This is a genomic window from Rhizobium sp. TH135 (assembly GCF_002855515.1).
GTDB lineage: Bacteria > Pseudomonadota > Alphaproteobacteria > Rhizobiales > Rhizobiaceae > Allorhizobium.
On sequence record NZ_PKRP01000005.1, the window covers coordinates 397,625 to 485,862 of the forward strand.

The 88,238-nt window shown below is 60.4% G+C and carries 77 protein-coding genes (1 of these 77 cut by a window edge); 36 read left to right on the forward strand and 41 right to left on the reverse strand.

Going from position 1 to position 88,238, the window contains the following annotated elements; translation table 11 throughout:
* A protein-coding gene (locus C0V73_RS17080; protein WP_102021180.1) for an NAD-glutamate dehydrogenase crosses the window boundary here: on the forward strand, window positions 1–593 show its end. 4,192 nt of this gene lie to the left of the window's left edge; only the last 593 of its 4,785 coding nucleotides appear in the window; its start codon lies beyond the left edge, outside the window; it ends in the stop codon at window positions 591–593.
* A gap of 98 nt (window positions 594–691) precedes the next feature.
* A complete protein-coding gene (locus C0V73_RS17085) occupies window positions 692–2,011 on the forward strand; it encodes an MFS transporter (protein WP_245408015.1) in 1,320 nt (439 codons plus the stop codon).
* A 60-nt stretch (window positions 2,012–2,071) separates the two neighbouring features.
* Here C0V73_RS17085 and purH read toward each other — a convergent pair whose 3' ends face one another.
* From purH to htpX, 4 genes are all read right to left on the reverse strand, one after another.
* Entirely contained in the window at window positions 2,072–3,688 is a 1,617-nt protein-coding gene (gene purH / locus C0V73_RS17090; RefSeq protein ID WP_102021181.1) for a bifunctional phosphoribosylaminoimidazolecarboxamide formyltransferase/IMP cyclohydrolase, read from the reverse strand.
* 101 nt (window positions 3,689–3,789) lie between these two features.
* On the reverse strand, window positions 3,790–5,466 hold the full coding sequence (locus C0V73_RS17095) for a heparinase II/III family protein (protein WP_102021182.1): 1,677 nt from the start codon (window positions 5,464–5,466) through the stop codon (window positions 3,790–3,792).
* 192 nt (window positions 5,467–5,658) lie between these two features.
* The gene (locus tag C0V73_RS17100; RefSeq protein ID WP_102021183.1) at window positions 5,659–7,047 is read right to left on the reverse strand and encodes a transcription antitermination factor NusB; all 1,389 of its coding nucleotides are present in this window, start codon (window positions 7,045–7,047) and stop codon (window positions 5,659–5,661) included.
* Window positions 7,038–8,000 (reverse strand): zinc metalloprotease HtpX, encoded by a 963-nt coding sequence (gene htpX / locus C0V73_RS17105; protein ID WP_102021184.1) that lies wholly within the window; start codon window positions 7,998–8,000, stop codon window positions 7,038–7,040. Before htpX ends, C0V73_RS17100 begins: the two co-directional genes overlap by 10 nt.
* Window positions 8,001–8,125: 125 nt before the next feature.
* Here htpX and C0V73_RS17110 point away from each other — a divergent pair, with 125 nt between their 5' ends.
* Both C0V73_RS17110 and C0V73_RS17115 read left to right on the forward strand, forming a co-directional pair.
* Window positions 8,126–8,332, forward strand: coding sequence for a DUF1674 domain-containing protein (locus C0V73_RS17110; protein WP_102021185.1), 207 nt, complete (start codon window positions 8,126–8,128; stop codon window positions 8,330–8,332).
* A 49-nt stretch (window positions 8,333–8,381) separates the two neighbouring features.
* Window positions 8,382–8,837, forward strand: coding sequence for a thermonuclease family protein (locus tag C0V73_RS17115; RefSeq protein WP_143708351.1), 456 nt, complete (start codon window positions 8,382–8,384; stop codon window positions 8,835–8,837).
* Window positions 8,838–8,892: 55 nt separating this feature from the next.
* On the opposite strand, the gene acs is transcribed toward C0V73_RS17115, so the two are convergent.
* Complete coding sequence (acs, locus tag C0V73_RS17120) at window positions 8,893–10,845, reverse strand: acetate--CoA ligase (protein ID WP_102021186.1); 1,953 nt, start codon at window positions 10,843–10,845, stop codon at window positions 8,893–8,895.
* A 233-nt stretch (window positions 10,846–11,078) separates the two neighbouring features.
* On the opposite strand from acs, the gene C0V73_RS17125 reads away from it, so the two are divergent.
* Entirely contained in the window at window positions 11,079–11,780 is a 702-nt protein-coding gene (locus tag C0V73_RS17125; protein WP_102021187.1) for a DUF1013 domain-containing protein, read from the forward strand.
* Window positions 11,781–11,850: 70 nt separating this feature from the next.
* Here C0V73_RS17125 and C0V73_RS17130 read toward each other — a convergent pair whose 3' ends face one another.
* Together C0V73_RS17130 and C0V73_RS17135 are read right to left on the reverse strand one after the other, a co-directional pair.
* Complete coding sequence (locus tag C0V73_RS17130) at window positions 11,851–13,788, reverse strand: propionyl-CoA synthetase (protein WP_102021188.1); 1,938 nt, start codon at window positions 13,786–13,788, stop codon at window positions 11,851–11,853.
* A 110-nt stretch (window positions 13,789–13,898) separates the two neighbouring features.
* Window positions 13,899–14,558, reverse strand: coding sequence for a YggS family pyridoxal phosphate-dependent enzyme (locus C0V73_RS17135; protein WP_102021189.1), 660 nt, complete (start codon window positions 14,556–14,558; stop codon window positions 13,899–13,901).
* 193 nt (window positions 14,559–14,751) lie between these two features.
* Between C0V73_RS17135 and leuS the strand changes: the two genes are divergently transcribed.
* From leuS to holA, 3 genes are read left to right on the forward strand one after another with little or no spacing between them, the layout of a single operon-like run.
* A complete protein-coding gene (leuS, locus tag C0V73_RS17140) occupies window positions 14,752–17,373 on the forward strand; it encodes a leucine--tRNA ligase (protein ID WP_102021288.1) in 2,622 nt (873 codons plus the stop codon).
* Window positions 17,363–17,878 (forward strand): hypothetical protein, encoded by a 516-nt coding sequence (locus C0V73_RS17145; protein ID WP_102021190.1) that lies wholly within the window; start codon window positions 17,363–17,365, stop codon window positions 17,876–17,878. The genes leuS and C0V73_RS17145 overlap by 11 nt, the downstream gene beginning before the upstream one ends.
* 9 nt (window positions 17,879–17,887) lie before the next feature.
* On the forward strand, window positions 17,888–18,934 hold the full coding sequence (gene holA / locus C0V73_RS17150; RefSeq protein ID WP_102021191.1) for a DNA polymerase III subunit delta: 1,047 nt from the start codon (window positions 17,888–17,890) through the stop codon (window positions 18,932–18,934).
* Here the strand turns inward: holA and C0V73_RS17155 are convergent, their stop codons facing one another.
* The 8 genes from C0V73_RS17155 to hemE all read right to left on the reverse strand — a co-directional run bounded on the left by C0V73_RS17155 (window position 18,935) and on the right by hemE (window position 27,580).
* On the reverse strand, window positions 18,935–19,816 hold the full coding sequence (locus C0V73_RS17155) for a ParB/RepB/Spo0J family partition protein (RefSeq protein ID WP_102021192.1): 882 nt from the start codon (window positions 19,814–19,816) through the stop codon (window positions 18,935–18,937).
* Window positions 19,817–19,837: 21 nt separating this feature from the next.
* A complete protein-coding gene (locus tag C0V73_RS17160) occupies window positions 19,838–20,632 on the reverse strand; it encodes a ParA family protein (RefSeq protein ID WP_102021193.1) in 795 nt (264 codons plus the stop codon).
* A 15-nt stretch (window positions 20,633–20,647) separates the two neighbouring features.
* Entirely contained in the window at window positions 20,648–21,277 is a 630-nt protein-coding gene (gene rsmG, locus C0V73_RS17165; protein WP_102021194.1) for a 16S rRNA (guanine(527)-N(7))-methyltransferase RsmG, read from the reverse strand.
* A gap of 1 nt (window position 21,278) precedes the next feature.
* Complete coding sequence (mnmG, locus tag C0V73_RS17170; protein ID WP_102021195.1) at window positions 21,279–23,150, reverse strand: tRNA uridine-5-carboxymethylaminomethyl(34) synthesis enzyme MnmG; 1,872 nt, start codon at window positions 23,148–23,150, stop codon at window positions 21,279–21,281.
* A gap of 25 nt (window positions 23,151–23,175) precedes the next feature.
* Window positions 23,176–24,498: a tRNA uridine-5-carboxymethylaminomethyl(34) synthesis GTPase MnmE gene (mnmE, locus tag C0V73_RS17175; RefSeq protein ID WP_102021289.1), complete on the reverse strand. Its 1,323-nt coding sequence runs from the start codon at window positions 24,496–24,498 to the stop codon at window positions 23,176–23,178.
* Window positions 24,499–24,549: 51 nt separating this feature from the next.
* Window positions 24,550–25,815, reverse strand: a complete 1,266-nt coding sequence (gene rho, locus C0V73_RS17180; protein ID WP_102021196.1) for a transcription termination factor Rho — start codon at window positions 25,813–25,815, stop codon at window positions 24,550–24,552.
* Window positions 25,816–26,009: 194 nt separating this feature from the next.
* Complete coding sequence (gene hemJ, locus C0V73_RS17185) at window positions 26,010–26,546, reverse strand: protoporphyrinogen oxidase HemJ (protein WP_102021197.1); 537 nt, start codon at window positions 26,544–26,546, stop codon at window positions 26,010–26,012.
* A gap of 2 nt (window positions 26,547–26,548) precedes the next feature.
* A complete protein-coding gene (gene hemE / locus C0V73_RS17190; RefSeq protein ID WP_102021198.1) occupies window positions 26,549–27,580 on the reverse strand; it encodes a uroporphyrinogen decarboxylase in 1,032 nt (343 codons plus the stop codon).
* A 405-nt stretch (window positions 27,581–27,985) separates the two neighbouring features.
* Here hemE and C0V73_RS17195 point away from each other — a divergent pair, with 405 nt between their 5' ends.
* Genes C0V73_RS17195 through dnaQ form a run of 5 tightly spaced genes read left to right on the forward strand, consistent with a single transcriptional unit; the run spans window position 27,986 to window position 31,589 of the window.
* A complete protein-coding gene (locus C0V73_RS17195; RefSeq protein ID WP_102021290.1) occupies window positions 27,986–28,807 on the forward strand; it encodes a pyruvate, water dikinase regulatory protein in 822 nt (273 codons plus the stop codon).
* Between the two features lie 33 nt (window positions 28,808–28,840).
* A complete protein-coding gene (locus tag C0V73_RS17200; RefSeq protein WP_102021199.1) occupies window positions 28,841–29,440 on the forward strand; it encodes a Maf family protein in 600 nt (199 codons plus the stop codon).
* A complete protein-coding gene (locus tag C0V73_RS17205) occupies window positions 29,433–30,293 on the forward strand; it encodes a shikimate dehydrogenase (protein ID WP_102021200.1) in 861 nt (286 codons plus the stop codon). Before C0V73_RS17200 ends, C0V73_RS17205 begins: the two co-directional genes overlap by 8 nt.
* The gene (gene coaE / locus C0V73_RS17210) at window positions 30,290–30,895 is read left to right on the forward strand and encodes a dephospho-CoA kinase (protein ID WP_102021201.1); all 606 of its coding nucleotides are present in this window, start codon (window positions 30,290–30,292) and stop codon (window positions 30,893–30,895) included. Before C0V73_RS17205 ends, coaE begins: the two co-directional genes overlap by 4 nt.
* Window positions 30,888–31,589, forward strand: a complete 702-nt coding sequence (dnaQ, locus tag C0V73_RS17215) for a DNA polymerase III subunit epsilon (protein ID WP_102021202.1) — start codon at window positions 30,888–30,890, stop codon at window positions 31,587–31,589. Before coaE ends, dnaQ begins: the two co-directional genes overlap by 8 nt.
* Before the next feature lie 51 nt (window positions 31,590–31,640).
* Here dnaQ and secB read toward each other — a convergent pair whose 3' ends face one another.
* Both secB and C0V73_RS17225 read right to left on the reverse strand, forming a co-directional pair.
* Entirely contained in the window at window positions 31,641–32,117 is a 477-nt protein-coding gene (gene secB / locus C0V73_RS17220) for a protein-export chaperone SecB (RefSeq protein ID WP_102021203.1), read from the reverse strand.
* Window positions 32,118–32,206: 89 nt separating this feature from the next.
* Window positions 32,207–32,710 (reverse strand): FxsA family protein, encoded by a 504-nt coding sequence (locus tag C0V73_RS17225; RefSeq protein WP_102021204.1) that lies wholly within the window; start codon window positions 32,708–32,710, stop codon window positions 32,207–32,209.
* 148 nt (window positions 32,711–32,858) lie between these two features.
* Between C0V73_RS17225 and C0V73_RS17230 the strand changes: the two genes are divergently transcribed.
* The 5 genes from C0V73_RS17230 (at window position 32,859) to gyrB (ending at window position 38,172) form a co-directional block, all read left to right on the forward strand.
* On the forward strand, window positions 32,859–33,557 hold the full coding sequence (locus tag C0V73_RS17230; RefSeq protein ID WP_102021205.1) for a Tim44/TimA family putative adaptor protein: 699 nt from the start codon (window positions 32,859–32,861) through the stop codon (window positions 33,555–33,557).
* Window positions 33,554–34,672 carry a murein transglycosylase A gene (locus tag C0V73_RS17235; protein WP_102021206.1) on the forward strand — a complete coding sequence of 373 codons (1,119 nt, stop codon included), beginning with the start codon at window positions 33,554–33,556 and terminating at the stop codon, window positions 34,670–34,672. The genes C0V73_RS17230 and C0V73_RS17235 overlap by 4 nt, the downstream gene beginning before the upstream one ends.
* A complete protein-coding gene (locus tag C0V73_RS17240; RefSeq protein ID WP_102021207.1) occupies window positions 34,673–35,233 on the forward strand; it encodes a Smr/MutS family protein in 561 nt (186 codons plus the stop codon).
* On the forward strand, window positions 35,230–35,595 hold the full coding sequence (locus C0V73_RS17245) for a helix-turn-helix domain-containing protein (protein WP_102021208.1): 366 nt from the start codon (window positions 35,230–35,232) through the stop codon (window positions 35,593–35,595). Before C0V73_RS17240 ends, C0V73_RS17245 begins: the two co-directional genes overlap by 4 nt.
* Before the next feature lie 141 nt (window positions 35,596–35,736).
* Window positions 35,737–38,172, forward strand: coding sequence for a DNA topoisomerase (ATP-hydrolyzing) subunit B (gene gyrB / locus C0V73_RS17250; protein WP_102021209.1), 2,436 nt, complete (start codon window positions 35,737–35,739; stop codon window positions 38,170–38,172).
* A gap of 115 nt (window positions 38,173–38,287) precedes the next feature.
* Here gyrB and C0V73_RS17255 read toward each other — a convergent pair whose 3' ends face one another.
* Entirely contained in the window at window positions 38,288–38,878 is a 591-nt protein-coding gene (locus tag C0V73_RS17255; protein ID WP_102021210.1) for a nitroreductase family protein, read from the reverse strand.
* 275 nt (window positions 38,879–39,153) lie between these two features.
* Between C0V73_RS17255 and C0V73_RS17260 the strand changes: the two genes are divergently transcribed.
* The 8 genes from C0V73_RS17260 to C0V73_RS17295 all read left to right on the forward strand — a co-directional run bounded on the left by C0V73_RS17260 (window position 39,154) and on the right by C0V73_RS17295 (window position 47,001).
* Complete coding sequence (locus tag C0V73_RS17260; RefSeq protein ID WP_102021211.1) at window positions 39,154–40,434, forward strand: polyhydroxyalkanoate depolymerase; 1,281 nt, start codon at window positions 39,154–39,156, stop codon at window positions 40,432–40,434.
* A gap of 144 nt (window positions 40,435–40,578) precedes the next feature.
* A complete protein-coding gene (locus tag C0V73_RS17265; protein WP_102021291.1) occupies window positions 40,579–41,010 on the forward strand; it encodes a DUF2852 domain-containing protein in 432 nt (143 codons plus the stop codon).
* Between the two features lie 97 nt (window positions 41,011–41,107).
* Entirely contained in the window at window positions 41,108–41,866 is a 759-nt protein-coding gene (locus tag C0V73_RS17270) for a SprT family zinc-dependent metalloprotease (RefSeq protein WP_102021212.1), read from the forward strand.
* Between the two features lie 72 nt (window positions 41,867–41,938).
* The gene (locus C0V73_RS17275; protein WP_102021292.1) at window positions 41,939–42,613 is read left to right on the forward strand and encodes a phosphoribosylanthranilate isomerase; all 675 of its coding nucleotides are present in this window, start codon (window positions 41,939–41,941) and stop codon (window positions 42,611–42,613) included.
* Window positions 42,610–43,830, forward strand: coding sequence for a tryptophan synthase subunit beta (gene trpB / locus C0V73_RS17280; protein WP_102021213.1), 1,221 nt, complete (start codon window positions 42,610–42,612; stop codon window positions 43,828–43,830). The genes C0V73_RS17275 and trpB overlap by 4 nt, the downstream gene beginning before the upstream one ends.
* Before the next feature lie 2 nt (window positions 43,831–43,832).
* A complete protein-coding gene (gene trpA / locus C0V73_RS17285) occupies window positions 43,833–44,672 on the forward strand; it encodes a tryptophan synthase subunit alpha (RefSeq protein ID WP_102021214.1) in 840 nt (279 codons plus the stop codon).
* A 38-nt stretch (window positions 44,673–44,710) separates the two neighbouring features.
* Complete coding sequence (gene accD / locus C0V73_RS17290) at window positions 44,711–45,619, forward strand: acetyl-CoA carboxylase, carboxyltransferase subunit beta (RefSeq protein WP_102021215.1); 909 nt, start codon at window positions 44,711–44,713, stop codon at window positions 45,617–45,619.
* Between the two features lie 41 nt (window positions 45,620–45,660).
* Entirely contained in the window at window positions 45,661–47,001 is a 1,341-nt protein-coding gene (locus C0V73_RS17295) for a folylpolyglutamate synthase/dihydrofolate synthase family protein (RefSeq protein ID WP_172450212.1), read from the forward strand.
* A gap of 52 nt (window positions 47,002–47,053) precedes the next feature.
* Here the strand turns inward: C0V73_RS17295 and trxA are convergent, their stop codons facing one another.
* From trxA to C0V73_RS17360, 12 genes are all read right to left on the reverse strand, one after another.
* Complete coding sequence (gene trxA / locus C0V73_RS17300) at window positions 47,054–47,374, reverse strand: thioredoxin (RefSeq protein WP_006724193.1); 321 nt, start codon at window positions 47,372–47,374, stop codon at window positions 47,054–47,056.
* Window positions 47,375–47,449: 75 nt separating this feature from the next.
* Complete coding sequence (addA, locus tag C0V73_RS17305) at window positions 47,450–51,007, reverse strand: double-strand break repair helicase AddA (protein WP_102021216.1); 3,558 nt, start codon at window positions 51,005–51,007, stop codon at window positions 47,450–47,452.
* Window positions 51,000–54,188 (reverse strand): double-strand break repair protein AddB, encoded by a 3,189-nt coding sequence (gene addB, locus C0V73_RS17310; protein WP_102021217.1) that lies wholly within the window; start codon window positions 54,186–54,188, stop codon window positions 51,000–51,002. Before addB ends, addA begins: the two co-directional genes overlap by 8 nt.
* Window position 54,189: 1 nt before the next feature.
* Window positions 54,190–54,924 (reverse strand): nucleotidyltransferase family protein, encoded by a 735-nt coding sequence (locus tag C0V73_RS17315; RefSeq protein ID WP_102021218.1) that lies wholly within the window; start codon window positions 54,922–54,924, stop codon window positions 54,190–54,192.
* Window positions 54,925–54,929: 5 nt separating this feature from the next.
* Window positions 54,930–56,459, reverse strand: coding sequence for a tRNA (adenosine(37)-N6)-threonylcarbamoyltransferase complex ATPase subunit type 1 TsaE (gene tsaE, locus C0V73_RS17320; protein WP_102021219.1), 1,530 nt, complete (start codon window positions 56,457–56,459; stop codon window positions 54,930–54,932).
* Entirely contained in the window at window positions 56,456–58,999 is a 2,544-nt protein-coding gene (locus C0V73_RS17325) for a PAS domain-containing sensor histidine kinase (protein ID WP_102021220.1), read from the reverse strand. Before C0V73_RS17325 ends, tsaE begins: the two co-directional genes overlap by 4 nt.
* Before the next feature lie 240 nt (window positions 59,000–59,239).
* Complete coding sequence (gene ahcY, locus C0V73_RS17335; protein WP_102021221.1) at window positions 59,240–60,637, reverse strand: adenosylhomocysteinase; 1,398 nt, start codon at window positions 60,635–60,637, stop codon at window positions 59,240–59,242.
* A gap of 161 nt (window positions 60,638–60,798) precedes the next feature.
* The gene (locus C0V73_RS17340; protein WP_172450213.1) at window positions 60,799–61,077 is read right to left on the reverse strand and encodes an HPr family phosphocarrier protein; all 279 of its coding nucleotides are present in this window, start codon (window positions 61,075–61,077) and stop codon (window positions 60,799–60,801) included.
* 4 nt (window positions 61,078–61,081) lie between these two features.
* The gene (locus C0V73_RS17345) at window positions 61,082–61,483 is read right to left on the reverse strand and encodes a PTS sugar transporter subunit IIA (RefSeq protein ID WP_102021222.1); all 402 of its coding nucleotides are present in this window, start codon (window positions 61,481–61,483) and stop codon (window positions 61,082–61,084) included.
* A gap of 117 nt (window positions 61,484–61,600) precedes the next feature.
* On the reverse strand, window positions 61,601–62,059 hold the full coding sequence (locus C0V73_RS17350) for a serine kinase (RefSeq protein ID WP_102021223.1): 459 nt from the start codon (window positions 62,057–62,059) through the stop codon (window positions 61,601–61,603).
* The gene (locus tag C0V73_RS17355) at window positions 62,056–63,837 is read right to left on the reverse strand and encodes a sensor histidine kinase (RefSeq protein WP_102021224.1); all 1,782 of its coding nucleotides are present in this window, start codon (window positions 63,835–63,837) and stop codon (window positions 62,056–62,058) included. Before C0V73_RS17355 ends, C0V73_RS17350 begins: the two co-directional genes overlap by 4 nt.
* A 53-nt stretch (window positions 63,838–63,890) precedes the next feature.
* The gene (locus C0V73_RS17360; RefSeq protein WP_210200169.1) at window positions 63,891–64,616 is read right to left on the reverse strand and encodes a response regulator transcription factor; all 726 of its coding nucleotides are present in this window, start codon (window positions 64,614–64,616) and stop codon (window positions 63,891–63,893) included.
* A 339-nt stretch (window positions 64,617–64,955) separates the two neighbouring features.
* Here C0V73_RS17360 and C0V73_RS17365 point away from each other — a divergent pair, with 339 nt between their 5' ends.
* The 3 genes from C0V73_RS17365 to C0V73_RS17375 all read left to right on the forward strand — a co-directional run bounded on the left by C0V73_RS17365 (window position 64,956) and on the right by C0V73_RS17375 (window position 67,748).
* On the forward strand, window positions 64,956–66,566 hold the full coding sequence (locus tag C0V73_RS17365) for a phosphoenolpyruvate carboxykinase (protein WP_102021226.1): 1,611 nt from the start codon (window positions 64,956–64,958) through the stop codon (window positions 66,564–66,566).
* Window positions 66,567–66,681: 115 nt separating this feature from the next.
* On the forward strand, window positions 66,682–67,116 hold the full coding sequence (gene arfB, locus C0V73_RS17370; RefSeq protein ID WP_102021295.1) for an alternative ribosome rescue aminoacyl-tRNA hydrolase ArfB: 435 nt from the start codon (window positions 66,682–66,684) through the stop codon (window positions 67,114–67,116).
* A 2-nt stretch (window positions 67,117–67,118) separates the two neighbouring features.
* Window positions 67,119–67,748 (forward strand): alpha-ketoglutarate-dependent dioxygenase AlkB, encoded by a 630-nt coding sequence (locus C0V73_RS17375; protein ID WP_102021227.1) that lies wholly within the window; start codon window positions 67,119–67,121, stop codon window positions 67,746–67,748.
* 15 nt (window positions 67,749–67,763) lie between these two features.
* Here the strand turns inward: C0V73_RS17375 and coaA are convergent, their stop codons facing one another.
* From coaA to hisB, 6 genes are all read right to left on the reverse strand, one after another.
* Window positions 67,764–68,759 (reverse strand): type I pantothenate kinase, encoded by a 996-nt coding sequence (gene coaA, locus C0V73_RS17380; RefSeq protein WP_102021228.1) that lies wholly within the window; start codon window positions 68,757–68,759, stop codon window positions 67,764–67,766.
* Window positions 68,756–69,079 (reverse strand): phosphoribosyl-ATP diphosphatase, encoded by a 324-nt coding sequence (locus C0V73_RS17385; protein ID WP_102021229.1) that lies wholly within the window; start codon window positions 69,077–69,079, stop codon window positions 68,756–68,758. The genes coaA and C0V73_RS17385 overlap by 4 nt, the downstream gene beginning before the upstream one ends.
* Window positions 69,080–69,095: 16 nt before the next feature.
* Complete coding sequence (hisF, locus tag C0V73_RS17390) at window positions 69,096–69,872, reverse strand: imidazole glycerol phosphate synthase subunit HisF (RefSeq protein ID WP_102021230.1); 777 nt, start codon at window positions 69,870–69,872, stop codon at window positions 69,096–69,098.
* Between the two features lie 10 nt (window positions 69,873–69,882).
* Window positions 69,883–70,617, reverse strand: a complete 735-nt coding sequence (gene hisA, locus C0V73_RS17395; RefSeq protein WP_102021231.1) for a 1-(5-phosphoribosyl)-5-[(5-phosphoribosylamino)methylideneamino]imidazole-4-carboxamide isomerase — start codon at window positions 70,615–70,617, stop codon at window positions 69,883–69,885.
* Between the two features lie 17 nt (window positions 70,618–70,634).
* On the reverse strand, window positions 70,635–71,285 hold the full coding sequence (gene hisH, locus C0V73_RS17400) for an imidazole glycerol phosphate synthase subunit HisH (RefSeq protein ID WP_102021232.1): 651 nt from the start codon (window positions 71,283–71,285) through the stop codon (window positions 70,635–70,637).
* An 86-nt stretch (window positions 71,286–71,371) separates the two neighbouring features.
* Window positions 71,372–71,968: an imidazoleglycerol-phosphate dehydratase HisB gene (gene hisB / locus C0V73_RS17405; RefSeq protein WP_076397083.1), complete on the reverse strand. Its 597-nt coding sequence runs from the start codon at window positions 71,966–71,968 to the stop codon at window positions 71,372–71,374.
* 199 nt (window positions 71,969–72,167) lie between these two features.
* On the opposite strand from hisB, the gene hslV reads away from it, so the two are divergent.
* The 6 genes from hslV to C0V73_RS17435 all read left to right on the forward strand — a co-directional run bounded on the left by hslV (window position 72,168) and on the right by C0V73_RS17435 (window position 81,009).
* A complete protein-coding gene (gene hslV, locus C0V73_RS17410; RefSeq protein WP_102021233.1) occupies window positions 72,168–72,695 on the forward strand; it encodes an ATP-dependent protease subunit HslV in 528 nt (175 codons plus the stop codon).
* 69 nt (window positions 72,696–72,764) lie between these two features.
* Window positions 72,765–74,072, forward strand: a complete 1,308-nt coding sequence (hslU, locus tag C0V73_RS17415; protein WP_102021234.1) for an ATP-dependent protease ATPase subunit HslU — start codon at window positions 72,765–72,767, stop codon at window positions 74,070–74,072.
* Window positions 74,073–74,214: 142 nt separating this feature from the next.
* A complete protein-coding gene (locus tag C0V73_RS17420; RefSeq protein ID WP_102021235.1) occupies window positions 74,215–75,186 on the forward strand; it encodes a DUF1402 family protein in 972 nt (323 codons plus the stop codon).
* A gap of 39 nt (window positions 75,187–75,225) precedes the next feature.
* On the forward strand, window positions 75,226–76,629 hold the full coding sequence (locus tag C0V73_RS17425; RefSeq protein ID WP_102021236.1) for a cytochrome P450: 1,404 nt from the start codon (window positions 75,226–75,228) through the stop codon (window positions 76,627–76,629).
* 98 nt (window positions 76,630–76,727) lie between these two features.
* Window positions 76,728–78,731 (forward strand): hydantoinase/oxoprolinase family protein, encoded by a 2,004-nt coding sequence (locus C0V73_RS17430; RefSeq protein ID WP_102021296.1) that lies wholly within the window; start codon window positions 76,728–76,730, stop codon window positions 78,729–78,731.
* A 106-nt stretch (window positions 78,732–78,837) separates the two neighbouring features.
* Window positions 78,838–81,009 carry a malate synthase G gene (locus tag C0V73_RS17435; RefSeq protein WP_172450214.1) on the forward strand — a complete coding sequence of 724 codons (2,172 nt, stop codon included), beginning with the start codon at window positions 78,838–78,840 and terminating at the stop codon, window positions 81,007–81,009.
* An 82-nt stretch (window positions 81,010–81,091) separates the two neighbouring features.
* On the opposite strand, the gene C0V73_RS17440 is transcribed toward C0V73_RS17435, so the two are convergent.
* Window positions 81,092–81,757, reverse strand: coding sequence for a L,D-transpeptidase (locus tag C0V73_RS17440; RefSeq protein ID WP_102021237.1), 666 nt, complete (start codon window positions 81,755–81,757; stop codon window positions 81,092–81,094).
* A 177-nt stretch (window positions 81,758–81,934) separates the two neighbouring features.
* Here C0V73_RS17440 and C0V73_RS17445 point away from each other — a divergent pair, with 177 nt between their 5' ends.
* Complete coding sequence (locus tag C0V73_RS17445; RefSeq protein WP_102021238.1) at window positions 81,935–82,417, forward strand: MmcB family DNA repair protein; 483 nt, start codon at window positions 81,935–81,937, stop codon at window positions 82,415–82,417.
* On the opposite strand, the gene C0V73_RS17450 is transcribed toward C0V73_RS17445, so the two are convergent.
* The 4 genes from C0V73_RS17450 to C0V73_RS17465 all read right to left on the reverse strand — a co-directional run bounded on the left by C0V73_RS17450 (window position 82,418) and on the right by C0V73_RS17465 (window position 87,835).
* Window positions 82,418–83,014, reverse strand: a complete 597-nt coding sequence (locus C0V73_RS17450) for an ActR/PrrA/RegA family redox response regulator transcription factor (protein ID WP_102021239.1) — start codon at window positions 83,012–83,014, stop codon at window positions 82,418–82,420.
* A 72-nt stretch (window positions 83,015–83,086) separates the two neighbouring features.
* A complete protein-coding gene (locus C0V73_RS17455; RefSeq protein ID WP_102021240.1) occupies window positions 83,087–84,388 on the reverse strand; it encodes an ActS/PrrB/RegB family redox-sensitive histidine kinase in 1,302 nt (433 codons plus the stop codon).
* Between the two features lie 25 nt (window positions 84,389–84,413).
* Window positions 84,414–86,885, reverse strand: coding sequence for an ATP-dependent helicase HrpB (hrpB, locus tag C0V73_RS17460; protein WP_102021241.1), 2,472 nt, complete (start codon window positions 86,883–86,885; stop codon window positions 84,414–84,416).
* Window positions 86,882–87,835, reverse strand: a complete 954-nt coding sequence (locus C0V73_RS17465; RefSeq protein WP_102021242.1) for an ornithine cyclodeaminase family protein — start codon at window positions 87,833–87,835, stop codon at window positions 86,882–86,884. Before C0V73_RS17465 ends, hrpB begins: the two co-directional genes overlap by 4 nt.
* Window positions 87,836–88,238: the final 403 nt, after the last annotated feature.

The window sequence follows — 88,238 nt, forward strand, 5'->3', positions numbered from 1 at the left end:
TCGACACAGGTCTGGTCAAGGGATCGGTCGGCGATGCCGTGTCCCAACTGACGGCCGCTGTTTCGGCAGCGTCCCCAGTGTTCAAGAAAGCCTTGCCAGCCGCGCTCCGGCAGCATTTCGACGACCAGATCACGGAATTGACCGAAGCTGGCGCACCGGCAGCACTGGCGGCAGACGTCGTCAACCTGCAGACCATGCAGCTTCTGCCGGAGATCCTGCAGATCGCGGAAAGAACAGGAGCAGACTTCGACTCGGCGATGCGTGGCTTCTTCGCGGTCTCCGAAGCGTTCCGGATCGGACGTATCATCGAAAATGCAGGCCGCATCCAGACGACCGACCACTACGACAGCCTGGCTCTGACACGCAGCCTGGACCGGATCGGCCAGGCACGCCGGCAGATCGTTTGCGCGGCTCTGACCAGCCACGGCAAGGACGCCCAGCCGGTTCAGGCCTGGATTGCGACGGACAAGACCCGTGTGGAGCGCATCGGCAAGGAACTGGCCTCGATCGTCGACAGCGGCGAGCCGAGCATTTCCAAACTGGCGGTCGCTGCCGGCCTTTTGGGTGATCTTGCACAAGAGCATGTGAGGTGACACTGTCGCGGGCCTGATAGCCTGTGGGGGTGTGCGTGACGACAAGTGCAGTGACAAAGACCAGCCACGGCCCCATCAACAGGGGGGTCCGTGGCTGGATGTTCTTTGACTGGGCGGCGCAACCCTTCTTCACGGTCGTGACCACCTTCATCTTCGGTCCCTACTTCGTGTCGCGCATGACGGATGATCCGGTCAGCGCGCAGACAGACTGGAGCAATGCGGCAACGATTTCCGGCGTCATCATCGCCGTGCTCGCTCCAATCCTGGGCTCTATCGCCGACGAGTCGGGCGCGCGAAAGCCCTGGATTGCCTTCTTCGCGCTCATCAAGATCCTGTGCCTCGCGCTCTTGTGGACTGCAGCGCCTGGATCATCCGTTGCCCTGGTGATGCTCCTGATCATCCTGGCGAGCGTGGCCGCCGAGTTTTCCATCGTCTTCAACGATTCCATGATGCCGCGGCTGGTCAGTCAGCAGGATGTCGGTCGCGTCTCCAACATCGCCTGGGGCATGGGATATATGGGCGGCATGATCGTTCTGATCTTTGTCGTTCTCTTCCTGGCTGGCAGCCCGACCACGGGTAAAACGCTGATCGGGCTCGATCCTCTCTTCGGGCTGGATCCAGCAGCCGGCGAAGATGCCCGCATCACAGGCCCGATCTCAGCGGTCTGGTATTTCCTGTTCATCCTGCCGATGTTCTTCTTCACGCCGGATGCGGCCAAGGGAAAGCCGCTGGGGGCTGCCGTTCGCTCGGGGCTCCGGGAAATCCGCTCGACGCTTGCGGAATTACGCCACCGCACCAATATCCTGCGCTTCCTGATCGCTCGCATGATCTATCAGGATGGTGTCAACGGCCTGCTGGTCCTGGGCGGGGTTTTCGCCGCCGCCATGTTCGGCTGGTCGACCATGGAGATCGGGATTTACGGCATCATCCTCAACATCGTCGCCATCTTCGGTTGCCTCGTCGCCGGCCGCGTGGACCGGGCACTTGGCTCGAAGGTGGTCGTTCTCGTAAGCCTTGTGATGCTCATTCTCGCGACCTTCGGTATCATCTCGACAGGCGTCGATTTCACCCTCTTCGGCCTCGTGAGCTTGCCGATCACTGGAACGGAAGGTCTCTTCGCCACGCCGGCAGAGAAGGCTTATATCCTCTATGGCCTGCTGATCGGGATGTCCTTCGGCCCCGTCCAGGCCTCCTCGCGCTCCTACCTAGCGCGCAGCGTGGAGCTCCATGAGGCGGGCCGCTATTTCGGCATCTATTCCCTGTCGGGACGCGCAACCAGCTTTCTCGCAACGCTCAGCTTCTCTGTCGTCACCGCATGGTCCGGTTCGGCGCGTGCCGGCATGGCCACCTTGCTGATCTTCCTGATAGGCGGGTTGCTGATGCTCTGGAGGACCAGATATCCGGCTACAGACCGATGATTACAAAAACGGCCGGCGAATCGCTCCACCGGCCGTTGCTCTGTCTAGACTCTATAATCTTCAGTGGCGAAAGTGGCGAACGCCCGTAAAGACCATGGCAACGCCGTGTTCGTCGGCAGCGGCGATGACTTCTTCATCCCGCATCGAGCCACCCGGCTGAATGACGGCCGTAGCACCCGCGGCAATCGCGGCCAACAGACCGTCTGCGAAGGGATAGAAGGCCTCCGAAGCGACCGCCGAACCCTTGGTGAGAGCCTCGGAAAGTCCCAACGCCTTGGCGGCATCCTCGGCCTTCAGAGCGGCAATACGGGCTGAATCCACGCGGCTCATCTGGCCGGCACCGATACCCGCCGTCTGGCCATTCTTCGCATAGATCACCGCGTTGGATTTCACATGCTTGGCGATCTTGAAGGCGAACTTCATGTCTTCGAGCTCGGTCGCCGTCGGCGCGCGCTTGGTGACGACCTTCAGGTCGAGATCTTCCACCATCACATTGTCACGGCTCTGGACGAGCAAACCACCGGAGACGGTCTTCGCCATGATGCCATGCGAACGCGGATCGGGCAGGGCGCCAGTCGTCAGCAAGCGCAGGTTCGGCTTGGTCGCGATGATGGCCTTGGCTTCATCGGTTACCTCCGGCGCAATGATGACTTCGGTAAAGAGCTTGACGATTTCCTGCGCCGTCTCAGCATCAAGGAGCTGGTTCAGCGCGATGATGCCGCCGAAGGCCGAGGTGCTGTCGCAAGCGAGTGCCCGCTTGTAAGCCTCGACAAGGCTCGAGCCGGTGGCAACGCCGCAGGGGTTTGCGTGCTTGATGATCGCGCAGGCCGGCCCATTCTCCGGCGGGAATTCGGCGACCAGTTCGAAGGCAGCGTCCGTGTCGTTGATATTGTTGTAGGAGAGCTGCTTGCCCTGGAGCAGGGTGGCGGTGGCGACACCGGGCCGGTTATCGCCGGTCACGTAGAAGCCAGCGCTCTGGTGCGGGTTCTCGCCGTAGCGCATCTTCTCCTTCAGGACGCCGCCAACCACCCGGTAGGCAGGCATATCGATCTCGAGCGCTTCGGCAAACCAGTTCGAAATCGCAGCATCGTAGGCAGCCGTACGGGCATAGGCCTTGGCAGCCAGCCGCTGACGGAGCGCGTAGGTCGTCTGACCATCGTTTTCGCCGAGAGCCGCAATGACCTCGGCATAATCGGCAGCGTCGGTGACGACGGTGACATAAGCATGGTTCTTTGCAGAAGCGCGGATCATCGCGGGGCCACCGATATCGATGTTCTCCACGGTGGTCGGATAATCGCCACCCGCCGCACGGACCTGCTCGAACGGATAGAGATTGATGACCGAGAGATCGATGGCTTCAATGCCATGCGCCTTCATGGCCTCGACGTGCTCCGCGTCGTCGCGGATCGAGAGAAGGCCACCGTGAACGAGCGGATGAAGTGTCTTCACGCGCCCATCCATGATCTCCGGGAAACCCGTGATCTCGGAAACGTCGATCACCGGCAGACCGGCAGCCGCCAAAGTCTTGTGGGTGCCGCCCGTCGACAGCAGGCGAACACCGCGCTGGTGCAGTGCCTGCGCAAATTCCACGATGCCGGTCTTGTCGGACACCGAAAGAAGCGCGGTACGCACGCGCACGAGGTCAGGGGCGGGGATCTTCTTGGATACGACGGCCATGGGTTCACTCCGAGCTGGCGGGCGCCCGGACAATCGGCAGCGGGCGCGATGCCGCCGCCTAGCACAGCTTCATGTGTGATGAAACTGCAAGATGACTGCCATCAGGCGTGATGCGCCAGAAACCAGCGAATTTCCGGCCCTTGGAACACGATCTCCAACTGTTGCGAGGGTCGGATGCCGGAGACATCGGCAAAGAATACGTCCTCTCCGACGGAGATCTCACCGACAGGAATGGAGAAGGACCAGCTTTCCCCATCGGGTGCGACGAGACGCACTTTACGATCATCGGAACGCTCGACGGTGATCGACGGATGGATGTGAAAGCGCGCGACGACTTCGGCACCGGGCAGGTTCGGTGTCGGCAGCCCATCAGGCAGGAGAAGACGATCGCGACCGGCAATCTTGGTGCCCTGCTCGTTGATGCGGATTTCCCGCTCATGCAAGACGCCGAAACGTTCGACATAGCCGTCGTGACGAGCGGAGAGGCGATCGCTGGCATCGGGGCCCGTCTGGCGATCGACCTCGATCCGCGATGGACCCGCGACGATGATGGGGCCGAGATGGGAGGAATGCGCGATGCGTGCAGACGACACATCGCCGATGCAGACGGCGCTGTGTGCTGCAGTGGTGCGGGCAAGCTGCCGCAGCCGCTCTCCGGCAAACCTGGGCGATCCACTGTTGATCATGAAACGGTTGCGCCCGGAAGACAGCTCAAACGAAAGGCAGCCGGCATGAGCCGTTGTCGACAGCCGGGCCGAAATCGGCTTTCCCGTATCCACGAGGATCACCGTGTCCCCGGCCGACAATCGATGAAAGCCGCCATGTGGCAAGGCCTTGAACGGTTGGCCGGATGTCTCGTCGTAGCGCAAGACACTCATGAGATCCGTTGCAAGCGAGGAACTGGCCCCATTGAACAAGGCAAGATCACCACTGCTGTGCCGGAAGAAGCGGACCGCCGGGAATATCCGGTCGATCACGGGGATCAGCTTGGACGGCACGTCGTGGCCGAGGTTGATGTAGCTCTGGCGCAACGGCAGGAGGTCGAAGAGCAAATCGACCGAAGCTTGCGGGTTGCGAGAAATGTGGCTCCCATCCGGCAAGACTTGCCGCTCCAGCTCCCGGTCGAGCAATCGGCCTGCACGGCGCACGGCGGCTGGACGAGCTTCCGCTGCTATGGATGCCATAGCAATTGCGATGCGCGCCTTCAGGCGTGGCAATCCTTCGGGGAGTGAATCGACGCGGCGCTGGAGGAAACGCACCTGCTGACCGAGGGAAGCTGTAAACCGACGATAAAACCCGGCATCGGCATCCTGAAGCACGACCGGCGAATGGGATAGCCAGCTGATGATACGCCGCGAGACGACCTCGCTATCCCAGGCCAGACCGCGGGTGCGGTTGCCATGAAGGCCAATCCACTGATCCGTAATCCAGCGGGCATTGTTGCAGGCAACACTGCTCTTGTCGGCACGAACATGGCGCAGCCACCCGAAACCGTGGAGACGCCGCGCAAACTGCACAGACGGCAGCTCCAGTTCAAACGGGGATTGCTGCCCGGCATCGAGAACCCGACCGGCAAGCGGATAGCGACCGTTGAGAATTTCTTCGGCAACGAAGGAATCAACCGCCCTCAAATCGGTTGGTGCGACAACCACACGATTGATCCGGAAACGACCCAGGAGAACGAATGGCGGGGTCAAGACGGCAGCCGTCTGCCGCATCTGCCGCCAGGCTTCGGCAATGTGAAGCGAAATCAGTCGAGCGCGATCATTGATTCGCATACTGGTTCCTGTAACCGGATCCTGATGATCCAGCCATTTCCTGTTGTCCGACAATCGTGGGCGGGAAGGACAAGGGTCCTCCGAACCCGATTTCTGGGGCACGAAATTTCTTGTCATACCGCCATGTCGCGGACATGCGGAGCGACCGGCGATGTCCACGCAGACTTGCCAACAGGTTTATTGAGATATTAGTTAAATTTTAGCAACGATCGCCGCGTAGAAACCGTCAAGGCCACCTTGCTCGGCAAGCATCGCGGGCGTGGTCCGGAACTCGCCCTTCGGCGTGATCGCCGCTTCGAGCCCTGGCCAGTCCTCCGGAACGATCGGGAGCAGGCGCAAATCGGGAAAATCGACCAGCAGACGATCGATGATCTCCTCGCCCTCTGAGGGATCGATCGAGCAGTTGGAAAACACAAGGCGGCCACCCGGCTTCAGGAGTGTGACCGCGTGGCGAAGCAGCTTCTCCTGAAGGGCAGCCAGCTTCGCGATATCGGCTGCATCCTTGGTCCACAGGACATCGGGATGGCGGCGCGTGGTGCCCGTTGAGGAGCAGGGAGCATCGAGCAGAATTGCATCGAAGCTGTCGTCGGCACCGATGGTCAGAAGATCGACGCATCGGGTCTCGGCCGGCAGATCGAGCCGAGCCAGATTGCTTTCGAGCCGCTTGACCCGCGACTTGGACTGTTCAACGGCGACAACATCGCCACCAGCCAGCACAAGCTGGGCAGTCTTGCCGCCAGGGGCTGCACAGAGATCGGCAACGCGCTTTCCGTGAAGATCACCGAACAGTTTTGCCGGAATGGCAGCAGCAGCATCTTGAACCCACCACACACCGTCCTCGAACCCTTCGAGCGTGGTGATCGCCCCCCGAAAACGATCAAGTCGCACAGTGCCGGTCGGCAGAACCTGACCACCCAGCCGTTCGGCCCAGCCGGCAGCATCGGATTTCACAGTAAGGTCGATCGTCGGCGGTTGGAGCTGCGAGGCAGCGATCGCGAGCGCATGCTCCTGACCATAGACCGCTTCGAGCCGCTGCATGAACCAGTCGGGCATGCAGGGAAGATCGTCGACAGCCGCGAGCAAATCCTCTTTTTCCCGTCCGATGCGCCGCAGGATGGCATTCACCAGCTTTGCGAAACGACGACTGCGGGGATCACCATTGGCCTGCTCCACCGCCAGATCGACGGCTGAGTGATCCGGGACATCGAGATAAAGCATCTGCGCGGCCGCAACGACCAGCAGATGGTGAAGGGAGCGCGCGCCTTCCGGAAGCGGGTTGTCGAGCATCCCTGCGATAATGGCGTCGATCCGCGGCAGGTGACGCAAGGCGCTCTGGAGAATGGCCTTCACGAGACCGCGATCAGCCTCATTCAGCGGCAGATAGGCAGGATTTCCATGCTCGGAATCGAGCATTCCGTCGAGCGATGTCTTTCGATCGACAACCGCCGACAGAATGCGTGTGGCGGCGATGCGCGCCTCAAGGCCAGGCTTCAAAGGTTGCCGAGGCCGGCGCTCGCCATGGCTCTTGCGTCCGGCCTGATTGTTTTTCGGTTTGCCCGTCGATCGATCGCTCAAGACCATGGTCCTTTGGGTGGTTCGCCTTTGCCGCGCCCCCAACCGGTGGTCGGAACGGAACGCGCCGTGCGCGTTGCCTTAACAGGGGCCTCCGGCGGCGTCGATCCCCCAGAGCGGATATCCGTCATCGCCAGAAGCGCCTCGATGCGGTTTCGCGTGTTCGGGTGCGTCGAGAAGAGATTGTCCATCCGCTGGCCGTTCAAGGGATTGATGATGAACATGTGCGCTGTCGCGGGATTGCGCTCGGCATCCATGTTCTCGATTTGCGAGGCATCACCTGCGATCTTCTGCAGGGCGGAGGCGAGCCAGCGGGGCTGACCGCAGATCTCGGCCCCACGTCGATCGGCCGCATATTCGCGCGTTCGGCTGATCGCCATCTGGACCAGCATGGCCGCAAGCGGTGCAACGATCATGGCGACGATGACGCCAATGAAACCGAAGGGATTGTTGCGATCATCGCGACCGCTGGAAAACAGGAAGGCGAAATTCGAAAGCATCGAGATGGCACCGGCGAGTGTCGCGGTGATCGTCATGGTCAGCGTATCGCGATTCTCGATATGGGCGAGTTCATGTGCCATGACGCCAGCCACCTCTTCCGGTGTGAGGCGCTGGAGAAGACCCGTTGAAGCGGCAACCGCGGCATTCTGCGGATTGCGACCCGTTGCAAAGGCGTTCGGCTGGGGATTGTCGAAGACATAGACCTTCGGCATCGGCAGGCCCGCATTGCGGGCCAGATCCCGAACCATGATGTAGAATTCCGGTGCCGTGCGCTCATCGACCTCCTGCGCCCGGTAGGCACGGAGCACCATCTTGTCGGAATTCCAGTAGGAGAAGAAGTTCATGCCGGCTGCGACGACAAAGGCGATCATCATGCCGCCCCTGCCACCGATCAGGAAGCCGACGCCCATGAAGAGGGCGGTCATGAAGGCAAGCAGCATGGCAGTCCGCATGGTATTCATGGCGTGGTCCTCTCAAAGCAGCACTCACGGCAATTCTATTGCCGTTTTCGCCTGTTGATTTAAAAAGCGGCGACCCCAATTTCAATGTTTGCGCATGAAATGCCGTCTCAGCAAAGGACGATGTGATGTCAGAAGATCGTGAAGCCGATGTCAGCGTGGAAGAACAGCCGCGTGAGTTGAGTCCGGCTGCGAAGCGGGCACTCGCCGAAGCGGAGGAGCGACGCCTCAAGGAAGCCGCAACCGAAATGCCGCCGGAGATCGGCGGACGAGGCGGTGCTGATCCGGCCCGGTTCGGCGATTGGGAGATCAAGGGGCGCGCCATCGACTTCTAAGGAATAGTTGCCTATTGATCTGCGAGAGTTATCGGAATATGTTCCTATTATGTTCCGGTCAGCGCTCACTCATGTGATGATTTTCCTTGCCTCGACGGTTGCGGCGCCGGGACAGGCAGCCAGCCGGCAGATCGACGGGCCGGTTCTGGCGCATCTCGTCAAGGTCGTGGACGGCGATACGGTGCTGGTTGAGGCCATGCCATGGCCGGATCACAAGGTGAGTACCTATGTTAGGCTCCGCGGCATCGATGCACCCGAACTGAAATCGAAATGCCCGACATTCCGAAAAGCGGCCCTGCGCGCCAAAGAAGAACTGACTGACCTTATGGACGGCCAGGACATTGTGTCGCTCACCGCCATCTCGGGCGACAAATATTTCGGCCGCGTGGTCGCTGATCTCGCGCTTCAGGATGGAATGCGCCCGGCACAGCACCTCCTCGATGAAGGTCTTGTCGAACCCTACCAGGGACGATCGAAAAGCAAACGTCCCTGCCCGAATGACTGAACAGAAAAGGGGCTCCCTTGCGGAAGCCCCTTTCTTCATTTTCTCCGAAGATTGATCAGCCGATCTTGTTCTGCCGGTTGGCGATGAGATCGTCGACCACAGCCGGATCGGCCAGGGTCGAGGTATCACCAAGTGCGCCGAAATCGTCTTCGGCGATCTTGCGCAGGATGCGGCGCATGATCTTGCCCGAACGGGTCTTCGGCAGGCCAGGCGAAAACTGGATCTTGTCCGGTGTTGCGATCGGGCCGATTTCGGTACGGACGTGTTTCACGAGGTCCGCGCGCAGCGCATCAGTGCCTTCATGACCCGACATCAGGGTGACGTAGCAGTAAATGCCCTGACCCTTGATATTGTGCGGATAGCCAACGACGGCCGCCTCGGACACGAGATGGTGCGACACCAGTGCCGATTCAACTTCTGCGGTGCCAAGCCGGTGACCCGAGACGTTGAGGACGTCATCAACGCGACCGGTGATCCAATAGTATCCATCCTCGTCGCGGCGGCAGCCGTCTCCGGTGAAATACTTGCCCTTGTAGGTCGAGAAGTAGGTCTGGATGTAGCGATCATGATCGCCGTAGACGGATCGCGCCTGGCCCGGCCAGCTTTCGGTAATGCAGAGGTTGCCGTCGGTGGCACCCTCCAGAACATTGCCTTCGATATCGACCAGCTCCGGCTTAACGCCGAAGAATGGACGCGTGGCAGAACCCGGCTTGAGTGGCGTTGCCCCCGGCAGCGGCGTGATCATGATGCCACCAGTTTCCGTCTGCCACCAGGTATCAACGACAGGCGACTTCTGCTCGCCAACGACGTTGTAGTACCATTCCCACGCTTCCGGATTGATCGGCTCACCGACCGAACCGAGAAGGCGCAGCGACGAGCGGTCCGAACGCTTCACGAAATCGTCGCCGGCGCCCATCAGCGAGCGGATGGCCGTCGGTGCGGTGTAGAAGATGTTGACCTTGTGCTTCTCGATCACTTCCCAGAACCGTCCCTGGTCAGGGAAGTTGGGAACACCTTCGAACATCAGCGTCGTGGCGCAGTTCGAAAGCGGACCATAGACGATGTAGGAATGGCCGGTGACCCAGCCGACATCGGCCGTGCACCAGTAGATGTCCCCATCGTGATAGTCGAAGATATATTCATGCGTCATCGAGGCATAGACGAGGTAACCGCCTGTCGTGTGCATGACGCCCTTCGGCTTGCCGGTCGAACCCGAGGTATAGAGGATGAACAGCGGATCTTCTGCCTTCATCTTCACCGGCGGGCATTCTGCCTTGACGGTATGCACTTCCTGGTGATGCCAGATATCGCGGCCTGGCGCCCAGCCGATCTTGCCGCCGGTGCGGCGTACGACGAGGACCTTGTTGACGATGACATACTGCTTGGCAGCAATGTCGATCGCGATATCGGTGTTTTCCTTAAGCGGCACCGGTTTGCCACCGCGCACGCCTTCGTCGCAGGTGATGACAAAGGTCGATTCACAGTCGACGATGCGTCCGGCCAGTGCTTCCGGCGAGAAGCCACCAAACACGACCGAGTGGATGGCGCCGATGCGCGCGCAAGCCAGCATGGCATAGGCGGCTTCCGGGATCATCGGCATGTAAATGGTGACGCGATCGCCCTTCTTCACGCCGTGCTTCTTCAAGACGTTCGCCATCCGGCAAACATGCTCATAGAGCTCGTTATAGGTGATCTTCTTGTCGATGTAAGGGTTGTCACCTTCCCAGATGATGGCGGTGCGTTCCCCATGTGTCTTCAGGTGGCGGTCGATGCAATTATAGGAGACGTTTGTCAGCCCATCCTCGAACCACTTGATCGGGACTTTGCCCTTGAAAGACGTGTTCTTGACCTTCGTATAAGGCTTGAACCAGTCGATGCGCTTGCCGTGTTTACCCCAGAATCTCTCGGGGTCTTCGATGCTTTCCTGGTACCATTTCTGGTACTTGTCATCATCGATCAGAGCGCGGACTTTTGCCGATTTCAGCACCGGATAGGTTTTGGCTGACATGAATTCCTCCTCATGTTGACGGGCCACAACTGGCGACCAGGACCGTCCTCCCCGGCCTATCGCCGACATACATAGCAGGTGCAACATGGCCAGCAATTAGACAAAGGTCATTCGCGACTTCGCGAATTGCAATTTCGTTACATAATCGCTATAAGGACGCCGAATTCCCGGAAATAGTGGTTTAAACCCACGGCCCGCGACAACCGGCGCGGACCCTCAGAAGGATTGTATCCATGGCCCAGACACTGCTCATGCCGAAGGCGACCGCCGTATGGCTCGTCGACAATACCGCGCTGTCATTCGACCAGATCGCGCAGTTCTGCAAGCTGCACCCGCTCGAGGTGAAGGCTATTGCGGACGGCGAAGCAGCCCAAGGCATCAAGGGTCTGGACCCGATCGCAACCGGCCAGCTTTCGCGCGACGAGATCGCCCGCGCTGAAAAGGATGTGAACTACAAGCTCAAGATTTCGGAGCCGAAGGTTCGCGTGCCGGACTCGAAGCGTCGTGGCCCGCGTTACACGCCGGTCTCGAAGCGCCAGGATCGCCCGAACGCCATTCTCTGGCTGGTTCGCAACCATGCTGAACTGAAGGACGCCCAGATTTCCCGTCTCGTCGGCACCACCAAGTCGACGATCGAGCAGATCCGTGACCGCACCCACTGGAACTCTGCCAACCTGACGCCAATGGATCCCGTGACGCTCGGCCTCTGCAGCCAGATCGATCTGGACCTGGAGGTCGAAAAGGCCTCCAAGGGCCGTCCGCTGCCGACCGCTGCCGAACTCGGCGCGACCTTGCAGTCTGCTAGCGAAACCGAGAATGTCGGTTTCAGCTATGAGCGCGAGGAAGAAAAGGAAATTGACGCAAACGCCGTCTTCGCCAAACTCCAGTCGCTGAAGTCCGACCGTCGCAACGACGACGAAGACGATCAGTACTGAGCTGCCTGATCTACGAATTCAGCCCCGGCCGCCCATGGCAGCCGGGGTTTTTTACTGCCTTGAATTCAGGTCATACGATCGCAGCTGTCTTCGCGACGGCAGGAACCTGACCATGCGCTTGAAGGACGGCCGTAATCTCGTCGAGGATCGCGGGATCGTCGATGGTCGCCGGCATCTTCCAGGGCAGCCCATCGGCGATCTTCTGCATGGTGCCACGTAGGATCTTGCCTGAACGCGTTTTCGGCAGACGATCCACCATCAACACCATCTTGAAGGCGGCCACCGGGCCGATTTCGTCCCGCACCAGCTGAACGACTTCCTTGGAGATCAGGGCATGGTCGCGGTGGACGTTCTTCTTCAACACGAGGAAGCCGCAGGGGATCTGGCCCTTGAGCTCGTCGGCAATACCGATGACAGCGCATTCGGCCACATCGGGATGCATCGCGCATACCTCTTCCATGCCACCCGTAGACAGCCGGTGGCCGGCGCAATTGATGATGTCGTCGGTGCGGGCCATGACAAAGACATAACCGTCCTCGTCGATCACACCGGCATCGGCCGTCTTGTAGTAGCCCGGGAATTCTTCGAGGCACGAGGTCCGGAAACGTTCGTCGGCATTCCAGAAGGTTACAAGGCACCCCGGGGGCAGGGGCAGCTTTGCAACGATATTGCCGAGCGTGCCAGGGGCCACCGGATGGCCGGCATCATCGAGAACATCAAGCGCGTAACCCGGCATCGCCTTGGTCGGTGATCCGTGTTTCACGGGAAGCAATCCAAGACCCGCCGGATTGGCGGCGATGGCCCAGCCCGTCTCCGTCTGCCACCAGTGATCGATTACGGGGATTTTGAGGATCCGCTCCGCCCATTTCAAGGTTTCCGGGTCCGCCCGCTCGCCTGCGAGAAACAGCGCGCGCAGCCCTGAGAGGTCATAGCGGGCGACATGGTCACCTTCAGGATCGTCGCGACGGATCGCACGGAATGCCGTCGGCGCGGTGAACAGGACTTTGACGTCATGATCACTCACCACGCGCCAGAAGGTGCCAGCGTCCGGCGTGCCTACGGGCTTGCCCTCGAAGATCACTGTCGCGTTGCCGGCCAGCAGCGGGCCATAGACGATATAGGAATGCCCGACGACCCAACCGATATCCGATGCCGCCCAGAAGACCTCCCCTGGCTTGACGCCATAGACATTCTTCATGGTCCAGTTGAGCGCGACCATGTGCCCGCCATTGTCGCGCACGACGCCCTTGGGTTGGCCCGTCGTCCCGGATGTGTAGAGGATATAGAGCGGATCGGTTGCCGCCACCGGCACGCAATCGACTTTGGTCCCGTTGACTTTCTCCTGCTCGATCGCCTGGGCCAGATCCACGTCACCGTGCTCGTAGCGCAACGGCGCATGATATTGGTCACGCTGCAGGATCAGGCAGAAATCAGGTTTGACCTTGGCCATGTCGATCGCCTGATCGAGCAGTGGCTTGTAGGGAACGATACGCCCCGGCTCCAGACCGCAGCTCGCGCCGATCACCACCTTGGCCCCGGAATCATCGATACGCGTGGCTAGCTCGTGCGCCGCAAATCCTCCAAAGACCACGGAATGCACGGCACCGATGCGCGCGCAGGCGAGCATGGAGAAGACGGCTTCCGGGATCATCGGCATGTAGATGATGACGCGATCCCCCTTGCCGACGCCATGATTGCGCAGCACGGCGGCGATAGCCGAGACCTCGGTCAACACGTCATCATAGCTATAGCGGGCAGTCTGCCCGGTCATCGGACTATCATAGATGACGGCGGTCTCCGCCCCGCGTCCTGTCTCAATGTGGCGGTCGACGCAGTTGAAGCAGGTGTTTGTCTCACCACCGGAAAACCAGCGGCCATAGCTACCTTGTGCAGGATCGAAGAGAACATCGGGGGCTTTGTACCAGTGGATCTCCTCCGCCACGCCACCCCAAAAACCCTCGGGGTTCGCCTTCCAGGAATCATAGATGTCCTGATAACTGTCGCGCATGTCGATCCTCCCATGACAACGCTTTGGCTTTCGCCTTTACCGTCATTTTAGGATCGACGAAGAGAGGAGGGAAGAGAGACCAAAGCGCTATGCCGAAGGTCTAAGGCAACTTAACGTGTGCCAAAAATCGCCGAACCGACACGTACACTGGTCGCGCCGAAGCCTATGGCCGTCTCGAAATCACCCGACATGCCGATCGACAACTTCTCAAGACCGTTTTCGTCGGCAAGCTTTGCCAGCAGTGCGAAATGCGGGCCTGGGTTTTCATCGACTGGCGGGATGCACATCAGCCCCTCGATCTGCATGCCCAGTTCATCCCGGCAGAGCGCGACGAACGCTGCCACATCGTCGGGCGCAATCCCAGCCTTCTGCGGCTCGAGACCCGTGTTGACCTGAATGTAGAAGCGAATGCTGCGCGCCTGGCGTTTCACTTCCTCTGCAAGTGCACGCGCGATCTTCTCGCGGTCGACAGTTTCGACGACATCAAAAAGCGCCACGGCATCGGCAGACTTGTTCGACTGAAGGGGGCCGATGAGATGCAGTTCGATGGCAGGTGTTTCAGCCTTCAAGGCTGGCCATTTGCCCTGCGCTTCCTGCACCCGGTTTTCACCGAAAACGCGCTGCCCCGCTTCGATCGTCGGAATGATATGCTCGGCATCGAAGGTTTTCGACACAGCAACAAGCGAAACCGAATCCGGCTCACGACCTGCTTCTTCCGCTGCCTTCGCGATTTTGTCCCGAACGTCCTGAAGCCGCTCTTCAACTGACATGCCAAACCCTCGTTTTGATCTGCTCGATATCTGGCGTCACCAGAACTTTCTGCAAGGGGTTAATCGCAGCCTTGGACGATGGCAAGCGCAGGCGCGGAAAGGCCGCGCGAATGCCTCAAAAACTTGACGCTTGGCCGGTTTCATGATGAAGGTCGGCCCTCTCTTTTTGATGCTATTCCCGGAAATGCAATCCATGGCTACCGAACGTTACAATCCGCGCGACGCCGAGCCCCGTTGGCAGGTGAAATGGTCCGAAGACAAGGTCTTCGAGACGGACAATGCTGATCCGCGCGAGAAATACTACGTCCTCGAGATGTTCCCCTATCCTTCGGGACGCATCCATATGGGCCATGTCCGCAACTACGCGATGGGCGACGTTGTGGCTCGCTACAAGCGTGCCCGCGGCTACAACGTTCTGCATCCGATGGGCTGGGACGCCTTCGGCATGCCTGCCGAAAATGCGGCGATGAAGAACAAGGTTCATCCCAAGGCCTGGACCTATGAGAACATTGCCACCATGCGTGGTCAGCTTAAGTCCATGGGCCTGTCGCTCGACTGGTCGCGTGAATTCGCGACCTGCGACGTCGACTACTACCATCGCCAGCAGCACCTCTTCCTGGATTTCCTGGAAAAGGGCCTCGTCTATCGCAAGAATTCTAAGGTCAACTGGGACCCCGAGGACATGACCGTGCTCGCCAACGAGCAGGTCATCGACGGTCGCGGCTGGCGCTCGGGTGCGCTGGTCGAACAGCGCGAACTGACGCAGTGGTTCTTCAAGATCACCGATTTCAGCCAGGACCTGCTCGACGCGCTTGATGAGCTCGACCAGTGGCCTGAAAAGGTTCGGCTGATGCAGAAGAACTGGATCGGGCGCTCTGAAGGCATGGCTGTGCGTTGGGAAGTGGCGTCCGGCAGCCAGGCGGGTGAAGTCACTGTTTATACGACCCGTCCTGATACCCTGTTCGGTGCGTCGTTCCTGGCGATCGCCGCCGATCATCCGATGGCGAAGGAAGCTGCAGCGCGTGACGAAGCCGTTGACGCGTTCTGCCAGGAATGCCGTCATGCCGGCACCTCGCTTGCGGCTCTGGAAACAGCCGAGAAGAAGGGCATCGATACCGGTATCCGGGTGAAGCACCCGCTCGATCCGAGCTGGGAACTGCCGGTCTACGTCGCCAATTTCGTCCTCATGGAATACGGGACGGGCGCGATCTTTGGCTGCCCCTCCGGCGACCAGCGCGACCTCGACTTCGCCCGCAAGTATGACTTGCCGGTGGTCCCAGTCGTCATGCCGAAGGATAGCGGCGCGGCGACCTTTGAGATCGGCGACACCGCATTTACCGATGACGGCGTGATGATCAACTCGCGCTTCCTGGATGGCTTGTCCACGACGGAAGCCTTTGAGGAAGTGGCCAAGCGCCTGTCCTCGCAGCAGCTGAACGGCGCGCCGCAGGGCGAGCGCAAGGTCAACTTCCGGCTACGCGACTGGGGCATCTCCCGTCAGCGGTACTGGGGTTGCCCTATCCCGGTCATTCACTGCGATGATTGCGGCGTCGTGCCGGTCCCGAAGAAGGATCTTCCGGTCCGTCTGCCCGATGACGTCAGCTTCGACAAGCCTGGCAACCCGCTCGACCGTCATGCCACCTGGCGGCATGTAGCCTGCCCCTGCTGCGGCAAGGATGCCCGTCGCGAGACGGACACCATGGACACCTTCGTCGATTCCAGCTGGTACTTCGCCCGTTTCACCGCCCCGTGGGAAGACAATCCGACTGATCCGGCGGTCGCCAGTCATTGGCTGCCGGTCGACCAGTATATCGGCGGCATCGAACACGCGATCCTGCATCTGCTCTATTCGCGCTTCTTTACCCGCGCGATGCGCGAGACAGGTCATGTAGGGCTCAAGGAGCCTTTCAAGGGTCTCTTCACCCAGGGCATGGTCGTGCATGAGACCTATAGCATCGGCGAAGGCCTCGAGCGCGAATGGGTGGCTCCGGTTGATCTGCGGATCGAAGAAACCGACGGCGCACGTCGGGCATATCTCCTGACCAATGGTCAGGAAGCCAAGATCGGCTCGATTGAGAAGATGTCGAAGTCGAAGAAAAATGTCGTCGACCCCGATGACATCATCGGCTCCTACGGCGCAGATACGGCTCGCTTCTTCGTACTCTCCGACTCGCCGCCGGACCGTGACGTAATCTGGTCCGAAGCCGGCGTCGAGGGCGCGCACCGCTTCGTACAACGCGTCTGGCGTCTGGTCTCGGAAGCGGCAGACAGACTGAAGTCCGTCTCGCCGAATCCGGCTAAGGAAGGCGAAGCGCTCGCCGTCTCGCAGATCGCGCACAAGACGCTGAAGGCTGTCCAGGGCGACTTGGACAAGCTCGCCTTCAATAAGGCGATCGCGCGCATCTACGAACTGGTCAACGCACTTGCCGCGCCGCTGACCAATGTCGCAGCGGGGCAGGGCGATGCCGCCTATGTCGCAGCTGTGCGCAACGCAGCCGAGATTCTCGTCCAGTTGATTGCGCCGATGACGCCGCATCTGGCCGAAGAGTGCTGGTCCATCCTCGGCAACGAGGGCCTGATTGCCAAGGCAGCCTGGCCGCAATTCGATGAAGGTCTGGTCGCCGAAAACGAGATTGTTCTGCCTGTGCAGATCAATGGCAAGAAGCGCGCCGAATTGACAATCGCGCGCGACGCAGACCAGAATGCAGTTCAGGCAGCCGTACTCGCGCTCGATGCCGTTAAGACCGCGCTCAACGGTCAGGCTCCGAAGAAGATCATCGTCGTCCCGCTAAGGATCGTGAATATTGTCCTCTGAACTCAAGCCATCCACGGTGCTTCGGCGCTCGCTTCTGATCGGTGCGGCCCTGCTTCTGGCGGGATGCCAGGCACGTCCCTTGTACCAGGACGCCAATGGGGAAACCCGTGGCGCTCTGGCCGCAATCTCCTATTCGGAAGCGACCAGCCGCGTCGGGTTGGAGACGCGTAACCGTTTGCTCTTCCTAACCAGCGGCGGCAAGGAATCGCAGACCCCGGAATACCGCGTCGAGCTGGTCGTCAGCGGCGGTGTTGAAGGTATTCTGCTCGACGAGGCTGCGGACACGCCAAACGCGGGTCGGGCAGCGGTCGTCGGCACCTATACCTTGAAGCGCATTTCTGACGATACCGTCGTCAAGACGGGCCGCAGAACCGGTGTGGCGCTCTTCGACTATCCGCGTCAGGAATTCGCCAAGCTCCGTGCTGCGCGAGACGCAGAGACACGGGCCGCCCGTGAACTGGCCGAGTTCATTTACGCCGATCTCGCAATGGCACTTGGTCGCTGATCGGCGACCATGGTGGAAGTTAAATCCCACGAGTTTGATGGATTCCTGGCCAAGTCGGCCAGGCACTACAGGTTGGTTGTTGTCTATGGCCCCGACCGTGGGCTTGTGGCGGAGCGCGCAGCACAGGTGGCTGCAACAACGGGCGTCGATCTAAGCGATGGCTTCGCTTTGATCCGGCTGGACGCATCTGATGTTCAATCGGATCCCGGTCGGCTGATCGACGAGGTGAACGCGTTTGGGCTCTTCGGCGGCGAGAAGCTGATATGGGTGCGTGGTGCTGCCAATGAAAAACAGCTGGTCGATGGGTTGGCGCATCTCGCCGCACATCCGCCGGAAGGAAGTTACCTGCTGATCGAAGCAGGCGACCTCAAGAAGGGCTCGGCCTTGCGCAAAGTTGCGGAAGGGGAGCGTAGTGTCGCTTGTATCGCCTGTTACCAGGACGATGCGAGAGCCTTGAATGCCTTGATAGACACGGAGCTTGCTGCGGCGAACTTGCGGATCACGCCGGCTGCACGCGAACTCTTGCTCGATTCGATCGGCGGCGATCGAATTGCGTCCCGCAACGAGATCCAGAAGCTCCTTCTCTATTGTATGAATGACGATCTGATCGACGAAAAGCATGTCTTCGAGATCGTTGGCGACGCCAGCGCCGTCTCGACGGATGAGGTCGTCGATGCCGTGCTATCCGGCGACCCCGATGGCTTCCTGCATGCGATTCAAAAGGTCATAGCCTCCAAAACGGCCGTCTTCCTTGTGCTGCAAGGCACGATGAAGCAGGTCCAGTTGCTGGAGACGATGCGGATCGAGATGGAAGAGCGCCAGCAGCAGCCGGCGCAGGTTCTTCAAACCCTCGGGCGCGGCATCCACTTTAAGCGGAAGCCCATTATCGAGAAAGCGTTACGGAACTGGAACAGTTCTGATCTGGCCCGTGAAGGGGCACGCCTCAATGCTGCCATTCTGCAGAGCCGGCAGAACGCGGCACTCGAAGACAATCTTGCCATCCAGACGCTGCTGGCAACGACGTTGCAATCCGCGCGCCGCAATCGCCGCAGCTGATTATCGGGCTTCCAGGAGCCTGCAGATCTCTTCGAGTTGGTCCAGCGTCTTGTAATTGATCTTGAGCTGCCCGCCGCCGCCCTTGTGGTTGATAGAGACAGACAGACCGAGGCAATCCGAAAGGCTACGCTCCAGGGCGATTGTGTCCGAATCCTTGGATTCACGAACCTCGGCCGGGGCTGGCGCCTGCTGTGCCTTGATATGGTTCTGAGCCAGCTTCTCCGCATCCCGGACGGACATGCCCTTCTGCGCGATTGTTTTCGCCAGAACGAGCGGATCAGGGGTGGAGACGAGAGCACGTGCGTGTCCTGCAGACAGGCTTCCATCTGCCAACATGTCCCGGACCGGATCTGGAAGCTTCAGGAGCCGAAGGCTGTTCGCAACGTGACTACGGCTCTTGCCGATGATCTCACCCAGATCATTCTGAGTGTAGCCATGCTCGGCAATCAGCTGCTCATAGCCGAGCGCTTCTTCGAGAGGATTGAGGTCGGCGCGCTGGACGTTTTCGACAATGGCAAGTTCGAGAGCAGTCCTGTCATCGACATCACGCACGATGACGGGGATCTGGACGAGCCCGGCCAGCTGGGCCGCACGCCAACGGCGTTCGCCGGCAATAATCTCGAAGCGGTCAGTTCCGACAGTGCGAACAACGACAGGCTGCACGATCCCATGCTGGCGAATGGAACCGGCGAGATCCTGCAGCTCGGATTCATCGAAATAACGGCGGGGGTTTCTGGGACTGCGAGCGACGAACTCGATTGGAACGGTACGATCCGGATTGACGGTCGGCCGCGCTTCGCCGGCGGGAACCGGCTGATCCATTTCACCGATCAACGCTGCCAGGCCGCGCCCGAGGCGGCGTTTCGATACGTCTTCGCTCATACTCACACCCTTGTACGAAGATTACGCGGCTTTTCGCTGCCGCTCGCGCTGGATGACCTCGGAAGCCAACTGCAGGTATGCCTGGCTGCCGGCGCATTTCAGATCATAAAGGATAGCCGGCTTACCATAAGACGGAGCTTCGGATACCCGAACATTGCGGGGGATCAAGGTCGTGTAGACCTTCTCACCGAGATGCTCGCGGACGTCGCTTACCACCTGCTGAGCTAGGTTGTTGCGGGAATCGAACATCGTCAGCACGATACCCTGGATATCCAGGGTAGGATTGACCGTCTGCCGGACCTGATTGATCGTATCGAGCAGCTGGCTCAGACCTTCCAGCGCGAAGAACTCACACTGTAAAGGCACCAGCACGGAATGGGCTGCAGCCATGGCATTCATCGTCAACAGATTGAACGACGGCGGGCAATCGAGAAGAACGTAGCTGTAGGCACGCGCATCATCGAGATTGAGCGACTTGCGGAGGCGAAACACGCGATCGGACTGCTGTGAAATTTCCATCTCGAAGCCGAGAAGATCCATCGTAGAAGGCACGATCGACAGGTTGGGCACAGCCGTATCCAAGACTGCGTCTGAAATCGAATGCGTGCCGATCAGCACATCATAGGAGGACAAATGGCGATCACGGCGGTCGATTCCGAGACCAGTACTCGCATTACCCTGGGGGTCGAGATCAACTATGAGCACGCGCTCGCCGATGGCGGCCAGCGCGGTTGCCAGATTAATGGCCGTCGTGGTCTTCCCCACGCCGCCCTTTTGATTGGCAATGGTAATGATACGGTTTTTCTCGAGATTCATTTGGCACCCGAAGCGTTAAACCCTGCGCGTCAGGGAGGCGATCTCTAGGATAACGGAATCTGCCTCGACCACGCTTTGATGTTTTATCAGATCAAAGTCCCAGCGACCACGCGCTTTATCGATTTCAGCCTGATAATCCCTGCCTTTATGAAAAACCAGGCGAAGATCGGGATTGGTTTCAGCCCAGGGCATGACATAACCGAACAAGGCATCCAAATCGGCAAGTGCTCTGGCGGAAATGTAATCCGGGGCAGTGAGCAACTTGACCGCTTCTTCGATCCTCACAGGATGGACTTTGCCACGACCGCCCGTCTCGGTGAGGGCCATGCGCAGGAAGCTGCACTTCTTGTTGTTGCTCTCAACGAGATCAATCCAGGCGTCCTGGCTTTCTGCAAGAGTGATGGCTGTAATGATGCCAGGGAAGCCGCCACCGCTACCAATATCGATCCAGCGGCCGGGTTGGGGCACAATGTTTCGAATCTGCAACGAGTCGACGATATGGCGCGCCCAAACCTGTTCAATTGTCGACGGGGCGATTAGATTTATGCGTGCAGCCCATTTCAGGAACAGGTCTGCAAATCGCTCGAGGCGTGCCTGCGTTTCACGTGAAACATCGATTCCATAATCTCGAACTAAAGATTTCATTTTACGAAGCCATTCGACCAATCGAGTTTTTGCGCAGGTGAGCAACCAACAGAGCTACCGCGGCGGGAGTCATGCCTTCGATACGACTAGCCTGCGCCACATTCGCTGGACGAAGCGCTGATAGCTTTGCCTTCAACTCGTTCGACAGGCCAGGCAACGCTTCGTAGCTGAACTCATCCGGAATCTGGCGCTCCTCTTCAGCACGCAATCCAGCAACGTCCGCAGACTGCCGTTCCAGATATACATGGTAGAGACAATCAATCTCTACTGCGGTCGCGATATAAGCATCCTCGCTGGAGAGCTCTGGCCAGACACGGACGACGTCCGCCCAAGTGATATCCGGATAGGAGAGGATCTCTCGCGCTGAACGACGGCGCCCGTCTTGATTGACACTCACGCCGACGGCAGACATATCATTTGGCGAAGCTGTGAGTGAGCCCAATCTGTCATAGAGACCAATACGTTGCTCTTGATAACGAGCGAACTTGGTCGCCCTATCGGAGCCAACACAGCCGACAGCAAGGCCCAACGGGGTCAGGCGCATGTCAGCATTGTCGGCGCGAAGCGAGAGCCGATATTCCGCCCGGGAGGTGAACATGCGGTAGGGCTCAGCGACCCCCCGCGATGTCAGGTCGTCAATCATCACACCGATGTAGGAATCCGTGCGGCTGAACTTGACCCCTGGTTCGTTGGCAGCAAACCGTGCCGCATTGATGCCGGCGACCAGGCCCTGTGCACCGGCCTCTTCATAACCAGTCGTGCCGTTGATCTGCCCGGCAAGGAACAGACCGCTCGCACCCTTTACAGCAAGGCTGAGGTCAAGCTGCTGCGGATCTACATAGTCATATTCAATTGCGTAGCCAGGCTGCAAAATCCGCACGTTCTCCAGACCGGGAATAGACCGGATGAAAAGCTCCTGGACATCCTCGGGTAACGACGTGGATATCCCATTGGGATAGATCGTATCGTCGTCGAGGCCTTCCGGCTCGAGGAAGATCTGATGACCGTCCCGATCGCCGAAACGGTTGATCTTGTCTTCGATCGACGGGCAATAGCGCGGCCCCACACCCTCGATCTGACCAGAATACATGGCAGACCGGTGGATATTCTGCCGAATGATTTCATGGGTTTCGGCAGTCGTACGCGTGATACCGCACGCGATCTGAGGCGTGGTGATGGACGCCGTCATGAACGAGAACGGCACGGGATCAGGATCAGCCTCCTGAAGCTCCAGTCCTTCCCAGCGGATCGTAGTTCGATCGAGACGTGCTGGCGTACCCGTCTTCAGACGACCCAGTTTCAGGCCCAGGTCGGCTAGATCATGGCTCAAACCCAGGGCAGGTGCCTCACCAACCCGTCCAGCGGGAATTTTCCGATCACCAATATGAATGAGCCCGTTCAAGAAGGTACCCGTGGTCAAGACCACTGCCGAAGCTCGCAGGTGCCGTCCGTCATGGAGCACAACGCCATTTATTTCGGATGAGTCACGAATGAGGGCGGTCACACCCCCTTCGAGAACTTCAAGATTTTCGGTTTCCTGGATCAAACGCTGAACCGCAAGTCGATAAAGCTTACGATCTGCCTGTGTGCGAGGTCCCCAAACGGCAGGGCCTTTTTTCTTGTTCAACATGCGGAACTGAATTCCGCCCTCATCGGCTGCGCGACCCATAAGACCGTCGAGTGCGTCGATCTCGCGAACAAGATGGCCTTTGCCGAGGCCGCCGATTGCCGGATTGCAGGACATTACGCCAATTGTATCGGAGCGGTGGGTAACCAGAGCGGTTTTTGCTCCCATACGAGCAGCTGCCGCCGCAGCTTCCGTACCGGCATGGCCTCCACCGACAACGATTACATCGAAATCTCTCTGAGACATGTGCAGTAAGCCTGTTTCACGTGAATCACTTCCCGACACAGAATTCGGAGAAGATTTTGCCCAAAAGCGTTTCGGTATCGATTCGACCAGTCACACGCGCCAGCTCCACTGAAGCTAGCCGTAGATCCTCAGCTCGCAGCTCGAGGGGATTTGACACCCCGTCCAGAGCCGACTGCAAATGTTGAGATGCAGAGCGAAGGCGCTCTGCATGCCTCATACGGCTCGGAATTGCAAGGCTGCCGACATTGGTACTGCTTCGCACTGCCTGCAGGAGAAGCGCTCTCAACTCATTGAGACCCGCCCCAGTGGACGAGGAAACCAAGATGTCGATACGGAGTGAAGGATCGACATCCGCTTCGACGAGATCAAGTTTCGAGCCCACCCGCAGCCCGGCGTACTCACTAGGGCCGATGTCGCCAAGCGCGCTGAGATCTATAACGTTGAGGACAAGATCGGCATCGTTGATCGTCTTGACTGCGCGACGTATGCCTTCCCGCTCGATAACATCATCGGTATCTCTCAAGCCGGCGGTATCGAACAGCTCGAATTTGTAGCCGTCAATGTCTAGCTCGCATCGGACAACGTCTCTTGTCGTCCCGGCGATGGGGGTCACAATCGCGACATCCCTTTGCGCCAACGCGTTCATCAGGCTCGACTTGCCCGCATTGGGTTTGCCGGCGAGCGCCACCCTGAAGCCATCACGCAGGATCTCACCGGCGCGCAGATTGGAGAGAGCGCCGTCTACCTCGCCCTTGAGCCTGGCAATTTCACCCCAGATGCGGTCCGACACGGAGCCGGGAATATCGCCTTCATCGCTGAAATCCAGCTCTGCCTCGAGCATGGAGCGGGCAAATACGAGCTTTTCACGCCAGCCTTCGTAAACGCTGGACAATTGACCGCTCGCCTGTTCGGCTGCCAGACGCCGTTGCATCTCGGTATCTGCTGCCAGTAGGTCCGCCAGACCCTCGACTTCCACGAGATCCATCTTGCCATTCTCGAAGGCTCGCCGCGAGAACTCGCCTGCTTCAGCCAACCTGGCACCGTTGAATCCGGCTAAGGAAGTCAGAACAGCGGTCACGACTGCCCGCCCTCCATGGAGATGTAGTTCTGCGCAATCCTCCCCGGTGAACGAGTTGGGCCCATGGAAGACAAGTACCAGCCCACGATCGAGAAACATGCCATCGGGCATGCGGATCGTGCGGAGGGCAGCTACACGCGGGGCAGGGAGATCGCCAGCGAGGCTTTGTACCATCGTGAAAGCGGCCGGTCCGCTGATCCTCAGAACAGCAACACCGGCCGGCAAAGCACCAGAAGCCAAAGCAAAAATCGTGTCAGAGTGCGTGGTCACGGAACAACCTAATCCGCTGAACGAAACCGACCGACTATTGCCGGTCGACAATCACGTGTTCATGGAGTCGAAGAAATCGCCGTTGTTCTTCGTCTGCTTGAGCTTGTCGATAAGGAACTCGATAGCGTCCGTCGTTCCCATCGGGGCAAGGATGCGCCGCAGAACGAAGATCTTCTGCAGATCCTGGCGCGGCACGAGCAAGTCTTCCTTACGCGTGCCGGACTTGAGGATGTCCATGGACGGGAAGATGCGCTTGTCGGCGACCTTGCGGTCGAGCACGATTTCAGAGTTACCCGTACCCTTGAATTCTTCGAAGATGACTTCGTCCATACGGCTGCCGGTATCGATCAGAGCCGTAGCAATGATGGTCAGCGAGCCGCCTTCTTCAATGTTACGCGCAGCACCGAAGAAGCGCTTCGGGCGCTGCAGAGCGTTGGCATCCACACCACCGGTCAGAACCTTGCCGGAAGACGGTACAACGGTGTTGTAAGCGCGGCCGAGGCGGGTGATGGAATCCAGCAGGATCACTACATCGCGGCCATGTTCGACCAGGCGCTTGGCCTTCTCGATAACCATCTCCGCGACTTGGACGTGCCGCACGGCGGGTTCGTCGAAGGTGGAGGAGACGACCTCACCCTTCACAGATCGCTGCATATCCGTGACTTCTTCCGGCCGCTCGTCGATCAGGAGAACGATCAGGTAGCATTCCGGATGATTGGCCGTAATGGAATGGGCGATGTTCTGGAGAAGAACCGTCTTACCCGTACGTGGCGGTGCCACGATCAGACCGCGCTGGCCCTTGCCGAGCGGCGCCACGAGATCGATGACGCGAGACGAAAGATCCTTCGATGTCGGAACATCGAGTTCCATCTTGAAGCGCTCGTTCGGATAGAGCGGCGTCAGGTTGTCGAAGTGAACCTTATGACGGATCTTTTCGGGATCCTCGAAATTGATCGTGTTGACCTTCAGAAGCGCGAAATAGCGTTCGCCTTCCTTGGGTCCACGGATCGGGCCTTCGACCGTGTCACCGGTCTTCAGCGAGAAGCGGCGGATCTGCGAGGGCGAGATGTAGATGTCGTCAGGACCGGGCAGATAGTTTGCGTTTGCGGAGCGCAAGAAGCCGAAACCATCCTGCAGAACTTCCACCACGCCTTCGCCGATGATCTCCACATCCTGGCTCGCCAGCATCTTCAGGATCGCAAACATGAGCTCCTGCTTGCGCATCGTGCTCGCGTTTTCAACTTCGAGCGATTCGGCAAACGTCAGGAGATCGGTCGGCGATTTGCTTTTGAGTTCTTGTAGCTTCATTTCAGCCATGAAGAGGGACCACGTCAGATAGAATTTTCAAGGGGAACGGCGAGCTGGTGGAATTCGGTACGATCGCGAAGGCCGCAAATGACTGAATAATACGCAAGCCAAAAGAGGGAGTGGCGCGAAAATAGCGACTCGCGGATTCGACCGCAAGCGAAAAGCCCGGGATCACGAAAATAATACGACCGCGCTGAAGATGCTCAGAAAGGTTTGACGACGGCAAGCACGACGATGAGGATCATCAGAAGGGTAGGGGCCTCGTTCATCATCCGCCAATAGCGGGGCGAGCCAACATATTTGCCCCGGCCGAAAGACTTTACCGACTTGGCGAAATAGCCATGCACGCCGGAAAGCGCAAAGACTGCCGCAATCTTCGCATGCAGCCAGCCACCCTGAAACGCGAAGACCTGCCAGGCCAGATAGAGACCCAACACCCATGACACGACCATGGCAGGGTTCATGATCACGTTCATCAAACGGCTTTCCATCACGGAAAATGTCCGGGCCTGATCGGAAGCCGGATCGCAATCCGAATGATAGATGAACAGCCGCGGCAGATAGAGCATGCCGGCCATCCAGGAGATGATGGCAATCACGTGGAGCGCCTTGATCCAGGGATAAGCCTGGTCCGGTCCCGCCAGCATGATGCCACCACCCACGAGACCGAAGAACAGCAAAGCCGTAGCTGCCTTCCGCGCGGCGCGAGCTCCCGGCTTGGCATCGATCTGCTTTTCCATCGTCAGCCGAAACTCCGGACCTGCGCGACCAGCTCGGTCACATGTGCAGGGTCTGCCTGCGGGGTAATCCCGTGGCCGAGATTGAAGATCAGAGGTCCATGTCCAAGAGACTGGAGGATGGCATCGATGCCGTCCCTCAGGGCCACACCACCTGCCACGACGCGCATCGGATCAAGATTTCCCTGCACTGGGCCATCCTTCTGCAGTTCCACTGCAAAGCTCAACGGCACCGACCAGTCGAGACCGATTGCGTCGGCATTGGTATCCTGGCGGTAGCGCTTCAGCAGGATCCCGGCCCCCTTGGCAAAGGCGATGACCTTGGCCTGCGGCCGACGGGATTTGACAAGTTCGATGATGCGACGAACGGGTCGAACTGCAAAGGCTTCGAACTCCGCCTCCCCGAGCACACCGGCCCAGGAATCGAAGATCTGAACCGCGTCCGCTCCAGCATCGATCTGCGCGACCAGGTAATCCGCCGAAACTTCCGCCAGAAAATCCAGCAGGCGTCGGAATGCCTCGGGATGACGATAGGCGAACAATCTCGCAGGCGCCTGGTCCGGTGTGCCGTGGCCAGCGATCATATAGGTCGCCACTGTCCAGGGTGCACCACAGAAGCCAAGCAAGGTGGTCTCAGCGGGAAGCTCTGCACGAAGACGCGCAACGGTCTTGATGACTGGCTTCAGGTGATCCATGACGCCGTCCGGTGAAAGCTTGGCGATGCCATCGGCATCGATCGGATCCATCTGTGGCCCATGTCCCTCCGTGAAGGTGACATTCCGATGCAGTGCATCCGGGATGACCAGGATATCCGAGAAAAGAATGGCCGCATCGAAGCCATAGCGACGGATTGGCTGAAGCGTCACTTCGGTGGCGAACTCAGGCGAATAACAGAGATCGAGAAAGCTACCCGCTTTCTGTCGCGTTTCCCGATATTCCGGTAGATATCGGCCTGCCTGCCTCATGAGCCAGATTGGGGGCGGCGTCACCGTCTTCCCATTCAGAACGTCGAGGACTTTACGGTTCGGCGTGCTCAAGGCTCAGGCCCTTTCAATAAAGAAAAGATATATAGACTCTTCTTCTATTTCTAAGAGTCTCTGACTATCAAGGATTAATCCGGGATCACACCTTGTTCCTTATGCAGCGTGATCCGTCACGGCTCCCATCATCGCTCAGACGGCAATTTGGGGATAGTGGGGATAAGTCCAAATTAACCCGTGATTCCAGCGACTTCAGTTTCATCCCAACGCGTTCTTAACCGGGGATCAGGAGTCGATGACCAAAGGATGACATCGTTTGATCACCGTTATTCACATCCCCCGTCAAACACATCCATCGTGGTGCGGGATTGTGGATAAATCGGCACTTTTCCCCTTGCCCCCCGGCCCTCGTCGCCGCTACCTCTGTTTATCCCAAACTATCAACAGGGCACGGTGAACAACGTGGAGAACCGGAAAAACTTCTTCCATCTCCACCTGATTTCTGACTCAACAGGTGAGACTCTCATCTCTGCAGGGCGCGCCGCAGCCGCGCAGTTTCGTGGATCCAATGCCATTGAGCATGTCTATCCGCTGATCCGCAGCAAAAAGCAGATCAAGGCCCTGATCGACGCACTCGACCGAGAACCAGGCATCGTCCTCTACACCATCGTCGATCAGGACTTGGCAGCGCTGATCGAGACAGGGTGTCACGAGCTCGGTCTGCCCTGTGTCAACGTGCTCGCGCCGATCATCGAAAAGTTTCAGACCTATCTCGGAGCACCGTCGCGGGGGCGGGTGGGTGCCCAGCACGTGCTGAACGCCGACTATTTCGCACGCATCGAAGCGTTGAATTTCACGATGGACCATGACGATGGCCAGGCGCCGGAAGACTATAATCAAGCCGACGTCGTCATCATCGGGATCAGCAGGACGTCAAAGACGCCGACCAGCATCTATCTCGCCAACAGGGGTATCAAGACGGCAAACCTGCCGATCGTTCCTGGCGTGCCATTGCCCGACGGTCTTTTGAAGGCGACCCGGCCGCTCGTCGTCGGATTGATTGCAACATCGGACCGGATCTCTCAGGTGCGCGAGAACCGCATTTTGGGAACAACGCCGGGCTATGATCGAAGCGAATATGTCGATCGCGCATCCATCACCGAAGAGCTGAAATATGCCCGCGCACTGTGCGCCCGCAATAACTGGCCGCTGATCGATGTCACCCGCCGATCGATCGAAGAGACGGCGGCGGCCATTGTTGCTCTCCGTCCGAAGCCACGCTAATCCACGTCAATTGCTATCATTAAGGTATCTATCATGGGTTCACCTTTGATCCTGGCGTCCGGCAGCAAGACCCGCCAGGCGCTTCTGAAGAATGCGGGGCTGCAGTTTCTGGCTGTCCCGGCTGCGGTGGACGAACGCGCCATTGAAGAGAACCTGCCGCTAGCAGGGAGGGATCCCGTCTCCGTCGCGCGCCATCTTGCACTCGCCAAGGCCATCGAAGTATCTCAGCGTCATCTAGGCGCCTACGTTATCGGCTGTGATCAGACGATGTCGCTTGGCGATCGGATCTTCCACAAGGCGGCGTCTGTCGGTGAGGCACGCGAGACCCTCACGCAGTTGAGAGGAAAGGCGCATTTTCTCAATAGCGCCGTATGCCTCGTGCGAGACGGCGAGTTGTTGTGGAGCGAGGTGGTTCGCGCCTGCATGCAGGTTCGAGACTTCTCTGTTGAATTCCTGGATGGCTATATAGAGCGCAATGGCGAGACGATCCTCTCCAGCGTCGGCTGCTACCAGCTTGAAGGGGAGGGCATCCAACTTTTCGATGCCATTGGAGGTGACTACTTCACGATCCTCGGCTTACCGCTTCTCCCGCTCCTCGAGGCTCTCCGTGAACACGAGATTAACCATGCGTGATTCACGTGAAACATTTCCGCCGCGTGCATTTGTCGCCGGCTATCCGATTAAGCATTCGCGCTCGCCATTGATCCATGGGCACTGGCTGAAGACATATGACCTACAAGGCTCATACGAGAAGATCGCAGTGGAGCCCGATCGGTTTCCGGAATTCGTCGATGCGCTGAAGCAGGAGACGAGTTCGTTATGCGGCGGCAACGTCACGATCCCGCATAAGGAAGCCGCGTGCCGGCTTGCCGATCGAGTGGATCCGATCGCCGAGGAACTCGGCGCAGCCAATACCTTGTGGCGCAAGGACGGTCTTCTGCATGCGACGAATACCGACGGCATCGGCTTCATCGCCAATCTCGACACGCAGCATCCTGGCTGGGACCGGGCAGAACGCGCCGTTGTTCTTGGGGCAGGGGGAGCCAGCCGGGCGATCCTTCAATCGCTTCGAGACCGCGGAATTTCTGAAATCCACGTGGTCAACAGGACCATCGACCGCGCACGGGAACTGGTCGACCGTTTTGGTGCACCGCTCGAGGCTCATGGCATGGAGGCCCTCGACGCACTTCTCGATGGCGCCGGCCTTTTTGTGAATACCTCGTCTCTTGGCATGGATGGCGCACCAGCCCCTGACTTGCCGTTTCACAAGATGAGAGGCGATGGCCTGGTCACCGACATTGTCTATGTCCCGCTGATGACGCCCTTTCTCTTGCAGGCCAACGAGGCGGGCATTGCCACCGTCGATGGACTGGGCATGCTTCTGCACCAGGCGGCGCCGGGATTCGAAAAGTGGTTCGGGAGAAAACCGGAAGTCACGCAGGAACTGCGACAGATCGTTCTCGATGATATCGAGGCACATGCATGATCGTCATCGGACTGACTGGATCGATCGGCATGGGAAAGTCAACGACAGCGGCGTTGTTCGCTGACGAAGGCGTTCCCGTCAACGATTCAGATCAGGTCGTGCACGATCTCTATCGGTCTGATGCCGTCGCTCCGATTGCCGAGCTTTTTCCCAATGTAGTCGTAGGCGGCGTCGTAGATCGAGTTAAGCTCTCCGAGAATCTGGCGAAGAATCCGGCTAAGTTCCGAGATCTTGAGGCGATCGTGCATCCGCTGGTCCGCGCACGAGAGGTAGCCTTTCTGCAGAGACAACGGGAGTTGGGGTGTTCAATCGTCGTGCTCGATATCCCGCTCCTGTTCGAGACGGGTGCCGATGCCACAATGGACAAGGTAGTAGTCGTGAGTTGCGAGCCGGATGTCCAGAGGCAACGTGTCTTGTCGCGGCCGGGCATGACGGAAGAGAAGTTTGCGCTCATCCTCTCGCGTCAAACACCGGATGCGGAGAAGCGCGCGCGCGCGGATTACGTCATTGATACCGGCCACGGCATTGACATGGCGCGCGAGCAGGTCAAGACGATCGTGAGAGAGTTACGCGAGCAGGCGGAGCAGACGAACCATGCGTGAGATCATCTTCGACACGGAAACAACAGGCCTCGACAACAAGGCTGATCGTGTCATTGAAATCGGCGGCATCGAGTTGATGAACCACTTCCCGACCGGTCGCACATTCCATGTCTATATCAATCCAGGCGACCGCAAGGTTCACCCGGATGCGCTTGCGGTTCACGGCATCACGGATGACTTCCTGAAAGACAAGCCGCCATTCGCAGGTATCGTTGCCGAGCTGCAGGAGTTCTTCGACGGAGCGAAGTGGATCGCGCACAACGCGACATTCGATATGGGCTTCATCAATGCGGAATTCGACCGGTTGGGCCTTCCGCCCGTCCCAGGCGATATGGTCATCGATACGCTTTCGCTCGCCCGCCGGAAACATCCGATGGGCCCGAACTCCCTGGATGCCTTGTGCCGGCGCTATGGGATCGACAACTCGCACCGCACCAAGCATGGCGCATTGCTCGACTCCGAACTTCTGGCCGAAGTCTATATCGAGATGCTCGGCGGTCGGCAGGCAGCGCTCGGGCTTACCAGTGTCGAAACGCGGCGCAACCAGACTGACGAAGTCACCGATGTCATTGAGATCAGCTATGAGCGCCCTCGGCCGCTCGCGCCGCGCCTCTCCCCAATCGAAGTCGAAGGTCACGGCGGACTTGTTGCTCGACTTGGGGCTAAGGCGATCTGGTCCAAATACAGCGCATGAAAAAGGGCCCGATCAAGGGCCCTTTCCATATTTCCTGACTGCAGCAGTTTCTCAGTTCGGAGCCGACTGGCTCTGCGCGCGCGACTGTTCTTCGGAAACGCGCTGCGCGAACATCTGCGCAAAATCGATCGGGTCGATCATCAGCGGCGGGAAACCGCCGTTGCGGGTAGCGTCCGCGATGATCTGGCGGGCAAACGGGAAGAGCAGGCGCGGGCACTCGATGAAGAGAACCGGCAGCATGTGTTCCTGCGGGAAGCCGGAAATCCGGAAGACGCCGCCATAGACCAGCTCGGTGACGAAGACCACCTTGTCGCCATCCTTGGCTTCTGCATTCAGAGCCAGGACGACATCGAAGTCGGTGTCGGACAGCGGATTTGCATTGACGTTGACATTGATGTTGATGGCCGGCGCCTTGTCGCGCGCCTGAAGCGATCGCGGTGCACCCGGATTTTCGAAGGAGAAATCCTTGATGTACTGGGCGAGAATATTGAGGGAAGGAGAAGTCGTTCCCTGATTGTTGTCGGCCATAGGGCGTGTCCTTGAAGATGAATTGCTAAGGCCATCTAACATTTGAAACTTCACCTTACAACCCTGCGGCCCGGCAGGGGCAGGGCATGTCAGTCGCGGCCGATCCGAGGATCGCGCCAGGGTGAGTCGGGCCTTGCCGAGTTCGGATTGCTCTCTCTCTGAAACTCGTCGTCACCGAGGTCGACGACATTTTCATCTGCCGGACGGGTTGTGCGAAAACCACCGCCTGAAAACCCGCTCCGGACGACGAGGCGCGGCTTGATCAAGCGCCAGGCGAGGTCGCGGATGAAGGGGAGGAAGAGCAGAATCCCGATGATGTCGCCGAAGAAGCCGGGCACGATAAGCAGGAAGGCCGCAACGACGAGAAGTGCCGCATGAACCAGTTCGCGTCCCGGGTCGACGCCTCTCTGAGCCTCGCTTTGCAGGCGGCGCAAGATGCCAGCCCCCTGGAAGCGCAACAGCGCTACACCGACAACGGCCGACAGGATGATCAGCCCGAGCGTGGGCAGAACGCCAATCGCCTGACCAACGATGATGAAGCTGGCGATCTCGATGAGCGGTGCGATCAAAAAGATCACCAGTGGCAGGCGCATGTATCACTCCAAACGCCATTGTGATCCCGATATCGCAACAGTCGGCGGAAACTCGCTGCAAAGAATGCGCATCGCCATTTGAATGATGCGGCGCTGGAGACTATATGGGAGAACGAAAAATCAAATTCAATCAAGCCTGGCGGTATTCATGGGATCTAGCGATTTCGTTACATTGTTCTTCCTGGTGGCCGCGGTCCTGATCTTTTTTCAGCTTCGCAGTGTGCTCGGACGTCGTACGGGCAGCGAAAAGCCACCCTTCGATCCCTTTGCTCAGCGCGATCTGTCCAAGGCGTCGGAGCGTGACGACGGCAAGGTTGTGACCTTGCCGCGCCGCGAGGAAGCGACAGGTGACGAGCGCTTCGGTGCCGTAGACGCTTATGCGCCGGCCGGCACGCCCCTCAATGATCAGCTTCGCGAACTTCTCCGCCACGATCCGAGCTTCAGCCCGAAGGAATTCCTGAACGGCGCCAAGATCGCTTACGAGATGATCGTGATGGCCTATGCGGATGGCGATCGCAAAGCCCTGAAGGGCCTGCTGTCTCGCGAAGTCCTTGAGGGCTTCGAGAGCGCGATTGCCGACCGCGAAAGCAGGGGCGAAACCGTGAGGTCGACCTTTGTCGGCATCGAGAAGGCGGAAATCACCCAGGCTTCGGCGCGAGACAACGAAGAGCAGGTCACCGTTCGAATTGTCAGCCAGCTGATTACGGCCACTTTCGATAAGGACGGTACCATGATTGATGGCGACGCCGAGGCGGTGTCCGAGGTGAACGATGTCTGGACATTCGCACGCGATGTTCGTTCGCGTGACCCGAACTGGAAGCTGATTGCGACCGAAGCGGAACAATGACGGAGGTCGGTTCCGCTTTTCGCCTGACGCCTGTCTCCTTCGAGGAGATCCCGGGCTGGCGCTTCGATGACCCATCGTCTCTCTGGACTGCCATGGCCGACTGCTGGAATTACCTGCAGTCGGTCAAACCATATAAAACGGGCGCACTCGGCCTAACTGCCGATGATCTGCTGCCTCTTCTTGAGCACGCCGGCAGTTTGAATTCTGTATCTGCCGGTGACGCGCGATCATTCTTCGAGCAAGAGACGCAGGCTTTTCTGATTGAGCTCACCGGCACTCAATCGGGGCTCGTCACGGCATTTTACGAGCCGGAAGTGGCCGTTAGCGACCTGCGGGATGATGAATTCTCGTATCCCTTCTATCGTCGCCCCCTGGATCTGGTTGATGTCGATGACAGTAATCGTCCTAGTCACCTGGATGCCTCTTACGCCTTTGCTTTGCAGGCTGATGACGGGCTTCAGCTCTATCCGGATCGACGCGCGATCGACGAAGGCTGGCTCGAGGGTCGGAACCTTGAGATTGCCTGGGCTCGCTCGAAGGTCGATGTCTTCTTCGCCCATGTCCAGGGCGCAGCGCGTTTGAGATACCCGGATGGCCGGCTTCGGCGCATCACCTATACCGCAAAAGCCGGACATCCCTTCTCGGGCATCGGCCGTCTGCTGATCGATCTTGGCGAGATCCAGGAAGCGGCAATTTCGATGCAGTCGATCCGGGCTTGGCTGGCCGACCACCCTGAGCGGGTGGACGAGATCCTGTGGCACAACAGATCCTACATCTTCTTTCGCGAGGCAGAGGTCGATGATCTCACCCGCGGCCCGATTGCTGCGGCCAAGGTGCCGCTGATCGCCGGACGGTCACTCGCGGTCGATCGCCAGATCCACACCTTCGGCTTTCCCTTCTTCATCCATGCCCAGGGTCTCACCCATATGGATGGAGGGCGTGATTTTGCCCGCACCATGTTGGCGCTTGATACCGGCTCTGCGATCGTCGGCCCGGCTCGCGGAGATATCTTCACAGGGTCTGGCGATGAGGCCGGCGAACTCGCCGGCGCCGTGCGTAGTGCGGCGGATTTCTATATACTGATCCCGAAGCAGGCGGCAGAGAGGTTCTTCTGAGTGTCGGGTGGATCAAAGCTCAATCCGGAAGATCGTGTCCTCTGGGGCAAGGTCGCACGCTCCACCCGCCCTATGCCTGGGCGGATGGAAGACCTTTTGAGCTTCGAGGAGCAGTTCGAGACACCGGTCGAGGAAAAGGATGTGCCCGCGCTCAACCGCGCTGCCTTGTCGTCGTCTGCCGTCAGCACTGAAGGCGATCGCAAGCCAGCAGGGCATGCGCACCACCCCTTGGAAAAACCGGTAAAGCGCAAGCTCTCCCGTGGTCATCTGGCACTCGAAGCCCGCATCGATCTGCACGGTCTGATCCAGAGCGAGGCGCATGGCATGTTGCTGGACTTTCTGATCCGCGCGCATGAGCGTGGGCTGCGCCATGTTCTGGTCATCACCGGTAAGGGCAGCTCGCTCGGCAGCGAGGGCGCGTTGAAACGTGCAGTCCCGCTCTGGTTCGCGATGCCGGAATTCCGTTTCATCATCTCGTCCTATGAGCCGGCAGCACGCCATCATGGCGGGGAGGGCGCCCTCTATGTGCGGCTGTCCCGCCGCGGGCAGGATCGGCGATGACGCCCTTCGGTGACGCCTTGCGGCAACTGCGGGAACGCAAGGGCGTTTCCCAGAAGGAGATGGCTGCTGCTATCGGCGTATCACCTGCCTATCTCTCGGCACTTGAACACGGCAAGCGTGGTCTGCCGAATTTCGACTTCCTTCAGCGGGTGGCCGGATACTTCAATATCATCTGGGATGAGGCCGAGGAGCTTTTCTCGGTAGCCGGTCGTTCGGACCCGAGGGTCGTCATCGATACCTCCGGTATGAAGCCCGAATACACCGCATTCGCCAACGATCTTTCGAAGCTGATTCGCCAGCTCTCTCCGGATGTGATACGAGATATGCAGGATATTCTGGATGGCGCCAAAAAACGGCCGTGATGGGGTTGAAAAGCCCTCTCTATCCACCAGAAACAACGCCCTCGCCTTTGGAACTCAGGCCAAAACCCCTATAGTCGGGCCACTTGAAGCTGCTGATTCGAATCAGCCGGGCCTTTGAGAATTGACTGGAAAGATTGCTGAATGACCGACTTGCCGATCGCGGAAAATGATGGTCCGGCCGAATATGGCGCGGACTCGATCAAGGTTCTGAAGGGACTGGACGCAGTCCGAAAGCGCCCCGGCATGTATATCGGCGACACCGACGATGGCTCGGGCCTTCACCACATGGTCTACGAGGTCGTCGACAACGCGATCGACGAGGCTCTGGCCGGTCACGCCGACATCGTCACGGTCACCTTGAACGCGGATGGTTCAGTCACGGTAACCGACAACGGTCGTGGTATCCCGACGGATATCCATACCGGCGAAGGCGTTTCTGCTGCCGAGGTCATCATGACCCAGCTGCATGCCGGTGGTAAGTTCGACCAGAATTCTTATAAGGTATCAGGCGGTCTGCATGGCGTCGGCGTATCCGTCGTCAACGCGCTCTCGGTCAAGCTCACCCTGAAGATCCGCCGCAACAACAAGCTGCACGAGATCACATTCACCCATGGCGTGGCTGACGGCCCCCTGAAGGTTATCGGTGAATATGAAGGCCGTTCGGGAACGGAAGTGACCTTCCTGCCCAGCACCGAGACCTTCACCAATGTCGATTTCGACTACGGAACGCTGGAGCATCGCCTTCGCGAGCTCGCCTTCCTGAATTCCGGCGTTCGCATTCTTCTGACCGACAAGCGCAAGTCTGATATCCGTCAGGAAGAGATGCTCTATGACGGCGGCCTCGAAGCCTTCGTCCGCTATCTCGATCGCTCCAAGAAGCCGCTCGTCGATAAGCCTGTTGCCATCAAGGGCGAGAAGGACGGCATCACCGTCGAAGTCGCCATGTGGTGGAACGACAGCTACCACGAGAATGTCCTCTGCTTCACCAACAACATCCCCCAGCGCGATGGCGGCACCCATATGGCCGGCTTCCGCGCCGCCCTGACCCGTCAGGTGACGTCCTATGCGGATAGCTCCGGCATCACCAAGAAGGAAAAGGTATCGCTGCAGGGTGAAGACTGCCGCGAAGGTCTCTCGGCCGTCCTCTCGGTAAAGGTACCGGATCCAAAGTTCTCGTCGCAGACGAAAGACAAGCTCGTTTCGTCGGAAGTGCGCCCGGTCGTCGAAAACCTCGTCAACGAGGCGCTCAGCACCTGGTTCGAAGAACATCCGACCGAAGCCAAGATCCTTGTCGGCAAGGTGGTCGAGGCCGCTGTTGCCCGCGAAGCCGCCCGCAAGGCGCGTGAACTGACCCGCCGCAAGGGCGCACTCGACATCGCCTCTTTGCCAGGCAAGCTCGCCGACTGCTCCGAGCGCGACCCGGCCAAATCCGAACTTTTCCTCGTCGAGGGTGACTCGGCAGGTGGGTCCGCGAAGCAGGGCCGTTCGCGCGAAAACCAGGCGATCCTGCCGCTGCGAGGCAAGATCCTGAACGTCGAGCGCGCGCGCTTCGACAAGATGCTGTCGAGCCAGGAAATCGGCACGCTGATCACCGCGCTCGGCACATCGATCGGCAAGGACGAGTTCAACGCGGACAAGCTGCGCTACCACAAGATCATCATCATGACCGATGCTGACGTGGATGGCGCGCATATCAGAACGCTGTTGCTCACCTTCTTCTTCCGTCAGATGCCGGAATTGATCGAGCGCGGTCACCTCTACATCGCCCAGCCGCCGCTCTATAAGGTCTCGCGCGGCAAGTCCGTTCAGTACCTGAAGGACGAAAAGGCGCTGGAAGACTACCTGATAACCATGGGTCTCGAGGAAGCCACGCTCACTCTTGCCAATGGCGAAGTCCGCGCCGGCCAGGACCTGCGGGACGTGATCCAGGATGCTCTGCGCCTGCGTTCACTGGTCGATGGCCTGCATTCCCGTTATAATCGCAGTGTCATCGAGCAGGCGGCAATCGGCGGCGCTCTCAATCCTGAGCTCACCGGCAATCGTCAGCAGGCGGAAGCAACGGCAGCGCTAGTCGCAAGCCGCCTCGACATGATTGCGGAAGACACCGAGCGCGGCTGGCAGGGTTTTGTCACCGACGAAGGCGGTCTGCGCTTCGAACGTATGGTCCGTGGTGTGAAGGAAGTCGCCTCGGTCGACGTCGCTCTCATCGGCTCTGCCGATGCCCGCCACATGGACCAGATGTCCGCACGCCTCCGCGAGATCTATTCGGAGCCACCGGTTCTGACCCGTAAGGACGGACGCAGCGACATGTCCGGTCCCCGCGCGCTGCTGGATTCGATTTTCGCCACAGGCCGCAAGGGCCTTTCGATGCAGCGATACAAGGGCTTGGGCGAAATGAACGCCGAGCAGCTCTGGGAAACCACCCTGGACCCGAATGTCCGCTCCCTTCTGCAGGTCAAGGTCAACGATGCGACCGATGCCGATGGCCTGTTCTCACGCCTCATGGGCGACGAAGTCGAGCCGCGCCGCGAATTCATCCAGGAAAATGCGCTGAGCGTCGCCAACCTCGACATCTGATCTGCTGACTCAGCAAACCATAAAGGGCCGCTTCGATCCGAAGCGGCCCTTTCTTTATCCACAGTCTTTGCCGGTGTAATGGTTAACGTGATTCACGTGAAACCAGACGCGTCTTTCAGAACTGCCCCTCGAGAGCGACTTCCGACAGCGGCTTACGGTCGTTTGGCGTTTCGCGAGAACGCAGGCCCTCGGGCAGGTCTTCCTTGTCGCCGAGCTTCCCAATCGCAACGGCCGCATTGATATGGAAACCTTCAGGTGCTCCAAGCTCGGAGAGCGCACGGTCGAAGCTGAAGCCGGTCATGGCATGCGCGAAGTAACCCGACTTGATGGCCTGCAGGGAGAGAAGTCCCCACGCGGCACCCGCGTCGAAGCTGTGGCTGCGGTACGCCTTAGGCTCAGAACCGTCGGCAGGGCGGCTCAGCGTATCGGAGAAGATGAAGACCAGAGCCGAGGCGTTCTTGGCCCAGCCCTGGTTGAACTCGATCAGAATGTCGAGAAACTTGTCGAACTCAGGCGTGCCCTTGAGGGCATAGATAAAGCGCCAGGGCTGGTAGTTGAACGCAGACGGTGCCCAGTGAGCCGCCTCAAGGATGGTCAGCAGGTCTTCTTTCGGCATGGTGCTTCCGTCGAAAGCACGCGGAGACCATCGATCGAGGAAGATCGGATCGACATTGTACTCGGACTTACGGTGATTGCTGGTGGTCATGGTGTTCCTTCACTTATGTCTTGGGACGACGGATGGAACAAACATCAATTCGCAAGCCTCGGAAAGGGTAGAGGCTGCAATTTCAGGTGAACTCTGCGGTCATTGATTAACCGCGTCGCGGGGAGGGAACCTTAAGCCTTTTCGAACATCATCCGAAGTCTAGGGGCTTTCCGTGACGCCAGCCGAGGAAAAATCCGGGCTTTTGCGTTGCACAAAGTCTGTTAGTGTAGCGAATGAACTCGGACCTCTCGGTCTGGTACAAAGGTACAGAACCCATGTTCTATCAGCTCTACGAACTGAACCACGCAGTCATGGCGCCTTTCCGGGCAACCGCCGACGCAATGAACCTCGCCTGGAAAAATCCGTTGAACCCCTGGTCGCACACAGTCGTGGGGCGCTCCTTCTCCGCAGGCTTCGAAGTTTTTGAGCGCGTCACGCGCCGCTACGGCAAGCCAGCCTTCGGTCTTCCGACAACCACGGTCGATGGTGAGAGCGTGAAGGTCGAGGAAGAGATCGTCTGGCGCAAGCCCTTCTGTGATATGATCCACTTCAAGCGGCATCTGCCGGCCGGTGCCGAAAAAGGCCCGCGCATCCTGATCGTCGCCCCGATGTCCGGCCACTATGCCACATTGCTGCGCGGCACAGTCGAGGCGCTGCTGCCGAGTGCTGACATCTATATCAGTGACTGGATCGACGCCCGGATGGTTCCCGTGACCGAGGGCGACTTCGATCTCGACGATTACATCGACTACGTCATCGACATGCTTCACCATCTCGGCCCCGACACCCACGTCGTTGCCGTCTGTCAGCCCTCCGTGCCCGTGCTTGCCGCCGTAGCCGTCATGGAGGCCGATGGAGACACCTGTGCCCCGGCATCGATGACGCTCATGGGCGGCCCGATCGACACGCGCATCAACCCGACAGCGGTCAATCAGCTCGCGCAGGACAAGCCGCTCGAATGGTTCCGCGACAACGTCATCATGCAGGTCCCGTGGCCGCAGCCCGGTGTCATGCGCGCCGTCTATCCTGGCTTCCTGCAGCTCTCGGGCTTCATGTCGATGAACCTTGATCGGCACATGATCGCCCACAAGGAATTCTACATGCACCTCGTCAAGAACGACGGGGACTCGGCCGAGAAGCATCGTGACTTCTACGACGAATATCTGGCAGTCATGGACCTGACCGCGGAATTCTATCTGCAGACGGTCGATACCGTCTTCATCAAGCATGCGCTTCCCAAGGGGGAGATGATGCACCGGACGAAGCGCGTCGATACCACGGCGATCCGCAATGTCGCGCTCCTGACCGTGGAAGGAGAAAACGACGACATCTCCGGCGTTGGCCAGACGAAGGCCGCGCAGACGATCTGCACGAATATTCCGGAGCATATGCGCATGCATTACATGCAGCCGGATGTCGGGCACTACGGTGTGTTCAACGGTTCACGGTTCCGCCGCGAGATCGCTCCGCGCATCGTCCAGTTCGCCAAGACCCACGGCAAAGGCCAGAAGGCGACACCCGTCAAGCGCGTCATCAAGGGCGGAAAGGCTCTCTGATACTTTCGGCATTTCGAATTTAAGCAGCGGATTCAGTCGGTTCTCCGATTGGGTCCGCTTCTTTCTTGAAGGGCAGGGTTGCATTTCCCACATCGAAACCATCGGACGGCATTCCGTCGTCCGCGCAAAACGAGGTTATCGATGATGAACCAGTCAGCACTGCTTCGGCCGGATTGGACTCCGGCAACCGTCGCCTTGATGGTAGTCGGCTTCATGGTCTTCTGGCCGCTCGGTCTGGCCATGCTTGCCTACATCCTGTTCGGTGAGAAGTTCCAGAGCTTCAAGCGGGAAGCCAACCAGAAGGCGGATAGTGCCTTCGCCTGGTGCCGCTCCAACAGCTACACTGCGCCTGCCTCCACCGGCAACGTCGCTTTCGACGACTGGCGCAAGACCGAACTTGAGCGTCTCGATGCAGAACGTCGCCGTCTCGATGAAATGCGCGCCGAATTCGACAACTACGCCCGCGAACTGCGCCGGGCGAAGGACCAGGAAGAATTCGACCGCTTCATGCGCGACCGTCAGCAGATGAAGACGTCAGGCGAATCCGCTCCGACCCAGGGCTTCACCGGCAACTGATCTGCCGGGTGCTCACGTGACGAGACCGAGGTCGGCGCTATTGCGCCGGCCTTTTTTTGATCAGCGACCCGCGCACGAATCGGCTAGAACACGGACCATGTTTCCCCTGCTGAAAAAGCTGAAACCACTCAGAGAACCAGCAATCCAGCTGGAGCGAGCCGTCGCCGTCAATGGCCGGTCGATCCCGCTGACAATTCGCAGGAACAGCCGCGCAACCCGTATCACGCTCAGGATCGAGCCAGGCGGGCGCGCCTTGAAGATGACCATCCCCCATGGTTTGCGCGAACGGGACATTGATGACTTCCTCGACCGGCACCAGGGGTGGCTCAGCACCAAGCTGAAGCGCCAGAAGTCGGTCGGCAGCATCGAGGACGGCGGAGAGATCCTGCTCCGCGGCATTCCCCATCGGATCGTCCACACCGGACAGCTGCGGGGTCTCACCCAGTCAATCGACAGCGAGATCGGCCATGTCCTGAGCGTCAGCGGGCTTGAAGATCACCTGCCAAGGCGTGTCGCCGACTTCCTGAAGAAGGAAGCGCGTCGCGATCTGGAGCGTCTGGTCGAGTTTCATGCCAAAAATGTCGGTAAGCCGGTCAAGAGTATGACCCTCAAGGACACCCGCAGCCGCTGGGGGTCCTGTTCCTGGGATGGGAAGCTCAGCTTCTCCTGGCGCATCGTCATGGCGCCGCCTCTCGTCATTGATTATCTCGCTGCCCACGAAGTTGCGCACCTGCGTGAGATGAACCACGGCCCGGACTTCTGGGCACTCTGCCGCAAGCTCTGCCCCGAGATGGATGAGGCCAAGGCATGGCTGAAGCGGCATGGCTCGACACTACACGCCATCGACTTTGCCTGAGCGACCCGCGACCTTTCAGCCTTTGTCGCAAATTGGCTCGACTCTTTTTTGATTTCGTGCGACTTCGCTGCCATGAGACCAGATATCAAGATCTGCGGACTGAAGACGCCGGAGGCTGTCGATCGTGCGGCCGAACGTGGCGCGAGCCATATTGGCTTCATCTTTTTCGAAAAAAGCCCGCGCAACATTGAGCCCGATATCGCAGGAACGCTCGCCGATCGCGTTCGCGGCCGGGTCAAAAGCGTCGCAGTGACCGTTGATGCGGACAATGATGATCTCGACGAGATTATTGCGCTGATGCGTCCTGATATTCTGCAGTTCCATGGCCATGAGAGCCCGGAACGCCTGTTGACTGTCAAGGCCGTAACGGGCCTGCCGATCATGAAGGCATTTTCCATCCGCGATGCCGATGACCTGAGGCGCATAGAGCCCTATATCGGTATTGCCGATCGTTTTCTCTTCGACGCCAAACCGCCTTTGGGTTCCGATTTGCCCGGCGGCAACGGCGTGACCTTCGATTGGCGCCTGCTGCGCTCGCTTGACGACAGCGTCGATTACATGCTTTCCGGAGGTCTGAACAAGGCCAACATCGCAGAGGCCCTGCGGGAAACCGGAGCCCGTGCAATCGACGTATCCTCCGGCGTGGAGTCCGCGCCGGGCGTCAAGGATCTGCAGATTATGGATGAGTTTTTTGCGGCCGTCGCCGAGGCAAGTCGTGCGCAGCCGGTTTCAGGGAGTGTCAAGTGAACCAGTCACCCAAACCCAATTCCTTCCGTGAAGGTCCAGACGAAGACGGCCGCTTCGGCATCTTTGGCGGCCGTTTCGTGGCCGAGACGCTGATGCCGCTCATCCTGGAGCTGCAGGCAGAATGGGAAAAGGCAAAGACGGATCCGGAATTCCAGGCCGAGCTGGCGCATCTCAATACCCATTACACCGGCCGTCCGAGCCCGCTCTATTTCGCAGAGCGCCTGACGGAAGAACTCGGTGGCGCGAAGATCTACTTCAAGCGCGATGAGCTGAACCACACCGGTTCGCACAAGATCAACAACTGCCTCGGCCAGATCCTGCTCGCCAAGCGCATGGGCAAGACCCGCATTATCGCTGAAACCGGGGCTGGCCAGCACGGTGTGGCCTCTGCCACGGTCGCGGCCCGCTTCGGCATCCCTTGCGTCGTCTACATGGGCGCGACCGATGTCGAGCGCCAGGCGCCGAACGTTTTCCGCATGAAGCTCCTCGGCGCCGAGGTGAAGCCGGTAACGGCGGGTCACGGCACGCTGAAGGATGCCATGAACGAGGCATTGCGCGACTGGGTCACCAATGTCGACGACACCTATTACATGATCGGCACCGCTGCCGGCCCGCATCCCTATCCGGAAATGGTCCGCGACTTCCAGTCGGTGATTGGCCGGGAAACCCGCGAGCAGATGCTTGCCGCCGAAGGCCGTCTGCCGGACATGCTGATTGCCGCTGTTGGCGGTGGCTCGAACGCGATCGGCCTTTTCCATCCGTTTCTCGACGACGAAAGCGTCCGCATAGTCGGCGTCGAAGCCGGTGGCAAGGGTCTTGAAGGTGAGGAGCATTGCGCCTCGCTGACCGCAGGCACGCCCGGCGTCCTGCATGGCAACCGCACCTATCTGCTGCAGGATGGTGATGGCCAGATCAAGGAAGGTCATTCGATCTCAGCCGGCCTCGACTATCCTGGCATCGGCCCGGAGCACTCCTGGCTGAAGGATATGGGCCGTGTCGAATACGTTCCGATCAGGGACGATGAGGCACTCGCCGCGTTCCAGCTGCTGACACGCACCGAGGGCATCATCCCGGCGCTCGAGCCGAGCCATGCGCTCGCTGAAGTCATCAAGCGCGCGCCCAAGATGGACAAGGACCAGATCATCGTGATGAACCTCTGCGGCCGCGGCGACAAGGACATCTTCACTGTCGGCAAGATTCTCGGTATGGGGCTCTGATCATGACTGCGCGTATGGACCAACGTTTTGCTGCCCTGAAGGCAGAAGGCCGCCCGGCTCTCGTCACCTATTTCATGGGTGGCGACCCGGACTACGATACGTCGCTCGCGATCATGAAGGCCCTGCCTGAGGCTGGCGCCGACGTTATCGAGCTCGGCATGCCCTTCTCGGATCCCATGGCTGACGGCCCGGCGATCCAGCTTGCCGGCCAGCGTGCCCTCAAGGCCGGCCAGACGCTCGTGCGCACGCTCGATCTCGCGCGTGAATTCCGCAAGACGGACAACGAAACGCCGATCGTCATGATGGGCTATTACAACCCGATCTACGTCTATGGCGTCGAGCGCTTTCTCGATGACGCTCTGGCTGCCGGCATCGACGGCCTGATCGTCGTCGATCTGCCGCCGGAAATGGACGACGAACTCTGCATCCCGGCCCGCAGCCGCGATATCAACTTCATCCGTCTGGCGACCCCGACCACCGACGACAAACGTCTTCCGACCGTTCTCAAGAACACCTCGGGCTTCGTCTATTACGTCTCGATGAACGGGATCACCGGTTCGTCGCTGCCGGATCCCTCGCGTGTTGCCGGTGCCGTCCAGCGCATCAAGGCGCACACGGACCTGCCGATCTGCGTCGGCTTTGGCGTCAAGACCGCCGAGCACGCGCGTCTGATCGGCGCCAATGCCGATGGCGTCGTGGTCGGGACCGCGATCGTCAATCAGGTTGCCACCAACCTCACAGCCGATGGAAAAGCGACGGCGGATACGGTTCAGGCCGTTGCCACGCTGGTGCGCGGACTGGCAAGCGGCGTGCGTTCCGCACGTCTTGCTGCCGCCGAATAAGCACCCCATATGGGCTCGAAACATCAGGAGTAAGCCGCGTGAACTGGATCACCAACTATGTGCGCCCGCGCATCAATTCCATGCTGGGTCGCCGCGAAGTTCCGGAAAACCTCTGGATCAAGTGCCCGGAAACGGGCGAGATGGTCTTCCACAAGGACCTGGAAGAGAACAAGTGGGTGATCCCGGCCTCCGGCTATCACATGAAGATGCCGGCCAAGGCGCGTCTGACCGATCTCTTCGACGGTGGCCAGTTTGAAGCCTTGCAGCAGCCGAAGGTGGCGCAGGATCCGCTGAAGTTCCGCGATTCCAAGAAGTACACCGATCGCCTGAGGGATAGCCGCGTCAAGACCGACCAGGAAGACACGATCGTCGCGGGCGTCGGCACTGTACAGGGCCTGAAACTCGTGGCCGTTGTGCACGAGTTCAACTTCATGGGCGGTTCGCTCGGCATTGCCGCTGGCGAAGCGATTGTGAAGGCCTTCGAGCGCGCCATTAAGGAAAAGTGCCCGCTCGTCATGTTCCCGGCCTCGGGTGGTGCCCGCATGCAGGAGGGTATCCTCTCGCTCATGCAGCTTCCACGCACGACGGTTGCCGTTGACATGCTGAAGGAAGCTGGCCAGCCCTACATCGTCGTCCTCACCAACCCGACCACGGGCGGTGTGACGGCATCTTACGCCATGCTGGGCGATCTCCACATTGCAGAACCCGGCGCCGAGATCTGCTTCGCCGGCAAGCGCGTTATCGAACAGACGATCCGCGAAAAACTGCCGGAAGGCTTCCAGACCTCGGAATACCTGCTGGAACACGGCATGGTCGACATGGTCGTCAAGCGTCACGACATTCCGGACACGCTGGCGCGCGTCCTGAAGATCATGACCAAGCGCCCTGCAAACGACACGGCGGTTCCGGCCAACGTGACGAAGCCGGTCGCCAAGGCCTCGGCCTGAGCCTTGCTTCCCCTTGAGCCCGCGGCAGCGGAACGAGTGTCATGACAGACCCCATCGTCAGCCAGGCCGATGCCGAGATCGAAAAGCTCATGGGGCTGCACCCCAAGGGCTATGATCTTTCGCTCGACCGCATCCGGCGCCTCCTTGAGGTTCTGGGCAATCCGCATCTGAAGCTGCCGCCGGTCATTCATGTGGCCGGCACCAATGGCAAGGGTTCGGCCACCGCCTTCTGCCGTGCGCTTCTGGAAGCGCAGGGCCTCTCTGTTCACGTCCACACCTCGCCGCATCTGGTGCGCTGGCATGAGCGCTATCGTATCGGCGTCAAGGGTGGTCGTGGGCAGATCGTCGACGATGCGCTCTTCGCCGATGCTCTGCGCCGTGTTGCCGAGGCCAATGGCGGCCAGCCTATCACCGTCTTCGAGATCCTGACGGCGGTCACCTTCATTCTCTTCTCCGAGCAGCCTGCAGACGTCGTCGTGCTTGAGGTCGGTCTCGGTGGGCGTTTCGATGCCACGAATGTCGTCGAAAATCCGGCTGTGTGCATCGTTCAGCCCATCTCGCTCGATCATCAAGCCTATCTTGGCGACCGCGTCGAGCTGATTGCCGCCGAGAAGGCCGGCATCATGAAGCGCGGTATTCCCGTGGTCATCGGCCATCAGGAATTCGACGGCGCCAAGGATGTGCTGATCAGCACCGCTGAGCGCCTCGGCTGTCCGCTGGCGGTCTTCGCCCAGGATTTCCTGGCTTATGAAGAATTTGGTCGCCTCGTTTATCAGGACGAGTTCGGTCTGATGGATCTGCCGCTGCCGCGCCTTCCCGGTCGCCACCAGATCGGCAATGCCGCAACGGCCATCCGCGCCGTGAAGGCAGCCGGCTATTCGGTGACGGAAGAGATCGCTGAAAAGGCGATGCTCTCAGTGGAATGGCCGGGCCGCCTGCAAAGGCTCACCGAGGGCCGCCTGGTAGAACATGCGCCTGAGGGCTCGGAGATCTGGCTTGACGGTGGTCACAATCCGGGTGCGGGCGAAGTGATTGCCGAGGCCATGGCCGCCATGGAAGAACGCCAGGCTCGGCCGCTGCATCTGGTCATCGGCATGATCAACACCAAGGACCCGATCGGCTTCTTCCGTGCCTTCGTCGATATCGCCCACAACGTCTATACCGTCCCGATACATGGCTCCGACGTTGGCCTCGACCCAGTGGCGCTCGCCCAGTCCGCAGCAGAGGCCGGACTGAAGGCGGTTCCGATGGGATCGCTGGCCCAGGCTTTGGATGCCATCCGTGAACGCAGCGAAGGCGGTGTTCCGCCGCGCATCATGATCGGCGGCTCGCTCTATCTCGCGGGCAATGTGCTCGCCGAAAACGGCACCATCCCCACATAAAAAAAGCCCGGCGAGAACCGGGCTTTTTCTTTGGTCATCAATGACGTGAGGCTTATGCAGCGCCGGCGATCCAGCTGGACAGCGCGGTCTTCGGTGCGGCACCCACCTTGATGTCAGCCACTTCGCCACCCTTGAAGACAGCAAGCGTCGGGATCGAGCGAACGCCGAACTGGGCAGCCAGTTCCGGGTTTTCATCGATGTTGAGCTTGGCGATCTTCACCTTGCCGGCGAGTTCGTTGGAGATTTCTTCGAGGCTCGGGGCAATCATCTTGCACGGGCCGCACCATTCAGCCCAGAAATCCACGACAACCGGTTCGGAAGCGTTGAGAACCTCGGCCTGGAAATTGGACTTGTCGACTTTAACGGTAGCCATGGGGCTCTCCCTTCAGAAATACGGAATTGACTAGATATGTGATGCCGCACGGCAGCAATTTCAATATGCGGTATCTCACGATGTTTCGAGGTCGGCAAGGGACCGCTGAAGAAGGCTGTCATCGAGGGGAATGAGGCTGCCGTTTTCGGTGTAGATCAACCAGCATTCGACTTGTTTGCCGGGATAAAGCGGCTGCAGGATCTCGCGGTAGATGGCGAGCTGTACCCGATGGGAGAGGGGCGCCTGTGCAGCCTCCAATGGAGGATTCCGGTTCGTCTTGTAGTCCGCGATGATGACCCGGTCGGGAAGCACTGTCATCCGGTCAATCCGCCCTGAAACAGCGCGCAGTTCACCCTTCAGCCGCATCGTTCCCATGACGGAAACTTCCGCTCGACTGCCGACGCTGAAAAGCGGGCCCAGGCTTTCGTCCTCCAGAACGGACATGACCGTCGAGACGAGCCTCTCCCGCTGCTCTGCGGTCCAGAACCGTGCGGCGCGGTTGGCATAGCGCTCGGCCGCCGTTCTCTGCTCCGAGGCTGGAAGGATTGGAAGGTTCTGTAGCAAGCGGTGGATGAGGCGTCCGCGCTGGAGGGCGAGATCGGCCTTCTCCGTCGTTGCAAAGAGGGCCGATGCCGTCAGCACATCCTCGTCGTCATCCACGACGATGCTGCCCGCGCCCGAAGGGCTCAAGGGTCGCGGCAGGCTGACTGGTGGCGGCAGCGGTTTCCAGAGCGTAGAGGGGAGGCTGTGGCTTTCTTCATTTTCGGTGTTCTCGGCGATTACCGGCAGATCCTGCTCAGCCTCGCCCAAGGACCAGCGCATCCCGGTCCAGCTACCGTCCGGCCCTTGAAACTCCATGGGGCGTGAGCGGATTTCATCCGAACTGAGCGCATGAGAGATCATTTTGTGCCAGATCTCGCCAGTGTCCTGCACGCCGCGATAGCCCGCCACGATCAGGCGATCTGCCGCGCGCGTCATCGCGACATAGAGCAGGCGGCGATACTCCTCTTCTGCCTGGCCCTTGCGCTTGTCCATGTCGCCTGCGGAGATCGAATTTCCGAGCGCCTTGGTCGGAACCCAGATCGGCAAGGCCCCGCCGTCGGGACTCTCGAGGATCCGGAGTTTGGCCACATGGTTGGAATTGAACGGCTTTGATCCACCATCGATGAGGAAGACGATTGGCGCCTCAAGCCCCTTCGAGGCATGCACCGTCATGATCCGGACTTCATTGCGCTCCTTGTCCTGCTCGCGCTTGACCTCCGGCGCCTCCATTTCCAGCGTCGAGACGAAGGACTGCAGGCCCGGCAGCCCGCTGGTTTCGAAGGACAGGGCAAAGGTCAGGAATTCGTCCAGGATATCGCTGACTTCGGAGCCGAGACGGCCCAGATAGGCCCGTCGACCGCCGTGAACGCTGAGCACGCGCGCATAGAAATCATGCACGGAGTATTCCCGCGCCTGCTCCAGAAACAGGCGAAGCAGATCGGACGTTCGCTTCCACGCCGCATCCGTCTCGGCCTGCGCCGCCAATCGGTCCCAGAGGCTTTGCCCCTCCGGCCGCTCGGCCGCCAGTTCCATCAGGGCGTCTTCGCTATGGTTGAAGAGGGGACTTTTCAGAAGGGACGCCAAGGAGAGGTCGTCGCCGGGTAGCAGCAGGAATCGCCCAAGTGCCAACAGGTCCTGCACCGCGATGTGACTGGTCAACTTCAGACGGTCGGCGCCGGCGACCGGTACATTGTAGGGACGCTTCAGAGAGCGGGTCAGTGCATTGACGAAACCGTCGCGTTTGCGGACGAGAACGAGAATGTCGCCCGGGCGGATCAGCCGCTTGTTGCCCTTCTCGATGATCGTCTCGCGGCCGACGATCTGGCTGATCTGGTGCGCCACGCGCCGTGCAAGAATGGCGGATGGCGCGCTTTCCGGCGTGGCGTCGAAAGGCGCGGTCCAGTCTTCGTCTTTCTCCTGCTTCTCGGCAGCGATCATGTCCCAGACGTCAACGGTACCGGGATGACCGATGCGGCTGGATTGATGCACGACGTCGGCGCCGGCAGCACTCAGGCCCCGATTGTTTTCCGAGAAACTGAAGACCTGGTCGACAGCGGCGAGCACGGATTGCGTCGATCGGAAGGAGAGCGGCAGACGCACCGTGTTGAAGCTCTGCCCACTCTCGGTTACGGCCCGTTCTGTCTGGCTTGCCTCCTGAGAGAACTGCTCTGGTCGTGCGCCCTGGAAGGAATAGATCGACTGCTTCTCGTCCCCCACGGCAAAGAAGGTTCGGATCTCCGGCCGAGCGCTCAAGCCGGTGAAAAAGTCCTCTCGGAGCGACCGGATCACGTCCCATTGCACGGGGCTTGTATCCTGTGCTTCATCGACGAGGATATGGTCGATACCCTGGTCCAGCTTGTAATGGACCCAGGCGCCAACATCGCCTCGCGTCAGCAGCCGGGCGGTGCGCACGATCAGATCCTCGAAATCGAGCTGCGAGCGCCGCCTCTTCAACTCCTCGTAGTCGGTGTCGAGACGCACGGCCAGCGTCAGCGCCGAACGCGTCGCCTCATACATACGGAAGATCCGCAGCCGGTCCCGCATGGCGACCACATGATCGCGGGCCGCGATGACAGCATCCTTGAGATCAGGCGCAACCTTGGTCATGGCGGCGGCAATCAGGGAACTGTCGGCCTTTGGGGCTTCCTGCGCGGTCAGGAAGGCCTGGTCGAGCAGCTTCGCACGCTCCAGCGGCTCCGTCTCCACCAGCGCCCGCTCCAGCACTTCCGCGACCGTGCGCACCTTCTCGCCGCCCTTTTCGAGCGCGAGCTGGATGTAACGGCTGAAATTGCCACCCGAAAGGCCGGCAAGCGGCCAGTATTCCTCGGCGCGACTGATCTCGCTTTCGAGCGGGCCAATACCAAGGCCTTTCCGCAGGGCGGCATCGAGACCACCGGTCCGTTCTGCGCGCAGTCTGAAGTCGCGGATCGCGTGTCTGTTGGCTACGGTGTCGGCGATGAGTGCTTCGAGCCCGCTTTCATCCGCAATGCTCAGCACCTGGGAAAAGGCTTCCGCCAGGCTGGCGTCGTTTTCCGTCGATGTCGCCGTCAGCAGCAATCGCCGCGCCTCGGCAAGGACGGTCACGGCCGCCCGATCATCGAGAACATTGAAATGTCCGGCGACGTTTGCCTCTAGCGGAAACTGATGGAGTAGCGCTTCGCAAAAGGCGTGGATCGTCTGGATCTTCAGCCCACCCGGCGTTTCCAGTGCCTTCGCGAACAGTCGGCGTGCAGCCGCAAGCGTGGCGCGATCCGGCTCCTTCTGCTCGATCGCCGCAATCCGCTTGGCCAATTCCCGATCGTCAAGCGTCGCCCACTCCGCGAGCCGCTCGAAGACGCGGTTCGACATTTCGGATGCTGCAGCCTTGGTATAGGTGAGGCAGAGAATGGAAGAGGGGCGGGCGCCTGCCAGCAGTAGCCGGATCACCCGCTGCGTCAGCACATGCGTCTTGCCGGAGCCGGCATTGGCCGACACCCAGGCCGACTGGCCGGGATGGGATGCGCGTGATTGGGCAAGCGTCGTCCAGTCGAGCCAGGCGGCGGGATCGCTGCCGGTCGGTAGCTCGTCCAGGGCAAAGCGCTGATCACTCATCGCCGGCTCCTTCCTCGGCTTCCGCCGTCGACCACTCCGCGACACGCGCCAAATGGTCGTATTCGCCGCCATAACTGTTCTGTTCTGCCGGGATCAGGCGGGACACATAACCGCGCTCGCCGCTCTGCAGCGCCTGAACGAAGCGACCGAGCTCGTCGACCGATTGCGTCGCTAGCTCGACGGCCGATTTCTTGCTGTCGCCGCGCGTTGCCATCTCGTTGTTCACCTGATCTGCCGAGAACCGGTCGCCGGGCCTCAGGCGCACGTAAACGAGATTGAGAGGCTTCATGTCGCCGGCAGGCTTGAAAGCGCCTTGAAGAAGGGCCGCCGCTTCTAGCGCCAGCTGTGGATCGAGCAGGCTGCGTGCCTGGTTGGCGCTCGGGTTTAGGCCCGTCTTGTAGTCGATGATATCGGCAAAGCCGCCACCCCTGACATCGATGCGGTCGGCAATCCCGCTGATGGTGATATCGACGGGGCGGAGCAGGACATTGCCGCGCACTTCCGTCAGTGATCGCTTCACTTCCGGTCTGCGCTCGCGTTCCCAGGTGAGGAAGGCCGACGCGACGCTATAGAAGCGCTGCCGCCAGACAATATCGATGTGCAGCGGCAGGGCTTCTGTCAGGAACTCCTCATCCGTGATCCTATGCAGGATATTGATCGCGTCCAGCCGGGCAGGGTCATGATACTCGCGGATAAACCGCTCGACGATCCGGTGGTAGAGTGTTCCGCGCTCGGCCGCTCCCGGATCCTGGTTGAAGGCATCGATTGGATCGAGGCGGAGGATTCGCCGCGCATAGATCGCGTAGGGATCGCGCCGGAAGCGCCCGACCTCGGAAAAGCTGAAGGCGCGCGGCTGGAGTTCGGCGCGCGGCCGTGGCGCAGGCCGCTGTGCCGGCGCCTGGTTTTCGCCCTGGTCGATGAGATCGGCGTAACGGCGATAGATCTGCCCCCGCTGCCGCATCTCGTCTTCAAGCAGCGGCCCCCCCAATGCCATTAGTCGCTGGAGCCAGCGCGAGGCAACCGTCGGTGCCGAACCTTGCCGAAGGGATCGTGAAAAGATCAGCTTGCGGGTGCCGCAGGTCATCTGAAAATCATGGGCCACCTGGCCGATCTGCCGTTCCGGTGGCTCAAGACCTACTTCCGTCTTCATGACGCGCGACAGGAAGGGGTTGTTCTTGGTCTGCCCTGGCCAGCTGCCTTCGTTCATCCCGCCGATCACCATCATGTCGACATTCTGCAGGCGGGCTTCGAGTGTGCCGAAGATGAAGACGCGCGGATGCCGCATGGCGCGCGGCTTGACCGCCTGGCCAGCCATCAGCGCCGTCAGGATATCCACCCATTGCGCGCCGTCCGCCTCGATCTGGCCGTCTGTTTCCAGCACTTCGGCCAGCAGGCGTGCCAGAGCTTCACCCGCTGCATTGCCCCAGAGGCCGGCAAGATCGCCCCGCTCGTCGATGGTGACGGCCTCGAGCACCCGGCCCGTGCGTTCCGCCCAATCGCTGAGCGTCAGTTGCTGAGACAGAACACGTCCGTCGCGCGACCGGACCAGGGATGAGACAAGTGGCTCGACGGCCGCGGTGACTCGTTGCGCAAGTGTCCGTGCGAGTTCGATCTCCTCCGCGCTGATGGATATCCGCCATTGCGGCTTGTGCCGGTCTGCGAGATGCGTCTCCAGCCCTTCGGCGAAGAGCGCTTCCATATCAGCGAGATCGAGGCTTTTGAGACCGCCACGTAGTGCGATTCTTTCGAGGGCGTCAGCCGCCTTGCGCATATCCTCGGCCGAAAATCCGAAACGCGCCAGCGGATGCTTAATCACGGAGACGATCGCAACCGGATCGCCCGGCCGCAGGCAGGCCTCCGCCACCACTTGCGTCAGCATGGCAGCCTGTGTCCCCGTCATCGGCGTACCAGCCGAATCGTCCGCCTCGATCCCGAAGCGGGCAAGCTCCGACATCACCCGCCGCGCCAGAGCACGATCCGGCGTGATGAGCGCCACCCGGCTCTCCGGGTTCTCCGAAGCCTGCTCCAGCCCCAGACGAAGCGCGATGGCGATTGCCGTCGCTTCCTCGCGCTCGTTCGCCGTCTCGATGAGCGCGACCTCGCGGAATGCGTCGAGCACCCTATGATCATCGATACCCCCGCGCCAGGCTTTCCAGGTGTCTGTCGCCTCCGCAGGCGCCATCGCACGGGACAGAAATTCGGCACGGTCTCTAAGAGCCTGCGCAGCGGGTTCCAGCACCTGGACATCAGCGCGCTCAAGCTTCATGTGGCGAAGCAGATGGGCGAGGCCATATTGCGGATGCCCGCGAACGGCCGGGCTCGGTCGTATGAGAGAGATATCCCGATCGTTCAGCTTCAGCCAGTCTTCGTCCGGCATGTCGAGATCGAGCCCCGGTAAAACCACGACCCCTTGGTCGAGTTCTGCAATGGCTGCGATCAATTCAGTCGCTGCCGGGATCGAACCCGTCGAGCCCGCAACGATGACGGGCCCAGCTGCACCCTGTCTGCGAAAACGCTCAGCTTCGGCACGCAGCACGGCATCGCGGTGGCGCGCCGGAGAGGATCGCACCAATTCCTGCAGTCGCGCCGGCCAGAAGCTGGTGGCGATCTTGAGAAACTCCAGAGTCAATTGCCACCAGGACCCGAAGTCGGCGGATTGAAGCTTCTCCAGATCGCTCCAGTCACATCCTTCCGTCTCCGCCGCCTCGATCAGTTCGACGAGTGCCCTGGCCAGCCAGACGGCATCTGCCGGGCTCGCCGGTGCCACAAGCGGCGTATCGGCATGGATCGACCGCACGATCTCCGGCAACTGGTTGCGCCAGGCAAGGATGAGCCGTGCCAGTTCGAGGAGCATCACGGTGCCGCTGACAGGCGGTGCAAGGTCCATCAGCAGGGGCGCATCAAGGTCGAAAAAGCCGCTGTCGTCGTCGGTCTCTCCGAGTGTGCGGATATCGGGAAGGATGGCAGCGCGCCCGCCGAGCAGATCGACGAATTCTGAGCGCAGCACGCGCGCCGCGCGGCGCGTGGGCACGAGCAGCGTCACGCCTGCCAGCGAAAGCGGGTCCGTAGGGTCGTAGCGAAAGCTTTCGGTCAATCGCCCGTCGAGCAGCGCTTCCGTCAGCGTCCTGAGAAAGGGCCGACCTGGAGGGATCGTCAACAGACGCGGCGCCGCGCCCGCCATCTCAGGCGCTCCCGCCGTATCGGGCAACCACGGCTTCGGCAGGTGCTATCGCGTCAGGTGTCCCGACCGTCAGCCATTGTCCCTGAAGCGGTGTGCCGAACAACCGTCCGGCTGAAATCGCACGATCAAAATAGATGTTCAGGTTGAAGGGGCCATCAGGGGCGTCGTGGAGGAGATGCGGCATCAGAGCCAGCGCACCAGCGTAAACGACCGGGTTCGGGGCGTCGGCAACATAGCGGGTGAGCCGCCCGTCTGCCGCCATCGAGAAATCGTTCTTGCCATTGTGGCCTGTGGTGCGTTCCTGATCCACGCAGAGCATGGACATGTCCATGCGCGAGGGATCGAACTGCTGCGCTAGCCGGACAAGATTGCTGGACTCACCCTCCGGCTCGCCAATCCAGAACAGATCGGCATTCATGACCAGCGCTGGCCGGTCTTGCTCGAGCAGCTTGAGACCTTTTGCCAGGCCGCCGCCAGAATCCATCAGCCTGTCTCGCTCATCCGAGATCCGGATCTCCGCGCGCTTCTCTTTTGCGAGATGCGCTTCCATCTGGTCGGCGTGGTGATGGACATTCACCACGATCCTTTCGACGCCCGCCGCAACAAGCGTATCGATCACATAGTCGATCATCGGCTTTCCGCCGATACGAACCAGCGGCTTTGGGGTTGTCTCTGTAATGGGGCGCATCCGCGTACCGAGTCCGGCCGCGAGCACCATGGCTTGCTTGATGATCATTTTGCTCAGGCCGGTGATTCGGGAAGCTCGATTCCAGCCTCTAAGCACCAGTTCCGCAAGGGGGCGAGAACAGGATGCTCAAAAGCCACGTTGAGATGCCAGAGGGTCCGCGGCAGATGGCGCATATAGCCCGGCTTGCCGTCTCGTTCCTTCAGTCGGACCCAGAGCCCGTTCAGCTTGCAGGCTCGCTGCGCCGACATGATCGCCCAACTCTTCAGGAATGCGGCTTCATCGAAGCCCGATATTCTCGACCGCGCGGAAAGATAGTCGGCCATCAATTGATCCATGAGCGGACGCTCGATCGTCACCCGCGCATCCTGAACCAGAGAAACCACATCATAGGCGGCTGGCCCGATCATGGCATCCTGGAAGTCGATCAAACCGACCCTATCATGGCCTTCGCGGTTGCCCCGCCAGATGATGTTGGGCGAGTGGAAGTCACGCATCACAATGGATGTGTCGGCATCCGCCAGTTCGTCGATCAATCGGTCCCAGATGGCGAGATAGCGCGTACGCTCTTCCGTCGTTGCCGGCTTTCCAACGCGTTTCCAGGGCAGGTGCCAATCGAGTAGCAGTTCGACCTCGAATTTCATGGCTGCGCGATCGAAATCCGGGATCCTGTGCCGATGACCGCCCGGGATGACGATTTCGCGTTCGAATGCCGTGTCGTGAATGGCAGCGAGGCAAGCGGCACTGGCGCGGTAGCGCTCCGCGATCGGCTTGCCCTGATGGTCGATCACGCCCTCTTCACCGAGATCTTCGAGAAGCAGGATGCCTGCATCAAGGTCCTGGGCTAGCACTTTCGGCGCCGCAAAACCCCGCTCTCTCAAAGCCTGGCCGATGGCGACGAAGGGCCGGACATCCTCTGCGAGATGCACGAGCTGCGAATACGGTTTCCCGTCGCGAATCGGTGGACCATTCGGCCGTTTGGGCGCATCCATCAGAACAAGACGCGTACCTCCGTCGGCAGGGTAGACATGTTCATAGGCGCGGTTTGAGGCGTCGCCCGTCAGGTGGCGTCTGTGCGCATCCTTGCAGCCGTTTGCGTCGAGGAAGCGTCTGATATCGGCAACGCGGCGCAGCCTTGCCAGTTTCGCCTCCGGAGCCCGGATGGACAGGTCACGCCCACCGTCGGACGCAAATGCGAAACTGATCTCGATCCGGTTCTTCGGTAGCGCGCGGCCTGCTTTGCCGGGCCATTCAACGAGGCAGATGCCCTCGGCCAGGGCCTCCTCCAGTCCGAGTTCGTCGAGCTCGCTCGGATCGGACAGGCGGTAAAGATCGAAATGCGCGACGGGGATCCGCAGCTCGTAGTTCTGCACCAGCGTAAAGGTCGGACTGGGAACGTCCAGATCCGGATCATCCGCAAGGGCTCGGATCAAGGCTCGGCTCAGCGTGGATTTCCCGGCGCCAAGGTCGCCCTCTAGCGCGATGCAATCACCGACCTGAAGCGCGAGAAGCAAATCCTCGCCGAACAGTGCGGTGGCACGGTCGTCGGCGAGGTGGATGGCAAGCGGGGTGGGCTCGGCGCTCATTCGGCGGCGGCGATCATCTGCGGTAGACTAGCAGAGGGGATGCGGCAGTGAACCGTGGTTCCGCGGCCCGGCTCGCTTTCGATCTTCACTTCACCCTTGTGCAGGTTGACGAAGCTCTGGACGATCGAGAGACCAAGACCCGGCCCGCTACGCTTGCCGCCCTTGGCACTCGTCGAGAAGCGGTCAAAGGCCGAGGACACAAGGTCGGCGCTCATGCCGCAGCCGTTGTCACTGACTGAAAAGGCGAAATCATTGGCCTCGCGCCAGCATTTCATCGAGACGACCGAGCCTTCGGGGGCGTAGTTCACGGCATTGGTCAGGATCTTGATGAGGATCTGCTTCAACCGCTGCCGGTCGGCAATCAGATGACCAAGCTGCGCGGGAGCGGCGATCTCCAGCGTCACGCCGCCTTCCTGCAATCGGTCGGTCATCTGCATCGAGACATCGTCGAGAAGATCGCTCAGATCGATTTCCGAATAGTCCAGCTGCATGATCCCGGCATCGACAGTCGCGAGATCGAGGATGTCGTTGACGATGGTCAGCAGGACTGACGAGGAGGTCGAGATATGGTCGATATATTCGGCCTGCCGTTCGTTGAGCGGTCCGATCGTCGGTGTCTTCAGGAGATCGGTGAAGCCGATGATGTTGGTGAGCGGCGAGCGAAGCTCGTAGGAGACGTGCTGGACGAAATCGTTCTTCAGCTCGTCTGCCTTCTGCAGCGCTTCGTTCTTCTCCTTCAGCGCCCGTTCCGCACGAACGCTGTCGGTCATGTTCACGAAGGTGAGCATGGTCTGCGCATTCGGCAGCGGTGTTACGGCATAATCAAGCACCAGGCCGGAATAGAGCTCCAGCGTGCCCTGACTGGACGGACGCTCGTCCTCGAAACTGGTGATCATCTTGCCGAACGCCTTCCAGCCGTCCGGCTTGTCGTAGGACGTCCCGCAGGCAGCTTCGAGCAGGCGGATATGGGTGCCAACAGCGGCCTGCGCTTCGGTGATGCCCCAGAGGGCACGGAAGGCGGGATTGGACAGCTGGATCCGGCCATCTGGGCCAAAAACGGCGACGCCTTCTGATAGGTGGTCGATGGTTTCGCCCTGCACCTGCACGAGGGTGTTGTAACGGGTCTCCAGATTGACCTGTTCCGTCAGGTTCTCGAACACCCAGGTGGCGCCACCCTGCGGATGGGCTGACGCGATCACCCGAAGCGTCTGGCCGTTCGGCAGATGCCAGAGGTCCGTCTGCGTCTCCAGAGCGCGGTAGACGGAAAGGCAATTTTCCTTCCACGCCTTCCAGCTCAGCTGTTCCGGCAGCTTGTGCGCCGCACGAAGCCGATCGAGCAGTTCGGCATGATCGGGACGGCTTTCGAGGAACTTGGCTTCGAGACCCCAAAGCTGCTGGAAAGCCTGATTGTAGAATTGCAGGCGGCGGTCGGCATCGAAAATGGCCACCGGCGTTGCCAGATGGTCCAGCGTGTCGGCATGGCTCTTCAGCGTCCGGGTCAGGTCTTCCCGGAGCGTCTCTGCGGACGAGACGTCGATCGCCATGCCACAGGAGCCCGCCGGACCCCTCACATCGACGACATCGAAAAAGGTCCGAGCGCCACGAACGGCCGTCGAGACGGTATCCTGGAAAGGGGATTCCGGGGTCGCTGAGGCCTTAATCTTTTCCCGGGTGAGGGTGCCCAGAATTTCGCGCCCCTCCTGCACCGCCTGTTGCGGCGAGCTTGCCTCCACGGCGTCGCTATAGGCCTGGTTGACCCAGACCAGGCGGCCTTCGCCGTCGCGCTGCCAGACAGGCTGCTCGATGGAATCGAGAAGCGATTCAAAGGTAGCGATAGAACTACGCAGGCGGTTGCGCTCGATCTTCAGTTCGGCCAGTTCGGCACGCAGGTTGTCGAGGGCAACGAAATGCGCATAAGCGCGACCGCCGTAGAGCTTGCCTTGAACCTCCAGAACTTCACCGCGCTGGGTTTCGACGACGAGGTCGAAGGACTTCGCGTTCAGCCGCAGACCTTCGATGGCGCGTTCGACTTCGCTTGCCGAATGTGGCTTCAGCCAACGGCCGAAAGCCAGAAAGTCCGGGTCCTGCTGGGGAGCACCTGTCTCCGCCGGAAGCTGGCCAAGCAGTTCAGTTTTGCCGTTATGGCCTTCCCAGATCACCGTGCGCCGGTTCTTGTCAGCGATCAGGGTCTGGTACCGAGAGATCTTGTGCTGGCTGTCCGAAAAAGCAGAGCGCAGTTCGCGCACTTCGACATCAAGCCTGTTGCGCTGGCGAAGCAGAACGGCCGCGAAGATCAAGGCTGCAGAGACCGAGCCGAGGAGCACGGCATAACCCGCCACATCGGCGCTGTCGAAGCCGCGCAGCGGAGCCGCAGCGGTCTGGGCATGCGCGAGGCTGGGCGTGATGATGCCCACAAGTGCGCTACCGCAGGTCAGCAAGCGGCGCATGGCTGCAACGGCTGGGCGCTGTGCGACCTTGCGGAGCACCGCGGTTGTCAGGTTTGATGTTGGCCGCCAGAGGCTTGGAAAACCGGCCGTCATAGCCGTATCCCGCTGACGCGGGGTGCGTTGATGTACCGACATTCTCGGTCTGTCTCCGTCTTATTATGTGCCGCATCGTCGACAAGACATCCGTATCCGCGGAGCGCTCGTGCAGTCCACGAATCAAGTTCTAAAACAATACCTTTGATGGATAGGGTCGGGAAGGCCGGGGCCCAAAAAAGAAAGCGGCGCCCTTGTCAAGGCGCCGCCCACTAGATGTAGATATTATCCAGCTATATTTTAATAGCGATAGTGTTCGGACTTGAACGGACCCTGGGTCGTGACGCCGATATAGGCTGCCTGTTCGTCCGAAAGCTGCGTCAGCTTCACGCCGAGCTTTTCGAGGTGCAGACGAGCGACCTTTTCGTCGAGGTGCTTCGGCAGAACATAGACGCCCGGCTTGTATTCGTCGTTCTTCGCAAACAGCTCGATCTGGCCGAGAACCTGGTTGGTAAACGATGCCGACATCACGAAGGACGGGTGGCCAGTTGCGTTGCCGAGGTTCAGCAGGCGGCCTTCCGAGAGAAGGATCATGCGGTTGCCCTTCGGGAACTCGATCATGTCGACCTGCGGCTTGATGTTCGTCCAACGCAGGTTCTTCAGGGAAGCGACCTGGATCTCGTTGTCGAAGTGGCCGATGTTGCCGACGATCGCCATGTCCTTCATCTCGCGCATGTGCTCGATGCGGATGACGTCCTTGTTGCCGGTGGTCGTGATGAAGATGTCGGCCGAGGAAACGACGTCCTCGAGCGTGACAACTTCAAAGCCGTCCATGGCGGCCTGCAGGGCGCAGATCGGGTCGACTTCCGTCACCTTGACGCGGGCGCCGGCACCACGCAGCGAGGCGGCCGAACCCTTGCCGACGTCGCCGTAGCCGCAGACGACGGCAACCTTGCCGGCCATCATCACGTCGGTACCGCGGCGAATGCCGTCAACCAGCGATTCCTTGCAGCCATACTTGTTGTCGAACTTGGACTTTGTGACCGAGTCGTTGACGTTGATGGCCGGGAAGGGGAGGAGGCCCTTCTTGGCGAGTTCGTAAAGGCGGTGCACGCCCGTGGTGGTTTCTTCGGTCACGCCCTTGATGGCATCGCGCTGCTTGGTGAACCAGCCAGGCGTGGCGGCCAGGCGCTTCTTGATCTGCGCGACCAGAATTTCTTCTTCTTCCGACTGCGGGTTCGAAAGAACGTCCTCACCGGCTTCGGCACGGGCGCCAAGCAGGATGTACATGGTGGCGTCGCCACCGTCGTCGAGGATCATGTTGGACAAGCCACCGTCAGTCCACTGGAAGATCTTGTCGGTGTAGTCCCAGTAGTCCGTCAGCGACTCGCCCTTGATCGCGAAGACCGGAATGCCGGCAGCAGCGATTGCCGCAGCAGCATGGTCCTGCGTCGAGAAGATGTTGCAGGATGCCCAACGGACCTCGGCGCCGAGCGCGACAAGGGTCTCGATCAGGACGGCGGTCTGGATCGTCATGTGCAGCGAACCTGTGATGCGCGCACCCTTCAGCGGCTTGCTCGCCCCGAATTCTTCGCGGCAGGCCATCAGGCCCGGCATTTCGGTTTCAGCGATGCTGATTTCCTTGCGGCCAAAATCGGCAAGACCGATATCGGCGATCACATAGTCATGTTTGCTCATGGGGTTCTCCGGCTGGATCCGATCCGATCCGCAATTCATGGCGGATGGACAAACTGGCTCTCCCGCAGATCTGTCTGCAGGGCTTGTCTGTGTTCTAGCAGGGAAAGGCGTCAAACGCAATCTGACATAAAGAAGTCTTTATGTCTTTATGTCGCGATGCTTTACATCTCTTCACCAAAGCGATCGGCGACGAGCGCCGAGAGGGCGTTCATCACATCCTGCGCCTGGTTGCCCGAGGCTGAGACTGAGATGGAGCAGCCGGGGCTGGCAGCCAGCATCATGAGCCCCATAATCGATGTGCCGCCGACGGTGGTGCCGTCTTTCGATACGCTGACTGTCGCGTCAAAGCCGCTGACGGTCTGAACGAACTTGGCCGAGGCCCGGGCGTGGAGGCCGCGCTTGTTGATGATCAGCAGATCACGCGAGATCATGTCGCTCATCGTTTCACTTACCACTCAACACGCGGCTAGCGACATTGATGTATTTCCGTCCGGCTTCCGAAGCCTCTACGAGCGAGCGATCCATGTCGTTATCGCCGCGAACGCCTGCAAGCTTGATCAGCATGGGGAGATTGACCCCGGCGATGACTTCGATGCGACCGGTGTTCATGACAGAGATGGCGAGATTGGAAGGCGTGCCGCCGAACATGTCGGTCAGGATGATGACGCCATGCCCATCATCCGCGCGCAAGACGGCATCGAGAATGTCCTGGCGGCGCTGATCCATGTCATCTTCGGGGCCGATCGAAACGGTCTCGATGAATTTCTGTGGGCCTACGACATGCTCCACCGCGTGGTGAAACTCTTCAGCCAGCTTGCCATGCGTGACAAGCACAAGTCCGATCATTCTTAACTGCCCCTTAGCGCAACTCTCGCCGAATAGCTCAAGATTGGCGTTTCGTCCATCAGTGGGTCGCCATCTTGTCGATCAAAGCGGGAAGTGCAAGCCAAAACAGCGTGTGTTTCATCCACTTGTCTGCAGACTGCGGATCCGTGCGAAGATCAAGCTCAGCGGAAATCTGCTCCACAAGGGCAATCGGATGGCGGGCAGGCGAATGGTGGGAGTGACCTCGGCGACCTCATCGTCGGGCGGAAGCCGGTCCACCTCATCGCCTGATACCGGCAATATCGCGTAGTGAAGATCCGCCTCTGCAACATGAGGGACGGAGACGATGCCGCTGTAGCGCAACTCCATCAGTCCGCGGATCGAACCCGGACCCGCCGCAATGATCGTTTCGCCACGCTGAGACACCAGCACGCGGTCATCCGAGATCAGTGCGCTGGAACAGCCCATCAGCTTGGCCTCTGACAGACAATCGAAAGCAAGGCTCGATTTGCTGCTTCCGGATGGTCCGAGGAAGAGAAGCCCGATGCCATCCACGGTGATAGCCGTCCCGTGGATGTTCTCGGGCGTTTCGCTCATGTGGGGGTGCCCACAGGCAGCGATAGAACGAAGCGAGCGCCGGTGATGCGGCCCGTGGCCGGATCCATCACATTCTCGGCCCTCAACGTGCCGCCATGCGCTTCTGCAATCTGCCGGCTGATCGAAAGACCAAGGCCGGAGTTCTGGCCGAAGCTCTCACCCTCGGGGCGGTCGGTATAAAAGCGCTCGAAGATACGGTCGATATCTTCGGCCTGAATGCCGGGACCGTTGTCCTCGACCTGGATAAGGCATCGGCTCTTGTTGCGTGAAAGCTTGACCAGGATCCGGCCGGTTTCCTCAGGCACGAAGGAACGGGCGTTCTCGATCAGGTTGGTCACGATCTGGCCGAGGCGGAGATCATGCCCGTTGACGAGGAAATTCTGGTTCGAGCCCTGCTTGTGGTCCACCACGCAGTCGATCTTCACTACCTTCTTGCCGCTTCGGATCTCCCGAGAGATATCGACAAGGCTAGAGATCAACACCTCCAGGTCAACCGGCTTGGCATCCGAGCGCGCAAGCTCGGCGTCGAGCCGCGATGCATCCGAGATGTCGCTGATCAGACGGTCGAGGCGGCGAACATCGTGCTGGATGATGTCCATCAGCCGCTGCCGGGATTGATCGGTCTTTGCCAGAGGCAGGGTTTCGACGGCGGAACGAAGGGATGTCAGCGGGTTCTTGAGTTCGTGGCTGACATCGGCAGCAAAGCTCTCGATCGCGTCGATACGATCGTAAAGCGCCGTCGTCATCTCGCGAAGTGCGATCGAGAGGTTTCCGATTTCATCCTGACGGATCGAGAAGTCGGGGATCTCCTCGCGTTCCTTGGCGCCACGGCGAACGCGGATGGCGGCTGCCGAAAGCCTACGCAACGGGTTGGCGATGGTCGAGGACAACAGCAGCGACACGACAATGTTCACCAGGGTCGCCACCCCGAAAACGCGCAGGATGGCGAGGCGTTCTGCATGCACGATCTTGTCGATATCACCGGCCTGCGTGGAGAGCAAAAGCACGCCGAGCACCGCACGTGACCGTTGGACGGGAACCGCCACCGATACGATCAGCTCGCCCTGATCCGTTACGCGAACCACGGCGCCGCGCACACCGGTCAGCGCGTTCATCACCTCCGGATAGATCGAGCCATCTCCGCCCGGCGCTTCGCGGTAAACCGGCAGGTTTCCGGGCTGCAGGATGGTATTGAAGAGGCGCGTGATCCAGTCGGTGAAGCTGGTGGAATCGTTGTCGACTGGCGGCAGGTCGAAGCGCAGCACCTGGCCGCGCGAATAGAGATGCCGGGAATCCAGCAGAAGATTGGCATCGGCATCGAACAGGCGGGCGCGGATCCGCGTCGGCGAGATCAGGCGTCGAAGAACCGGGGCCACGCGTTCCGGATTGATCGGGAACTCCAGGTCTTCGTCGTTCGGAACAGGCGTGATGCTCTGCCCGGCCTGGAGCTCGAGCAGCTTTTCCGGATCGATCGTGATCGAATTCGTATCGACCGAGGCCGAAGCCGAGACGGCTGCAGCGATGATCTCGCCCTGTGTCAGCAGGCTTTCCACGCGGGCATCGATCAGCCCCTCGCGGAACTGGTTGAGATACATGATGCCGCCGACCAGCACGATCAGCGCGGCGAGGTTGAAGAAGACGATTCGGCGTGTCAGGCTCGAGAAGAGCGCGTGGCCGAAGATCCGCCGGATGAGCGTGAAGGGATGGGTGAACAGCCGACGCTGTTCGGAGCCGGATTCCGGCTCCTCCAGATGTCCCTCGTCAACCTGCTGGGTCAAACCTTTACCTTTCGCCCGTCTGCATTGGCCGAAGCGGCCATGACGACGAGACCTTACGCTGCTTCGCGGAAGCGGTAGCCCACACCGTAAAGGGTTTCAATCATGTCGAAGTCGGTATCGACCATCTTGAACTTCTTGCGCAGTCGCTTGATGTGGCTGTCGATGGTCCGGTCGTCGACATAGACCTGCTCATCGTAAGCGGCATCCATCAGAGCATCGCGGCTCTTCACGACGCCGGGGCGCTGTGCCAGCGAGTGAAGGATCAGGAATTCGGTGACGGTCAGCGTGACCGGATCGCCCTTCCAGGTGCAGGTGTGGCGCTCCTGATCCATGACCAGCTGGCCACGCTCCAGTGTGCGCGCCTGTTGTTCTGGGCTCCCCTTGGCGGGGCCGCCACCGGCCGCCAGAGTCTCACGGCTCGCCGAGCGTCGCAGGATCGCCTTGACGCGCTCGACCAGCAGGCGCTGCGAAAACGGCTTGGTGATGAAGTCGTCGGCGCCCATCTTCAGGCCAAAGAGTTCGTCGATCTCCTCGTCCTTGGAGGTGAGGAAGATCACCGGAATGTCGGACTTCTGACGCAGGCGGCGCAGGAGCTCCATGCCGTCCATACGCGGCATCTTGATGTCGAAGATGGCCAGCTGCGGCGGACGGGCGAGAAGACCGTCGAGAGCCGAGGCGCCATCGGTGTAGGTTTCGACCTTGTAGCCTTCCGCTTCGAGTGCAATCGAAACCGAAGTCAGAATGTTGCGGTCGTCATCCACGAGGGCGATCGTCTGCATAGTGTACGTCTCCGTCATCGTTGCGCTGCTCCTGGTTCGTCCAGCCCAGCTCTGGTTCCATGGCAGTGCGATATGAGGATAAAGGTGGAACAAATTGTGGCAGAGGGGAAGGGGCGTGCCGAGCAGATTTCGGTCCAACGGCAAATTCGCTCCTCTTATCTCCGTCTTTCGACGTGGAATGGAAGCGGAACTAAACGATTTAAAAAGGCCATTTTCCAGTTTAAATCGATTAAATAATTGATATCATTATATTTTTTAGAGTACTACCTTGCTTTTCGAGCCGGTGCCGTTTAGTTTTCCCTCATTCAGTTCTGGCCCATGTGAGAGGAAGGCGCACCCATGGAGGAATTCGGCGTGAGGAACCCGGCTGCGGGTATCGCGGATATCGGCTTGGGGAAGGCCGCCAGCGTTCGCTACAACTTCCTGGAGGCCGCTCTTTACGAAGAGGCTATCCGTCGCGGCGAGGCCGAGCTTACACCCGATGGTGCGCTGCGCGCACTGACCGGCCAGCACACGGGCCGTTCCGCCAAGGACAAATTCGTCGTTCGCGATGCAAAGACCGACGACCAGATCTGGTGGGACAACAACAAGCCGATGTCGCCCGAGCATTTCGCCGTGCTGCATCAGGACATGCTGGCCCATGCCGAGGGCAGGGACCTCTTCGTGCAGGATCTAATCGGCGGCGCGGATGCAGACAATGCTCTGCTGACTCGTGTCGTGACCGAATTCGCTTGGCACTCGCTCTTCATCCGCAACTTGCTGATCCGTCCGGAGCGTGAAGCTTTGGAAGGCTTCCTGCCCAAGTTGACGATCATCGATCTGCCGAGCTTCCGCGCCGATCCTGCCCGTCATGGCTGCCGCACCGAGACGGTCATCGCTTGCGACCTGACCAACGGCATCGTCCTCATCGGCGGCACGTCCTATGCCGGTGAGATGAAGAAGTCGGTCTTCACCGTGCTCAACTATCTCCTGCCGTCCAAGGGCGTCATGCCGATGCATTGCTCGGCCAATGTCGGCCCTGATGGCGACGCCGCTGTCTTCTTCGGCCTGTCCGGCACAGGCAAGACCACGCTGTCGGCTGATCCGAAGCGTACCCTGATCGGTGATGACGAACATGGCTGGGGTGAAAACGGCATCTTCAACTTCGAAGGTGGCTGCTACGCCAAGACCATCCGTCTTTCGGCAGAAGCCGAGCCGGAGATCTTCGCCACGACCAAGCGCTTCGGCACCGTGCTTGAAAACGTCATTCTGGACGAAAACCGCGTTCCGGATTTCAATGACGGCTCGCTGACGGAAAACACGCGCTGCGCCTATCCGCTGCATTTCATTCCGAATGCATCGGAGACCGGTATCGCGCCGCATCCGAAGACGATCATCATGCTGACGGCCGATGCCTTCGGTGTTCTCCCGCCGATCGCCAAGCTGACGCCAGAACAGGCCATGTACCACTTCCTGTCCGGCTACACGGCAAAGGTAGCCGGAACCGAAAAGGGCGTCACCGAACCGGAAGCGACCTTCTCGACCTGCTTCGGCGCCCCCTTCATGCCGCGTCACCCGACGGAATACGGTAACCTGCTTCGCGATCTGATCGCACGTCACGAGGTCGATTGCTGGCTGGTGAACACCGGCTGGACCGGCGGCGCTTATGGCACGGGGAACCGCATGCCGATCAAGGCGACCCGTGCGCTTTTGACGGCGGCTCTCACTGGTGAGCTGAAAAAGGTCGAGATGCGCACCGATGCAAACTTCGGCTTCGCCGTTCCGGTCGCCGTCGGTGGCGTCGACACGAAGATCCTCGACCCACGCTCAACCTGGGCCGACGGCGTCGCCTACGACGCGCAGGCCAAGAAGCTGGTCGGCATGTTCATCGACAACTTCGCCAAGTTCGAAGCCCATGTCGATGGCAAGGTCCGCGACGCAGCCCCGGGCATTCGTCTCGCGGCCGAGTAATCTGCTGATTTGACGACCATGAAGAGGCCCGGCATGTTTGCCGGGCCTCTTCTGCTTCCGGCTTGCCTTTGAAGTCTTTGCGGCCGATATGGGAGCCGAGAAAGAGACCGATGACATGGCAAGCGAACCGCTAGAGATCAACAACCGCATTACGATCGCCGGCTGGGAGCTGACGGAACAATTCGTGCTGGCCGGCGGCCCGGGCGGCCAGAACGTCAACAAGGTCTCGACCGCCGTTCAGCTCTTTTTCAATCTGCTCGGATCGCCCGCGCTGAATGATCGCGTGAAGCAGAACGCCGCCAAGCTCGCCGGCAAACGCCTGTCCAAAGAAGGCGTGCTGATGATCGAGGCGAGCCGCTTCCGCAGCCAGGACCGTAATCGCGAAGACGCGCGCGACCGCCTGAAGGAGCTGCTGCTTGAAGCGGCCAAGCCACCACCGCCGCCCCGCAAGAAGACCAAGCCCACCAAGGGTTCGATCGAACGGCGCCTCAAGGCCAAGTCCGGACGTTCGGATGTGAAGAAGATGCGCGGCAAGCCGGCGGGAGATTGAGCATGGCTGAAACGAAAGCCGAGATCAGCCTCCAATCCGGTCTTCGTTATCTCCCGGGCCGCCTGTCACGGGCCGAGCAGGAAGAGCTGGTCGATATCATTCGCGGGGTTGTGGTCGAGGCGCCGCTCTATGTTCCTGTCATGCCCGGCTCAGGCCGCCCCATGTCGGTGCGCATGACGAATTGCGGCCCGCTTGGTTGGGTCACCGACAAGGAGAGGGGTTATCGTTACCAGCCGTCTCATCCGCTAACGGGCAAACCCTGGCCCGACATCCCGCAGGTTTTGCTTGACCTATGGCGCGAGCTCTCAGGCTATCCCAAAGATCCCGAAGCATGCCTCGTCAATTTCTATGCCGATGACGCCAAGATGGGCCTGCACCAGGATCGAGATGAAACCGACTTGTCGGCCCCGGTCCTCTCGATTTCGCTTGGAAACACCTGCCTGTTCCGCATCGGCGGTCTATCCCGCACTGACCGGACGAAATCCTTGAAGCTGGATAGCGGCGATCTTTTCATCCTCGGTGGCGAAGGTCGACTGTGCTTCCATGGCGTCGACCGCATCTATCCCGGAACCTCGACCCTTCTGAAATCCGGCGGCCGCATCAACCTGACGCTTCGTCGGGTCAACCCATAGCCGGCGATCGATCGCTTACAGTTTTCTGAGCGCCACTGTCTCGACGAGGTGGTTATCACCCTTACGCAGGATCAGATCAGCCCGCGGACGCGTCGGCAGGATGTTTTCCCTGAGGTTCTTCAGGTTGATGTTCGCCCAGAGCCCCTCGGCGATCTCCTTGGCTTCATCCTCGCTGATCGTCGCATAGCGATGGAAGTAGGAGTTCGGATCGCGGAAGGCGGTCTGCCGGAGCTTCATGAAGCGTTCGACATACCAGCGATGGATCGCGTTCTCGTCGGCGTCGATATAGATCGAGAAGTCGAAGAAGTCCGAGACCATCGGCACGATCTTGCCGTCGGCCGGCAGATTGCGCGACTGCAGAACGTTGATCCCCTCGAAGATCAGGATATCGGGCCGGTCGATCACCCGGTGCTCATTCGGCAGCACGTCATAGGTCAGATGCGAATAGCTGGGCGCCTTGACGTTCGGCAGTCCGGCCTTGATCGCCGACAGGAAGCGCAACAGCGCCCCGATGTCGTAGCTTTCCGGGAAACCCTTGCGGTTCAGGATACCGTTCTTCACCAGATGAGCGTTCGGATAGAGAAAGCCATCGGTGGTGACTAGATCGACCTTCGGGCTCGACGGCCAGCGGGCAAGCAATTCCTTGAGGATACGCGCTGTCGTCGACTTGCCCACCGCCACCGACCCGGCAATGCCGATGACGAAGGGTGTCTTGAACACATCCGACATGCTGAGGAAACGGTTGCGCTGTTCGAACAGCAGCTGCGAGGATTCAACATGCGACGACAAGAGGCGCGACAGCGAAAGATAGATCCGGCGGACCTCATCAAGGTCGATCGGGTCGTCGATCGAGCGCAGCCGCTTAACTTCATCAGCCGTCAGCGTCAGTGGCGTATCGGCGCGGAAATGCGCCCATTCCTCGCTGTCGAAGAAGAGATAGGGAGAATAGCCGTTCGCCTGGAAATGGTCGAGGACGTCTGGCGTTTCGGGGTCCCGCATAGCTATCGTCATGGATCCTGCCGACTGGCCTTCTCATTCAGGCCCGTCTGAGCGGTCCGACGCTCAAGTTCCTGCATCACTGCTTGTAAAGGGATGTCCGCAATTTTCAATACGACCATCAGGTGATAGAGCAGGTCGGCGCTCTCGTAGACAAGGTTTTCGCGATCGTCCTTGACCGCAGCCATCACCGCCTCAATCGCCTCTTCTCCTAGCTTCTTTGCAGCCTTGCCCTGACCGCCTGCCACGAGTTTGGCCGTCCAAGATTGGCTCGGATCCGCCTGAGCGCGGCTGGCGACGATGGCCTCCAGATCGGCGAGGGTGAACTTGCTCATGCCAAGCCTTTCCGCGTCAGTCGAGACGCATGGCGATGCCGGCTGCGGCCATATGGGCCTTTGCCTCTGCAATCGAATAGGTGCCGAAATGGAAGATCGAGGCAGCGAGAACCGCAGTCGCATGCCCATCGCGAATACCCGCGACCAGATCATCGAGATTGCCGACGCCGCCGGAGGCGATGACGGGCACGCGAACGCTGTCCGCGATCATGCGGGTGAGGCCGATGTCATAGCCGCTCTTGGTGCCGTCGCGGTCCATGGACGTGACCAGCAGTTCACCGGCGCCGCGCTCGACCATCTTGATTGCGAATTCGACCGCATCGATCCCGGTCGGCTGGCGACCACCATGGGTGAATATTTCCCAGCGATCTGTCTCGCCGGCTAAGGAAACCCTCTTCGCGTCGATCGACACGACGATACACTGGTTGCCGAACTTGTCGGCGGCTTCTGCCACAAAATCGGGGTTCTTCACCGCTGCCGAATTGATCGACACCTTGTCGGCGCCGCAGAGCAGCAGCTTGCGGATATCGGCGACGGCGCGAACACCACCGCCGACCGTCAGCGGCATGAAGCAATGATCGGCCGTCTGGGCAACCACGTCGAAGATCGTGTCGCGGTTGTCGGAGGATGCGGTGATGTCGAGAAAGCAGAGTTCGTCGGCGCCGGCAGCGTCATAGGCCTTGGCAGCCTCGACCGGGTCACCGGCATCGATGAGATCGACGAAGTTGACGCCCTTGACGACGCGGCCGTCCTTGACGTCGAGGCAGGGGATCACGCGGGCCTTGAGTGTCATGGTCTTGTCCTCAGCCTCTCGCAGCCTTGATCAGCGCGAGCGCCTCTGCAGGGTCAATACGCCCATCATAAAGCGCGCGACCGGAAATCGCACCTTCGAGCTTCCCAGCATCGGGTTCGAGCATGCGCTTGATGTCTTCGATCGAGGCGAGGCCGCCCGATGCGATCACGGGGATCGGAACGGCTTGGGCCAGTTCCAGCGTCGAAGCCCAGTTGATACCGGTCAGGATCCCGTCACGGTCGATATCGGTATAGATGATCGCCGCAACGCCGGCGCCTTCGAAACGCTGTGCAAGTTCGATCACGCCAAGTTCGGAGGCTTCAGCCCAGCCTTCGACAGCAACCTTGCCGCCCTTCGCGTCGATGCCGACGGCGACCTTACCGGGGAAGCGCTTGCAGGCTTCTATGACGAGCGCCGGATCACGCACGGCGACCGTACCGAGGATGACGCGTGACAACCCGCGCGACAGCCAGCTCTCGATATGGTCGAGCGTGCGGATGCCACCACCCAGCTGCACCGGGTTCTTCGTCGCCTTCAGGATCGCATCGACGGCCGCGCCATTGACGCTTTCACCGGCAAAGGCGCCGTTGAGATCGACGACATGCAGCCATTCGAAGCCCTGGTCTTCGAAGGCGCGCGCCTGTGCGGCCGGATCTGGATTGTAGACGGTCGCCTGCTCCATGTCGCCCAGCTTGAGGCGAACGCACTGGCCGTCCTTGAGGTCGATGGCGGGAAAAAGGATCATGGGAGTATCCGTGCCCTTCAGGGCGTCCAGGTCAGGAAATTGGCGATGAGCTTCAGGCCGAGTGCCTGGCTCTTCTCGGGATGGAATTGCGCACCCACCATGTTGTCGCGCCCGACTAAGGCGGTCATCGCGCCACCGTAATCGGTCGTCGCGATGACATCCTCGGGCTTGCGCGCAGCCAGGTGATAGGAATGCACGAAATAGGCGTGCAGCCCGTCCGGTCCCGTCGGAATGCCGTCGAACAACGAATGCGGCCGGTTGAGCGTCAGCGTATTCCAGCCGATCTGCGGGATCTTGAGGGACGGGTCCGACGGCGTCATCTCGACGACATCCCCTTCGATCCAGCCGAAGCCGTCGGTCACGGTCTTCTCGAGCCCGCGCGACGACATCAGCTGCATGCCGACGCAGATACCGAAGAAGGGACGGCCCTTCTTCTCGACGACGTCAGCGATGGCGTCATGCATACCGGGAACGGCATCAAGCCCCTTGCGGCAGTCGGCATAGGCACCAACACCCGGAAGTACGATCCGGTCGGCGGTGGCGACCCGCTCCGCCTTGTCGGTGAGCTCGATCTCGGCATCAAGGCCGGCCTCGCGGGCGGCCCGTTCAAAGGCCTTGGTGGCCGAGCGCAGATTGCCCGAGCCGTAGTCGATGATAGCTACACGCATGTTGTCCAGTCCTTTCTGCTCTACGGTTCGGCTTCAACGTCCGAACCGGAGCAAGGTGGCAGTTTCCCCCGTGGGGGAGATACCCCTTAAACCAGGGTGCCCTTGGTGGAGGGGATACGGTTTGCCTGTCGCGGATCGACTTCGGTTGCTGTCCGAAGCGCGCGCGCGACCGCCTTGAAGCAGGTCTCGGCGATATGGTGGTTGTTCGCGCCGTAATGGTTCAGCACATGCAGCGTGATCCCGGCGTTCTGGGCGAGAGCCTGGAAGAATTCGCGCACCAGCTCGGTGTCGAAGGTGCCGATCTTCGGGGCGCTGAAAGCGACGTTCCAGACCAGGAACGGACGACCGGAGACGTCGATGGCCGCCTTCGTCATCGTCTCGTCCATGGCGAGGTCGATCGACGCATAGCGCGTGATACCCTTGCGGTCGCCCAGCGCCTTGGAAATCGCCTGGCCGAGCGCAATGCCCGTGTCTTCGACGGTGTGGTGGTCGTCGATATGCAGGTCGCCCTTCACATCGATGTCCATGTCGATCAGCGAGTGGCGGCAGAGCTGGTCGAGCATATGGTCGAAGAAGCCCACGCCCGTCGAAATCTTGCCCGTGCCGGTGCCGTCGATGTGGACGGAAACCGAGACCGAGGTTTCGTTGGTCTTGCGGGAAACTTCGCCTTTACGCTCTGCCATTTGGCTGCTCCATGAGGATCTCGGCCCTCCCATAACAGCAGGGCGGTAAAATATCCAGAAGTTACATTGCGCTGCCGCAAGGCGGCGTCAGAGCTTTTGCCGCAGATTGCAATCGTCGAAAGCCCACTTACATAGGAACCGACAAACCGGGCCTGACAGCCCGCTCCACAAGGCCCGCAAGTCGGGTGACAGGTGACTGATGACAACGATTATTACCGTACGCAAGGACGGCAAGGTGGTGATGGCCGGTGACGGACAGGTGAGCCTTGGCCAGACCGTGATGAAGGGCAACGCCCGCAAGGTCCGCCGCATCGGCAAGGGCGGCGACGTGATCGCAGGCTTCGCCGGCGCGACTGCCGATGCCTTCACCCTGCTTGATCGTCTCGAAAAGAAACTCGAGCAATATCCCGGCCAGCTGATGCGCGCCGCCGTCGAGCTCGCCAAGGACTGGCGCACCGACAAGTATCTGCGCAATCTCGAAGCGATGATGCTGGTTGCCGACAAGTCGATTACACTGGCGATCACCGGCAATGGCGACGTGCTTGAGCCCGAGCACGGCACGATCGCGATCGGCTCTGGCGGCAACTATGCCTATGCCGCTGCACGCGCCCTCATGGATACCGATCGCTCGGCAGAGGATATTGCCAGGCGCGCTTTGACGATCGCCGGCGAGATTTGCGTATACACCAACAACAACATGGTGGTCGAAACCCTCGACGCCGACTAACGGCTGCCGAAAAAGTCCCACCGCAAGCGACGATGCGCGGTTCCGCGGCATCGTGAGGAGCAACTCGAAATGACCAATTTTTCTCCGCGCGAGATCGTCTCCGAGCTCGACCGCCACATCATCGGCCAGCATGACGCGAAGCGCGCCGTGGCAATCGCACTGCGAAACCGGTGGCGTCGCCAGCAGCTTTCCGAAGACCTCCGCGACGAGGTCATGCCGAAGAACATCCTGATGATCGGGCCGACCGGTGTCGGCAAGACGGAAATCTCCCGCCGCCTCGCCAAGCTCGCTGGCGCGCCCTTCATCAAGGTCGAGGCCACCAAGTTCACCGAAGTCGGCTATGTCGGCCGTGACGTTGAGCAGATCATCCGCGATCTGGTCGAGATCGGTATTGCGCTGATCCGCGACAAGAAGCGTCTGGAAGTGCAGGCCAAGGCCCACCAGCTGGCCGAAGAGCGCGTCCTCGATGCTCTGGTCGGCGCGACCGCGTCTCCTGCCACACGGGACAGCTTCCGCAAGAAGCTCCGCAACGGCGAGCTCGACGACAAGGAAATCGATATCGAGGTCGCCGACAGTGGGTCTGGCGCGCCCGGCTTCGAAGTTCCCGGCATGCCCGGTGCCAATATCGGCATCCTCAACCTGTCCGAAATGTTTGGCAAGGCCATGGGCAACCGCACCAAGAAGGTCCGGACCACAGTGAAGGCATCGTATGCCGACCTGATTCGTGACGAGTCGGACAAGTTGATCGACAACGAAGTCATCCAGCGGGAGGCGCTTCGTTCAGTCGAGAATGACGGCATCGTCTTCCTCGACGAAATCGACAAGATCGCCGCCCGCGAAGGCGCCATGGGCGCCGGCGTGTCGCGTGAAGGCGTACAGCGCGACTTGCTTCCGCTCGTCGAAGGCACGACCGTTGCGACCAAGTATGGGCCGGTGAAGACCGATCACATTCTCTTTATCGCGTCGGGAGCGTTCCACGTCTCCAAGCCCTCAGACCTTCTGCCGGAACTCCAGGGCCGGCTGCCGATCCGGGTCGAGCTAAAGCCGCTGACCAAGGAAGACTTCCGCCGAATCCTGACCGAGACCGAAGCGAGCCTGATCCGCCAGTACAAGGCGCTGATGGCGACCGAAGAGCTCAACCTCGATTTCACCGAGGATGCGATCGATGCGCTCGCCGATGTCGCGGTTCAGCTCAACGAAACCGTCGAGAACATCGGTGCCCGTCGCCTGCAGACGGTCATGGAGCGGGTCCTCGATGAGATCTCCTTCCACGCACCGGATCGTGGCGGCTCGGCTGTGATGATCGACTCGGCTTATGTTCAGCAGCATGTCGGCGATCTCGCCGCCAATACGGACTTGAGCCGCTACATCCTGTGATCTTTGTGCATCTATGGGTCGCTTTCACCCCGGGCGTGCCGGGAAAGTGAAAGCGCCCCATATCGACAATACAGGCAGGCCTTATGTAAGGAGTGCCGCTGTCGGGTCGGCCACCATGCGTCGCCAATCCGTTCAAGGACACATGTCCGAGGGGCCGCGCATCGTGCTGAACATCACCAGGATCATCATCGTCGCATTGGGGCTGTCCGGGCTCGCGCCCGCAGTAACCTTCGCTGCCGACAAGGTGCCGCCAGGCAATCGCAATGCAGAGCAGCCGGCCATCCCGGGCGCCTCGGTTCGCCGCACCAAGGCGGGCAAGACCAGCTTCGACCTGAAATACGAGAAGGTCCGCGATCTCCTGCGCACGGATTCGGCGCTCGTTGGCAAGATCAAGAAGACTGCGTCTGCCTATGGAATTGCGCCGATTCATATGGTCGGGGCGATCGTTGGTGAGCACACCTATAATGTCGACGCCTATGACAGCCTGCAGAGCTATTATGTGAAGGCGGCTTCCTACGCCGGCAATAGCTTCCGCTTCGGCTACAAGGACGAGAGCATCTCCGACTTTGTCAGCCGGCCGGAATTTGCCGAATGCAACGGCTATTCGGATTCCTATCGTCTCTGGACCTGCCGGGAAAATGTCTGGGAGGATAGCTTCCGCGGGAAGTCCGTGGGCGGTTCATCCTATCCCAACAACCGCTTCAGCGCCGTCTTCTTCCAGCCCTTCTATGCGGGTCAGACATTCGGTCTGGGTCAGATCAATCCTCTGACAGCATTGATGCTGTCGGATCTGGTGCATGAAAAGTCCGGCTACCAGAAGCTCGACGAGAACGATGCGGCAGACGTGTACAAGGCGATCATGGATCCGGATATCTCGCTCGCCTTCATGGCCGCTGTCATCCGCAAATCCATCGACGACTACCGTGAGATCGCCGATGTCGACATCTCTGCAAACCCAGGCCTGACCGCGACGCTCTTCAACATCGGTGGTTCGCAACAGCGTGCCCAGGCGCTCGCATCCAAGCGCGCCAGCGGTGCGGCCAATTGGCCGGAAGAGAACTATTATGGCTGGCTGATCAATGATCGGCTGGAAGAGTTGCAGGCTCTGCTCTAACTCTTTGAGGGGGCCCTTAAGCCCTCGAAGGAGCATGACATGGACGCCAGTCTGCGGAAATCGACCTTTGAGCCGCCGGCACCCGTGCCGCGGACCATCCCACCCAGCCGGCTGGAAATCATCCGAACGGTCCTGCGCAACCCGCTCGAACTCTGGGGACAGCCGTCCTACACATGGCCTTGGATCGTTACCCGCTTCTTCGGCCAGACCACCATAATCGCCAATGATCCCGGCCTGATCCGGCATGTACTCGTCGACAATGCCTCGAATTACGAGATGTCCGAGGTCCGCCAGCTCGTGCTGCGTCCCATTCTGCGCGACGGTCTGCTGACTGCGGAAGGTCCCGTCTGGAAGCGCTCCCGCAAGGCCATGGCGCCCGTGTTCACCCCGCGCCACGCGCGTGGCTTTGCCCGCCAGATGCGCGAACAGAGCGAGCTGTTTCTCGATCGCTATGAATCGCAAGGCAAGGGCGTCGTCCGCGATATCGCCGTCGACATGACCGAACTCACCTATGCGATCCTCTCCGAAACGCTCTTCTCTGGCGGGATCATCTCTGAACAGGGCGATTTTGCGAGGGACGTCGACGATCTCCTGCACAGCATGGGACGGATCGATCCTCTGGACTTGTTGAAGGCACCCAAATGGATCCCGCGCCCTACGCGCATTCGGGGCCTTGGTGTTCTTCGCAAGTTCCGCGAGCTGGTGCGCCGGACGATGGATCATCGCCGTGCAATCATCAACACCGAGCGTGAAAAGGCACCGGATGACTTCCTCACGCTCCTGCTTCAACTCGAGGGGCCCGACGGGCTGACCTCGGAGGAAATCGAAGACAATATCCTCACCTTCATCGGTGCGGGCCACGAGACCACGGCGCGTGCGCTCGCCTGGACGCTCTATTGCGTCGCCCATTGTCCTGATGTGCGGGACGCGATGGAGCGCGAGATCGACGCCGTCATCGCCACCGATGCCGATCCTGTCGAATGGCTCGACAAGATGCCGCATGTGCGCGCCTCCTTCGAGGAAGCCATGCGACTTTATCCGCCGGCGCCTTCGATCAACCGAGATGCGATTGCGGATGATCGCTACACGGCGCCTAACGGTGAAGTCGTCGAGATCGCCAAGGGTACGACGGTCCTCGTCATGCCCTGGACCTTGCATCGCCACGAGCTTTATTGGGACAAGCCGAGAGTGTTCGATCCCTCCCGCTTCCTGCCGGGCGAGCGGGAAAAGATCGGCCGCTTTCAATATCTGCCATTTGGGGCAGGGCCGCGCGTCTGTATCGGTGCGACCTTCGCCCTGCAGGAGGCAGTGATCGCGCTCGCGGTCCTCATGCAGCCCTACCGGTTTGAGACTACACCGCAGACGAAACCCTGGCCTGTGCAGAAGCTCACCACCCAGCCGGCCGGCGGGCTGCCGATGCGGATCACACCGCGCAAGCCGTAATGCGGCGTCATACTGCCGCTCCTTCGCTGGAAATCGGGCAGATGCCTGTGCCATAAGGAATGCGTCGCCATCCGGGCGGGCACTATGGGGAAGACTGCGTGACATCCGATTACATGCTGGGCATCGACACCGGCGGCACTTACACCGACGCCGTGATCTACAGCGAAGAGCATGGGATCGTCGCCAAGGCGAAGTCGCTGACCACCCGCCATGATCTGTCGATCGGCATCTCCGGCGCGCTCGAAAGTGTTCTGGCCGAATCAGCAATCGATCCCTCGGCCATCAGACTTGTCTCGCTGTCGACGACGCTCGCGACAAACGCGCTGGTGGAAGGGCAGGGCGGCCGTGCCGGCCTGATCATGATCGGTTTTGGCCCCGAGGATCTGAGACGCGATGGCCTCGCCGATGCGCTCGGCAACGATCCGGTCCTCTTCATCGCGGGCGGCCATGACGTCCATGGCAATGAAACCCCGTTCGATTCGGACACCCTGGAGGCCGCCCTTCCCGAACTCTCGGCCAATGTTTCGTCCTTTGCGATCGCCGGCTATTTCGCCGTTCGTAACCCGGCGCACGAACAACGGGCACGCGACATCATCCGCCGCCATTCCGGCCTGCCCGTCACCTGCAGTCACGAACTCTCTTCCAAGCTCGGAGGCCCGCGCCGCGCGCTGACCACGCTTCTCAACGCCCGTCTCGTGGCCATGATCGACCGGCTGATTGGTTCGGCCGAGCGTTATCTCCTGGAGCGTGGCATCCAGGCGCCGTTGATGGTCGTGCGTGGAGATGGCGCATTGATTTCCGCTGCCGAAGCACGCCTGCGCCCGATCGAAACCATCCTCTCCGGTCCTGCAGCAAGCCTCGTGGGTGCTCGCCACCTGACCGGACTTGATGATGCCGTGGTCTCCGACATCGGCGGCACGACGACCGACGTCGCGGTTATGGAAAACGGCCAACCACGGCTCGACCAAGACGGCGCTGTCGTCGGGGGCTACCGCACCATGGTGGAAGCCGTGGCCATGCGCACCTTCGGCCTCGGTGGCGACTCGGAAGTCCGTTTCGATGATCGCGGCCTTGCGGCGAAGATCGAGCTTGGCCCCCGCCGCCTCGTTCCCTTGAGCCTCGCGGCAGCCCTGCATGGGGCTGCTATCAACGAGGTGCTTGAGCGCCAGCTGCGTGCGCCGCATCTCGGACGCCACGACGGGCGCTTTGCCGTGCGCACCGGCGTGCCGGATCATCTGGCAGCCGGCCTCCAGCCGCAGGAGGCCGCGCTTTTCCAGAAGATCGGCGCCGTGCCCTTGCCGCTAGATCAGCTGATCAGCTTCACCCAGCAGAAGGCGACGCTCGACCGTCTCGTCGCGCGGGGTCTAGTCCACATCTGTGGGCTTACCCCATCGGATGCGATGCATGTTCTGGAACGGCAGGGCCAGTGGGACCGCAAGGCCGCCGAACTCGGCATGCTGCTGGCGATCCGCCAGAAAGACGGTTCCGGCCAGCCGATTGCTTCATCCGCTGAAGTGCTGGCCCAACTCATTGTCGATCGCCTCACCCGCCAGTCGGCGGAGGTCATTCTCTCCGCGGCACTCGCGGAGGATGGCCTCGCAGACGTCGATCCGGCTCGGTCCGTGCTGATCGATCGTGCGCTTCGCCGCGAGACGGGCATTGCCCGGTTCAGCCTCTCGCTCGATCGGCCGTTGATCGGCCTCGGTGCCTCGGCAGGCGTCTACTATCCCGCCATCGCTGCGATGTTGGCATCCGATTTCGCGGTGCCGGCAGATGCTGACGTCGCAAATGCCGTCGGCGCGGTGGTCGGACAGGTGCGCAGCAGCGTCACCATTACCGTCAGCTCGCCGGAAGAGGGGCTCTTCATTCTTACCGGAGGCGGCGACAGCAAACGTATGACGAATGAGACGAACGCACTTGATGCCGCGCGCCATCGGGCGAGCGAACTTGCGCGGGCCCGAGCCGAGGCGAGTGGCGCCTTCGATGTGGTTCTGCTGCTGAAGGAAGAACTCGATGCACCTGAAGTCGAGGGTCGACGCAAGCTCGTTGAAGCGCGGATCACCGCGACGGCCACGGGTCGGCCGAGAACGACAAGAAGCTAACTTTCCATTTTGGAAAGAATATTTCTAACTTATGACAGATTGACTGCTAATGCGGTTCGGCGCGATGCTGCCATCCGAAAACGAATTCAGTGCGAGGAGTGACGTCATGCCATCAGTTGAAGCCCACGGAGTTTCGATCGACCAGCGTCTGTATGATTTCATCGTGGCCCGGGCGATACCGGGAACGGAAGTCGACGCAGATACCTTCTTTGCCGGCTTCTCGAAGATCGTGCACGCTCTCGCACCGAAGAACCGCGCCCTTCTGGCCAAGCGCGATAGCCTGCAGGCCGAGATCGACGCATGGTATCGGCAGAACGGTGCCCCGTCTGACCTGGCAGCCTACGAAGCATTTCTGCGCGAGATTGGGTATCTTCTGCCTGAGGGACCCGACTTCAAGATCGAAACGGCCAATGTTGATCCGGAGATCTCGACGCTCGCAGGCCCCCAGCTTGTCGTTCCTGTCATGAACGCCCGCTACGCGCTTAACGCCGCCAATGCCCGCTGGGGCTCGCTGTATGACGCGCTTTACGGAACGGATGCGATTTCCGAGGCCGACGGTGCCGAGAAGGGCAAGGGCTACAATGCCGTCCGCGGCGCCAAGGTCATCGCATGGGTACGTGCCTTCCTCGATCGTTCCGCCCCGCTGGCAGCAGGCGCCTGGGACAAGGTGGCCAGCCTCGCGGTCGAAAACGGCGCACTCTCCGTCCGCCTTGAGGATGGCGGCATGACGGGCCTGGCAGATCCGGCTCAATTTGCTGGCTTCGTGGGCGAGGTGTCTGCCCCCTCAAGCATCTTCCTGCGCAAGAACGGTCTGCATGTCGAAATCCTCGTCGACAAGACGGGTGTCATCGGCAAGGCCGATCCGGCAGGCATCAACGACTGCCGGATGGAATCGGCGCTCACCACCATCATGGACTGCGAAGACTCTGTCGCCGCTGTCGATGCCGAGGATAAGGTCGTCGTCTATTCGAACTGGCTCGGCCTGATGAAGGGGGACCTCACCGAGGAGGTGTCGAAGGGCGGCAAGACTTTCACCCGCGCGCTGAGCGACGACGTCACGCTCACAGGTGGGGACGGAGGTGCTGTCACCTTGCCTGGTCGCTCCCTCATGCTGATCCGCAATGTCGGACACCTCATGACCAATCCGGCAATCACCGACCGTGAGGGAAACGAGGTGCCGGAAGGCATCATGGACGCAGCGATCACCGCCCTGATCGCGCTGCATGACATCGGTCCGAACGGACGCCGCAAGAATTCCCGCGCCGGCTCCATGTATGTCGTGAAGCCCAAGATGCACGGACCGGAAGAGGTCGCCTTCGCCTGCGAGATCTTCTCGGCGGTCGAAGAGCTTGTCGGCATGGCACCCAACACCATCAAGATGGGCATCATGGACGAGGAGCGCCGCACCACCGTCAACCTCAAGGAATGCATCCGCGCCGCCCGCGAGCGCGTTGTCTTCATCAATACCGGCTTCCTCGATCGCACCGGCGACGAGATCCATACCTCGATGGAAGCGGGTCCGATGATTCGCAAGGGCGATATGAAGCAGGCGGCCTGGATTTCGGCCTATGAAAACTGGAACGTCGACATCGGTCTCGAATGCGGCCTGTCGGGCCACGCCCAGATCGGTAAGGGCATGTGGGCCATGCCCGATTTGATGGCGGCCATGCTGGAGCAGAAGATCGCGCATCCAAAAGCCGGTGCAAACACCGCCTGGGTTCCGTCGCCGACGGCGGCAACGCTGCATGCCACGCATTATCACAGCGTCAACGTGGCCGACGTGCAGAAGGGTTTGAAGTCCCGGCCGCGCGCAAAACTGGCCGATATCCTCTCCGTTCCGGTCGCACCGCGCCCGAACTGGACACCCGAGGAGATCCAGCGCGAACTCGACAACAATGCCCAGGGCATTCTCGGCTATGTCGTCCGTTGGATCGACCAGGGCGTCGGCTGCTCCAAGGTCCCGGACATCAACAATGTCGGCCTGATGGAAGACCGTGCCACCTTGCGCATCTCGGCCCAGCATATGGCCAACTGGCTGCATCATGGTGTGGTGACTGAGGAGCAGGTGATTGAGACCTTGAAGCGCATGGCGATCGTCGTCGATGGACAGAACGCTGCCGATCCGGCCTATGTCGCCATGGCTGATGACTATGACGGCTCCGTCGCCTTCCAGGCAGCCCTTGATCTCGTCCTGAAGGGCCGGGAGCAGCCCAATGGCTATACCGAGCCTGTCCTTCATCGCCGCCGCATTGAACTCAAGGCGAAAGCCGCCGCTTGATCCTCCGGGATGAGAGTCATCAAACAAAAAGACCCGCTGGAGCGATCCAGCGGGTCTTTCGTTTAGACTACGTGTCGGCAGATTACTGCTGAACAACGACCTTGGAGTTGCGACCGGGCTTTACGCGATTGTACAGGTCGATCACGTCCTGGTTCATCATGCGGATGCAGCCCGAAGACGCGGCCGTCCCGATCGAGGCCCATTCCGGCGTGCCGTGAAGGCGGAACAGCGTGTCCTGACCCTTCTCGTTGAAGAGATACATGGCGCGGGCGCCCAGCGGGTTGCGAAGACCGGGATCCATGCCCTTCTCGACATACTTCGCGACCTCAGGCTTGCGCTCTGCCATTTCCTTCGGCGGGTGCCAGGTCGGCCATGCCTGCTTCCAAGCGATATAGGCTTCACCCTGCCACGCAAAGCCCTGCTTGCCGACGCCGATGCCGTAACGAACAGCCTTGCCGCGCGGCATCACGTAATAGAGGAAGCGCTCGCGGGTATTCACGACGACAGTGCCGGGCTTCTCCGTGGTCGCATAATCGACAATTTGTCGATGAAACTTCTTATCGACCTTCTGGATCGGAATCGCGGGCAGCGCATAGCCTGCGTCCGTGACCGAGCCGTAGGAGTCGCTGAAGATCTGAACCTTCGTGGTTTCGGCGACTTCGGCTTTTTCACCGGTCGTCGTCGTGCAGCCCGCGAGGCCTAGCGACATGACCAGGCCGAGCGACGTCATTATATTGCGGAAGCGCATAAGGAAGCTCATGGGTGATGGCTGGGAGATGGTTCGTCGACCATCTTTGATTATGGTTTATTTTGAATTAATCTCGGCGACGCAAGTGCCGTACTTCCGCCGAATGTCTTCGGCGCTGCAAAATGACTCCGCATTGCTTTTTTGCAACAGACTTGAGCGTGCGGAGCGGAGTTGTCCATGACCTTAGTCTCTGTCGCAGTAAACAATCCCTTAATCGACGGGCGTCAGTCCGATCGTGCGATGATGATTCGCCGCGGCGTCCAGATCCTCCTGGCGGAGATGCGTTTCGCCATGTTGCCGGAAATGACGTTGTCAAACGGTCGCCGCGCCGACCTTATCGGCCTGTCGGAAAAGGGCGAGATCTGGATTATCGAGATCAAGTCGTCGATCGAGGATTTTCGCGTCGACAGGAAGTGGCCGGACTATCGACGCTATTGCGACCGTCTGTTCTTCGCGACCCATGCGGGCGTGCCCTTGGAGATATTCCCCGAGGACTGCGGACTGTTCCTGTCGGACGGATATTCGGGCCACATGCTCCGGGAGGCGCCGGAACACCGACTTCCTCCCGCGACCCGCAAGTCCGTAACCCTCGACTTCTCGAGGGCTGCCGCACAGCGGCTTCTTGCCGCCGAATGGGCAGCTCAACTCAAATCGGTCTGATTACTTCGGCGCGCGTTTGGCCAGAATGCGCTGCAGGGTCCGGCGATGCATGTTCAGCCGCCGCGCCGTCTCGGAAACGTTCCGCTCGCAGCTTTCGTAGACGCGCTGGATGTGTTCCCAACGGATCCGGTCGGCCGACATCGGGTTTTCGGGGATCTCCGCCTTCTCGCCGGGCCTCTGGGTCAGCGCCAGATAGACATCATCCGCATCCGCGGGCTTGGCCAGATAGTCGAGCGCGCCGAGCTTCACGGCGGTAACTGCCGTCGCGATATTGCCATAGCCGGTGAGCACGATGATGCGGGTATCCGACCGCCGCTCCCGGATCGCTTCGATCACGTCGAGCCCCGTGCCGTCGCCAAGACGCAGATCGACCACGGCATAGCTTGGAGCTGCCTCCTTGGCCTTGGCGATACCTTCGGCAACGGAGCTGGCAAGCTCGACCACAAAGCCGCGGCTTTCCATAGCGCGAGCCAGGCGGCGCAGAAACGGCGCATCGTCATCGACGATCAGCAGTGACGGATCAGGGCCGAGATCATGACTGCCGGCTACTGACGTGCCTGCGGCGGATTTTGCGACCTGTGCTACTGCGTCTGCCATCTTCTTGTTCCTGCGGCTGTTTGAAAAAACTGCGCTGTCGACCTTATGCGGGCCAAGGCCGCACAGGTAAAGTCATAACGACGTGTCCAATTCCATGTACTCGCGCGGCCAGTTGACCACGACCCGCGCCCCGGACCCTTCGGGACTGCGATTTTCGAACCGAAGCGCGGCTCCGGACCGTTCGAGCAGGGTCTTGGCTATGAAAAGCCCCAGACCCAGGCCGCCGGCGCGTGTATCGCTCTGCCTGCTCGTAACATAGGGCTCACCAATTCTTTGCAAGACCCCGGCCGAGAAACCGGCGCCGTCGTCCTCTATTGTCACCGTCACATCGGCCGCCGTATGCTCGACGCTGACCGTCACCTTCGACCGGGCATAATCCACCGCGTTTTCCAGAAGGTTGCCGAGACCATAGAGAATGGCCGGGTTGCGGGTACCGACCGGTTCGAGCGCGCGCTCCGAAAGCTCGATCAGCTCCACCTTCACCCCGAATTCCCGATGCGGTGCGATGACCTCCTCGATCATCGACGAGAGAGGCAGCTCGCGCATATGCGCTTCGCCCTCCGTTGCCAGCGACGTCAGGCGGCGCAGGATATCCCGGCACCGCTCGCTCTGACTGCGCAACAACTGCACGTCTTCCCGGTAGCGCTCGTCATGGCCGAGATCGCGTTCCATTTCCTTGGCGACGACGCTGATCGTTGCAAGCGGAGTGCCGAGCTCATGGGCCGCGGCGGCGGCAAGCCCATCCAGCTGATGCAAATGTTTCTCCCGCTGCAGGATCAGTTCCGTTGCCGTCAGCGCGTCCGCGAGCAGGCTCGCCTCCTGCGATACGCGATAGGCGTAGAAGGCGGCAAAGGCGGTCATCGAGACGATAGAGCTCCACATGCCCAGCTGCAGGAGCGGATGGACTTCGAGTATCCGCCCTTCGAACCAGGGCAGGGGATAGGGTGTGAAGGCGAGAAGCGTAATGAAGGCAAGCGCTGTGATGAAGAGCGCGATCGAATGACGGCTCGGCTGCGACGCGAAGGAAATGATGACGGGGATGCAGATCAGGGGGGCGAAGGGATTGTTGAGGCCACCCGTTATGAAGAGCAGCGCACCCATCTGAAAGAGATCGAGGGCCAGCACCGCGAAAGCCGCGGCCGGCTCCAGCCGGTAGGTGGACGGAAAGGCGACCGATAGCAGCGAGTTTGCTGCTGCGAGGGCGGCGATCAGCCCGAGGCAGGTCATCAACGGCAGGGTAAAGTCGAACCACAGCGCCACGATGAGGATCGTCAGCAACTGGCCCGCGACCGCCACCCAGCGCAGCTTCACCAGTGTCTCCAAGCGAAGGCGTCGGCTGCTCGGGCCGAATTTCGCTGCCAGGTCCATGCTCATCCGTATCCCCTGTCTCGCCGCGCCCTCAGGTCCCGCGGGGTTTCGCTCGTGTCGTTGGCTGCGCCGCAGCGGGGTCTTCAGGCCAGGGATGCTTCGGGTAGCGGCCACGCATGTCGGCGCGCACATCCTTCCAGGAACCAGCCCAGAAGCCCGGGAGATCCCGTGTGGTCTGAATGGGGCGATGGGCCGGCGAGGTCAACTCCAACAGCAGTGGCAATTTGCCGCCGCCGATCGCCGGGTGTGTCTTCAACCCGAAGAGTTCCTGCACTCTGATCTGAAGAACCGGCTCTTCACCGTCATATCGGATCGGATGCGACTGACCCGTCGGGGCGGTAAAATGCGTCGGAACGAGCCTGTCCAGCTCCCGCTGCGATCCCCCCGGTACAAGTGACATCAGTCCGTCATGCAGGCTGCCCGCACTGACATCCTGAAAGCGCGTCACCCCGGATTGGAAGGGGATGAACCAGTCGTCCAGACGCTCCAAAAGACCCTCGTCGCTGGTGTCCGGCCAGGGATCGCCAAGGCTTCGATACAGAAAGCCGAGCCGTTGCCGAAGCTGCTCGGCGGCTTTTGAAAAGGGAAGGGCGTCGAGCCCGAGCGCCCTGACACCGTCTGCCAGCGCCTTGGCGGCTTCCTCTCCCTTGGGTTTGGCCAAAGGCTGCTCTTCGAAGACGATGGCCCCGAGCCGTGTCACGCGGCGCGCGCGCACCTGCCGGCTCGACAGATCAAACCCGCTTTCGTCGGCAGTGCGGATGGCATTCGGATTGAGCGCTTCGATATCGCTCCGAGTGATCTCAGCGGCCGCAAGCACCCGGGCTTGCGCCGCCTTGCCGGTGAGATCGGCTACGACGAGAAGCTCGGCACCCGCAAGCCGCTCCGTGGTGGCGATCTCCGCGCCGCGACCATTCGCCATGACGAAGCGCCCGCGTCCGCCGCGCTGCCGCGCAATCCGGTCTGGAAAGGCATGGATGAGCAGCGCCCCGGCCGAAGCCGGCAGCCCTGCGCCCTCGGTCTTTAGATCTGACAAACCGGAAGACAGCCGCTGTGCGAGGCTGCGGGCATTGCGCGCCCGCTCTCCCTTGTCGCGCCGGAACTGCCGCATTCTTTCATCTAGGTCGAGATCCATGCCGCCAAGACCCTGCTCGGTCAGAAGCACGGCCAGTTCTGCCGCAGCCCCGGCCTCGCCGTGGTCGGCAGCATCGAGCACCATGGCAGCCAGGCGCGGCGGCAGGCCGAAATCGCGCATCCGCCGGCCCTTGGCCGTCAGCTGCAGGGCCTCGTCCAGCGCACCAAGCCCGATCAACAGCTGCCGTGCCTCCTTGAGTGCCGCCTCGGGCGGCATGTCCAGCAACAGCAGCTGACGCGGATCGGCGACCCCCCAATGCGCCATGTCGAGCGCCAGGCTTGAGAGATCGCTCGACAGGATCTCCGGCGGTGTAAAGGCCGGCAGCGCTGCCGTCTGTCCGCTATGCCAGAGGCGCATTGCAATTCCCGGTTCCGTTCGCCCGGCACGGCCGGCCCGCTGATCCGCCGAGGCCTTTGATACGCGCACCGTTTCCAGCCGGGTGATACCCGTCGACGGCTCGTAGACCGGAAGGCGCTGCAAGCCGCTGTCGATCACCACGCGCACACCGTCAATAGTGATCGAAGTCTCGGCGATCGACGTCGCCAGAACCACCTTGCGCATGCCCCCTTTTGCGGGACGGATCGCCGCGTCCTGTTCTGCCTGGCCGAGCATGCCATAAAGAGGTGTGAGCACGACATCCGCGCCAACCCGGCCTTCGAGCCGTTCCGCCACGCGTCGGATCTCGGCCTGTCCCGGCAGGAAGGCGAGGATCGATCCCCGCTCCTCAGAGAGTGTCTTAAGCACGGTGGAAGCCACGGCATCTTCGATCCGCTCGTCGCCCGGCCTGTCCCGGTGCCGCACCTCCACCGGAAAACTCCGACCCTGGCTGATGATCACTGGCGGGCCCGAGAGGAGAGATGCAATGCGCTCGACATCGAGCGTCGCCGACATCACCAGGATCCTCAAGTCCGGCCTCAGCGCCGATTGCGCATCGAGCGCCAGGGCAAGCCCGAGATCCGCATCCAGCGACCTTTCATGAAACTCGTCGAACAAGACGGCGGCCACCCCTTGCAGCTCTGGATCATCGAGGATCATCCGCACGAAGACACCTTCCGTCACCACTTCGATGCGGGTGCGCGCGCTGATCCGGTTGTCGAGCCGCATGCGATAGCCGACCGTCCCGCCGACAGTTTCTCCTAGAAGTGCTGCCATGCGGGATGCGGCAGCACGCGCTGCAAGTCGTCGCGGTTCGAGCAGGATGATCCGATTATCCTCTCGCCAGGGCTGGTCGAGAAGGTGAAGTGGAACCAGTGTCGTCTTGCCGGCGCCCGGGGGAGCGGAGAGGACTGCGCGATTTCCGGTCTCGAGCGCTGCAGCCAGAGCTGCAAGCTTCTCGATGATGGGAAGAAGAGGAAGGGCAGGGCGTGTCACGGAGCAGTGCCAGCTTTCTGAGCCGTCTCATAGGCGAGGATCGCGCCGGCGAGATCTTCGAGCGCGGCGCCTACGGATTTGAAGAGCGTGATCTCGTCTGCGCTTTGCCGGCCAGCTGATCCCCGCACCAACTCGGCGAGTTCCGCTTGGACATGCTCCTTGCCGATCACGCCGGATGCGATCGGCTGCAGGATATCGCCGGCTTCCGCAAACGCACCGGCGCGCGTGTCGACAAAAACACGGGCGCGTCGCACGGCCTCGTCATCGCTTTCGCGCATCTCCTTGGCAAAGGCGCCGATCAGGTCCAGGTGACTGCCGGGCTTCAACCAGTCGCCCCGTATCAGCGGAACACGCGATAGGGTGGCGCAAGAGATGATGTCCGCCTGACGCGCCGCGGTCTCCAGATCGCTGGCGACCTCAACCGAATAACCGAGAGAGCACGCCTCGGCTGCTGCCTGTGAGGCTTTGTGTTGGTCGCGCCCCCAGATCAGGACCTGCTGGATGGGACGCACGCGGCTGTGCGCCTCGATGAGATTGACGGAGAGACGCCCGGTGCCGACCACCAGCAAGGTCGCCGCATCTTCGCGGGCCAGATGGCGCGCGGCGAGTGCGGAGGCTGCAGCCGTACGCCGCGCCGTCAGTTCACCGCCATCGAGCACAGCAAGCAATTCTCCGGTACGCCCGCTCGAAAGGAGATAGCTGCCATGGATCGCAGGCAGGGAGCGCAGATGGTTGTCCGGAAAGACGGAGACGAGCTTGACGCCAATATACTGTCCAGGCTGCCACGCCGGCATCAATAGCAGCGTCGCATCCGCCTCTCCGGGAACACCAACCGTGTGGTGATGCCGCACGGGCATGACGCAGTCACCCTTGAACATGGCGTTAAGGGCCGCGATCAGTGCATCCCAGTCGAGATGGTGTCGGGTCTGGATCGGATCGAGAATGAGCATGTGAAGGGGCACTCCTTATAGGGACTGGGAGACTATCAAGGAGCGCTACGCTTGCAAACGGAACCCGCTGGGGTATGGCGCCCGAAAAGATCCCGGCTTTGCAGGCCAGGGACCCACTTTCTTGGTAGCATTTGCCACCATCAATTAGCCCAAGAACAAAAAAATATTTATGAATCAATGGTATGTGCATTTTTTTCAGTTTTGTGAATGCCAGCTGTTGACGGTTTGCGGGAGTGGCCGTATAAGCCGCTTCACCGAACGAGAGGGCGGCGCCGCAGGGCCCGCCGGACTGGTTCAGACAAGATCTCGAAATTGGCTGGATTGCTGATTTATTGCCCGACTTTAGGGTTGGGTGGCAGGGATTTTTGACGGGTTTTGATCCGTCTGTTTTTTGACAATTGAA

Bases quoted from the DNA above. Each gene is read 5' to 3' on its own strand.
- htpX (WP_102021184.1), bottom strand. From the start codon at position 8,000: ATGAATACCATGCGGACTGCCATGCTGCTTGCCTTCATGACCGCCCTC.
- C0V73_RS17365 (WP_102021226.1), top strand. From the start codon at position 64,956: ATGGAGGAATTCGGCGTGAGGAACCCGGCTGCGGGTATCGCGGATATC.
- C0V73_RS17360 (WP_210200169.1), bottom strand. From the start codon at position 64,616: ATGCAGACGATCGCCCTCGTGGATGACGACCGCAACATTCTGACTTCG.
- addB (WP_102021217.1), bottom strand. From the start codon at position 54,188: ATGGCGGGCGCGGCGCCGCGTCTGTTGACGATCCCTCCAGGTCGGCCC.
- tsaE (WP_102021219.1), bottom strand. From the start codon at position 56,459: ATGAGCGCCGAGCCCACCCCGCTTGCCATCCACCTCGCCGACGACCGT.
- addA (WP_102021216.1), bottom strand. From the start codon at position 51,007: ATGAGTGATCAGCGCTTTGCCCTGGACGAGCTACCGACCGGCAGCGAT.
- hslV (WP_102021233.1), top strand. From the start codon at position 72,168: ATGACAACGATTATTACCGTACGCAAGGACGGCAAGGTGGTGATGGCC.
- hemJ (WP_102021197.1), bottom strand. From the start codon at position 26,546: ATGGAAAAGCAGATCGATGCCAAGCCGGGAGCTCGCGCCGCGCGGAAG.
- mnmG (WP_102021195.1), bottom strand. From the start codon at position 23,150: ATGTCTCAGAGAGATTTCGATGTAATCGTTGTCGGTGGAGGCCATGCC.
- C0V73_RS17445 (WP_102021238.1), top strand. From the start codon at position 81,935: ATGACCTTAGTCTCTGTCGCAGTAAACAATCCCTTAATCGACGGGCGT.
- purH (WP_102021181.1), bottom strand. From the start codon at position 3,688: ATGGCCGTCGTATCCAAGAAGATCCCCGCCCCTGACCTCGTGCGCGTG.
- C0V73_RS17230 (WP_102021205.1), top strand. From the start codon at position 32,859: ATGGGATCTAGCGATTTCGTTACATTGTTCTTCCTGGTGGCCGCGGTC.
- C0V73_RS17465 (WP_102021242.1), bottom strand. From the start codon at position 87,835: ATGCTCATTCTCGATCCGATCCAGACCCGACACCATCTCGACTGGGAT.
- C0V73_RS17345 (WP_102021222.1), bottom strand. From the start codon at position 61,483: ATGATCGGACTTGTGCTTGTCACGCATGGCAAGCTGGCTGAAGAGTTT.
- ahcY (WP_102021221.1), bottom strand. From the start codon at position 60,637: ATGAGCAAACATGACTATGTGATCGCCGATATCGGTCTTGCCGATTTT.
- C0V73_RS17225 (WP_102021204.1), bottom strand. From the start codon at position 32,710: ATGCGCCTGCCACTGGTGATCTTTTTGATCGCACCGCTCATCGAGATC.
- dnaQ (WP_102021202.1), top strand. From the start codon at position 30,888: ATGCGTGAGATCATCTTCGACACGGAAACAACAGGCCTCGACAACAAG.
- C0V73_RS17115 (WP_143708351.1), top strand. From the start codon at position 8,382: ATGTTCCGGTCAGCGCTCACTCATGTGATGATTTTCCTTGCCTCGACG.
- C0V73_RS17270 (WP_102021212.1), top strand. From the start codon at position 41,108: ATGTTTCCCCTGCTGAAAAAGCTGAAACCACTCAGAGAACCAGCAATC.
- C0V73_RS17160 (WP_102021193.1), bottom strand. From the start codon at position 20,632: ATGAATCTCGAGAAAAACCGTATCATTACCATTGCCAATCAAAAGGGC.
- hisF (WP_102021230.1), bottom strand. From the start codon at position 69,872: ATGACACTCAAGGCCCGCGTGATCCCCTGCCTCGACGTCAAGGACGGC.
- secB (WP_102021203.1), bottom strand. From the start codon at position 32,117: ATGGCCGACAACAATCAGGGAACGACTTCTCCTTCCCTCAATATTCTC.
- rho (WP_102021196.1), bottom strand. From the start codon at position 25,815: ATGGCTGAAATGAAGCTACAAGAACTCAAAAGCAAATCGCCGACCGAT.
- hisH (WP_102021232.1), bottom strand. From the start codon at position 71,285: ATGCGTGTAGCTATCATCGACTACGGCTCGGGCAATCTGCGCTCGGCC.
- hslU (WP_102021234.1), top strand. From the start codon at position 72,765: ATGACCAATTTTTCTCCGCGCGAGATCGTCTCCGAGCTCGACCGCCAC.
- C0V73_RS17325 (WP_102021220.1), bottom strand. From the start codon at position 58,999: ATGACGGCCGGTTTTCCAAGCCTCTGGCGGCCAACATCAAACCTGACA.
- C0V73_RS17420 (WP_102021235.1), top strand. From the start codon at position 74,215: ATGTCCGAGGGGCCGCGCATCGTGCTGAACATCACCAGGATCATCATC.
- C0V73_RS17260 (WP_102021211.1), top strand. From the start codon at position 39,154: ATGTTCTATCAGCTCTACGAACTGAACCACGCAGTCATGGCGCCTTTC.
- C0V73_RS17155 (WP_102021192.1), bottom strand. From the start codon at position 19,816: ATGAGCGAAGACGTATCGAAACGCCGCCTCGGGCGCGGCCTGGCAGCG.
- C0V73_RS17130 (WP_102021188.1), bottom strand. From the start codon at position 13,788: ATGCGCGACAGTTATCAGGACATCTATGATTCCTGGAAGGCGAACCCC.
- rsmG (WP_102021194.1), bottom strand. From the start codon at position 21,277: ATGAAATCTTTAGTTCGAGATTATGGAATCGATGTTTCACGTGAAACG.
- C0V73_RS17385 (WP_102021229.1), bottom strand. From the start codon at position 69,079: ATGAGCAAGTTCACCCTCGCCGATCTGGAGGCCATCGTCGCCAGCCGC.
- C0V73_RS17235 (WP_102021206.1), top strand. From the start codon at position 33,554: ATGACGGAGGTCGGTTCCGCTTTTCGCCTGACGCCTGTCTCCTTCGAG.
- C0V73_RS17205 (WP_102021200.1), top strand. From the start codon at position 29,433: ATGCGTGATTCACGTGAAACATTTCCGCCGCGTGCATTTGTCGCCGGC.
- hisB (WP_076397083.1), bottom strand. From the start codon at position 71,968: ATGGCAGAGCGTAAAGGCGAAGTTTCCCGCAAGACCAACGAAACCTCG.
- C0V73_RS17455 (WP_102021240.1), bottom strand. From the start codon at position 84,388: ATGAGCATGGACCTGGCAGCGAAATTCGGCCCGAGCAGCCGACGCCTT.
- C0V73_RS17265 (WP_102021291.1), top strand. From the start codon at position 40,579: ATGAACCAGTCAGCACTGCTTCGGCCGGATTGGACTCCGGCAACCGTC.
- C0V73_RS17100 (WP_102021183.1), bottom strand. From the start codon at position 7,047: ATGGTCTTGAGCGATCGATCGACGGGCAAACCGAAAAACAATCAGGCC.
- trxA (WP_006724193.1), bottom strand. From the start codon at position 47,374: ATGGCTACCGTTAAAGTCGACAAGTCCAATTTCCAGGCCGAGGTTCTC.
- C0V73_RS17095 (WP_102021182.1), bottom strand. From the start codon at position 5,466: ATGCGAATCAATGATCGCGCTCGACTGATTTCGCTTCACATTGCCGAA.
- C0V73_RS17450 (WP_102021239.1), bottom strand. From the start codon at position 83,014: ATGGCAGACGCAGTAGCACAGGTCGCAAAATCCGCCGCAGGCACGTCA.
- C0V73_RS17435 (WP_172450214.1), top strand. From the start codon at position 78,838: ATGCCATCAGTTGAAGCCCACGGAGTTTCGATCGACCAGCGTCTGTAT.
- C0V73_RS17375 (WP_102021227.1), top strand. From the start codon at position 67,119: ATGGCTGAAACGAAAGCCGAGATCAGCCTCCAATCCGGTCTTCGTTAT.
- C0V73_RS17425 (WP_102021236.1), top strand. From the start codon at position 75,226: ATGGACGCCAGTCTGCGGAAATCGACCTTTGAGCCGCCGGCACCCGTG.
- C0V73_RS17340 (WP_172450213.1), bottom strand. From the start codon at position 61,077: ATGAGCGACATGATCTCGCGTGATCTGCTGATCATCAACAAGCGCGGC.
- holA (WP_102021191.1), top strand. From the start codon at position 17,888: ATGGTGGAAGTTAAATCCCACGAGTTTGATGGATTCCTGGCCAAGTCG.
- C0V73_RS17085 (WP_245408015.1), top strand. From the start codon at position 692: ATGTTCTTTGACTGGGCGGCGCAACCCTTCTTCACGGTCGTGACCACC.
- C0V73_RS17110 (WP_102021185.1), top strand. From the start codon at position 8,126: ATGTCAGAAGATCGTGAAGCCGATGTCAGCGTGGAAGAACAGCCGCGT.
- C0V73_RS17295 (WP_172450212.1), top strand. From the start codon at position 45,661: ATGACAGACCCCATCGTCAGCCAGGCCGATGCCGAGATCGAAAAGCTC.
- hisA (WP_102021231.1), bottom strand. From the start codon at position 70,617: ATGATCCTTTTTCCCGCCATCGACCTCAAGGACGGCCAGTGCGTTCGC.
- coaE (WP_102021201.1), top strand. From the start codon at position 30,290: ATGATCGTCATCGGACTGACTGGATCGATCGGCATGGGAAAGTCAACG.
- coaA (WP_102021228.1), bottom strand. From the start codon at position 68,759: ATGACGATAGCTATGCGGGACCCCGAAACGCCAGACGTCCTCGACCAT.
- C0V73_RS17200 (WP_102021199.1), top strand. From the start codon at position 28,841: ATGGGTTCACCTTTGATCCTGGCGTCCGGCAGCAAGACCCGCCAGGCG.
- C0V73_RS17315 (WP_102021218.1), bottom strand. From the start codon at position 54,924: ATGATCATCAAGCAAGCCATGGTGCTCGCGGCCGGACTCGGTACGCGG.
- C0V73_RS17275 (WP_102021292.1), top strand. From the start codon at position 41,939: ATGAGACCAGATATCAAGATCTGCGGACTGAAGACGCCGGAGGCTGTC.
- C0V73_RS17440 (WP_102021237.1), bottom strand. From the start codon at position 81,757: ATGCGCTTCCGCAATATAATGACGTCGCTCGGCCTGGTCATGTCGCTA.
- C0V73_RS17245 (WP_102021208.1), top strand. From the start codon at position 35,230: ATGACGCCCTTCGGTGACGCCTTGCGGCAACTGCGGGAACGCAAGGGC.
- C0V73_RS17255 (WP_102021210.1), bottom strand. From the start codon at position 38,878: ATGACCACCAGCAATCACCGTAAGTCCGAGTACAATGTCGATCCGATC.
- C0V73_RS17125 (WP_102021187.1), top strand. From the start codon at position 11,079: ATGGCCCAGACACTGCTCATGCCGAAGGCGACCGCCGTATGGCTCGTC.
- acs (WP_102021186.1), bottom strand. From the start codon at position 10,845: ATGTCAGCCAAAACCTATCCGGTGCTGAAATCGGCAAAAGTCCGCGCT.
- leuS (WP_102021288.1), top strand. From the start codon at position 14,752: ATGGCTACCGAACGTTACAATCCGCGCGACGCCGAGCCCCGTTGGCAG.
- arfB (WP_102021295.1), top strand. From the start codon at position 66,682: ATGGCAAGCGAACCGCTAGAGATCAACAACCGCATTACGATCGCCGGC.
- gyrB (WP_102021209.1), top strand. From the start codon at position 35,737: ATGACCGACTTGCCGATCGCGGAAAATGATGGTCCGGCCGAATATGGC.
- C0V73_RS17135 (WP_102021189.1), bottom strand. From the start codon at position 14,558: ATGTCAGTTGAAGAGCGGCTTCAGGACGTTCGGGACAAAATCGCGAAG.
- trpA (WP_102021214.1), top strand. From the start codon at position 43,833: ATGACTGCGCGTATGGACCAACGTTTTGCTGCCCTGAAGGCAGAAGGC.
- C0V73_RS17350 (WP_102021223.1), bottom strand. From the start codon at position 62,059: ATGAGCGAAACGCCCGAGAACATCCACGGGACGGCTATCACCGTGGAT.